This window comes from Cellulomonas fengjieae, from assembly GCF_018388465.1.
Taxonomy (GTDB): Bacteria; Actinomycetota; Actinomycetes; order Actinomycetales; family Cellulomonadaceae; genus Cellulomonas; species Cellulomonas fengjieae.
On record NZ_CP074404.1, the window covers coordinates 3092228 to 3206181 of the forward strand.

The 113954-nt window shown below is 73.0% G+C and carries 107 protein-coding genes, 4 tRNA genes and 2 riboswitches (2 of these 113 running past the window's edge); of the genes, 51 read left to right on the top strand and 60 right to left on the bottom strand.

The window, feature by feature from the left end:
* On the top strand, positions 1-626 hold the 3' portion of the coding sequence (locus tag KG102_RS14290; RefSeq protein WP_208288311.1) for an LLM class flavin-dependent oxidoreductase. It extends 529 nt beyond the left edge of the window; 626 of the gene's 1155 nt are visible here — the last part of the coding sequence; its start codon lies off the left edge, out of view; it ends in the stop codon at positions 624-626.
* Positions 627-649: 23 nt separating this feature from the next.
* The gene (locus tag KG102_RS14295; protein ID WP_208212519.1) at positions 650-1270 is read left to right on the top strand and encodes an FMN reductase; all 621 of its coding nucleotides are present in this window, start codon (positions 650-652) and stop codon (positions 1268-1270) included.
* Positions 1271-1370: 100 nt separating this feature from the next.
* Here the strand turns inward: KG102_RS14295 and KG102_RS14300 are convergent, their stop codons facing one another.
* Positions 1371-1646, bottom strand: a complete 276-nt coding sequence (locus KG102_RS14300) for an iron-sulfur cluster assembly accessory protein (protein WP_208212521.1) — start codon at positions 1644-1646, stop codon at positions 1371-1373.
* 209 nt (positions 1647-1855) lie between these two features.
* On the opposite strand from KG102_RS14300, the gene KG102_RS14305 reads away from it, so the two are divergent.
* Together KG102_RS14305 and KG102_RS14310 are read left to right on the top strand one after the other, a co-directional pair.
* Positions 1856-2248 carry a nitroreductase family deazaflavin-dependent oxidoreductase gene (locus KG102_RS14305; protein WP_208288310.1) on the top strand — a complete coding sequence of 131 codons (393 nt, stop codon included), beginning with the start codon at positions 1856-1858 and terminating at the stop codon, positions 2246-2248.
* Positions 2249-2263: 15 nt separating this feature from the next.
* Complete coding sequence (locus KG102_RS14310) at positions 2264-2638, top strand: iron chaperone (RefSeq protein ID WP_208288309.1); 375 nt, start codon at positions 2264-2266, stop codon at positions 2636-2638.
* Positions 2639-2672: 34 nt separating this feature from the next.
* Here KG102_RS14310 and KG102_RS14315 read toward each other — a convergent pair whose 3' ends face one another.
* Positions 2673-3401 (bottom strand): M15 family metallopeptidase, encoded by a 729-nt coding sequence (locus KG102_RS14315; RefSeq protein WP_208288994.1) that lies wholly within the window; start codon positions 3399-3401, stop codon positions 2673-2675.
* Positions 3402-3409: 8 nt separating this feature from the next.
* Positions 3410-3691 carry a hypothetical protein gene (locus KG102_RS14320; protein ID WP_208288308.1) on the bottom strand — a complete coding sequence of 94 codons (282 nt, stop codon included), beginning with the start codon at positions 3689-3691 and terminating at the stop codon, positions 3410-3412.
* Between the two features lie 329 nt (positions 3692-4020).
* On the opposite strand from KG102_RS14320, the gene KG102_RS14325 reads away from it, so the two are divergent.
* From KG102_RS14325 to KG102_RS14340, 4 genes are all read left to right on the top strand, one after another.
* Positions 4021-5385 (top strand): HNH endonuclease signature motif containing protein, encoded by a 1365-nt coding sequence (locus KG102_RS14325; protein ID WP_208288307.1) that lies wholly within the window; start codon positions 4021-4023, stop codon positions 5383-5385.
* Positions 5386-6639: 1254 nt separating this feature from the next.
* Positions 6640-6990: an MmcQ/YjbR family DNA-binding protein gene (locus KG102_RS14330; RefSeq protein WP_208288306.1), complete on the top strand. Its 351-nt coding sequence runs from the start codon at positions 6640-6642 to the stop codon at positions 6988-6990.
* Between the two features lie 51 nt (positions 6991-7041).
* The gene (locus KG102_RS14335) at positions 7042-8334 is read left to right on the top strand and encodes an alpha-amylase family glycosyl hydrolase (protein WP_208288305.1); all 1293 of its coding nucleotides are present in this window, start codon (positions 7042-7044) and stop codon (positions 8332-8334) included.
* Positions 8335-8501: 167 nt separating this feature from the next.
* Positions 8502-9278, top strand: coding sequence for an aldo/keto reductase (locus KG102_RS14340; protein ID WP_208212530.1), 777 nt, complete (start codon positions 8502-8504; stop codon positions 9276-9278).
* A 162-nt stretch (positions 9279-9440) separates the two neighbouring features.
* On the opposite strand, the gene KG102_RS14345 is transcribed toward KG102_RS14340, so the two are convergent.
* Entirely contained in the window at positions 9441-9980 is a 540-nt protein-coding gene (locus tag KG102_RS14345) for an AMIN-like domain-containing (lipo)protein (RefSeq protein ID WP_208288304.1), read from the bottom strand.
* Between the two features lie 175 nt (positions 9981-10155).
* Complete coding sequence (locus tag KG102_RS14350) at positions 10156-11796, bottom strand: glycosyl hydrolase family 18 protein (RefSeq protein WP_208288303.1); 1641 nt, start codon at positions 11794-11796, stop codon at positions 10156-10158.
* Between the two features lie 492 nt (positions 11797-12288).
* On the opposite strand from KG102_RS14350, the gene KG102_RS14355 reads away from it, so the two are divergent.
* Positions 12289-12525, top strand: a complete 237-nt coding sequence (locus KG102_RS14355) for a hypothetical protein (protein ID WP_208212536.1) — start codon at positions 12289-12291, stop codon at positions 12523-12525.
* Positions 12526-12604: 79 nt separating this feature from the next.
* Here the strand turns inward: KG102_RS14355 and narI are convergent, their stop codons facing one another.
* The 5 genes from narI to KG102_RS14380 form a co-directional block, all read right to left on the bottom strand.
* The gene (gene narI, locus KG102_RS14360) at positions 12605-13348 is read right to left on the bottom strand and encodes a respiratory nitrate reductase subunit gamma (RefSeq protein WP_208212537.1); all 744 of its coding nucleotides are present in this window, start codon (positions 13346-13348) and stop codon (positions 12605-12607) included.
* Between the two features lie 61 nt (positions 13349-13409).
* On the bottom strand, positions 13410-14033 hold the full coding sequence (narJ, locus tag KG102_RS14365) for a nitrate reductase molybdenum cofactor assembly chaperone (RefSeq protein WP_208288302.1): 624 nt from the start codon (positions 14031-14033) through the stop codon (positions 13410-13412).
* Positions 14030-15691, bottom strand: a complete 1662-nt coding sequence (narH, locus tag KG102_RS14370) for a nitrate reductase subunit beta (protein WP_208288301.1) — start codon at positions 15689-15691, stop codon at positions 14030-14032. The genes narJ and narH overlap by 4 nt, the downstream gene beginning before the upstream one ends.
* Entirely contained in the window at positions 15691-19383 is a 3693-nt protein-coding gene (locus KG102_RS14375) for a nitrate reductase subunit alpha (protein ID WP_208288300.1), read from the bottom strand. The genes narH and KG102_RS14375 overlap by 1 nt, the downstream gene beginning before the upstream one ends.
* Positions 19380-20576 carry an MFS transporter gene (locus KG102_RS14380; protein WP_208288299.1) on the bottom strand — a complete coding sequence of 399 codons (1197 nt, stop codon included), beginning with the start codon at positions 20574-20576 and terminating at the stop codon, positions 19380-19382. Before KG102_RS14380 ends, KG102_RS14375 begins: the two co-directional genes overlap by 4 nt.
* 188 nt (positions 20577-20764) lie before the next feature.
* On the opposite strand from KG102_RS14380, the gene KG102_RS14385 reads away from it, so the two are divergent.
* Both KG102_RS14385 and KG102_RS14390 read left to right on the top strand, forming a co-directional pair.
* On the top strand, positions 20765-21391 hold the full coding sequence (locus KG102_RS14385) for a GrpB family protein (RefSeq protein ID WP_208288298.1): 627 nt from the start codon (positions 20765-20767) through the stop codon (positions 21389-21391).
* A 130-nt stretch (positions 21392-21521) separates the two neighbouring features.
* Positions 21522-22202 carry a rhomboid-like protein gene (locus KG102_RS14390; RefSeq protein WP_208288297.1) on the top strand — a complete coding sequence of 227 codons (681 nt, stop codon included), beginning with the start codon at positions 21522-21524 and terminating at the stop codon, positions 22200-22202.
* Between the two features lie 19 nt (positions 22203-22221).
* Here the strand turns inward: KG102_RS14390 and KG102_RS14395 are convergent, their stop codons facing one another.
* The 10 genes from KG102_RS14395 to KG102_RS14440 are packed head-to-tail and all read right to left on the bottom strand — an operon-like array spanning position 22222 to position 34055.
* Positions 22222-22917 (bottom strand): FHA domain-containing protein, encoded by a 696-nt coding sequence (locus KG102_RS14395; RefSeq protein WP_208288296.1) that lies wholly within the window; start codon positions 22915-22917, stop codon positions 22222-22224.
* The gene (locus tag KG102_RS14400; RefSeq protein ID WP_208288295.1) at positions 22914-24191 is read right to left on the bottom strand and encodes a VWA domain-containing protein; all 1278 of its coding nucleotides are present in this window, start codon (positions 24189-24191) and stop codon (positions 22914-22916) included. Before KG102_RS14400 ends, KG102_RS14395 begins: the two co-directional genes overlap by 4 nt.
* Positions 24192-24204: 13 nt before the next feature.
* Entirely contained in the window at positions 24205-25242 is a 1038-nt protein-coding gene (locus KG102_RS14405) for a PP2C family serine/threonine-protein phosphatase (RefSeq protein ID WP_249667337.1), read from the bottom strand.
* Positions 25236-27539, bottom strand: a complete 2304-nt coding sequence (locus tag KG102_RS14410; RefSeq protein ID WP_208288294.1) for a serine/threonine-protein kinase — start codon at positions 27537-27539, stop codon at positions 25236-25238. Before KG102_RS14410 ends, KG102_RS14405 begins: the two co-directional genes overlap by 7 nt.
* Complete coding sequence (locus tag KG102_RS14415; RefSeq protein WP_208288293.1) at positions 27536-28648, bottom strand: hypothetical protein; 1113 nt, start codon at positions 28646-28648, stop codon at positions 27536-27538. Before KG102_RS14415 ends, KG102_RS14410 begins: the two co-directional genes overlap by 4 nt.
* A complete protein-coding gene (locus KG102_RS14420) occupies positions 28645-29583 on the bottom strand; it encodes a glutamate ABC transporter substrate-binding protein (protein ID WP_208288292.1) in 939 nt (312 codons plus the stop codon). Before KG102_RS14420 ends, KG102_RS14415 begins: the two co-directional genes overlap by 4 nt.
* Positions 29580-30857, bottom strand: a complete 1278-nt coding sequence (locus tag KG102_RS14425) for a hypothetical protein (protein ID WP_208288291.1) — start codon at positions 30855-30857, stop codon at positions 29580-29582. Before KG102_RS14425 ends, KG102_RS14420 begins: the two co-directional genes overlap by 4 nt.
* Entirely contained in the window at positions 30854-32326 is a 1473-nt protein-coding gene (locus KG102_RS14430) for an AAA family ATPase (RefSeq protein ID WP_208288290.1), read from the bottom strand. Before KG102_RS14430 ends, KG102_RS14425 begins: the two co-directional genes overlap by 4 nt.
* Positions 32323-32847, bottom strand: coding sequence for a hypothetical protein (locus KG102_RS14435; protein WP_208288289.1), 525 nt, complete (start codon positions 32845-32847; stop codon positions 32323-32325). Before KG102_RS14435 ends, KG102_RS14430 begins: the two co-directional genes overlap by 4 nt.
* On the bottom strand, positions 32844-34055 hold the full coding sequence (locus KG102_RS14440; RefSeq protein ID WP_208212552.1) for a toxic anion resistance protein: 1212 nt from the start codon (positions 34053-34055) through the stop codon (positions 32844-32846). Before KG102_RS14440 ends, KG102_RS14435 begins: the two co-directional genes overlap by 4 nt.
* A 215-nt stretch (positions 34056-34270) precedes the next feature.
* Here KG102_RS14440 and KG102_RS14445 point away from each other — a divergent pair, with 215 nt between their 5' ends.
* The 3 genes from KG102_RS14445 to KG102_RS14455 are packed head-to-tail and all read left to right on the top strand — an operon-like array spanning position 34271 to position 36072.
* On the top strand, positions 34271-34741 hold the full coding sequence (locus KG102_RS14445; protein ID WP_208288288.1) for a hypothetical protein: 471 nt from the start codon (positions 34271-34273) through the stop codon (positions 34739-34741).
* Complete coding sequence (locus tag KG102_RS14450; RefSeq protein ID WP_249667338.1) at positions 34741-35244, top strand: GNAT family N-acetyltransferase; 504 nt, start codon at positions 34741-34743, stop codon at positions 35242-35244. Before KG102_RS14445 ends, KG102_RS14450 begins: the two co-directional genes overlap by 1 nt.
* 9 nt (positions 35245-35253) lie before the next feature.
* On the top strand, positions 35254-36072 hold the full coding sequence (locus KG102_RS14455; RefSeq protein ID WP_208288287.1) for a VOC family protein: 819 nt from the start codon (positions 35254-35256) through the stop codon (positions 36070-36072).
* Here the strand turns inward: KG102_RS14455 and KG102_RS14460 are convergent.
* The 5 genes from KG102_RS14460 to KG102_RS14480 all read right to left on the bottom strand — a co-directional run bounded on the left by KG102_RS14460 (position 36056) and on the right by KG102_RS14480 (position 40117).
* Positions 36056-36430, bottom strand: a complete 375-nt coding sequence (locus KG102_RS14460; RefSeq protein ID WP_208212555.1) for an HNH endonuclease — start codon at positions 36428-36430, stop codon at positions 36056-36058. The genes KG102_RS14455 and KG102_RS14460 overlap by 17 nt on opposite strands.
* Before the next feature lie 78 nt (positions 36431-36508).
* A complete protein-coding gene (locus KG102_RS14465; RefSeq protein ID WP_208212556.1) occupies positions 36509-37231 on the bottom strand; it encodes an SDR family oxidoreductase in 723 nt (240 codons plus the stop codon).
* A complete protein-coding gene (locus KG102_RS14470; protein WP_208288286.1) occupies positions 37228-38583 on the bottom strand; it encodes a dihydrolipoyl dehydrogenase family protein in 1356 nt (451 codons plus the stop codon). The genes KG102_RS14465 and KG102_RS14470 overlap by 4 nt, the downstream gene beginning before the upstream one ends.
* Entirely contained in the window at positions 38580-39230 is a 651-nt protein-coding gene (locus KG102_RS14475) for a VOC family protein (protein ID WP_243883890.1), read from the bottom strand. The genes KG102_RS14470 and KG102_RS14475 overlap by 4 nt, the downstream gene beginning before the upstream one ends.
* A 71-nt stretch (positions 39231-39301) precedes the next feature.
* Positions 39302-40117 (bottom strand): nuclear transport factor 2 family protein, encoded by an 816-nt coding sequence (locus tag KG102_RS14480; RefSeq protein ID WP_208288285.1) that lies wholly within the window; start codon positions 40115-40117, stop codon positions 39302-39304.
* A 123-nt stretch (positions 40118-40240) separates the two neighbouring features.
* On the opposite strand from KG102_RS14480, the gene KG102_RS14485 reads away from it, so the two are divergent.
* On the top strand, positions 40241-42139 hold the full coding sequence (locus KG102_RS14485) for an ATP-dependent helicase (protein WP_208288284.1): 1899 nt from the start codon (positions 40241-40243) through the stop codon (positions 42137-42139).
* A gap of 25 nt (positions 42140-42164) precedes the next feature.
* Positions 42165-42632: a hypothetical protein gene (locus KG102_RS14490; protein ID WP_208288283.1), complete on the top strand. Its 468-nt coding sequence runs from the start codon at positions 42165-42167 to the stop codon at positions 42630-42632.
* A gap of 55 nt (positions 42633-42687) precedes the next feature.
* Here KG102_RS14490 and KG102_RS14495 read toward each other — a convergent pair whose 3' ends face one another.
* Both KG102_RS14495 and KG102_RS14500 read right to left on the bottom strand, forming a co-directional pair.
* Entirely contained in the window at positions 42688-44070 is a 1383-nt protein-coding gene (locus KG102_RS14495; protein ID WP_208288282.1) for a DUF4232 domain-containing protein, read from the bottom strand.
* 24 nt (positions 44071-44094) lie between these two features.
* Entirely contained in the window at positions 44095-44844 is a 750-nt protein-coding gene (locus tag KG102_RS14500; RefSeq protein ID WP_208288281.1) for a ZIP family metal transporter, read from the bottom strand.
* Between the two features lie 136 nt (positions 44845-44980).
* On the opposite strand from KG102_RS14500, the gene KG102_RS14505 reads away from it, so the two are divergent.
* Together KG102_RS14505 and KG102_RS14510 are read left to right on the top strand one after the other, a co-directional pair.
* Complete coding sequence (locus KG102_RS14505; RefSeq protein WP_208288280.1) at positions 44981-45574, top strand: TetR/AcrR family transcriptional regulator; 594 nt, start codon at positions 44981-44983, stop codon at positions 45572-45574.
* Positions 45571-46734 (top strand): SGNH/GDSL hydrolase family protein, encoded by a 1164-nt coding sequence (locus KG102_RS14510; RefSeq protein ID WP_208288279.1) that lies wholly within the window; start codon positions 45571-45573, stop codon positions 46732-46734. The genes KG102_RS14505 and KG102_RS14510 overlap by 4 nt, the downstream gene beginning before the upstream one ends.
* A 38-nt stretch (positions 46735-46772) precedes the next feature.
* On the opposite strand, the gene KG102_RS14515 is transcribed toward KG102_RS14510, so the two are convergent.
* Entirely contained in the window at positions 46773-47747 is a 975-nt protein-coding gene (locus KG102_RS14515; protein ID WP_208288278.1) for a hypothetical protein, read from the bottom strand.
* Between the two features lie 171 nt (positions 47748-47918).
* On the opposite strand from KG102_RS14515, the gene KG102_RS14520 reads away from it, so the two are divergent.
* Positions 47919-49238, top strand: a complete 1320-nt coding sequence (locus KG102_RS14520; protein ID WP_208288277.1) for an FAD-binding oxidoreductase — start codon at positions 47919-47921, stop codon at positions 49236-49238.
* A 3-nt stretch (positions 49239-49241) separates the two neighbouring features.
* Here KG102_RS14520 and KG102_RS14525 read toward each other — a convergent pair whose 3' ends face one another.
* Together KG102_RS14525 and KG102_RS14530 are read right to left on the bottom strand one after the other, a co-directional pair.
* Complete coding sequence (locus tag KG102_RS14525; RefSeq protein ID WP_208288276.1) at positions 49242-50162, bottom strand: hypothetical protein; 921 nt, start codon at positions 50160-50162, stop codon at positions 49242-49244.
* Complete coding sequence (locus KG102_RS14530; protein WP_208288275.1) at positions 50159-50698, bottom strand: GNAT family N-acetyltransferase; 540 nt, start codon at positions 50696-50698, stop codon at positions 50159-50161. Before KG102_RS14530 ends, KG102_RS14525 begins: the two co-directional genes overlap by 4 nt.
* A 123-nt stretch (positions 50699-50821) precedes the next feature.
* Between KG102_RS14530 and KG102_RS14535 the strand changes: the two genes are divergently transcribed.
* Genes KG102_RS14535 through KG102_RS14545 form a run of 3 tightly spaced genes read left to right on the top strand, consistent with a single transcriptional unit; the run spans position 50822 to position 54409 of the window.
* The gene (locus tag KG102_RS14535; protein ID WP_208212569.1) at positions 50822-51343 is read left to right on the top strand and encodes a PadR family transcriptional regulator; all 522 of its coding nucleotides are present in this window, start codon (positions 50822-50824) and stop codon (positions 51341-51343) included.
* Between the two features lie 55 nt (positions 51344-51398).
* On the top strand, positions 51399-52127 hold the full coding sequence (locus KG102_RS14540; protein WP_249667339.1) for an ABC transporter ATP-binding protein: 729 nt from the start codon (positions 51399-51401) through the stop codon (positions 52125-52127).
* Positions 52124-54409, top strand: coding sequence for an FtsX-like permease family protein (locus KG102_RS14545; RefSeq protein ID WP_208288274.1), 2286 nt, complete (start codon positions 52124-52126; stop codon positions 54407-54409). The genes KG102_RS14540 and KG102_RS14545 overlap by 4 nt, the downstream gene beginning before the upstream one ends.
* A 64-nt stretch (positions 54410-54473) precedes the next feature.
* Here the strand turns inward: KG102_RS14545 and KG102_RS14550 are convergent, their stop codons facing one another.
* Entirely contained in the window at positions 54474-56087 is a 1614-nt protein-coding gene (locus KG102_RS14550; RefSeq protein ID WP_208288273.1) for a vWA domain-containing protein, read from the bottom strand.
* A 168-nt stretch (positions 56088-56255) separates the two neighbouring features.
* Positions 56256-56978, bottom strand: a complete 723-nt coding sequence (locus KG102_RS14555; RefSeq protein ID WP_208212572.1) for an SDR family oxidoreductase — start codon at positions 56976-56978, stop codon at positions 56256-56258.
* A gap of 118 nt (positions 56979-57096) precedes the next feature.
* Here KG102_RS14555 and KG102_RS14560 point away from each other — a divergent pair, with 118 nt between their 5' ends.
* Complete coding sequence (locus KG102_RS14560) at positions 57097-57504, top strand: MerR family transcriptional regulator (RefSeq protein ID WP_208212573.1); 408 nt, start codon at positions 57097-57099, stop codon at positions 57502-57504.
* A 24-nt stretch (positions 57505-57528) separates the two neighbouring features.
* Here KG102_RS14560 and KG102_RS14565 read toward each other — a convergent pair whose 3' ends face one another.
* Positions 57529-59418 carry a BCCT family transporter gene (locus KG102_RS14565; RefSeq protein ID WP_208288992.1) on the bottom strand — a complete coding sequence of 630 codons (1890 nt, stop codon included), beginning with the start codon at positions 59416-59418 and terminating at the stop codon, positions 57529-57531.
* A 274-nt stretch (positions 59419-59692) separates the two neighbouring features.
* Positions 59693-60430, bottom strand: coding sequence for a GH25 family lysozyme (locus KG102_RS14570; protein ID WP_249667340.1), 738 nt, complete (start codon positions 60428-60430; stop codon positions 59693-59695).
* A gap of 288 nt (positions 60431-60718) precedes the next feature.
* Here KG102_RS14570 and KG102_RS14575 point away from each other — a divergent pair.
* The 6 genes from KG102_RS14575 to KG102_RS14600 all read left to right on the top strand — a co-directional run bounded on the left by KG102_RS14575 (position 60719) and on the right by KG102_RS14600 (position 68048).
* Positions 60719-60791 (top strand) — tRNA-Lys (locus KG102_RS14575).
* Positions 60792-60984: 193 nt separating this feature from the next.
* Positions 60985-61488 carry a hypothetical protein gene (locus KG102_RS14580; protein ID WP_208288272.1) on the top strand — a complete coding sequence of 168 codons (504 nt, stop codon included), beginning with the start codon at positions 60985-60987 and terminating at the stop codon, positions 61486-61488.
* Between the two features lie 149 nt (positions 61489-61637).
* Complete coding sequence (locus KG102_RS14585) at positions 61638-61874, top strand: DUF7455 domain-containing protein (RefSeq protein WP_249667341.1); 237 nt, start codon at positions 61638-61640, stop codon at positions 61872-61874.
* Positions 61875-61895: 21 nt separating this feature from the next.
* Positions 61896-62459 carry a YqgE/AlgH family protein gene (locus KG102_RS14590; RefSeq protein ID WP_208212575.1) on the top strand — a complete coding sequence of 188 codons (564 nt, stop codon included), beginning with the start codon at positions 61896-61898 and terminating at the stop codon, positions 62457-62459.
* 72 nt (positions 62460-62531) lie between these two features.
* The gene (locus KG102_RS14595; protein ID WP_208288271.1) at positions 62532-63479 is read left to right on the top strand and encodes a DUF808 domain-containing protein; all 948 of its coding nucleotides are present in this window, start codon (positions 62532-62534) and stop codon (positions 63477-63479) included.
* A gap of 177 nt (positions 63480-63656) precedes the next feature.
* Positions 63657-68048 (top strand): OmpL47-type beta-barrel domain-containing protein, encoded by a 4392-nt coding sequence (locus KG102_RS14600; RefSeq protein WP_208288270.1) that lies wholly within the window; start codon positions 63657-63659, stop codon positions 68046-68048.
* A 36-nt stretch (positions 68049-68084) separates the two neighbouring features.
* Here the strand turns inward: KG102_RS14600 and KG102_RS14605 are convergent, their stop codons facing one another.
* On the bottom strand, positions 68085-70367 hold the full coding sequence (locus KG102_RS14605; RefSeq protein ID WP_208288269.1) for a DUF4214 domain-containing protein: 2283 nt from the start codon (positions 70365-70367) through the stop codon (positions 68085-68087).
* A 114-nt stretch (positions 70368-70481) separates the two neighbouring features.
* Here KG102_RS14605 and KG102_RS14610 point away from each other — a divergent pair, with 114 nt between their 5' ends.
* From KG102_RS14610 to KG102_RS14635, 6 genes are all read left to right on the top strand, one after another.
* A complete protein-coding gene (locus tag KG102_RS14610; RefSeq protein ID WP_208288268.1) occupies positions 70482-71057 on the top strand; it encodes a GNAT family N-acetyltransferase in 576 nt (191 codons plus the stop codon).
* 155 nt (positions 71058-71212) lie between these two features.
* The gene (locus tag KG102_RS14615; protein ID WP_208212580.1) at positions 71213-72862 is read left to right on the top strand and encodes an ABC transporter substrate-binding protein; all 1650 of its coding nucleotides are present in this window, start codon (positions 71213-71215) and stop codon (positions 72860-72862) included.
* An 80-nt stretch (positions 72863-72942) separates the two neighbouring features.
* Complete coding sequence (locus KG102_RS14620) at positions 72943-74049, top strand: ABC transporter permease (RefSeq protein WP_208212581.1); 1107 nt, start codon at positions 72943-72945, stop codon at positions 74047-74049.
* 2 nt (positions 74050-74051) lie between these two features.
* Complete coding sequence (locus KG102_RS14625; RefSeq protein WP_208212582.1) at positions 74052-75149, top strand: ABC transporter permease; 1098 nt, start codon at positions 74052-74054, stop codon at positions 75147-75149.
* Positions 75146-76843 carry an ABC transporter ATP-binding protein gene (locus KG102_RS14630; protein WP_208212583.1) on the top strand — a complete coding sequence of 566 codons (1698 nt, stop codon included), beginning with the start codon at positions 75146-75148 and terminating at the stop codon, positions 76841-76843. Before KG102_RS14625 ends, KG102_RS14630 begins: the two co-directional genes overlap by 4 nt.
* Positions 76844-77031: 188 nt before the next feature.
* Positions 77032-79065, top strand: a complete 2034-nt coding sequence (locus tag KG102_RS14635; protein ID WP_208288267.1) for a beta-galactosidase — start codon at positions 77032-77034, stop codon at positions 79063-79065.
* On the opposite strand, the gene KG102_RS14640 is transcribed toward KG102_RS14635, so the two are convergent.
* The 6 genes from KG102_RS14640 to KG102_RS14665 are packed head-to-tail and all read right to left on the bottom strand — an operon-like array spanning position 79049 to position 84180.
* Positions 79049-79921 (bottom strand): prenyltransferase, encoded by an 873-nt coding sequence (locus tag KG102_RS14640; protein WP_208212585.1) that lies wholly within the window; start codon positions 79919-79921, stop codon positions 79049-79051. The two genes, KG102_RS14635 and KG102_RS14640, sit on opposite strands and share 17 nt — an antisense overlap.
* Entirely contained in the window at positions 79918-80238 is a 321-nt protein-coding gene (locus KG102_RS14645) for a lycopene cyclase domain-containing protein (protein ID WP_249667343.1), read from the bottom strand. Before KG102_RS14645 ends, KG102_RS14640 begins: the two co-directional genes overlap by 4 nt.
* Positions 80217-80534 (bottom strand): lycopene cyclase domain-containing protein, encoded by a 318-nt coding sequence (locus tag KG102_RS14650; RefSeq protein ID WP_208288266.1) that lies wholly within the window; start codon positions 80532-80534, stop codon positions 80217-80219. The genes KG102_RS14645 and KG102_RS14650 overlap by 22 nt, the downstream gene beginning before the upstream one ends.
* Positions 80531-82177: a phytoene desaturase family protein gene (gene crtI / locus KG102_RS14655; RefSeq protein WP_208288265.1), complete on the bottom strand. Its 1647-nt coding sequence runs from the start codon at positions 82175-82177 to the stop codon at positions 80531-80533. The genes KG102_RS14650 and crtI overlap by 4 nt, the downstream gene beginning before the upstream one ends.
* Positions 82174-83073: a phytoene/squalene synthase family protein gene (locus tag KG102_RS14660; protein ID WP_208212588.1), complete on the bottom strand. Its 900-nt coding sequence runs from the start codon at positions 83071-83073 to the stop codon at positions 82174-82176. Before KG102_RS14660 ends, crtI begins: the two co-directional genes overlap by 4 nt.
* A gap of 15 nt (positions 83074-83088) precedes the next feature.
* Positions 83089-84180, bottom strand: coding sequence for a polyprenyl synthetase family protein (locus KG102_RS14665; RefSeq protein WP_208288264.1), 1092 nt, complete (start codon positions 84178-84180; stop codon positions 83089-83091).
* 99 nt (positions 84181-84279) lie between these two features.
* Between KG102_RS14665 and galE the strand changes: the two genes are divergently transcribed.
* The gene (gene galE, locus KG102_RS14670; protein ID WP_208288263.1) at positions 84280-85239 is read left to right on the top strand and encodes a UDP-glucose 4-epimerase GalE; all 960 of its coding nucleotides are present in this window, start codon (positions 84280-84282) and stop codon (positions 85237-85239) included.
* Positions 85240-85356: 117 nt separating this feature from the next.
* Here galE and KG102_RS14675 read toward each other — a convergent pair whose 3' ends face one another.
* Genes KG102_RS14675 through KG102_RS14685 form a run of 3 tightly spaced genes read right to left on the bottom strand, consistent with a single transcriptional unit; the run spans position 85357 to position 87551 of the window.
* Positions 85357-86268 (bottom strand): LLM class flavin-dependent oxidoreductase, encoded by a 912-nt coding sequence (locus KG102_RS14675; RefSeq protein WP_208288262.1) that lies wholly within the window; start codon positions 86266-86268, stop codon positions 85357-85359.
* A gap of 9 nt (positions 86269-86277) precedes the next feature.
* Positions 86278-87195 carry a cation diffusion facilitator family transporter gene (locus KG102_RS14680; RefSeq protein WP_208288261.1) on the bottom strand — a complete coding sequence of 306 codons (918 nt, stop codon included), beginning with the start codon at positions 87193-87195 and terminating at the stop codon, positions 86278-86280.
* A 2-nt stretch (positions 87196-87197) separates the two neighbouring features.
* Positions 87198-87551 (bottom strand): metallopeptidase family protein, encoded by a 354-nt coding sequence (locus tag KG102_RS14685; RefSeq protein ID WP_208212593.1) that lies wholly within the window; start codon positions 87549-87551, stop codon positions 87198-87200.
* A 124-nt stretch (positions 87552-87675) separates the two neighbouring features.
* Between KG102_RS14685 and KG102_RS14690 the strand changes: the two genes are divergently transcribed.
* The 6 genes from KG102_RS14690 to KG102_RS14715 all read left to right on the top strand — a co-directional run bounded on the left by KG102_RS14690 (position 87676) and on the right by KG102_RS14715 (position 89316).
* Positions 87676-87748, top strand: a tRNA-Glu gene (locus KG102_RS14690).
* 47 nt (positions 87749-87795) lie between these two features.
* Positions 87796-87869 (top strand) — tRNA-Asp (locus KG102_RS14695).
* Between the two features lie 12 nt (positions 87870-87881).
* Positions 87882-87954 (top strand) — tRNA-Phe (locus tag KG102_RS14700).
* 125 nt (positions 87955-88079) lie between these two features.
* A complete protein-coding gene (locus KG102_RS14705) occupies positions 88080-88517 on the top strand; it encodes a phage holin family protein (RefSeq protein ID WP_208212594.1) in 438 nt (145 codons plus the stop codon).
* Positions 88518-88591: 74 nt separating this feature from the next.
* Positions 88592-89002: a phage holin family protein gene (locus KG102_RS14710; protein WP_208212595.1), complete on the top strand. Its 411-nt coding sequence runs from the start codon at positions 88592-88594 to the stop codon at positions 89000-89002.
* Complete coding sequence (locus KG102_RS14715; RefSeq protein WP_208212596.1) at positions 88999-89316, top strand: DUF3618 domain-containing protein; 318 nt, start codon at positions 88999-89001, stop codon at positions 89314-89316. Before KG102_RS14710 ends, KG102_RS14715 begins: the two co-directional genes overlap by 4 nt.
* Positions 89317-89411: 95 nt before the next feature.
* On the opposite strand, the gene KG102_RS14720 is transcribed toward KG102_RS14715, so the two are convergent.
* The gene (locus tag KG102_RS14720) at positions 89412-89621 is read right to left on the bottom strand and encodes a BldC family transcriptional regulator (protein WP_208212597.1); all 210 of its coding nucleotides are present in this window, start codon (positions 89619-89621) and stop codon (positions 89412-89414) included.
* A 462-nt stretch (positions 89622-90083) separates the two neighbouring features.
* On the opposite strand from KG102_RS14720, the gene KG102_RS14725 reads away from it, so the two are divergent.
* Positions 90084-90296, top strand: a complete 213-nt coding sequence (locus KG102_RS14725; RefSeq protein ID WP_056026136.1) for a DUF3073 domain-containing protein — start codon at positions 90084-90086, stop codon at positions 90294-90296.
* Between the two features lie 87 nt (positions 90297-90383).
* Here the strand turns inward: KG102_RS14725 and purM are convergent, their stop codons facing one another.
* From purM to purL, 7 genes are all read right to left on the bottom strand, one after another.
* On the bottom strand, positions 90384-91505 hold the full coding sequence (gene purM, locus KG102_RS14730) for a phosphoribosylformylglycinamidine cyclo-ligase (RefSeq protein ID WP_208212598.1): 1122 nt from the start codon (positions 91503-91505) through the stop codon (positions 90384-90386).
* Positions 91502-93049 (bottom strand): amidophosphoribosyltransferase, encoded by a 1548-nt coding sequence (purF, locus tag KG102_RS14735; RefSeq protein ID WP_208212599.1) that lies wholly within the window; start codon positions 93047-93049, stop codon positions 91502-91504. Before purF ends, purM begins: the two co-directional genes overlap by 4 nt.
* A 50-nt stretch (positions 93050-93099) precedes the next feature.
* The gene (locus KG102_RS14740) at positions 93100-93450 is read right to left on the bottom strand and encodes a histidine kinase (RefSeq protein ID WP_208288260.1); all 351 of its coding nucleotides are present in this window, start codon (positions 93448-93450) and stop codon (positions 93100-93102) included.
* A 25-nt stretch (positions 93451-93475) separates the two neighbouring features.
* Positions 93476-93856, bottom strand: coding sequence for a sterol carrier family protein (locus KG102_RS14745; RefSeq protein ID WP_208212601.1), 381 nt, complete (start codon positions 93854-93856; stop codon positions 93476-93478).
* A 105-nt stretch (positions 93857-93961) separates the two neighbouring features.
* On the bottom strand, positions 93962-95302 hold the full coding sequence (locus tag KG102_RS14750; protein ID WP_208288259.1) for a glycoside hydrolase family 6 protein: 1341 nt from the start codon (positions 95300-95302) through the stop codon (positions 93962-93964).
* A gap of 167 nt (positions 95303-95469) precedes the next feature.
* Positions 95470-96489 carry a ribosome small subunit-dependent GTPase A gene (rsgA, locus tag KG102_RS14755; RefSeq protein ID WP_249667344.1) on the bottom strand — a complete coding sequence of 340 codons (1020 nt, stop codon included), beginning with the start codon at positions 96487-96489 and terminating at the stop codon, positions 95470-95472.
* A 73-nt stretch (positions 96490-96562) separates the two neighbouring features.
* On the bottom strand, positions 96563-98926 hold the full coding sequence (purL, locus tag KG102_RS14760) for a phosphoribosylformylglycinamidine synthase subunit PurL (RefSeq protein WP_208288258.1): 2364 nt from the start codon (positions 98924-98926) through the stop codon (positions 96563-96565).
* Between the two features lie 137 nt (positions 98927-99063).
* On the opposite strand from purL, the gene KG102_RS14765 reads away from it, so the two are divergent.
* Positions 99064-99783 carry a DUF2599 domain-containing protein gene (locus tag KG102_RS14765; protein ID WP_208288257.1) on the top strand — a complete coding sequence of 240 codons (720 nt, stop codon included), beginning with the start codon at positions 99064-99066 and terminating at the stop codon, positions 99781-99783.
* A gap of 58 nt (positions 99784-99841) precedes the next feature.
* Here the strand turns inward: KG102_RS14765 and KG102_RS14770 are convergent, their stop codons facing one another.
* Together KG102_RS14770 and KG102_RS14775 are read right to left on the bottom strand one after the other, a co-directional pair.
* On the bottom strand, positions 99842-101929 hold the full coding sequence (locus KG102_RS14770; RefSeq protein WP_208288256.1) for an acyl-CoA dehydrogenase family protein: 2088 nt from the start codon (positions 101927-101929) through the stop codon (positions 99842-99844).
* On the bottom strand, positions 101926-102765 hold the full coding sequence (locus KG102_RS14775) for a TetR/AcrR family transcriptional regulator (RefSeq protein ID WP_208212606.1): 840 nt from the start codon (positions 102763-102765) through the stop codon (positions 101926-101928). The genes KG102_RS14770 and KG102_RS14775 overlap by 4 nt, the downstream gene beginning before the upstream one ends.
* A 91-nt stretch (positions 102766-102856) precedes the next feature.
* Here KG102_RS14775 and KG102_RS14780 point away from each other — a divergent pair, with 91 nt between their 5' ends.
* From KG102_RS14780 to KG102_RS14790, 3 genes are read left to right on the top strand one after another with little or no spacing between them, the layout of a single operon-like run.
* Complete coding sequence (locus KG102_RS14780; RefSeq protein WP_208288255.1) at positions 102857-104194, top strand: acetyl-CoA C-acetyltransferase; 1338 nt, start codon at positions 102857-102859, stop codon at positions 104192-104194.
* Between the two features lie 2 nt (positions 104195-104196).
* Positions 104197-105537 carry a 3-oxoacyl-ACP reductase gene (locus KG102_RS14785; protein ID WP_208212608.1) on the top strand — a complete coding sequence of 447 codons (1341 nt, stop codon included), beginning with the start codon at positions 104197-104199 and terminating at the stop codon, positions 105535-105537.
* Entirely contained in the window at positions 105534-106403 is an 870-nt protein-coding gene (locus KG102_RS14790) for a MaoC/PaaZ C-terminal domain-containing protein (protein WP_208288254.1), read from the top strand. The genes KG102_RS14785 and KG102_RS14790 overlap by 4 nt, the downstream gene beginning before the upstream one ends.
* Before the next feature lie 74 nt (positions 106404-106477).
* Here KG102_RS14790 and KG102_RS14795 read toward each other — a convergent pair whose 3' ends face one another.
* Both KG102_RS14795 and KG102_RS14800 read right to left on the bottom strand, forming a co-directional pair.
* The gene (locus tag KG102_RS14795) at positions 106478-107116 is read right to left on the bottom strand and encodes a fasciclin domain-containing protein (RefSeq protein WP_208212610.1); all 639 of its coding nucleotides are present in this window, start codon (positions 107114-107116) and stop codon (positions 106478-106480) included.
* A gap of 120 nt (positions 107117-107236) precedes the next feature.
* Positions 107237-108631: an aminotransferase class V-fold PLP-dependent enzyme gene (locus KG102_RS14800; RefSeq protein ID WP_208288253.1), complete on the bottom strand. Its 1395-nt coding sequence runs from the start codon at positions 108629-108631 to the stop codon at positions 107237-107239.
* A gap of 44 nt (positions 108632-108675) precedes the next feature.
* Positions 108676-108789, bottom strand: a riboswitch (SAM riboswitch).
* A 117-nt stretch (positions 108790-108906) separates the two neighbouring features.
* A riboswitch (SAM riboswitch) is annotated at positions 108907-109007 on the top strand.
* Between the two features lie 10 nt (positions 109008-109017).
* On the opposite strand from KG102_RS14800, the gene KG102_RS14805 reads away from it, so the two are divergent.
* From KG102_RS14805 to KG102_RS14820, 4 genes are all read left to right on the top strand, one after another.
* Positions 109018-109431: a rhodanese-like domain-containing protein gene (locus tag KG102_RS14805; protein ID WP_208212612.1), complete on the top strand. Its 414-nt coding sequence runs from the start codon at positions 109018-109020 to the stop codon at positions 109429-109431.
* Complete coding sequence (locus KG102_RS14810; protein WP_208288252.1) at positions 109428-110702, top strand: O-succinylhomoserine sulfhydrylase; 1275 nt, start codon at positions 109428-109430, stop codon at positions 110700-110702. Before KG102_RS14805 ends, KG102_RS14810 begins: the two co-directional genes overlap by 4 nt.
* Before the next feature lie 31 nt (positions 110703-110733).
* A complete protein-coding gene (locus KG102_RS14815; RefSeq protein ID WP_208212614.1) occupies positions 110734-111375 on the top strand; it encodes a DUF1345 domain-containing protein in 642 nt (213 codons plus the stop codon).
* A 164-nt stretch (positions 111376-111539) separates the two neighbouring features.
* On the top strand, positions 111540-111851 hold the full coding sequence (locus KG102_RS14820) for a hypothetical protein (RefSeq protein ID WP_208288251.1): 312 nt from the start codon (positions 111540-111542) through the stop codon (positions 111849-111851).
* Here the strand turns inward: KG102_RS14820 and KG102_RS14825 are convergent.
* From KG102_RS14825 to KG102_RS14840, 4 genes are all read right to left on the bottom strand, one after another.
* Positions 111848-112831: a GNAT family N-acetyltransferase gene (locus KG102_RS14825; protein WP_208288250.1), complete on the bottom strand. Its 984-nt coding sequence runs from the start codon at positions 112829-112831 to the stop codon at positions 111848-111850. The two genes, KG102_RS14820 and KG102_RS14825, sit on opposite strands and share 4 nt — an antisense overlap.
* Positions 112832-112835: 4 nt before the next feature.
* The gene (gene purQ, locus KG102_RS14830; RefSeq protein ID WP_208288249.1) at positions 112836-113531 is read right to left on the bottom strand and encodes a phosphoribosylformylglycinamidine synthase subunit PurQ; all 696 of its coding nucleotides are present in this window, start codon (positions 113529-113531) and stop codon (positions 112836-112838) included.
* On the bottom strand, positions 113528-113782 hold the full coding sequence (gene purS / locus KG102_RS14835) for a phosphoribosylformylglycinamidine synthase subunit PurS (protein ID WP_208212618.1): 255 nt from the start codon (positions 113780-113782) through the stop codon (positions 113528-113530). The genes purQ and purS overlap by 4 nt, the downstream gene beginning before the upstream one ends.
* Positions 113783-113862: 80 nt before the next feature.
* Positions 113863-113954, bottom strand: partial view of a hypothetical protein gene (locus KG102_RS14840; RefSeq protein ID WP_208288248.1) — the end only. Its footprint extends 904 nt past the window's final position; the window shows 92 of its 996 coding nt (coding positions 905-996); its start codon lies beyond the right edge, outside the window — the gene reads right to left on this strand; the stop codon is at positions 113863-113865.

The window sequence follows — 113954 nt, forward strand, 5'->3', positions numbered from 1 at the left end:
GGCACGGCTCGATCCGCAGCCCCGAGATCGCCGAGCAGGCCGCCTACTACGGTGACGGGTTCCTGCACAACGCGATCTTCTGGCCGCTGGAGCACGCCGCGCAGATGGTGACGTTCTACCGCGAGCGCTTCGAGCACTACGGGCACGGGCAGGCCGACCAGGCGATCGTCGGGCTCGGGGGCCAGGTGTTCATGCGTCCCCGGTCGCAGGACGCGGTCAAGGAGTTCCGGCCGTACTTCGACAACGCGCCCGTCTACGGGCACGGACCGTCGCTGGAGGACTTCACGCGCGACACCCCGCTGACCGTCGGCAGCCCGCAGGAGGTCATCGACCGCTACGGGAAGTTCCGCGAGCAGGTCGGGCACTACCAGCGCCAGATGTTCCTCATGGACCACGCCGGGCTGCCGCTCAAGACGGTGCTCGAGCAGATCGACATCCTGGCGGGCGAGGTCGTCCCCGTGCTGCGCGCCGAGGCCGAGTCCGCACGTCCGGCGCACGTTCCGGCCAACCCGCCCATGCACGCCGACCGGGTGGCGGCCGCGCGTGCCGCGGGTACCGTCCATGACCAGGTCGTCGCGCACGACACGTACACCGGCCTGCGGGCCGAGGACTCGCTGTCCTCATGACTGCCGCCGGGGAAGGGACCACGATGAGCGACCGCTCGATCGTCGTCGTCTCGGCGGGGCTGTCCCAGCCCTCGTCGACGCGCCTGCTGGCCGACCGCCTGGCCGACGCCACGGTCACCGAGCTCACCGCGCGGGGCATCACCGCCCACGTCGAGCACGTGGAGCTGAGGGACGTCGCCCACGAGGTGGTCAACATGACGCTCTCGGGCTTCCCGTCGGGTGCCCTCAAGGAGGTGCTCGAGAAGGTCACGGCCGCGGACGGCGTCATCGCGGTCACGCCGATCTTCTCGGCCTCCTACTCCGGGCTGTTCAAGTCGTTCGTCGACATCCTCGACAAGGACGCGCTCGTCGGCCGGCCCGTGCTCGTCGGTGCGACCGGAGGCACCGGCCGGCACTCGCTCGCGCTCGAGTACGCGCTGCGCCCCCTGTTCGCCTACCTGCGGGCCGACGTCGCCGGGACGGCCGTGTTCGCGGCCACCGACGACTGGGCCGACGGCGGCGGTGACGACGTCAACCCGCTGCCCGACCGCATCCGCCGCGCGGGCCGCGAGCTCGCCGAGATGGTGGCCGACCGCGAGCCGTCGGCCCCCGTGGGTCTCTACGACGCGGTCCCCTCGTTCGAGCAGCTGCTCGGCGGGGCCTGACCGCAGCCGGTTACACAGCGGCCCGACGCGCGTGCGTCGGGCCGCTTCGTCGTCCCCGCGCGACGGGCCGGTCATGCCCCGCCGCGCGCAGGCAGCCGCGTTACTGCGGGGTGAGCGTGAAGGCGGTGCCGGTCACACCCGGCTCCACGTCCAGGCGCTGGTCGGCGAGGGTCAGGGACGCCTCGGGGTCGACGTAGACGCGGGCGGACTCGTCGCCCACCACGTCATCGCCGGGCAGCGGCTCCGCGACCAGGGCGAGCTCGAAGCCACCGGCCTCCTGCTGTGCGATCCGCAGACCACCGGTCTCGTCGGGCAGACCAGCGGACGTGGTGAGCGTCTGGACGGCGGTGCGGGCGCTGTCGGTCAGGGTGAGCACGAGGCTCTCCTTTCGTTGCCGGGGCGCCACCCTGTGCGGGCGGCTCGTCGGACGTCGTCCACCGTGTCCCGGTCCGCGCGCGGGCCGCAACTCGGGGTCCGCTGGGCGAGACCGTCGGCGCCACGGGCGGGTCGGGGATCATGCGGTCGCCGCGGTGCCTCTACGGTTCGCCCTCGCCCGCTCCGGAGGTCCGGGCTAGCGTCGGAGCCATGCCGATCCCGATGTGGGTCACCCGGGTCAACCGGAAGGTGACCAACCCCGTGCTGGGGACGCTCTCGGACCGGCTCCCCCCGCTGGCGACGCTGCACCACGTGGGGCGTCGCACCGGCCGGCGGTTCAGCACGCCGGTCTTCGCGTTCGGCACGCCGCGCGGCGTGGTCATCGCGCTCACCTACGGGCCGCAGGTGCAGTGGCTGCGCAACCTCGAGGCGGGCGGCGAGGCGCGCCTGGTCCGACGCGGGCAGGTCCTCGCGGTCGGCGATCCGGTCCGGCTCCACGGCGAGGCCGGCGCCCGGCTGGTCCCGCGCGTCATCCGGGCGGGGCTCCGCTTCATGCGGGTCGACGACTTCGTCGAGCTCGCCGCCGTTCCCGTCCACGGCTAGACCCCCGGAGGAGACATGGTCCGCGAGGGCTATCCCGCGAGCACCGTCGAGGAGTACCTCGACGCCGTCCCGACCGCCCAGGGCGCCGCGCTGCGCACCGTGCGGGACAGGATCGTCGACGTCGTGCCCGATGCCGAGCAGGTGATCTCCTACCAGGTGCCCACCATCCGGTACCGCGGCCGGGGCCTGATCGCGCTGTCGGCCGCGACGTCGCACTGCAGCCTGCACCTCATGAGCCCACCCGTGGCGGTCGAGCTGGCCGACGTCCTGACCGAGGGCACGCTGTCGGGGGCCACGCTGCGGTTCGACGCCGACGCTCCGTTGAGCGCCGACACCGTGCGGCTGATCGCGCAGCTGCGCATGGCCGAGGTCGACGCGCAGCTCGGGTGAGGTCCGGAGCCGAGACAGCCCTGGCCGCTCCCGCTCAGCGCCCCGACGCCGAGAAGTGCTGGTAGTCGATCGGCGACTCCCAGTCGCCGCCCCACAGCCAGCCGACCGAGGCGAACGCGCGGACCACCTCGTCGTCGGCGTGGATGACCCCGGGCAGGTCGGGGCGGCCGGCGAACTCGCGACCTCCCGGCGGCGCGACCGACGAGCCGCGGACGTACGGGTTCTCCACGGGGTTGAGGTCGATGGCCCGACCGTAGGCGTGCTCCGACCACTCGGAGCCGCCCGTGATGGCCCGGCAGTTGAACGCCGAGGTGTTGTCCGCCGCCATGGAGTCGTCGTCGCTCGCGTCGAAGTCGTCCACCAGCCGCATCGAGCGGACCGGGTACCCGGCGTCGAAGAGGGCGCGGAACACGGTGACCATGTCCTGCGCGGCGTCGGCGTGCACCACCAGCTCGCCCTGCCGGTCCAGCCCGTCGAAGCCACGGTGCGTGACCGACACGTAGCGCAGGTCCTCGAGCGGCACGGGGCAGCCCGGACGCCACGACGGCTCCATGCGGGCGGCGAGCTCCGGGGTGATCTCGCTGATCGCCGACGTGAAGGCCGGCGCGCTCGCCACCACCGGGGCGTCCGCCGGCTCCGGCGCGACCTCGGCGGGCGCGCTCACCTGCACCGGGGTCGGCGACGGGCTCGACCGGGGGACGTCGGGCGCGGCACAGCCCGCGAGCACCAGCACCGCCACCCCGATGAGCCCGCCGCCTCGCATGCGCACCACTACACCACTCCGCGGCGGTCGCCGACGATCCCCGACGAGACCGTCGTCCCCGCCCACAGTGCCGGGTCCGCGCACCCCTCGGCGCAGTGCATGCCACAGGCGGGGCAGACCCACAGCGTGTGGTGCCGGTCCACCGTGCAGCCGCAGGTGACGAACCGTTCCGACGGCCGGCCCGGACCGTTCGTGGTCCACCGGTGCCCCGCGGGGCAGCCCGACGGCGGCACCCGCACCCAGCCGCGTGGCGTGCGCTGCCACTTCGACCAGTCGATGTCGCGGACCATCGAACAAGTGTACGAACTCCGGGACGGGTCGAGCGTCAGCCACCGTGGGGCTGCGGGCGAGTGTCAGACCCTGGTCGTACATTTGTTCTAGCGGATCAACGGGCTGATGACACGCGCGGGAGGTGAGGATCGTGACGGCGGTGCTCGAGCACGCACGTGTGGAGGCAGACGCCGGTCGCGCATCCGGCTGGTCGCAGCCCGGCTGGCGGGACGAGCCGGAATGGATCTCGCCCCGTCCCCGTGCGACCGGCGCAGGCGCTTCGCGGGTGGCTGCGTCCGGTGTGGCTGCGTCCTGTGCGGATACGCCGGCGTCGGTCACGCAGCGGGTGGTGAACCTGCGGCACATCGACGCGTTCCCGATCCCGGAGGTCAGCGTCGCCGGGCTCGCCGGGATGCTGGAGTCCGTCCAGGTCGCGGACGTCTCGGACACGGCGCTGGTCAACACGGTCACGGCGTGGCAGCAGGTCATCGCGATGGCGCAGGCCGCCCAGGCGGTGGCCGTCCGCGAGATCGAGGCGCGCACCGTCGACGCCCTCGCCCGGGTGCCCGACGAGCTGGCGTGCGCACTGGCCTGCACCGGCAGGGCAGCACAGGACCTGTTCCTGCGCGCCTCGAACGTGGCACGGCACCCGGCGCTGGCCGACGCCTGGGCCGCGGGCGCCCTCGACGCGCGCAAGGTCGACGTGATCCTCGCCGAGTCGCTGTCCGCCGAGCGCGACACCGCCGACCTGGTGATCGCCGACGCTGTGCAGCGTGCCGGGGAGCTCACCGCCCGCCAGCTGGCTCACCACGTGCGCGCCGCGGTGATCGGTGCCGACGCCGCGGCGGCCGAGCGTCGCCGGGTCAAGGAGCGCGCCGACCGGGGTGTCGAGCTGCGGCCGGCCGGCCACGCGATGGCCTGGTTCATGGCCTATCTGCCCGCCGAGGTCGCGACCGCCGCCTTCACGGCGGTGGACGCTCTCGCGGGGCACGCCGCCACGGACGGCGACGACCGCAGCGTCGGCCAGCGGCGCGCGGACGCGTTCGCGGACGTGTTCACCGGGATCCTCGACCGGCAGGCGACGCCCGACGGGACACCGCTGCCCACCCGGCACGGGCAGCGTGTGGCCCTGCAGGTGACGGTCGCCGCGACCACGCTGGCCGGCCTGGACGACCAGCCGGGCCTGCTCGGCTCGTACGGTCCGATCCCCGCCCAGGTCGCACGCGAGCTGGCCCAGGACGCCACGTGGCGCCGCCTGCTGACCGACCCGATCGGTCGGGTCAGCTCGGTGGGGACCACCACCTACCGTCCCGGTGCCGATCTGACCCGCACGGTCCAGGCCCGCGACGTGACCTGCACCTTCCCCGGCTGCCGCCAGCCGGCCACGCGGTGCGAGCTCGACCACCGCATCCCCTACGACCACCACCGGTCGTGGGCCGGAGACGACAGCGAGAGCGGCGGCAACTCCACTCTGTCTGACGGCGTCCAGACCAGCGAAGCGAACCTGCACGCCCTGTGCAAGCACCATCACCAGGCCAAGACCAAGGGGTGGTGGCGGGTCTCCTACGACCGCCGGACGGGCGTCTCCACCTGGACCGATCGCCACGGCCTGACCTATGCGCGCCATCCGGTCGTCCTGCTGGCGGCACCCTCCTCGGTCCGACACGCGCCCCCTCCGCCCCCGCCGAAGGACTGGGGCGACCCACCGTTCTGATCCGAGGGCACCGCCGCACCATCGCCCGACTCTGTCGCGCGCTCGCACCCGCCGACACAGGACCCTCGACTCGCTCCTGCCGGGCCGCGAGGCCACGTTCAGCGTCGGGTTCTCCGTCGCCAACCCGGCATCGTCATGGACGTCTCCGTCGGCTGGGTCCACGACAGCGTCATCTACACCTCCTGACGCAGGTGCGCGCGGCCGGCCCTAGGGCCGGCTGCGCGCCACGGCGTGCGATGTCGGCAGGGTTCAGGTGGTGTGGCCTCGCTGCCCACGTCAAGGCCAACCCGGCACGGGACAAGCTGCGGCTCGCCCACCGCAGCCACGACGGTGGCCGATCTGGCCACGCTCTGTGGTCAATTTGGTCCCGCTCGCAGCGCCAGCACCAGGTGCCTCAGAAGTCGGACAGCGGACGGAACCTCTCTCGCGGACTTCCACTGAGCGACTGATATGCGAGCGGGTTGTGGAGCAGATCGTCGGGGACGAGTGTCTCGTCCGTGACCCATTCTTCTTCTGATGCGTTCCAGGTCGTGGCGCCGACGCGCAAACAGCGTGGACCACCACTGGACGACCTCCGGGAAGTCGTCAGCGACCGTAGGAACGTTGACGGCCAGAACCGTCCTGTCAGGGCGGTAGAGCACCCCACCGCGCCTGCGCGAGGAGAACAGATCCACAGCCACGGTCATTTCACCCCGCTTGTGGCAGCGACGTAAGGAGCGAGGCCACGATCAGCCCGGCGGGGGCCATCACACGATTCGACCAGCGCATGGCGCCCTCACCCTGAAGACATCGTTGTGTCCGGCAACGTACCGATGCCTGCCAGGACCCGGTGACCGCCGACCGGGTGAAGGACCGGTGACGTGACCTCGCCAGGCATCGCGGCTGCTCCCAAGGGGCCGGCGCCCGTCTCCACGTAGTTGCCGGAAGGAGCCGTGCCGGATCGGTACGGCATCGAAGGACATCCACGAGGAGACCCCCTGCCCACTCACGCACGACTGGCCAAGTGGTTGGTCGCCGCGCTGACCCTTGCCCTGAGCATCAGCCTCCTGGTCGTGCCCCCAGCGCACGCCGGCTGGACCGACGGCGGCCCAGGGGGCAGCGGCGTCAGCGGCGCGACACCGGCGGGCAGGGCTCCAACGGCGAGTCCCGCCTCGCGCAGGCGCGTCAGGTCGCCCCGGCAACAGGTTGCGGGTGCGAGCATCGCGTTCTCCTCACGCCCTGTCCGGTCCGTGGACGGTGCGCCACGATGGACGGATGGACCTGCACGACGTGCGTCGGTCGGCGCTCGCACTGCCCGAGGTGGCGGAGCGCCAGAGCTGGGGCCAGCCCGCCTGGTTCCACCGGAACCTGGTCGCGCGGATGTGGGACGCGGACCGGTTGACCGTCCGGGTCGAGGACGACGGCGAGCGGCTGGCGCTCGTGGAGCAGGACCCGTCGCTCTACTCGAGCACCGACCACCACGCCGGCACGAACCTCGTGCTGATCGCGCTCGACGTCGTGGCCGCGGACGACCTGAGCTCGCACCTGGCGGAGTCGTGGTGGTGGGCCGCCCCACCGGTCCTGAGGCGGCGGTACCCGGACCTGGGACCGCCGCCGGAGGCCTAGGTCCGCGGCGCCGGTGACGGGTCCAGCGGGTGACCGGCCTACTGTCGACCCATGGGAACGACCGAGCCGGACTGGGTCCGGCACGCGATCTGGTGGCACGTCTACCCGCTGGGCGCGGTCGGGGCAGTGCCGGACCACGGGCAACGACCCGGCCCCGACGAGCACCGCCTGCTCCGGCTGGTCCCCTGGCTCGACCACGTCGTGACGCTCGGTGCGTCCGGCATCGCGCTCGGACCGGTCTTCGCGTCCAGCACGCACGGCTACGACACCGTGGACCACCTGCGGGTCGACCCCCGGCTCGGCGACGAGGGCGACGTCGACACGCTCGTCGCCGAGGCGCACAAGCGCGGGCTCAAGGTCCTCCTGGACGGGGTGTTCAACCACGTCGGCCGGGAGTCGGCGATCGCGCGGCGCTCCGTGGACGCGATCGAGGGGCGGTCCGACGACGAGGTCTGGCTCCTGCGCGACGCCGACGGCGGCTTCGTCGGCTTCGAGGGCCACGACGCCCTGGTCACCCTCGACCACAGCCTGCCGAGCGTCGTCGACTACGTGGTCCGGGTGATGAACCACTGGCTCGAGCGGGGCGCGGACGGCTGGCGCCTGGACGCCGCCTACGCGGTGCCGACGAGCTTCTGGGCACAGGTCCTGCCCCGCGTCCGGGCCGAGCACCCCGACGCCTGGTTCGTCGCCGAGGTCATCCACGGTGACTACGGCGCGTTCGTGGCGGAGTCGACGGCCGACTCGGTGACCCAGTACGAGCTGTGGAAGGCGATCTGGAGCTCGATCAACGACGCCAACCTGTGGGAGCTCGCCTGGGCGCTCACCCGGCACGACGGGTTCCTCGAGTCCTTCGCTCCGCAGACCTTCGTCGGCAACCACGACACCACCCGCATCGCCAGCATGATCACGGACCCCCGCCACCGGCCGCACGCGGTCGTGGTCCTGTGCACGGTGGGCGGCACCCCGACGGTCTACGCGGGCGACGAGCTCGGGCTCACTGGCGTCAAGGAGGAGCGCGAGGGCGGCGACGACGCCGTCCGGCAGGAGCTCGCGGCCGGCGGACCCGACGACGCCGACAACCCGGTGCTGCGCCTGCACCGGGAGCTCATCGGCCTGCGGCGGCGACACCCGTGGCTGCACCGGGCGCGGACCACGCAGGTGGAGCTCACCAACACTGCCTTCGTGTACGAGGTGCGCGACGGCGACGACGCGCTCGTCGTGGCGCTCAACCTCGACGACGAACCCCTGTCGCTGCCAGCAGGTGACGTCCGGGCCTGCGACGACGCCAGTCGCGCGACGCCCGGTGTGGTCGCACCCCATGGCTGGGCCGTCGTCGCACCGTGAGGAGCGCCGGGTCCCACGCGGACAGGTGGTGACCTCGTCCCACACCGCGGCCCAGGTGCCGCGCGGCCCGTCGCAGGCCAGCACCTGACCGCCCCGACGTCGACGACCGTCTGGGGAGGGTGGCGAACCCGGTCGCAGTCGCAGGCAGGTCCGGGAACACTGGACCCATGATCACCCCACCGATCCCCACCCTGCCCCTGCCCGGCGGGCAGATCCCCGTCGTCGGCCTGGGCACCTGGCAGTCCGAGGGCGGCGCGGCCGAGCGCGCGGTCAGCGCAGCGCTCCAGCTGGGCTACCGGCACATCGACACCGCGACCGGCTACGGCAACGAGGCCGAGGTCGGCCGGGCGCTCACCACGGTCGGCATCGACCGCGACGACGTCTTCGTCACCACCAAGCTGCCGCCCGACCACGCCGACCGCGCGCGTCGCACGCTCACCGAGTCCCTGACCGCTCTGGTCACGGACCACCTGGACCTCTGGCTGATCCACTGGCCACCGAACCGCCAGGCCTCCCCCGAGACGTGGCAGGTGTTCCGCGAGGTGCGCGACGAGGGACTGGTCCGGTCGATCGGCGTGTCCAACTACTCGATCGCGCAGATCGACGAGCTCATCGCGGCCACCGGCGAGGCCCCCGCGGTGAACCAGATCCCGTACAGCCCCCGCGACCACGACCCCGACCTGCTGGCGGCCCACCGCGAGCGTGGCGTGGTCGTCGAGGGCTACAGCCCGCTCAAGCGGACGAACCTCGAGTCCCCGGCGCTCACCGACGCAGCCGCCGCCCACGGGGTCAGTGCGGCGCAGGTGGTGCTGCGCTGGCACGTGCAGCACGACGTCGTCGTCATCCCGAAGTCGACCACCCGGGAGCGCATCGAGAGCAACCTGGACATCCTCGGGTTCACGCTGTCGTCCGAGGAGATGGCCGCGATCGACGCCCTGCGCTGAGCCCGGCACTCACATCGCTCAGGTGCCGTTCGAGGTCGGCGCGCTCGGCCGCACAGCATGGTCTACGACTCGACGCTCGCCTCGAACCTGGGGCGCCGGCGGTGCCGACCACGGGATCCCCGCGGAGAGCACCCCGCGGCCGTGCGCGACCTGCTGGCGTCGTCACCACCGGTGCGCGACGTCCACCACCAGTCGTGAGGACGTGCCGGGACCGTCGAGGACGAACGCCCGGAACGGCAACCGCGCCCGCACGCCGAGACCCAGGCTCGTGTAGCCCTCGTACGACCCCGCGAACACGACCTGGCGGAACGTGCCGTAACCCGCCACGTCCGTGAGCTCGAGAGCGTTCGCCGGGCTGTACGTCGGCGCGTAGCTCGTGTCGTGCGCGGGGTCGTTCACCGTGATCTGCAGCGCCGCGCCGCCGCGGGTCGCGATCGGGTAGCCGGAGCCGTCCTGGACCACCTGGGGCACGTAGCTCACGGTGTACCCGCCGGCGTCCCCCGCGACGTCCACGACGAGGCGGTCGTAGCAGGCGTGCCGGCCGGTACGGACGTCGGTCACGGGTGCCTGCGAGAGGCCCGGCGCCGACTTCACGAGCGACCCCCACACGAGGCCGCAGTAGGGCGCCGCCGTGGCAGGCGACGCCGGCAGGATCAGGAACGCGCTGACCAGCAGCACGACCGACAGGAATGCTCGTCTCACGGCACGACCCCCTCGTCGCGCGGGCCTCTCGGATGGACGCCCGATCGCCCAGTTTAGGCCGGTTCGACCGGACATAACGGGTGAAAGTCGGCGCGCGCCGACGCCCGGCCGCCGGATGGAGGGATCCGGCGACCGGGCATCGTGAGAGTGCCCAGCTGACTGGCTGTCGGGCGGGCTACCGCAGACCGTTGGACAGCGCGCTGATCAGCTCGCCGTTGGAGGTGTCACCGGACAGCTCCCAGAAGAAGGCGCCGCCCAGGCCCTTGCCCTTGGCCCACGAGGTCTTGCCGGCCAGGGTGCTGGGGGTGTCGTAGCCCCACCACTCCGACCCGCACTTGGCGTACGCGGTGCCGCCGACCGTGCCCGTCGCGGGGCACCTGGTCTTGAGCACCTTGTAGTCCTCGATCCCTGCCTCGTAGGTGCCGGGTGCCGCGCCCGTCGCCGACCCACCGGGGGCGGTCTGCGTGACGCCGGTCCAGCCGCGTCCGTAGAACCCGACCCCGAGCAGGATCTTGTTGGCAGGGACGCCCTTGCTGATCAGCTTGTTCACGGCCGCCTCGGTGTTGAACCCCGCCTGCGGGATGCCCGCGTAGGAGGTCAACGGCGAGTGCGGCGCCGTCGGGCCGGTCGGGTTGAACGCACCGAAGTAGTCGTAGGACATCGGCATGATCCAGTCGAGCTTCTGCGCCGCCCCGGCGTAGTCGGTGGCGTCGATCTTGCCGCCGGTGCTGCCGTCGCCCGTGATGGCCGCCGTGATCAGCTTGCTGCTGCCGAACTTGTTCCGGAGCGCCGTGATGACGTTGTTGAACGCCGCCGGACCGCTCGAGTCGCACGACAGCCCGCACGCGTTCGGGTACTCCCAGTCGATGTCGATGCCGTCGAAGACGCCGGCCCAGCGGGGGTCGTTGAGCAGGTTGTAGCAGGAGTCGGCGAACGCGGTCGGGTTGGCCGCCGCCTGCGTGAAGCCGGACGACCAGGTCCAGCCGCCGAACGACCAGATGACCTTCAGGCCGGGGTGCATGGCCTTGAGCTTCTTCAGCTGGTTGAAGTTGCCGCGCAGCGGCTGGTCCCACGTGTCCGCGACGCCGTCGACCGAGTCCGCGGCGGTGTACGCCTTGTCGTACGCGGCGTAGGAGTCACCGATCGAGCACTGGCCGCCGGTCGTGTTGCCGAACGCGTAGAGGATGTGGGTCAGCTTCGAGGCCGAGCCGCTCGTCTCGATGTTCTTCACGTGGTAGTTGCGCCCGTAGACGCCCCACTCGGCGAAGTACCCGACGAGCTTCTTGCCTCCCGGGGGCGGCGGCGTGGTGTCGGTCGGCGTCGGGGTGGGGGTGGTCGGCGTGGGGGTCGGGGTCGTCGGCGAGCTGGTCGGGGTGCCGCCCGTGCACGCGACGCCGTTGATGCTGCACGAGGTGGGGTTCTTGTACGGGCCCGTCGCCACGTAGCCCCAGGTGAACGAGGCGCCCGGCGCGAGCGTGCCGGCCCAGCTCTTGTTCTTGGCCGTGTAGTGGTTGCCCGCCCGCGTGACGTCGGCGTCCCACGAGCTGCTGATGGTGTCCCCGGCGGGGAGGTCGAACTCGAGGGTCCAGCCGTTGACGGGGGTGGACCCGGAGTTGGTCACCTTGACGTTGACCTGGTGCCCGTTCCCCCAGTCGCCGGCGGAGGTGAAGGTGGCGCCGATCGTGCCCGCGGCGAACGCGGGCTGCGTGGCAACCAGACCCGCGAGCAGCGTGAGCACCGCGGCGAGCGCGGTGGTGATCAGGACGGGACGTCGTCGTCCCGGCCGAGCGTGGCTGGTGGAGCTGTCGAGAGCCATCGTGCTTTCCCCTGTCCATCGTCGGAGCGTGGAATATGTAAGGAGTGTGTACTAATGGTTCACAGCGACGCTAACAACCGTCACAGGGTGAAGTCAACAGTCCGCGAGGGAAGAGTTCGGGGCCTCCCGGACGGGGCGGACATTCCCCATGCCATCGGAAATGCGCTCACCTCGGGACACACCCCAGAATCCGACAACGCAGGTAGGACACGTGTCACCGACGCCAGCACCAGCCCCGGCCTCCTACTCACCAGCAGGTCACGTACGGCGGAAACGCATTCACGAGTGCATTTGTTCACACATTCACGGCCGCGGCGCCCTGCATTCTGGAGGAATGCCGGGAGCGCTTCTCCGGAAGTCGGCAGCGGGCTCGAGCCGATGTCCGTCAGCGCCGACTCACCGCTCCTCGTCTACGAGGGCCGCGTGTCGTCCGAGACCTGTCGGACCCCGCGCGCACCATGGAGGAGAGCGAGGACGAGAGGAGCCGACGACATGACGGTGACCGATCAGCACCACCGGGTCGCCCCCGCGGTCGAGGCACAGCTGCGGCACGAGCTCGCCGGTGCGACCTGGTTCGAGCTGGCGTCAGCCACCAGCCGGGCGCACCACGCGCTCGACGACACCCGGCGCGGGCATGACGACGAGGCCGTGCTCCGCGCGCTCGACCGGCACACCGTGCTCGAGCACCTGCTGGCCGAGGCGACCGAACGCCTGCACCCGCGGGCCTGACGCCGGCGGGCTCAGGAACCCGCCACCCGAGGACCCAGCCGCCGGCGCGGCCCCGGCCGGGTCTCGCTGCCGGGCAGTGCTAGCGGCGGGCCTTGGCGTCGGCCGGGTCCCAGCCCGGGCGCGGTGCCCGGTTGCCCGGGCGATCGGACCGGCTGCGGTACACGACGTACGGCCGCCACAGATAGAAGACCGGCACGCTCAGCACATGCACCAGCCGCGTGAACGGCCACAGCGCGAACAGCAGCATGGCGACCATGGCGTGCGCCTGGAACCCGAACGGTGCGTCGACCATGAGCTCCGGTCGCGGCTGGAACAGGAAGATGCTGCGGAACCACTCGGAGACACCGGTGCGGTAGTCGTAGTCGCCGTTGAGGTTCAGGATCGAACCCGCCGCGGTGTTCCAGACCCCGAGCACGATGACCAGCGCCAGGAACAGGTACATCACCTTGTCCATCCGCGTCGTGGCGCTGAACACGGGCCCCACGGTGCGGCGTCGGTAGATGAGCAGGGTGAGCCCGACGAGCGTGCAGAACCCCGCGACGGAGCCGATCGAGACCGCGAGGACGTGGTACTGCGCGTCGGAGATGCCCATCGCGGTGGTCCAGCTCTCCGGGATGCCCAGGCCCATGACGTGCCCCAGGAACACCGCGAGGATCCCGAAGTGGAACAGCGGACTCCCCCAGCGCAGCAGCCGGCTCTCGTAGAGCTGCGACGAGCGCGTGGTCCACCCGAACTTGTCGTAGCGGTAGCGCCAGATGTGGCCGAACACGAAGAAGGCCAGGCACAGGTACGGGATCACGACCCAGAGCAGGATCTCCCTCATCGCGGCACCTCGTCCTTCACCCGGCACCCCGCGGGTACCACCGACCACAGCACGAACGCACTCATCGCGGCACCGCCGCCATGGCCCCGTACGGCTCGAGGCCGACCGACTCGCCCGGGGGGCCCTCGGCGGCCAGGCGGGCGACGGCCTCGCGCTCGTCGCCGCGCAGGGGTGGCAGCGTCGAGCAGACCGCGGTCAACGCCCCGGCCCACGGCGAGCCGTGGTCCACCAGCGCCAGGCGCAGCAGCTCCAGGCCGGCTCTGTGCTCGAGCAGCAGCCGGGTACCGGCCTCGACGTCGGCCGTCGCGCTGAACTCGAGCACGACGCAGAGGTGGTCCGGCAGCTCGTCAGGGCTGACCTCCAGGCCCGCCGCGCGGAAGGCGCGCTTGAACCCGAGCAGGGCCATCCCCCGCTCCCGGGTGTCGCCGTACGCGTAGTAGGTCAGGTACGGGCAGGCCTTGCGTCGCAGGTCGAAGGTCTCGACGTACTCGGCCGCCAGCCCTCCGGGGCCGTCCAGCGGGGTCCGGGCCAGGTGGTCGAGCAGGGGGTCGAAGGCGCGGGTCGGCAGTCCCGACGCGACGGCCCGCAGGTCGGGCACCTGGGCGACCAGCTCGGCGGTCGGGTACTCCAGCAGGAGCGCCGCGACCCGGTGGGTGAGCGCCCTGGTGTGGTCGTCGCGCATCATGACGGGTCCTTCCGCTCGGGGAACAGCCCGGGAGGCGGCGCACCCTTGCCGTCCCAGTTCAGGAGGTTGACGCGTCCACCCTGCCCGCCCGTGGCGGTCACCTCGTCCGCGGTCTGCCGGTCCTTGAGCGCCCGGAAGTTCTCGACCGCCAGGGGCGTGTTGGTCCCCGAGCCCTCACCGAACGGCCCGGAGCCGCCCATCCCGGGACCGCCCTCGTAGTCGAGGCTGCACTCGGTGGCCAGCTCCTCCAGGTCGTGCGCGGCCTCCGCGTGCGCGGGCGGGATGACGTAGCGCTCGTCGTACTTGGCGATGGCCAGCAGGCGGTACATGTCGAGCATGTCCTGGTCCGTCATGCCGACCGCCGCGGGGATCGCGGGGTCGGCGTCGCGGCCCATCGAGATGTCCCGCATGTACGACCGCATGGCGGCGAGCTTCCTCAGCACGCCCGTCACCGGCACGGTGTCCCCCGCCGTGAACAGCTCGGCCAGGTACTCCACCGGGATGCGCAGCTGGTCGATCGCCGCGAACAGGTTGCCCGTGGCCTCGGCGTCCTCACCGGTCTCCGCCACCGCGTCCACCACCGGGGACAGCGGCGGGATGTACCAGACCATCGGCATCGTCCGGTACTCGGGGTGCAGCGGCAGGGCGACCTTGTAGGTGCTGATCAGCGACCAGATCGGTGAGCGCTGCGCGGCCTCGATCCAGTCGTGCGGGATGCCCGCGCGCTCGGCCTCGCGCACCACGACGGGGTCGTGCGGGTCGCAGAACACGCCGCGCTGGGCCTCCAGCAGCGCGTGCTCGTCGGTCACCGACGCGGCCGCCAGCACCTTGTCGGCGTCGTAGAGGACCAGGCCGAGGTAGCGCAGACGGCCGACGCACGTCTCCGAGCAGACCGTCGGCAGGCCGACCTCGATGCGCGGGAAGCAGAACGTGCACTTCTCGGCCTTGCCCGTGCGGTGGTTGAAGTAGACCTTCTTGTACGGGCAGCCGGTCACGCACTTGCGCCACCCCTTGCACTGGTCCTGGTCGACCAGCACGATCCCGTCCTCGGCCCGCTTGTAGATGGCCCCCGAGGGGCACGACGCGGCGCAGGAGGGGTTGAGGCAGTGCTCGCAGATGCGCGGCAGGTAGAACATGAACGTCTGCTCGAACTCGAGCTTGATCTTCTCGGACACCTTGGCCAGCACCGGGTCGTGCACCGCCGTCGCGGCGCTGCCGCCGAGGTCGTCGTCCCAGTTGGCGCTCCACCCGATCTGCAGGGGCTCGCCGCTGATCAGCGAGCGCGGGCGGGCCACCGGCGTGTGCTCCTGCAGCGGTGCGGTGGTCAGCGTCTCGTAGTCGTAGGTCCACGGCTCGTAGTAGTCGTCCATCGAGGGCATCTTGGGGCTGGCGAAGATGGTCATGAGGTTCTTCAGCCGCCCGCCGGCCTTGAGCTGCAGGCGACCGCGCCGGGTCAGCTTCCAGCCGCCCTGCCAGCGCTCCTGGTCCTGGTACGTCCTGGGGTAGCCCTGCCCGGGGCGCGTCTCCACGTTGTTGAACCAGACGTACTCGGTCCCGGCCCGGTTGGTCCACGCCTGCTTGCAGGTCACCGAGCACGTGTGACAGCCGATGCACTTGTCGAGGTTCATCACCATCGACATCTGGGCCATGATCCGCATCAGTACTGCACCTCCTGCGAGCGCCGACGGACCACCGTGACCTCGTCACGCTGGTTGCCCGTCGGGCCGAGGTAGTTGAAGGCGAAGGACAGCTGCGCGTACCCGCCGATCAGGTGGCTCGGCTTCATGAGGATCCGGGTCAGCGAGTTGTGGATGCCGCCGCGCTTGCCGGAGGCCTCCGACCGCGGGACGTCGATGAGCCGGTCCTGGGCGTGGTACATGTACACGGTCCCCTCCGGCATGCGGTGCGAGACGATCGCGCGGGCCACCACGACGCCGTTGCGGTTGACCGCCTCGACCCAGTCGTTGTCGGTGACCCCGATCTTGTCCGCGTCCTTCTGGCTCATCCAGATGCCCGGACCGCCGCGCGACAGGCTGAGCATCAGCAGGTTGTCCTGGTACTCCGAGTGGATCGACCACTTGTTGTGCGGGGTCAGGTAGCGCACCGCGATGCCGAGCGCGCCGTCGGACCCGACCTGCGGCTCACCGAACAGGGCCGCCATGTTCAGCGGAGGCCGGAACACCGGCAGGTTCTCCCCGAGCTCGGCGATCCAGTCGTGGTCGAGGAAGAAGTGCTGGCGTCCCGTGAGGGTGTGCCAGGGCTTGAGCCGCTCGACGTTGATGGTGAAGGGCGAGTACCGCCGGCCGCCGGACTCCGACCCCGACCACTCGGGCGAGGTGATGACCGACGTCGGCGCGGCCTGGGTGTCCGCGAAGGTCACCTGCTTGCCCTCGTGCTCGGCGGCGAGGTCCGCCAGCGGCCGCCCGGTGCGCTTCTCGAGGCTGTGGAACCCGTCGGTGGCCAGGTGCCCGTTCGTGGTGCCCGACAGCGCGAGGATCGCCTCGCACACGTGCACGTCGCGCTGCAGCGACGGCCGTCCGTCGCCGGCTCCCCCGCGGACCAGCCCGTTCTTGTGTCCCAGGTAGTCGACCGGCCTGGTCAGGTCGAACGTGACGCCCTTGGTGGTCGCCCCCAGCGACGACGCCAGGGGGCCGAGCGCGCCGAGCTTGTCGGCGACCGCCGGGTAGTCCCTCTCGACGAGCACCAGCTTCGGCATCGTCGCCCCCGGCACCGGGTCGCCCTCCCCCGCCTTCCAGTCGCGCACCACCCCCGAGGGGGTCGCCAGCTCGTCCGGGGTGTCGTGCATGAGCGGGACCGCCACGACGTCCTGCCGGACTCCGAGGTGCGTCGCGGCCAGCGTGCTGAACGCCCGCGCGATCTCGTGGAACGCGTCGAAGTCGGTGCGGGTCTGCCACGGCGGTGCGATGGCCGGGTTGAACGAGTGCACGAACGGGTGCATGTCCGTGCTGCTCAGGTCGTACTTCTCGTACCAGGTGGCCGCAGGCAGGACGACGTCGCTGAACACGGTGGTGGACGTCATGCGGAAGTCGAGCGTGAGGAGCAGGTCGAGCTTGCCGCGCGGCGCCTCCTCCCGCCAGACCACGTCCCGGGGCCGCTTCTCGGGCGGCGCCTCCTGCGCGCGCAGCGACGAGTCGGTACCCAGAAGGTGCTCGAGGAAGTACTCGTTGCCCTTGGCGGAGCTGCCCAGCAGGTTCGAGCGCCAGATGGTCAGCACGCGCGGGAAGTTCTCCGGCGCGTCCGGGTCCTCGCCGGCGAACCGCAGCGACCCGTCCTGCAGCGCCGCCGGGACGTACTCGGCGGCCGGGACGCCGGCGGCCGCGACGTCGTCGGCGAGCGTCAGTGGGTTGCGGTCGAAGGTGGGGTAGGACGGCATCCAGCCGAGCCGTGCCGACTGCGCGAGCACGTCGGCGGTCGTCATCCCCGCCCACCGGCCGCCCCCGGTGGCGGCCGCGAGCGCGTCGGCGCCGAACTGGTCGTAGCGGAACTGGTCGGTGTGCAGGTACCAGTACGCGGTCTGGACCATGTGCCGCGGTGGCCGCGACCAGTCGAGCGCGTTGGCGTACAGGCCGTACCCGGTGATCGGGCGGACCTTCTCCTGGCCGACGTAGTGCGCCCAGCCGCCACCGTTGACGCCCTGCGTCCCGCAGAGCGTGGTCAGGGTGAGGAAGGCTCGGTAGATGGTGTCCGCGTGGAACCAGTGGTTGGCACCGGCGCCCATGATGATCATCGACCGGCCCTTGGACTCCTCCGCGTTGGCGGCGAACTCGCGCCCGATCCTCTCCGCCTTGGCGGCGGGCACGCCGGTGATCCCCTCCTGCCAGGCGGGCGTGCACGGTGAGCTCGGGTCGTCGTACCCCGTCGGCCAGGTCCCCGGCAGCCCGGGGCGGGCGACGCCGTACTGCGCGAGCAGCAGGTCGAACACGGTCGTGACGGTCCGACCGGCCACCTGCCTCGTCGGGACCCCGCGCACGATGCTCCCGGCGGAGCCGTCCGCCGCGTCGAACCGGGGCAGCGTGACCGCGGCGGTCCCCGATCCCGTGCCCGCCGCGCTGAGCTGCGGGGACACGTCGACCAGGTCCAGGTTCCAACGGCCCTCGCCCTCGGTGCCGAACCGGAAGCCCAGCGACCCGTTGGGCACCACCGGCTCGCCCGTCGTCTCGTCGAGCAGCACGGTCTTGAACTGCGCGTTCTGCGACGTCTCCCCCAGCTCCGCGGCGGTGAGGAACTTGCCGGGCAGGAACCCGTCACCGTCCGGCTCCAAGGCGACCAGGAACGGCAGGTCGGTGTACTGCTTCACGTACTGCGCGAAGTACGGCGTGGTGCGCTCGACGAAGAACTCACGCAGGATCACGTGCCCCATCGCCATCGCGAGCGCGCCGTCGGTGCCCGGGGCCGGCGCCAGCCACTCGTCGGCGAACTTCACGTTGTCCGCGTAGTCCGGGGACACCGCGACCACCTTCTGGCCCCGGTACCGCGCCTCGACCATCCAGTGCGCGTCCGGCGTGCGGGTGACCGGCACGTTCGAGCCCCACATGACCAGGTAGCCCGCGTCCCACCAGTCCCCCGACTCCGGCACGTCCGTCTGGTCCCCGAACACCTGCGGCGAGGCCACCGGCAGGTCTGCGTACCAGTCGTAGAACGAGAGCATCGGGGCGCCCAGCAGCGCGTAGAACCGCGAGCCGACGCCGTGGGAGACCATCGACATGGCCGGGATGGGCGAGAATCCCGCGATGCGGTCCGGTCCGTGCTCCTTGATCGTGTGCACGTGGGCCGCGGCCACCATCTCGACGGCCTCGGCCCAGGACGCCCGCACGAGCCCGCCCTTGCCGCGCGCCGCCTTGTACCGGGCCGAGCGCACCGGGTCACCGACCACGTCGGCCCAGGCCAGCACCGGATCACCGAGCCGCGCCTTGGCCTCGCGGTACATCTCCAGCAGCATGCCGCGCACGTAGGGGTACCGGACCCGGGTGGGCGAGTAGGTGTACCAGGAGAACGCCGCGCCGCGCGGGCAGCCCCGGGGCTCGTACTCCGGCCGGTCCGGGCCGGTCGACGGGTAGTCGGTCTGCTGCGCCTCCCACGTGATGATGCCGTCCTTGACGAACACCTTCCACGAGCACGACCCGGTGCAGTTCACGCCGTGGGTCGAGCGGACGACCTTGTCGTGGCTCCACCGGTCCCGGTAGAACGTGTCCGCGTCCCGCCCGCCGATCTGGTGCAGGGTGCGGAGGTCGGCCGACACCTCGTTCTTCTGCAGGAACCGTCGCGTCTTGAGCAGCGCCTCGACGACCCCCTCGTCCAGGCCCGGTCGGCGCTCCTGCTCCGTCGTCATACCGACTCCCTCGCTCGTGCGGCCCGGCGGACGGGCCCCCAGGTGAACCACGCGACGGCCAGCGCGCTGACGGCGAGCAGCACGTAGCCGAGGCTGTAGTCGCCGGTCCGGTCGTAGACGGCCCCCATGACCAGGGGCGGGAAGAAGCCGCCGAGGCCACCGGCCGCGCCGACGATGCCGGTCACAGCGCCGACCTTGTCCGCGGGCGCCACCTGGGCCACCAGGGCGAACACCGCACCGGACGACGCGCCGAGCGCAGCGGCGAGCCCGAGGAACGCGATGGTGCCGAGCGGCATCAGCGACAGCTCGAGCGCGGCGACGAGGGCCAGGACCCCCACCGCGGCGAACGAGACCAGGAGGACCGGGACGGGCCCGATCCTGTCCGAGAGGCTGCCGCCCACGGGTCGCATCGCGACCGCCAGCACGACGAACCCGGCGGTCCGAGCGGCAGCGTCGCCGGCCGTGAGGTCGTAGGCGTTCACCAGGTACGTCGGCAGGTAGACGCTGAAGGCCACGAAGCCGCCGAACCCCAGCGCGTACAGCAGCGAGAGCTGCCCGGTCGCGGGGATCTTCGCCGTCGCCCACGTCCGGGCGAGGAACGACCCCTGCGGCGCCGCCCGGCCGGGCTTGTCACGCAGGAACAGCGCCGCGACGACCGCGTAGACGGCCAGCACGCACGCGACGAGCACGAACGGGGCCTCCGGACCGTACGTGTCGGTGAGCCGGACGGTGGTGAACGCGGAGATCGCGGTGCCGCCCATGCCCAGGCCGAAGATGCCCAGCGCCGTCCCGCGGCGCTCCGGGGCGAACCACTGGTTCACCGCCGGGACCCCGATCGCGAACGCGGTGCCGCCGAGCCCGAGGAAGAAGCCGCCGACGAGCATCGCCGCGTAGGTCTCGGCGACGAACCCGATGAACAGCACGGGCACGATCGTCGCCACGGTCACCACCGGGAACATCGTCCGGGAGCCGATGCGGTCGGTCAGCGCGCCGATCGGGATCCGGCCCAGCGACCCCACGATCACCGGGACGGCGACGAGCACCGACTGCTGGACGCCGGTCAGGTCGAGCGACTCTCGGTACGCCCCGCCGAGCGGGCTGATCAGCGCCCACGCCCAGAAGTTCAGCAGAAAGCCGGTCGTCGACAGGACGAGGACGCGTACCGCCATCCTCGACTCCGAGCTCGGTGCCATGGCATCCCCCTGCGCCAACACCCGCGACAGGCGTCGATGCCTGCCCCTGCTTCGGACGCTAGCACCAGCCCCCCGGCACCCGCCCGCTCGGCGGCCTCGTGCGGGGGCGGCGAGCCGCCGCGCGGCGCCGATCCAGAAGGTGTCGTCGTCCGGGGACCGCGGGTCCCTCTGGTCGCTAGCCTCGGAAGGTGGTCAGCGCCGAGGAGATCGTCCGTCAGCATCCCTTCGACCCGGACGGCGTCGAGTGGGTGGTACCGCCGCAGCCCGGTGACATCACGGTCGTCGAGTACGACCCCACATGGCCTGCGACGTACGCGCTGCTGGCCAACCGGGTCCGAGCGGCGCTCGGCGACGACGTGCTCGCGCTGGACCACGTCGGGTCCACGTCCGTGCCGGGCCTGGCGGCCAAGCCGATCATCGACCTCGACCTGACCGTGGCCGACTCCACCGACGAGTCGCGCTACCGCCCGCAGCTCGAGGCCGCGGGCTTCACGCTGGTCCTGCGCGAGCGCGCGTGGCACCAGCACCGCATGCACCTGGCCGACGAGCCGCGCGCGCACCTGCACGTCTGGAGCCCCGACTGCCCGGAGGCGGTCCGGCACCTGCTCCTGCGCGACTGGCTGCGCGAGCACCCGGAGGACCGCGAGGCGTACGCGGCGGCCAAGAAGACGGCGGCGGACCGGCTGCGACAGGACGGCGGCCCGGCGATCGACTACAACGAGCTCAAGGCGCCGACGATCCGCGAGATCCTCTACCGTGTCTTCCGTGCGCACGGCCTCCTCCCAGCGTTCCGCGGGGACCTCGGCGCTCCCTGAGGCTCGGGAGCTGCATCCGCCTTCACGCTCGGACCGTGCCCGGCGACCGCGGTGTCGCGTCGAGCGCTGAATCGATGCTGAGCCCGGTTGGGCCGGGCTGCACCCGCGACCCCGGCGGTAGCGTGGCCGCATGACGGACGGGCAGGCGGCGCCGGACCGGCACCCCGCTCGCCTCGACGCCCGGGCCGTGCTGCGCGACGTCGGCCGGACCGTCGCCCGCGCCGATCTGGCCCTCGCCTACTGCGCGACGGTGACCGCGGTGTCGCTCGTCGTCCTGCTCGGGCCGCACGCCGACGCGATCCTCGATCGGGTCAGCGGCAACGTCGAGAACCTGCTGTCGGACCCCCTGGTCTCCCAGCTCGCCAGCGCACTCGTCGTCGAGAGCGTGCCCGGCCTGGCGCTCGTCGTGCCGCTGCTCGTGGCGCTCGCGTACCTGCAACGGTTCGTCGGCCGGCTCGCCTCGCTGGTGGTGGGCCTGGCGGGCCACGTGGGTGCCGGCCTGGTGGTGGCCGCGGGGCTGTCCAACGGGATCTTCCGCGGGCTGCTCGACGAGCGGCTCGCCGAGGCCACCGACGTCGGCGTCAGCTACGTCCTGGCGTCCACGACGGGCTTCCTGGTGCTGGCCGTCTCGGCGCGCCTGCGCTGGTGGTACCTGGCCGCCGTCGCCGCCTGCTGGCTGGTGCCGGGCGCGTTCAGCCGGACGTTCACCGACGCGGGCCACGTGAGCGCCCTGGTCATCGGGCTGCTGATCGCGCTGGTCGCCGCCCGGACCGTCGCGGCCGACCGGCGGGCCCGGGCCGAACGGCCCTGACCCGGCCGGGCAGCCGCGACTAGACCTCGCCCGGCAGCGCCGTGCGGACCACGATCCGCGTCCAGGCCCCCAGGTACAGGCGGTCCCCGTCCTCGATCTCGCGACGCTGACCGGCGGGGATCGGGGTCGTCGGCAGCGGGTCACCCGCGCGGCTCACGTAGGTGCCGTTGGCGGACTGCAGGTCCTCCACCCACCAGCGCTGGCCGTCGGTGTTGAGCTGGCAGTGCCGCCGCGAGACCCCGGAGTCCGTGCCGCAGTCGACCGCGGGGTGGATGTTGCGCGAGGCCGACGGGCGCCCGACGAGCACGCTGCGCTCCCGCAGCGGGACCAGCCAGGGCAGTCCGGCCGACGGCATCGGGTCCTCCGGCTGCTGCGCGGCGTACCAGTCCGGGTCGATCCAGATCTCGGCGACCCAGGACTCCTCGCCGTCGGGCGCCGGCGTCGGGAGGGCGGCCGGCTCCGGGGCGGGCGCGGGTGCCGGCGCGGGCTCGGCTGCTGCCGGCGCGGTGCCCGTCGTGAAGTCATAGCCGCAGACCTCGCAGAACAGGGCCAGCGACGACGCCGGTGCGCCGCAGTGCGGGCACGTGGTCGCCGTGGCCGCCGGCGCCTGCGCGGTGGCCTCGACCGGGGCGCCGGCCTCGATCGGGGCTCCGCAGACGTCGCAGTAGTCCGTCGAGGTCGACGTGTGGCCGGCGGGGCAGACGACGGTGCTCACCGGCGGACCCGGGTGGTCTTGGTGGACGCCGTGTCGAGCGCCATCTCGTCGAGCTTGTCCGTGTTGCGCTTGAGCCGCACGGTGCCGTGCTCCTCGTCGTCGATCTCGACCACCCGGCGCAACCGGGACGTCGCCTCACCGTTCCCCGTCTCGGCGGCCAGCTGCACCGCGCGGCCGAGCTTGACCGTGGCGGTCGCCTCGTCGCCGGCCGCCTTGGCCGCCAGCCCCTCCTGGATGGCGGACGCGAGCTCGGTCTGCCCGGTGTAGTGCGCGACCTCGGGGTTGATGCGGGCGGTCAGCGAGCTGTCGTCGGACCAGCGCGCCTTGACCAGGCCGGACGCCACGACCTCGCCGCCCACCGCGAGCTGCACGCGCGCCGCGAGCTGCTCGGAGCCGACCGGCTTCGAGGCCACACGCACGGCCACGTGGTAGTCGCGGGACTCGTCGCCCCACGACCCCGTCGGGTACGCGCCGGTGAGCGCGTTGACCTCCGTGCGCCGCGACGTGAGGTCCTCGACCGTGGGAGCCACCCGGCGCACGAACAGCACCTGCGCCCCCTGCGGGGCCCAGACCCGTAGCTCGGCATCGGCGACACCCTTGGACATCGACGCGCTGACCAGCGCCTTGAAGTCGTCCGCGATGTCGGCGGGGTCGCGGATCAGGTCGACCGTGCCCAGCAGCGCCGTGGCGATCTCGCGCAGCTCGGCGACCTCCCAGCTCGATCCCACACCGCGCGCGTCGCACTGGAAGTGGCCCGTCACGTCCGAGATCGCCTTGGACAGCTCGCCGCGCGGCTCCGACTCGTTGCGCCCGTCGGTCAGCAGGATCGCGTGCTTCTGTGCCACCTGCGGCACCTCGGCGAAGATCGCGTCCGCGAGGCGCAGCCAGGTGCTCATCGCGGTGCCGCCGGAGGGTCGCATGTACGAGATGGCGCGCTTGGCCTCCTCGCGCGCGCCCGGCTCCATCTGCACGATGGCCACCGGCGCGTTCGGGTACGGGAACGCCCGGTTGGCCACATGGCTCCCGCCGACCACGGCGAACCACGTGCCGTCCGCGATCTGGTCGACGGCGACCTGCGCCGCGTACTTGGCGGCCTCCATGTTCGGCCCGCTCATGGAGCCGGACGTGTCGATGATGACGATCTCGGCGACGCCGCCGGCACTGGTGTCCGCGGTCCCGGCCCCCGAGCTCGTCACGGTGACGATCGCGTGCACGTCCGTGGCGCCGTCGGAGAGGAACTCGTTCTGGAACACCTCGGTGCGGAAGTCGGCCACTGTGGCTCCTCGGTCAGGCTTCGTCGGTCTGGACAGTATCGATGGCCACCGCGACCCGGGCCAGCGCCGCGGTGATGTTGTCGTGGCCGCCCTGCGCGTTCGCCCAGCGGACCAGCTCGGCCGCGACGGCGTCGGGCGCCGTGCCCACCTGCGCCACGGTGCGGTGCACGAGGTCGGCCACGTCGTCCGCCTCGGAGCAGTAGTTCCACAGGCCGTCGGAGCACACAAGCACCCAGCCCGGGCCCTGCGCGCGCGTCGTGGCGGTGCTGGGCACGACGGTCTGCGCGTCCGGCCCGAGCCACCGCGTGATCGCGTGCCCCTCGCGGGACGCCTCGGCCGTCGCCCGGGGCACCCCGCGGGCGATCATCTCGTTCGCCGCGGAGTCGTCGACGCTGACCTGCAGCGCCTGCCCCTCGTCGGGGAGCCAGTACACGCGCGAGTCCCCGAGCCACCCGGCGACGACCGTCGGGCCGTCGACGACGGCGGCGACGAACGTGCACGACGGCGGCTCGGCGCGGCCGGCCATGTCGCCGCCGATCGCCTCGGTGATGGCCGTGTCGGCGGACGCGGCGGCACCGACCAGCAGCGCGGACCAGGACGGGACGGTCTGCGGTGCGTCCGTGGACAGCACGTCCCGGGCGGCGCGCGCGGCGGCGAGGCTCGCGATGTCCGAGTCGGGCACCGTGGACACGCCGTCGCAGACGACGAGCACCGCGGTCGTCCCCACCACGCCGAGCGCCATCGCGTCCTCGTTGCGCGTGTGCCGTCGTCCCCGGTCGCAGACGCCGCCCACCAGCGGGGACGGCAGCTCGCTCCAGTGGTCCCGCTCGTTGACCGCGGGCTCGCCGCAGTGCTCGCAGTAGCCGTCGGCCGCGATCGTGCCGCCGCATGCGCGGCAGACGGGAACGGTCGGCTCCTCGGGGGCCTCGACGACCGCCGCGGGCGCCGGAGCCGGCGCGGGCGGGGCCGTGCCGCCGAGCGGGGTGCCGCAGTGCTCGCAGAACCTCGACTCCGGCTCGGCGACCGTGCCGCACGCGCTGCAGGTCACCACGTGGTCCACCGACGGACGTCGTTGGCCCGGTCGACGAGCGCGATCCGCTCGTCGTGGCTCTCGGACAGCGTGGCCGACTCCCGCAGCGCCGCCTCGAGGGCGTCCCGCAGGTCCGGCTCCTGCGCGGGCACCCCGCCCACCTGGACGGTGCGCGACGGTCCCTTCTCCAGCACGGCGGCCAGGGCCGAGCCCAGGACGTCGACCCGCAGCGCGGCCCGGACCCGGGGGGCGATCGACACGGTCTGCACGCTCGCGAGCGCGTCGGACAGCGCGGTGAGGTCACCGCTCGACGCCGCCAGCAGCTGCGCCCGCATCATCCGCGCGTCCACGTAGGAGCTGCGCGTCGCGGTCACCAGGTCGAGGGCCGCGAGCGCCCCCGCCAGGTCGCCGCGCGCCCGGCGGATCCGGGCGAGGCCGAAGGCCGCCGGCGCGGTGTAGTTGGCATCCGATCGGGCGCAGATGACGTAGAGCGACTCGGCGATGTCCGGCTCGCCGCTCAGCTCGCACGCGGTGGCCAGCGCCAGCTTGGGCGCCAGCTCACCGGGCACCTGGCCGTAGACGGCGTTGAACGACCCCCGAGCCGCCACCGGGTCCCCCGCGCTCAGCTGGGCGAGGCCACCCAGCCATGCCGCCCGCCACTCCCACGGGTCGTCCTCGAGGATCTGTGCGATCGTCTCGTCGACCAGCCGCTGGTCGCCCGCCTCGACGGCCGCGGTCGCGCGGCGCAGCCGCACCTCGACGGTCTCCTGCGGTGCGTCGGCCAGGGCCGCGATGCGCTGCGCCGGGTCGCTCACGTTGACCCCGGCCAGCCAGCTCGCGGCCGGGTCGCTCGCGTCCACCTTCAGGGTGGGCAGCTGGTCCCAGTCCAGGGGATGGCCGGCCTCGTCGGACGTCGGTGCGTCGAACAGCACGGAGGCCGCCGAGTGCAGCGCCGGGCTGCCCGGGCCGCGGTCGGTGGCGACGACCTCGCGCAGCACGCCGAGGGTCTGCGCGCGCAGCTCGTCGACCGTGCCGAACCGGTCCGACGGGTCAAGCGCGCAGGCCTTGGCCAGCAGCCGGTAGAACGAGTCGTAGGCCTGGAACACCGGGGTGTCGGACACCGCGGGCAGCGAGGCCACGTAGGTGCTCGTGTTCCCGCGGAAGTCCAGCACCAGCGTGGCCAGCGTGCGACCGATCGTGTAGATGTCGGACGCCACGGACGGGCCGACCTCCGCCACCTCGGGCGCCTGGTAGCCCACGGTCCCGAAGATCGCCGAGTCGAGGTCGTCGATCCGGCGCACGCCGCCGAGGTCGATGAGCTTGACCGCGTCGCCCTGCTGGATCACGTTGTCCGGCTTGAAGTCGCAGAACAGCAGGCCCACGTCGTGCAGGTAGGCGAACGCGGGCAGGATCTCCAGGACGAAGGCGAGCGCCTGGTCCACCGGCAGGGGCGTGTTGACCCCGCCGGCGGCGTCGCGGCGGTCCTGCAGGATCTGCTTGAGCGACCGGCCGCCGACGAACTCCATGACGGTGTAGCCGGCGCCGTCGTGCATGGCGAAGTTGTAGATCTCGACGATCAGCGGGTGCTCGACCTCGGCGAGGAACTGCCGCTCGGAGATCGCCGCGGCGTAGGCGTCCGGGTCGCCGGAGTTCAGCAGGCCCTTGAGCACCACCCACCGGCCCGAGACGTTGCGGTCGCGCGCCAGGTAGATCCAGCCCAGGCCGCCGTGCGCCAGGCAGCCCACGACCTCGTACTGGCCGCCGACCACGTCGCCGGGTGACAGCGCGGGCGTGAAGTCGAACTTGTTGCCGCACTTCGGGCAGAACCCCGCGGTCCGGCCGGGCACCCCGTCGCGCGAGCGGCCCACCTCGGCGCCGCAGGCCGGGCAGAAGCGCTTGCGCTCGGGCACCTCGGCCACGGCCATGACCGCCTGCAGCGGGTCCTGGACCGGGGCGGGCGGGACCGTGGTCAGCCCCGCGCCGAGCCGTGCGCCGCGCAGCCGGGTCGACGACGTGCCGACGCGGCGGGTGGGCCGGCTGCCCCCGATGGCCGACGTGCGCGCCGAGCCGAGCGCGGCCGTGGCCAGCCGGCTCGAGCTCGTCCGCCCGGTGCGGGTGGACCGCTCGGCGTCGGGGTCCGTGGCGGCGCCCTGCGCAGCGGCACGGTCGGGGCTCGCCTGGGCGACCCCCGTGCCGAGCAGCGACGTGGCGGACGCGGGTGCACCGGCGGGGGCCGTCGCGGTCTGCGGTGAGCCGCAGACGTTGCAGTAGCCGTCCTCGTAGGTGCCGGTGCAGCCGGGTTCGGTGCAGGCGGTCATCGGTGTCGTCCCTCCTGAGCTGCCGTCGGCAGGTCGCGGGTGAGGTACTCGTACTGCTCCACGAGGAAGCGGGTCAGGGTGAGGTCGCACGGGGTGACGGCGACGACCGCGCGGGCCTCGTCGTAGCCCGCACGGACCGTCGGTGAGGAGCTGCGGCCGTTCGCGTCGGCCGCGGCGTGCGCGCCCTCGAGCCGGTAGCGCAGCTCGGCGCGTTCGCGCAGCGGTGCGCTGTAGGCGTCGGCGACCGCGTCGAACGCCCGGCCCACCGCGGCGAGCCGGTCGACGAACGCGTCGAGCTCCGTGCGGGTCGTCGGCACCGCGCCCAGCCGGGACACGTCCGGCACCGCCAGGCGGGGAGGACGCGCGATCTCCCGGCGGCACCGCTGCGCCAGCTCGTGCAGCGTCGGCTCGCGCCGCTCCAGCGCGGCCATGGTCTCGGCGGCGTCGGCCCGGCCCTTCTCGAGCGTGCGCCGCTGGGACACCTGCACGATGAGGTCGCGCTCGGCCAGCGCCGCGCGCGCCTCGAGCTCGGCGAGCGGACCGGCCACGTCGGCACCGCGGGCCGCCTGGGCGGCCAGCTTCTGCTCGCGCGTGCGCAGCGTCGCGACCAGCTCGCGCGCCGTCGGGTCGATGCCCGCCAGGTCCTCGCAGCGCACCAGGCCCGCCCGCAGCCCGCGCAGCCGCGCTGCCTGGTCGGCGGTGTCCGGGTCGAACGACAGGCGGGCCCTGACCTGGGAGATCATCGCGTCGCACAGCGTGACCGCCTCGACCAGCGAGACCAGCGCGGCCCCGAGCCCCGAGTCCAGCCGGCCCCAGACCAGCTGCGACATCTTCTCCCGGTCGACCGCGTCGGCCCGGCCGGAGTCCCAGACCTCGACCAGCTCGTCCGTGCGGCTGCGGATGGCCTGCCACATGGTCAGCGCCAGGAGCACGTCGTCGGTGTAGCTCTCCGCGGCGGGCGACTCCTGCGCGGCGGTGTCCAGCCGGTCCAGCTCGGTGCGCCGGTGCGCCAGCCACGCCTCGAGCCCGCTGAGGTAGCGCAGCAGCTGCGGTGCGGGGATCGGCTCGCCGAGGCGGCCCGGCGCCTCTGGCGCGTCGGGTCCGCTCACCGGCCGTACACCGAGACCGGCGGGACGGGGGCGGGACCGAGGGCGCCGAGCCAGCGGTCGTAGGAGGCCGCCCAGGTGCCGTCCGCCTTCGACTGGTCGAGGACCCCGTTGACGAACCGGACGAGGTCCACCTGGTCGGCCGCGACGCCGATGCCGTACGGCTCCGCGCTGAACGCCTCACCGACGACCTTGGCGTACGGGTCCTGCGCGGCGAAGCCCGCGAGGATCGTGTCGTCGCCCGTGATCGCGTCGACCCTGCCCTGCTGGAACAGCACCAGGCAGCCCGTGTGCGTCGGGGCGCTGACGGCCGTGACGTCGGGGTACGTCTCCTCGAGGCGCTCCAGGGTCGTGGTCCCCTCCGGCGCGCAGACGCGCTCGCCGGCCAGGTCCTCGATGCCACCGGCGTCGGAGTCCCGAGTGACCAGCACCTTCTGCCCCGCGGTGAGGTACTCGGCGGAGAACGCGATGGTCTCCCAGCGCTCGCAGTTCACCGTGAACGCGCGCGCCACCAGGTCGACCTCGTGGCTCTCGAGCACCTCGAGCCGCTGGGCCGAGGTGATGACCCGGAACTGCAGGCGGTCCGGGTCGCCGAAGATGGCGGCCGAGACGGCGCGCAGCATGTCGACGTCGAAGCCCTCGATCTGTCCGGTCAGCGGGTTGCGTGAGCCCATCAGCAGGGTGTCCGCCGAGACCCCGACCCGCAGCGCGCCGCGCGCCCGGATGGCGTCGACGTTCGGCGCGGCCTCCCCGGGCACCGGGGCGTAGGACGTCGTGGACTCGTTGGCGTCGTCGCAGACGGGCGCGGCGGGGAGCGTGACGGACGCGGCCCGCTGCTGCGGCGCAGCCGGTGCCGCTGCCGGGGCGCCGGCGCAGCCCGCGAGGAGGGCGAGCGCGGCGACGGCGGCGCCCAGGGTGCGTGCGATGGTCGTGGTCACCGGTACTCCTCCACTCGGGTCGAGATGCCGCGCCAGGCCAGGGCCGCGGCCAGCACGCCCGCGACGAGCATCAGCCAGCCGACCAGGACGGATGACCCGCCGGAGCCGGACAGTGCGTCGTGCGTCTCGGCGGCGCTGGCCTCCAGGCTGCTGGACGCCGCGGTCGAGAACGTCTCGAAGACGTCGTTCGGGGCACCAGGCTCCTCGCTGACCGCGAGCGCGACCGCGGAGTCCCAGTCGCCGCCGTCGTCGAGGGCGCGGATCTCCTGGTGCGAGGTGACCCAGTCCTCGAGCAGCGGCGTCAGACCCGGATCGACGGTGTCCCGGGCGAGGAGCTCACGCGCCTCGTCGGTCTTGAGGACGAACTCCTCCTCGTACGCCGCCCCGGAGCCGCGCTTGATGAGCGTGAACGACTCCTGGGACTTCGCGTCGTTGGCCAGCGAGTACGCCTGGGACACCGCGACCGTGGCGTCGTACGGACCGTTGCGCGCGTCCCCCGCCTTCTGCGCGGCCGAGCCCAGCACCACGGCACCGCCGAGCGTGGCCGCGAGGGCCAGCACGGTGGCCCAGAACAGCCCCGCGTTCAGCCGGCGGTGCGTGCGCTTGGCCAGCCACACCTGCACGACGACGAGCAGCGCGAGCGCGACGACGCAGAGCGCGAGCAGCCACGGCACCGAGCCGACGGAGTTGAAGGAGCCGTCCACCCGGTCGGTGTTGGCCTGCACCAGCGCGTCGAGCTGCGGAAGCACGTCGGTGCGCAGCACCGAGGACGCCTGGTCGAGGTAGGCCGCCCCGACGGGGAAGCCCTGCCGGTTGTTGGCGCGCGCCTGCTCGACCAGCCCGGTGTACGTGGTCAGGCCGGCGGTCGCCTGGCCCAGCAGCTCCGCGTCGGCGGCGTTGGACCCGGCCAGCCGCGCGAGCCCGTTGGCGGCGGACGCGACGGCCTCGTCGTACCGCTCGCGCTGCTGCGGAGGCTCGAGCCCGCCGACCAGGAACGCGTTGGTCGCGGTGGCGTCGGCGACCACCAGGTCGTTGCGGACGTCCTGGATGCCCACCAGCTGCGTGGTGTCGGCGTCGGCGTCGGAGAGCGCCTGCGACTGCGCGAGGCCCGCGTTCAGGCCGATCACCCCGACGGCCGCGGCGGCGAGGACGGCGACCACGCCGGCGGCGCGCATCTTGCCCGGCGTGCGGCTCAGCAGCCCGCGCAGCCCGGTGCGGTGCGCCGGGGTCGCGGGGGTCGGCGACGCCGTCGGCGGGGTGATGGTCTGCGTCACGCGGACTCCTCGATGTGGTGGGGCGCGAGCGTGTCGGTGCCGTCCGGCTCGTGCGGCTCAGCCGGCTCGGCCGGCTCGGTCGGCGTGACCAGGTCCTCCGGGAGGAGCTGGCGCAGCTGGTCCACGGTCGGCTGCTCGACGTCCCGGAGGCGCCAGGCGTGCCGGGTGATCGCCTGGTCGAGCACGTTGCGGGCGTAGCGGCCGTTGCCGAACCCGGCGTCGCGGATCTGGAGCGAGGCCAGCTCCTCGAACCGCGCCAGGCACTCGGGCGTCGGGGCGAAGTCCGCCGCGGCGGCGGACCGCGCGAAGATCTCGCGCAGCTCGCCGTCCGAGTAGTCGTCGAACTCGACGGTCGTGGAGAAGCGGCTCTCGAGCCCGGGGTTGGTGGCCAGGAACGTCGCCATCGGAGCGGGATAGCCCGCCACGATCACCACGAGGTCGTCGCGGTGGTCCTCCATGTCCTTGACCAGCGTGTTCACCGCCTCGGCGCCGTACTGGTCCTCCGCCAGCCCGTAGGCCTCGTCGATGAACAGCACGCCGCCCAGCGCGGTGGCGACCACCTCCGACGTCTTGACCGCCGTCTGCCCGAGGTACCCGGCGACCAGCTCGGAGCGGTCCACCTCCACCAGGTGCCCCGTGCTCAGCAGCCCGAGCGCCCGGTAGATGCCCGCGACCAGCCGCGCGACCGTCGTCTTGCCCGTGCCGGGGTTGCCCAGGAACACCAGGTGCCGGGTCAGCGTCGGCGCGGTCAGACCGGCCTCGGTGCGCAGGCGCTCGACCCGCAGCAGCTGGGTCTGCTGACGGATCTCGCGCTTGACCCGGTCCAGGCCCACGAGCGCGTCGAGCTCGGCGAGCAGCTCCTCCAGGGTCTTGGCGGGCTTCTGCTCGGCGGCGGGCGGCGCGGCCGACGCCACCGTGCCCTGCGTCCGGACACCGCCCTCGGCCTCGGGCTCGGTCCCCGGAAGCGCCGGCAGGGCGAGCCCCGACAGGTCGAACGCGGGCAGGTCGAACGCGGGCACGTCGAACGCGGCCACGTCGAGCCTGGCCGCGTTCGCGGGCGCACCGGCGGCGGGCTCGGGACCACGGGCGGCCGCACGCTGCACCGCGGCCGTCGCGGACGCCCGGGCGATCACGTCGATCTCCGCGGGACCGAGGTCGCAGGCGGCGGAGACGACGTCGGCCAGGGCGGCGGCATAGCCCGCTGCCTGCGGTGTGCCGACGAGCCCGGCGAGCAGGTCCGTCGGGGAGGTACGCCAGCGGCGGGCGCTGGAGGCCGCCGCGAAGAACGCCCCGAACGTGGCCTCGGGCGCGCCCACCGCCGCGAGCCAGCCCGTGGCCGCACCGGGGATGGACTCGGCAACGGCAGCAGCGAGCCGCGCGCCCTCGTCACGCACGGCGTCGCCGTCCAGCCCGGCACCGGCGCCGGCCGCCACCAGCCCGTCGAGCGCCGCGGCCAGGGTCGCGCTCACGGCTGCTCCACCTGCGGGGTGTCGAGGCCGGCCTCCGGGGCCAGCGCGAGGGACGAGCCGCCGAACTTCTCCGCCAGGAACGCACCGTGGGCGACGAGGGCGTTGGCGTCCTCGCGCGAGACGGCGTCGGAGATCTTGTCCAGGGTGACGCCGAGCAGGTCCAGCTGGTCGCACAGCACCATCAGCGAGGTCTTGCCCTTGGAGACCACGCGACGGTCGGCGAAGTCACGCGGCAGGCGCAGGTACCCGCCGACGGCCTCCGGCAGGTAGCTGGTGGCCGTGGCGACCACGGTGTGGGCCTGCCGGCTGCCGGCTCCGAGGCGGTCGAGCCGCGGCGCCATGTCGTCGACCGTGCGGGTGATCCGCAGGACGCGTGCGGTGACGGCGGCCGGGACCTTGCCCGCGATCTGCTGCTCGACCCGGTGCGCGGACGCGACGATGTCGGCCGTCGTCGGCGCGGGAGGCGCCGCGGCGACGTCGGGCTCCTGCCGGCGCCCCCTCAGGCGTGCGAACCAGCTCATCCGAGGTCGAGCGAACCGCTCGCCACATCGGTGGTGTCGCCCCGCTTGACCCGGTCGAGGTAGCCGCGGGCCTTCGTCGTCTCCGTCTCGAGCACGCCGATGGTGGTGGCCATCGAATCGAGCGCCTTGACCTTGAAGGTGTCGATCGAGTCCATGGTCGCGTAGATGTCCGAGAACGCCTGCTGCAGCTGCGGCAGGCCGACGGTCGCGCCGGCGGCCTGCTCCTGGATGCCGGCCGACTGCTCCTTGAGCATCTTGGCGGTCGACGCGATCAGCCCGGTGGTCGTGGTGTTCAGCGCCGTGATCTGGTCGAGGACGAGCCGCTGGTTGTTCAGCGCCTGGGCGACGATGACCGCGGTGCGCAGGGCGGCGACGGTGGTGGTCGTCGCGCGGTCGACGCCCTTGATGAGCTCGACGTTGTTCTTGATGATGATGTCGATCGCCAGGTAGCCCTGGATCGAGACGGCGAGCTGCGTGAGCAGGTCCTGGTGCTTCTGGCGCACGTAGAACAGGACGTCCTCGCGCAGCGACTTGGCGCGTGCGGGGTCCGTCGCGTCGAGCTCCGCGATGGTCGCCGACAGGCGCGTGTCGAGCGACTCCGCCACGTAGATGTACTGGTGCAGGCGGGCCATCGTGTCCCAGAGGTGCTGCTTCTCCAGGTTGAGCGCGGCGTTGTCCTTGCGCAGCTCGTCCTGGCCGTTGTAGAGCGCCCGCACGATCCCGTCGATCTGCTTCTGCGAGCTCTCGTAGCGGCGGAAGTAGTCGGTGATGGAGTCGCCGAACGGGATGAGCCCGAGCAGCTTCTTGCCGATCGTGGCCTCGCTGGGGTCCAGGCTCTCGACGGTCTTGCGCAGGTCGAGAAGAGACTTGCTCACCTGCGACGTCCCGGAGACGCCGCCCTCGCGCAGCTCCTTGACGGGCATCTGGAGCAGCCGGTTGGACGTCTCGGCGGCGGCCCGGATGTCGGTGTCACCCATCGTGCGGATGTCGTCGGCCTTGCCCGCCAGCTCGGGCGAGCCCACCTGCGCGGCCATCAGGCCCTCGACGTACGAGCTGACCTTGGCGTCGAGACCGGGCAGAGCGGCCTCGGGGATCTGCGGAGCCATCGCCGGGGCCTGCGTGGTGGCCACCGGGGAGACCGGGGCAGGGGCCTCGAGCGCGAACACGGACTGCGGTGCGGGGGGCCGCAGGGGAGCTGCGTCGGTCATCGTCGTCCTTCACGTCCAGCTCGGCGCCGAGGGCGGATCGCCCGCTCCTCAATGGTCATGGAATGGTCAAATCGTCCTCACGGGACACTAGCACGCGGTGCACATGACAGCGCTGGTCAGGCGGCATTCGGCCGACGTTTTCGCCTCCTGGCGAACGCGCGCGGGCGCGTCTTGGGGCAAGATGGGCGACCGACGACGAGCCCGGAGGTTCTCCTGTGTCCCCTGACCAGAACGCATCCCTCGACGAGCGACTGCGACGCCTCGGCATCGCCCAGGACCTGCAGCGCGCGGTCGCTGCCGGGATCGACAAGCTCCCCGTGAGCGAGGAGACCAAGACCTCGCTGACGTCGAAGAGCGCCACAGCCGTCGTGGTGGTCGGTGAGACCGGCGTCGCGCTGGCCAAGGGCGCGGTCACCGCGGCCAAGGACGGCGCCGAGACGTTCCAGCGGACCCGCCAGGAGTACGCGAGCGCGTCGGCCGGCGCGGAGCCCGGAACCCCGACCGACGCCCCGACCGACGCCTCCGGACAGGCTGCCGCTGCCGCGCCCACCGACGCGGTAGGGGACGAGGTGTCGGAGGAGGACGTGACCACCCGCCTCGAGCGCCTCAGCCAGCTGCACCACGACGGCCACCTCACCGACCTGGAGTACGCGGAGGCCAAGGCGAGGGTCATCGCCGGGCGCTAGTGGTGACTGTCGACGGGCTCCGGCCGGCGACCAGGGCGGACGTCGACGCCATCCACGCCCTGCGCCGGTCGCTGGAGGACTGGATGGCCGCCCGCGGCATCGTGCAGTGGCCGCCGGGCTCGCTCCCCCGGGAACGCATCGCCGCGCAGGTCGACGCGGGCCAGTGGCACGTCCTGGTCGACGACCTCCGCGTCGTCGGCACCGTCCGCCTGCTGTGGGCGGACCCCGACTTCTGGGGCGACGACGACACGCCCGCGGTCTACGTGCACGGGCTCATGGTGGACCGGGCCGCCACGGGCCGCGGGATCGGCACCGCGCTCCTCGACTGGGCCGCGGCCCAGGGGCGCGCCGCAGGCGTGGGCCTGTTCCGGCTCGACTGCCGGACCACCAACCCCGCGCTGCGCGCCTACTACGAGGGCTACGGGTTCCAGGCGGTCGGCCAGCGCGACTTCGCCGACTTCTCCTGCACACTGCTCGAGCTGCGTGTGGGCGCCGCTTCGTAGAGTCGGAGCATGACCGATCGGACCTACCCGCAGGGCGTGCCGTCCTGGGTGGACATCGAGCAGGCGGACGTCGAGGCGGCGCTTGCGTTCTACTCCGCCGTGCTGGGCTGGACGTTCCACGAGGCGGCCCCGCCCGGCTCGCCGACGCGCTACGTGATCGCGCAGGTCGACGGCCTCGACGTGGCGGGCGTCGGCAGCGCGGGCTCCGCCGGGCCCGACTGGCACACCTACGTCTCCGTCGCTGACGTCGGGGTCACGCTCGACCGGGTCAGGGCCGCGGGCGGCCAGGTCACCGTCGGCCCGACCGTCGCCGGTGAGGGCGGCACCTGGGCGGAGCTCACCGACCCGTCCGGCGCGCTCCTGCGCCTGTGGCAACCCCGACGCCGCCTGGGGGCGCAGGTCGTCAACGCGCCCGGCACCTGGAACTTCAGCGACCTGCACGCCGACGACCCGGCGACCGCGTTCTACTCGACGGTGCTCGGCTGGCAGTTCGACGAGGTGGACTTCGGGACGATGATCCGGGTGCCCGGCTACGGCGACCACCTGGCCGCGACCAGCGACCCCGACATCTACGCGCGCCAGGCCGCCGTCGCGGTCCCGCCCGGGTTCGCCGACGCCATCGGCTGGGTCGCCCCCGCGGACGCGGACCGGCCGGCGCACTGGCACGTGTCGTTCGCGGTCGCAGACCGGGACCGGACGGCGCAGCTCGCGGTGGCGCACGGTGGCCAGGTGCTCGGGACCCAGGACACGCACTGGGCCCGCACGGTGACGGTCCGGGACCCGCAGGGCGCCGTGTTCACCGCGAGCCAGTTCACGCCCCCGGAGTGACGGTCCCATCGGCAAAGAGCACGGCCAGGTCGGCCTGGATGCGGACGTGCTGCTCCAGGAACGCGCGCTCGTCCAGCCGCTTGCGCCGCAGCCACCCGGTGACCTCGTCGTTGCACTTGCTCGCGTTGCACGACCCGCAGGCCGGGGCGATGTTGTCGAGCGTGTAGCGGCCTCCGCGAGAGATGGGCAGCACGCAGTCGCGCTGCAGCGGCCGGTCCGTGGCGCCGCAGTACGCGCACCCGCCCCACGCCGACGTCAGCGCGGCCCACTGCGCGGGGCTGAGGTCGTGCTCCACCGCCGCCATCCGGCGCTGGCGGCGCTTGGCGTACCGGACCTGACGTGTGCGGTTGGCCGGCATGCGGCCCAGGGTAGACACGTCGGGCAGCAACATCCGGGAGCCACGTCCGGGACCGGGGCGGTCCGGCACGGCTGTCCGTCACAGGAGCTGCTGGCCGCCGTCGATGTCGACGGTCGAGCCGGTCACGGCGGTGTTCGCCATGAGATGGACGGCGAGCTCCGCGACGTCCTCGGCGCCGACCACGCGACCGATCGGCAGCGTGTCCCGCAGCTCCTGGCGGCGCTCGTCGAGCCGGTCGCCCAGGAGCGACGCCGACAACGGCGTGTCGACGAAGCCCGCGGCGATCAGGTTCACCCGCACCGGCCTGACCTCGAGCGCCAGGTTGGCGACGATGGCGGGCAGCGCCGCGGTGGCGGCCGCGATGATCCCCAGGCCGACCCCCGCGTGGCGCGCACCGGTGCCCCCCATGAACAGCAGAGTCCCGCCGGCCCGCATCCGGGGCGCCGCGAGCCGGGCGAGCCGGAACGGCAGCAGCAGGTGCTCGTCGAGGTTGCGGCCGGCCTGCGCGAAGTCCATCTCCGCCAGGGGCGCGTAGTACGGGCGCCCGGCCGTGACCATCACGTGGTCGACCGGCGTGGGCAGCCCGGCGACGAACGCCTCCAGGGCGGCGGGGTCGGCCGCGTCGAACGCGGCGTGGCGCACGCCCCCGAGCTCGTCCGCCGCAGCCGCCAGCCGCTCCGGGTCCCGCGCGGTGAGCACCACCTCGGCGCCCTCGGCGCGGGCCAGCCGCGCGACCGCGAGCCCGATGCCGGCGCTGCCGCCGAGGACGACCACGGTCTGGCCGCCGAGGCGGCCGGTCACGCGTCGCCCCCCGCCCCGACCTCGTGCGTCGCCTCGGCGATGACACCCAGCAACGTCTTCAGGGCGGCGTTGTAGATCTCCGAGAACGACGGGAACGGCTGGATGGTGTCGCGCAGCACGTCGAGCGGCACCCGGGCGCGGATCGCGAGCGTCGCCTGCTGCAGCCACTCCCCCGCCTCGGCACCCAGCGCGTAGGCGCCGGTCAGCCGGTCACCGTCGGACAGCAGGGTGAGGAAGCCGTTGGACTCCGCGTAGGCACGCGTGTAGGTGGCGGTGCGCGGCACGTCCGCGAGCGCCGCCGTGGCGCTGAACCTGGCCTCGGTCGCGCCGACGGCCGCCGCCTCGGGGTCGGTGTAGACCACCCGCGGGACCGCGTCGTAGCTCGCCGTCCGCGGCTGCCCCAGGATGTTGGCCGCCGCGACGTCACCCTGGTACTTGCCCACGTGCGTGAACAGCAGCAGGCCCGTCACGTCGCCCACCGCCCACAGCCGGTCCCCGGCACGCATCGCGTCGTCGACGGGGATACCGGGCCCCTCGGGGTCGATGCCGACGCTCTCCAGACCGATGCCCCGGGTACGCGGCCGCCGGCCGGTGGCCACCAGCAGGCGGTCGCCCCGCAGCTCGCGTCCGCCGTCGAGCGTGAGGACGTACTCCCCATCCTCCCGCCGGGCGCCGGTGGCCCGCGCCCCGAGGATCACCTCGATGCCGTCGCGCCGCAGCACCTCCGCCAGCGCGTCGCCGAGCGGCGCCGGTTCCCGCGCGAGCACGCGGTCGCTGACCAGCACCACGTCGCCGCCGAGCCGGCGGACGGCCTGCGCCATCTCCACCCCGACCGCCCCGCCACCGAGCACGACCAGGCGACGCGGCACCGCCGTCATCCCCGTCGCCTCCCGGTTGGTCCAGATGCCGTCGAGGTCGCGCAGACCCGGTACCGGCGGGATGACCGGCTCGGACCCCGTGGCGACGACCACGTGCGTGGCGGTGTGGGTGGTGCCGTCGACGTCCACGGCGCCGGTCCCGACCAGCCTCCCGGAGCCGCGCAGGAGCGTGATCCCGGCGTCCGCGAGCCAGCGCTCCTGCCCGGCGTCCGAGTAGTCGGAGACCATGAAGTCCCGCCACGCGAGGGCCGCCTCGACGTCGACCTGCGCCGTCGCCGCCGCATCCCGCGCGGCATGGACGGCGGTCCCGGGACGCAGCAGGGTCTTGGACGGGATGCACGCCCAGTACGAGCACTCCCCGCCCACCAGCTCCCGCTCGACGAGCGCGACGCGCACTCCCCCCTCGGCGAGCGCGCCGGCGCAGTGCTCGCCGGGCGAGCCCCCACCGATCACGATGACGTCGAAGTCGCTCATACCGGCAGCTCCTGACCCGCCCGCTCGCGGACCATGTAGTCGGCGTACCAGGCCGGCCAGTCCGGGTCCTCCTGCCCCGTGCGCGCCTCGTGCTCACCGTGCGCCGTGGCGGCACGTCGCAAGGCGTCGGCCAGGTCGTCGGCGCCGGTGTACCGCGTGGTCACCGCGACCCGCCCCGGCAGGCGGACCTGCACCTCCTGGAGGATCCAGCCGTTCCCGTCGGGGTCGCGGAACGAGGCGTACGAGCCGTAGTCGGCGTGCTCCGGTGCCGGGCCCGGCACCCGTGCCGTCGTCCCCGCGTGGTGGAACACGCCGCCCTCGTCGTGCCAGACCTCGCTGACGTCGACGCCGCGTGAGACCAGGTCGGCCCGCGCGGCGTCGATGTCGAAGACGGTGAGCTGGAGGTCCTCCACCGACCCGGGCTGCGCCGCCGTCACGCCGGTGCCGAAGATGACGGACGCCTCCGACCCCGGCGGGGTGAGCTGCGCGACGCGGAAACCGTCGCCCGTCGAGAAGTCGGCGTCCTCGCGCCAGCCGAGCGACGAGTAGAAGGCCTTGGCGCGGTCCACGTGCGCGACGGGTAGGACCACGACCTCCAGCTTGTACTCCAGCGGCTGACCTGCAGGTCGTTCTGAGACGTGCGACATCGTGCACCTCCGAGGATCTCGATGGGATGCTGCTGCGCCGCTGCGCGTACGCAGGGCGTCTCGTTGGCCGGTCAGGCGAGAGCGCCCTCGGGCGGTCCGGCGTCGTCGTAGATGCGCGCCGTCGCGATCGTGCGGTCAGTGCCCAGATCGAGCACCGTCAGGGCGGCTCGGGGCGGGACCGACGGGCCACCGAGCACGTTGTGCTCCACGGCGCAGACGGCGTCACCCTCCGTGACCGTGCAGAGCTCCAGCACGGCGGGGTCGTCCCCGAGCACGCGGCCCTGGTAGAGCTCCCGGAGCGCGTCCCGCCCGCGGTGCACGCCACCGTCGGCTCGGCGGACGCACCCGTCCGGCTCGAACGCGGCCAGGGTCGCCTCGACGTCCCCCGCCGCGAGCGCGCTGCGGAGCCTGCCGACGACGTCGGGCACCCGATCGGTCCCGGGCCCGAGCAGCGGGGGCCGGTGGACCCGGCGACCCATCAGCGGCACGGCACTGAAGTAGATCCGCATCTCGACGATGCGCTCGCGCTCGTCGTGGTCGGCCACGACCGCCAGCGGGAGCCGGCCGTCCGTGCCGAGGTGGAGAACCACCTCCTCGATCCCGCGCGGTGGGGTGAGCAGGACGTTCACGTCCTCCACCTCGACCCCGCGCGACGCCATCCAGGTGGCCAGGTCGGCCAGGTACCGCCGGAAGCTGCGTTCACCTCGGATGCGGCCCCGTACGGGGTCGTGAACCTCGGGCGTTCCCGCGAACGACCCGACGAGAGCATCGACCTCCCCGGTCACGACGCCGTCGAAGAACGGAACCGACCTCAGGCGGTCACGGTGGTACTTGTCGAGCAGGCGCTGCAGGACCGGGGCGGAGAACAGCTCGGGCGCCCAGGGCACGCGTCCGAGCATGCCACTCGGTCAGGAGGAACGGAATGCCGATTCGTCCCCCTCCCGGTCGGTCGCGGTCCTCGGGGCACGGCAGGATGACTGCTGGACCGGTCGGCACAGGTGGGGGATGCAGTGAGCAGCGCAGCAGCGGTGCGCGTCCTCGCGGGTGTGGACGAGCAGCAGGCGGCGGCCGTCCTGGCACCTGCGGGGCCCGTGCGGATCACGGCCGGCGCCGGCACGGGCAAGACCCGGACCCTGACGCACCGGGTCGCCTACCAGCACCTCGTCGGCGCGGTGCCCGCCCACCTGCTGCTGGCCGTGACCCACTCCACCAAGGCCGCGGGCGAGATGCGCGACCGGCTCGGTCGCCTGGGGGTCCCCAGTGTCCAGGCGCGCACGTTCCACGCGGCCGCGCTGCGCCAGCTGCGCTACTTCTGGCCCGCGACAGGGCTGCCCGGGGACGGACCGGTGCTGCTCGACGCCGACGGCCGGGGCGCCTACTACCGGTACCTGCGCGCCGCGCTGGGCACCGTGCTCCGCGCGCCCGGCACGGACGTCGACGCGACCCTGGTCAGCGACCTGTCGACCGAGCTCACGTGGGCCGCCGCCCGGGACCTCACCGCGGAGCAGTACCTCGGCGCGGCGAAGGCGGCCGGCCGACGGCCCGGGATGGACCTCGCCGTCGTCGCCGGCGCGATCGAGCGGTACACGTCCGCCAAGCGGCACGACGGGGTCCTCGACTTCGCGGACCTGCTCGCGTTCTGCGCCCGGCTCATCGAGCAGGACGACCAGGTGGCCGCCACCATCCGTGCCCAGTACGCGGCGTTCGTCGTCGACGAGTACCAGGACACCGACCCGGCCCAGCAGCGGCTGCTCGACGCCTGGCTCGGTGGACGCGACAACATCGCCGTGGTCGGCGACGCGCGACAGGCGGTCTACGCCTTCAAGGGCGCGCAGACGTCGCTGATCCGGGACTTCACCGTCAGGTTCCCGCACGCGGTCGCGGTCGACCTGGTCAAGGACTACCGGTCGACCGTCCCGGTGGTCGACGCCGCGAACCGGCTGATGGCCGGGAGGCCGGAGGCCGCGGGCCCGCAGCTCGTCGGGATGCTCGGCGAGGGCCCGGAACCCGTCGTGATCCGGTGCGCGGACGAGGACGACGAGGACGCGACGATCCTGCGGACGGTCCGGGGTTGGCTGCGCACAGGTGTGCCCGCCGAGCAGGTCGCGATCCTGCACAGGTTCAACGCGCAGGCCGTCAAGCTCACGGCGGCGCTGCGCGACGGGGGGATCGCGGTGGTCGGCGACGGGTCCGCGTACTTCGACCGGCGCGAGATCGTCCAGGTCCTCGCGCTGCTGCGCGGTCACGCCGCCCAGGCGCCGGACGACGACGCGCTCGACGCGCTCGGCCAGGTCCTCGCCCGGGTCGGGTACCACCCGCAGGACCCGCCGGACGGCACCGGTGCCGCGCGGGAGCGCTGGGACGCCCTCGACGCGCTGCGCGCGCTGGTCGCGTCGCTGCCGCCGACCCTGACCGGCACCGTCCGGACCCTGTCCGCCGACCTGGACCGGCGCGCCGCCGAGGACCACGTCCCACCCGGGCGGGGCGCCGTCACCGTGACCACGATCCACCGGGCCAAGGGGCTCGAGTGGGAGGCATGCCTGATCGCTCGCGCCGCCGACGGGTCGCTGCCGTCGGTCTACGCGACGACCGCGGCCGAGCTCGCCGAGGAGCGCCGGCTCATGTACGTCGCGACGACCCGCGCCAAGCGGCACCTCGTCGCCACCTGGGCCGCCGACCGTCCCGGGGGCCGGCCGGGGCGCCCGTCCCCGTACCTGTCGCAGCTCGTCCCCACTCGTCCGACCCAGGAGCCCGCTGCGCCGCCGACCAGGTTCACCGTCGGTCAGCGCGTCACGCACGACAGCCACGGGCTGGGCCGGGTGGTCGACGTCCGCGCCGGGAACGTCACCGTCGACTTCGGCACCGACGGCAGACGGACGCTGCGCCCGGACCGGCTGATCGCGCTGTGACCTGGCACGACGTTAGGGTCACCTGGTGACCACGCCGCAGACAGTCGACGACGACCAGCTCGTCCGCTCCCTGACCCCGCTCACGTACGGCTTCTGCGGTGCGCTGCTCATGGTCGGCCTGCTCGGGGTGTTCGTCATCGTGCCGGAGCCGACCGTGACCCCGACCGGGCTGGCGCTGGGCGCGGCGCTCGGCCTGGCCGCCTGGTTCCTCCCCACGGTCGTGATCCGCAGGGTGCTCGCCGGCGGAGCGCGTCAGGGGGTTGCACCCGGGTCGGTCGCCGGCGTCGTGCGGTCCGCCGTCTTCCTCGGTGCCGCGGTCGCGGAGGGCCCGGCGCTGCTGGGGTTCTTCCTCGCGTTCGTCCTGCCGGGCGGTGACGTCGCGCCGTTCGCGCTCAGCATCCCGTTGGCCGTCGCGTCGCTGTGGTTCAACGTGTCGGGTCCGGCCGCCGCGCGACGCCACCTCGGGCGGGCGCGGTCCGGCATCTCCTTCTGACCGGTCCGATCCGAGCCTCGGCGGCACGAGCGCGACCCGGACCTGGCAGCTCGGATCAGCCTGCCTCGGACGTGCTCCACTGGCCGACCTTGAGGGTCGCGCCCGCGAGCACGTCGAGCGGGTCCGGCAGCACCAGCTCGACCGCAGGTCCGCCCTCCACGGCGCGCACGGTGACCCCGACGGCGAGGTCGGGGTCCTGTGTCGTGGACATGGCACGCCACCGCACCTGCGATCCCGCGGCGGCCCCGGGCTGCAGCAGCACCCCCGACGCGGGCGGCGTGACGCTCTCCGGGAGCTGGGTGAGGTCAGGGGTCCGGGTGCCCGACTGCCGGGTGAACGCGAGCTCGGGCATCCCCACCAGGACGCACGGCGCGGTCCCGGTGTGCGTGGCACGGAGCATCAGGTACCGGGTGCCGAGCGCGGCGTCGGTGCCTGCCACCTCCACGCGCAGCTCGTCTCCGGTGCACGCCGGGACACCCTCCAGCCCTGGCGTGGCACTCGCCCGGTCCGGCTCGGCGGCGACCCCTCCGACGACGCCGTCGAGCGCGACCTGCTGAGCCAGCACGTGGAAGGGCACGGCCGGACCCCGGTGCACCGTCGCTGCGAGCCGTGACGCGACGTGCGCGCGGTGGGCGTCGTCGTCCGCCTCGACCGTCAGGTCCGGCGACGCGGGCTCGCCACCGCTCAGCACGACCCGCCAGACGCCCTCCCACCCGGCCACGTCGGCCGCGAGCGCGACGGAGTCCGCGTCCGGCCACGTGCCGGGATGGATCTGCTGCACCTCCAGCCAGTCGTCACGCGACTCGACCGTCGTGACCGGCAGGTCGCGCCCGGCGGTCGCCGCCAGGACGGGGGCGACGTCCGCTCCGGTGGCGACGGCGACCCGGCCGCTGTCGGGCCCGAACCAGACCTCGGCGACGCCCGGTGTGCGGCGCAACGCGACCGCGTCCTCGACGAGGTCCGTGTCTCCGCCCGGGGTGAGCACCACGGCCAGGGACCGCGCGGCGTCGTGCACGTCGAGGCGCCAGGAGAACGGCGCCGCGGGTGACGCGGCCGCCAGCACGGCGGCGGCCGCGACTGCCACCGCGTCCACGTCGCCGGCCTGGGCGTCCACCGCGACGACCCACTGCGCGGGGTCGTCGGCCGGGTCCGGACCGTCCGGCGCGACCGGCTCGGCCACGTCGGCCAGGCTGCAGACCGTCGTCACCGACGACACGGCCCCGTCCAGCTCGTCGTGCGCCCGCGCTGCCGCCTCCGTCACCTCGGAGGGCGGGCGCACGTCCCGCTCCCCCGTCACGACCGTGCAGACGGGTGGCCACCCGGCCAGCTCGCCGAGCGGCGTCAGGCGCACCACGAGCGCGCCCAGCACCGCGATCAGCAGGAGCACGACCGCAGCGACCAGGCCCTTCCGGGCGACGGCGGGCGGCTCGGCGGTCACAGCGGCGACCCTATCGATGCCGCGTCAGCGCTGGGCGTGCCCGGCCGCCCGCATCGTCTCGGCGAGGAAGCCGAGCTCGGCGTCCCGCGCCGCCGCCGCGGCCGCCTGGTCGATCAGCCCGCGCTCCGCGAGCTCACCGATCGCCGCGTCGAGGTCGGCCCGGATGGCAACACGTTCCTCGGGCGACAGGCTCTCGATCCCGGCGCGCCGCCGCTCCGCCTCGGGACCTTCCTTCACGCGCCTGCGGCTGCCGAGCTGGAACATCGTCCCGACGACGAAGCCGACGAGCGCGACCCCGGCGACCACTGTCGCCCACACGGCCCAGTTCTCGACCCCCTCAGCGCGGCCGTGCTGCACGATGGAGAACGCCGCCAGGGCCCCGAGGATGCCGGTCGTGAACGCGGTGACCGTGTTCATGTACGTCGGCACGCGCCCGCCGAACACCCACACCAGCGCTGCACCGATCAGATACACCAGAGCGCCGAGGTACAGGACGCCCGACACGGGGATCATCCGCTCGTAGTCGGGCGTGGTCGCGCCGAAGCGGTAGCCGTTGTACAGCACCGCGTACCCGACGATCGATGCCAGCCAGAAGAAGACGACGACGATCGTCGCGCCGGCCATCGCCGCCCACTCCCCCGTGCCGATCCGGCGCCGCGGCGGAGGAAGCGCGTCGAAGACGGGCCGGTGCGCGTGGAAGGCGGCGCGCTCGACGTCGATCCAGCGGATCCGCGAGCCGGGCTGGATGCGGCGGGTACGGGCTACGGCGGTCAACACGGCCTCCTGGGGTTGACGCGCACAGTAACCGCGCGACGCCGCTCACAGACCTGCTTCCCAGCAGAACCACCTGTCCGCGCTAGTTGCCTACAGCTCGTAGGCTTAGGACATCGCTCTATAGGAAGGCGCGCCCATGAACGCCCGTGCGGGACTCACCGTCCCGGTGCTGACGACCGCCGCCGCGGAGCTCGCCGACGAGGTGGGCTTCGACCAGGTCACGGTCTCCGCACTGGCCCGCCGCGTCGGCGTTCAGCCCGCCAGCCTGTACGCCCACCTGCGCGGCTCCGACGACCTGCGCACCCGGATCAGCGTGCTCGCTCTCGGTGAGCTCGGGGACCGCCTGGCGGTCGCGCTGGCCGGTCGCGCCGGTCGGGAGGCGCTGCAGGCGCTGATCGACGTGATGCGGGAGTACGCCCATGCGCACCCCGGTCGGTGGGCCGCCACGCAGGTGCGCGTCGACATCACGCAGGCGGCCGCCGTCGGCGCCCGGGTCTCCGCCCTCATGACGGGCGCGCTGCACGGCTACGGACTGGCTCCCACGGAGCTGCCGCACGCGGTGCGGTTCGTCGGGAGCACCGTCAACGGCTTCCTGCACCTGCGGGCGATCGGCGGCTTCGACAACTCCGTCCCCGACCCCGAGCATTCCTGGGCCCGGATGGCCGACGCGCTCGACGGCGCCCTGCGCGCGTGGCCCGGCGCGCACCCCACCACAGGAGCGAGACCATGAGCACCCTGACCCGCATCCCGCTGACCGACGACCTCTTCCGCGGCGCGCTCGAGATCGAGCGGACCGACCGCGGCGTGCAGCCGCACCGGCTGCCGGGCTGGGTCCGGCGCCAGCTGCCGGACCCGCAGCTGCTCATGGCCGAGGCGCAGCCGTCCGGCGTGCGGCTGGTCTTCCGCACGCGCGCGACGCGGATCGCGCTCGACTCCCGGCCGACCCGCGTCTCCTACGTCGGGGCGCCCGCGCGCCCGGACGGCGTCTACGAGCTGCTCGTCGACGGGGAGCACGTGGGCAGCGCGACGGTCGACGGCGGCGACGTGCTGTCGATCGACCCGATCACCGGCGCGCGAGAGGTCCGTCCGGGTGAGCCCGGCACGGTGTCGTTCGGCGGCCTGCCGGACCGGGACAAGACCGTGGAGCTCTGGCTCCCGCACAACGAGCTCGCCGTACTGGTCGAGCTGCGTACCGACGCCCCCGTCGAGCCCGTGTCCCCCGGCGACCGCCCGGTCTGGCTGCACCACGGCTCGTCGATCAGCCACGGCTCCAACGCCCTGACGCCGACGGGCACCTGGCCGGCGCTCGCCCCGCGGGCGGCCGGCGTGGAGCTGGTCAACCTCGGGTTCGGCGGCAGCGCGCTGCTCGACCCGCAGACCGCCCGCACCATGCGCGACACCCCCGCCGACCTGATCAGCGTGAAGATCGGCATCAACATCGTCAACGGCGACACCATGCGGCTGCGCACGTTCACCGCGGCGGTGCACGGCTTCCTCGACACTCTCCGCGACGGCCACCCGGAGACGCCGCTGCTCGTCGTGTCCCCCATCCTGTGCCCGATCCACGAGCACACCCCCGGACCGGGCGCGTTCGACCCGAGCTCGTTCGGCTCGGGCACCGTGCGCTTCATCGCCACCGGTGACCCGGCGGAGGTCGCCGCGGGCAAGCTGACCCTGACCGTCGTCCGCGACGAGCTGAGCCGCATCGTGGCCCAGCGCCGCCAGGACGACCCCGCCCTCGCCTACCTCGACGGGCGCGAGCTGTACGGGCCCGACGACGCGACGGACCACCCGCTGCCCGATGCGCTGCACCCCGACGCGGCGACGCACCGGATCATCGGCGAGCGCTTCGCGCGGCTGGCGTTCGGCCCCGGCGGCGCGCTCTCCTGACGGGTCCGCAGGCGCCGCCGTGTGGGGCGGGCGCGTGGCTACACGCCGGCGGCGGCGACCATGCGGATGGCGGCAGGCCGCGTGCCCGACGACGCCGGCATCCTGTCCAGCACGTCGCCGAAGCCGCTGCGCGACGCGTCGTCGGGGTGCTGCCACCGATACTCCCGCGTCAGGCGGATCGTGTGCTTGATGCGCCCGTCGCTGACCGCGAACACGTGCAGGTTGCCGACCGACCCCGTGATCGCCGGGCGCGTGAGCGGTCCGGCGAACGTCGGGTCCACCGCCGCACGGACGGAGCCGAAGGTGTTCTGCCAGGAGCTGTCGTCGATCCGGATGGTGTGCCGCAGCTCCCGGTCGTCGCCGGCGACGACGTGCAGCTGCCCCGCGACGCCGGCCGCCGCAAGGAAAGGGAAGCCGCCCAAGACCCGCTGCTCGTTCGGGTAGAGGGCCTCCAGGAAGTGGTCGCCCTGCAGCGCGCCGGTGCGCGCTCGGCGGATCGTGTGCACCAGGTGGGACGTCCCGTCCGGGTCCATGGCGCGGACGAGCACGTGCAGGTCGCCGCCGACGTTCGCGGCGGCCACGCCGGTCATCCCGGGCCGGTACTTCGAGGTCGCGGCGCTCGCCCTCGTCCATCCCCCGTCGGTGCGCGTCGAGACCCACACGCGGTCCCAGGCCCGGTCGCCGTACGTGCCGCTCGCGCACACGTCGAGGCGGGGGCCGAACCCCGCGACGGACACAAACGCCAGGTCGGCGCCCCCGTCCGGCCACCCCTCGGGCAGGAAGTTCCCCCACCCGGCCTGCCAGGTCGACGAGTCGAACCGGATCGTGTGCACGTATCGCCCCGCACCGGTCGCGCACACCTGGAGCCCGCGGTCGGTCAGCGCGCAGCTCACCGAGTACGGCTCCGCGATGGTCAGGCCCGCTGAAGCGAACGGCGTCCACCGTCCGCCGTCGTCCCGCTCCGCGTGCCAGGTCGTGCCGTTGACGTCGATGGCGACCAGATGGATCGGCATGTCTCCCCCACGAGTCGGTCGGCCGGCGCTCCGGGCGTCGGCGACGAGGAACTGTCCTGCACGGGAGGAGGCGCCCCCGCGCCGATGGATACGTCGGGGCGGGCACGGCACGGCACCACACGGCGCCGCGGACCCTTGGCAACGCGCGTGCGTCGCGCCAGAGTCGTTGCCATGCCCGCAGCCGCAGCCCTGCCCGTCGCGTTCACCGGCGAGGTCCTCGTCCCGGGCTCGCCCGGGTACGACGAGGCGCGCGCCGTCTGGAACGGCGCCGTCGACCGCCGACCGGCGTACGTGGTCCGCTGCGCCGACCCGCAGGACGTGCGCGCCGCGGTCACCGTCGCGCGTCGGCTGGGCCTGCCGATCGGGGTCCGGGGCGGCGGGCACAGCGCCGCGGGGCACGCCGTCCCCGACGGCGGGCTCATGATCGACCTGTCCCGGATGGCCGGGGTCGTCGTCGATCCGCCCGCCCGGACCGCACAGGTCCAGGGCGGGGCGCTGCTGGGTGCCATGGACGCCGCCACGCAGCCGTTCGGGCTCGCGACGACGGCCGGCATCGTCTCGCACACCGGCATCGGTGGCCTCGCGCTCGGCGGCGGCGTCGGCTGGCTCGCGCGGCAGCTCGGACTGCTGTGCGACAACGTGGTCGGGTTCGAGGTCGTGACGGCGGCGGGCGAGCTCGTCCGGGCCTCGGCCGACGAGCACCCCGACCTGTTCTGGGCCCTGCGGGGCGGCGGCGGGAACTTCGGTGTGGTCACCCGGTTCGACGTCGCGCTGCACGACGTCGGTACGCAGGCGCTCTCGGCCGAGGTCGACCTGCGCGCCGCCGACGGGTTCGGCGCGCTGCAGGAGTGGCTCGGCGGGGCGGTGGACGCGCCGCGGCCGGCGACGTTCCACGCGGAGGTGCTGGCCGGCGGCCCGCTCACGCTCGGGTTCGTCTGGGTGGGGCCGCCCGACGCCGCCGACCCGCTCGTGGCCCGGCTCGACGCCCTCGGCACGCCGCTGACCCGACGCGTCGAGCCGCTGAGCTACCTGGACCTGCAGCGCCGCTTCGACCTTCCCACGGCCCACGGCCGCCGCCGCTACGCGAAGAGCCATCTGGTCGCCGAGCTGCCGGACGCGGCGCTGACCGCCTTCCTCGCGCACGCCGACGCCGAGATCGGAGCGGCGAGCCTCATGACGTACGGCGGCGCCATCGCGGACGTCGACCCCGCGGCGACGGCGTTCCCGCACCGTGGAGCACGGTTCGAGTACGACGCCGGGGCGGCCTGGGACGACCCCGCGGACGACGAACGCCACGTGGGGACGTGCCGCGCGCTGGCGGCGGGCCTCGGGCCCTGGAGCACCGGCGTGTACGTCAACGCGGTCGCCGAGAGCGAGGACGCCGAGGTGCGCCGGGCCTACGGGAGCTCCTACGCGCGCCTGCGGGCGGTCAAGTCGCAGTGGGACCCGGACAACGTCTTCGCGCTCAACGCCAACATCCCGCCGGCCTGACGGTCAGCGACCGAGGGCCGCCAGCCGCTGCGGGACCTCGTCGGCCGCGTCGGTGGCGGGCGACAGAGGCGCGCACGCCTGGCGCAGCACGTCCTGCAGCTGCTGGTCGTTGAGGTCCCGGGCGCGCGCACCCGCCGACGCGGCGCGGTACCTGTCCCAGTCGAGCACCTCGCCGGCGTCGCTCCAGAGCGTCTCGTACTCGCCGTTGACCAGCTCGTACAACCGCGAGTGCCGGTGCAGCTCGTAGGTGAAGAAGTCGTTCGCCGTGATGCGTCCGTGCACCGGGTCGCGGTTGTGCATGTACGGGCCCGTGACCAGCTGGGAGTCCACCTTGTACGTGTCGGAGAACAGCGGCTTGTCGGTGAAGCGCACCTCGCACGTCGGCAGCCCCTGCTCGGCGCCGCGCGCGAACGCGTCGAGCACGGCGAAGTAGTTCTGCATCACGCGCTCCTGCTCGCCGTACACGGACCGGTACGCCTCGAACCACGGCGGGCTGACCAACAGCCGGCAGGTGACGCCCCGGCGCGCGAGCGACTCGATCTGCGGCACGAGGCCGCGGGTGAGGATCAGGCGGTACCCCGACGCCCAGAAGGTGTGCTCGCACCGGTCCATCAGCCCGCCGAGCAGCTCGCCCTTCTGGAAGTGCAGGTTCGAGATGCCCAGCTTCTCGATGCCCTCCAGGAAGATGTCGTTCGTGTGCTCCTTGAACTTCACGTAGGTCTCGGACAGGAGCACCAGGACCGAGGCCAGCAGCGACGTGGCGATTGCGAGAGCGAGCTCCGGCAGGAACCCGTCCTGGTCGTGGGTCCGGCCGTACGCGACCACCGCCCCGGCCATGCCGAGGACGAGCAGGACCAGGACGTACAGGTTGTGGTGCAACCGGTACGCGCGCAGGCGGCGGTGCACGGTGAGGCGTTCGCTCATCGGGATCCCTGTTCCAGGAGCAGGTAGACGGTGTCGAGCCCGGGTCCTCGGTCGTCCGGCAGCCGGATGACCTCGGCGAACCCGAGGCTCGCGAGCAGCGCGAGGTGCGAGGCGTTCCCCGACCAGGTGCGCGTGGCCACCGCGCGGCCGGCCGGACCGTCGAGCAGCGCCCGGTACAGGGCGCGTCCCACCCCTCGCCCGCGCGCGGTCGGCGCGACGACGATGGTCGTCACGTAGGCCACGGGGCCGATCGGGAGCCGACCGTCGACTGCCACGACGTGGTCCGGGCGGTAGGACAGGAAGCCGAGCACCCCGTCCGCGTCCTGCGCGACGAGCAGCTCCTGGTCCAGGACCGCAGCCAGGTACGCGTCGATGCCCGCTCGCGCGGTCGCGGGCCCGAGCGCTGACTGCAGGGTGCCGGTGCGCGACGACAGCGGCGGTACGAACTCCTCGTCCGCGCCGGTCAGCAGCCCGTGCAGCGCGTCGTCGAGCCCTCGCGGCGCCGCAGGGTGCACACGGAAGTCGGTGGAGGTCACGCCCTCCCATCGGCCGGCGCTGGTCCCGTGTGAGACGGCGACGCCGACTGGTCATCGTGCGGAGCCGATCTGGCCCGACCAGGACTAGACACGGCGTGTATACCTCGTGTGTATAGTGGCGCCATGAGCATCGCCCCCGCCCTCCTCGGGCTCCTGCAGGCCGGCCCCCGGCACGGCTACGACCTCAAGCGGGCGTACGACGAGCGCTTCGGCCAGGATCGCCCCCTCGCTTACGGCCAGGTCTACGCCACCCTGGCCCGCCTGCTGAAGAACGGGCTCGTCGAGGTCGAGTCCGAGCCCGGCGACGGCCCGGACCGCAAGCGGTACGCGATCACCGACGCCGGCGTCAGCGACGTCGAGCAGTGGCTCTCCCACCCCGAGAAGCCCGAGCCCTACCTGCACAGCACGCTCTACACCAAGGTCGTCCTCGCGCTGCTCACGGGGCACGACCCCGCCGACGTCCTCGACACCCAGCGCGCCGAGCACCTGCGCCTCATGCGCGAGCTCACGCGGCGCAAGGCCGACGGCGACCTTGCGGACCAGCTCATCTGCGACCACGCCCTGTTCCACCTCGAGGCGGACCTGCGCTGGCTCGAGCTCACCGCGGCACGGCTCGACCAGCTCGCCTCCGCGGTCCGCGCGTGACGCGCCCCGACCGCACTGCCTCACGCCCGCTCACCACCGACCTCAGGGGGACCCCGTGACCGCTGTGCCGCCCATGCCCACCGACCGCACCGCCACCCACGTGCAGCCTCCCGGGGCGCTGCTGGTCGCGAAGGGCGTCCACGTCGCGTTCGGCCCGACGACCGCCCTGGCCGACGCGTCCCTCGAGGTGAACCCCGGCGAGGTCCTCGCCCTCATGGGCCCCTCGGGGTCCGGCAAGTCGACGCTCCTGCACTGCCTGGCCGGCATCCTGCGGCCGGACTCCGGCACGGTCGCCTACCAGGGGCGCGACGTCACCTCGATGTCGGACGCCGAGCGCAGCGCGCTGCGGCGCTCGGAGTTCGGCTTCGTCTTCCAGTTCGGCCAGCTGGTGCCGGAGCTGACGTGCGAGGAGAACGTGGCCCTGCCGCTCCGCCTTGCGGGCGTCACGCGGCGCGAGGCGCACCGCACCGCGCGCGACTGGCTCAGCCGGCTCGAGGTGCCGGACATCGCCGACAAGCGGCCCGGCCAGGTCTCGGGCGGGCAGGGGCAGCGCGCCGCGGTCGCGCGTGCGCTGATCACGCGGCCGCGGGTCGTCTTCGCCGACGAGCCGACGGGTGCGCTCGACTCGCTCAACGGCGAGCGCGTCATGCAGCTGCTCGTCGCGGCCGCGCGGGACACGGGGGCCGCCGTGGTGCTCGTGACGCACGAGGCGCGCGTCGCCGCGTACTCGGACCGCGAGGCCGTGGTCCGTGACGGCCGCGTGCGCGAGCAGGTGCGCGCATGAGCCGCGGGCGCAGCAGCCGGCTGACCGAGCTCACGCTCGGCATGCGCATGAGCGTCAGCGGGGGCCGGTCGGGGTGGGCGCGGCTCGCCCTCGTCGCGACCGGCATCGGGATCGGGGTGGCGATGCTCCTGCTCGTGGCGTCGGTGCCGAACGTGCTCGACACGCGGGCCACGCGCGACGCCGCCCGGTCCCCCGGCACGCCGGTCGCCGAGCGCGGCGACGACACGATCCTCGTCAAGCGGATGTTCAGCGAGGTCGGTGCCGAGAACGTCGTCGGCCACCTCCTGCAGCCCGAGGGCCCGCGCGCCCCGCTGCCGCCGGGCGTGGACCGCAGCCTCGCACCGGGTGAGGCGCTGCTGTCACCCGCCCTGCTGCGCCTCCTGGAGGGACCCGGCGGCGATGTGCTGGAGGGGCGATGGGGGGACCGGGTCGTCGGGACGATCGCCCCCGACGGGCTCGTCGGCCCCCAGGAGCTGCGGGTCTACGTCGGCACCGACCAGCTGACCGAGGCGAACGCCACCCGCGTCGACAGGTTCGGGAAGGGGCTCGCCGGCGCGGGCGGGACCGACGCCGCAGGCCTCCTGGTCGCGCTCGTCGGGCTCACGGCTCTGCTCGTGCCCGTCGCCGGGTTCATCACCACGGCCGTCCGGTTCGGCGGAGAGTCGCGCGACCGGCGGCTGGCGGCCGTGCGGCTCGTGGGTGCGGACGCGGCGACCACCCGGCGGATCGCCGCCGGCGAGACCCTCGTCGGCGCGCTCGGCGGGCTCGTGGTCGGGGCCGCGCTCTTCGCCGCCGTCCGCGCCGTGATCCCGCCGCTGATCCCGCCGTCGCTGTCGTTCCACGGCGACCACCTGCGTCCGGCACCCGCGCTGGCGGCACTGGTGGCCGTGCTCGTCCCCGTGGCATCCGTGCTCGTCACGCGCTCGGCGCTGCGGCACGTCGTCGTCGAGCCGCTGGGTGTCGTGCGGCGCAGCACGGTCGTGCGCCGCAGGCTGTGGTGGCGGGTCGCCCTGCCGGTCGCCGGGCTGGCGCTCCTGGTGCTGCCGCTCGTGACCGGCGGCAGGGGGGCCTACGTCGGGGACGGCCAGCAGCTGGTGCTGCCCGGCATGGTGCTGCTGCTCGTCGGCGTCGCCCTGCTGCTGCCGTGGTTCGTCGACGTCACCGTCCACCGGCTGCGGCCCGGCGGGCTCGCGTGGGACCTCGCCGTGCGCCGCCTGCAGCTTGAGAGCGGGACGGCGGTCCGCGCCGTCTCGGCCGTGGTGGTGTCCGTCGCCTCGCTCATCGCGATGCACGGCATGCTCGCCGCCGACATGGGGATGCCTGGCCTCGACGGCGACCGGTTCGAGGCCCAGGTGTACGACGACCGCCCGGGGTCCAACGGCGCGCAGTGGGCGACGGAGCTCGCGGGCACGGCCGGCGTGGTGGGCGTCGAGACGCAGCTGATCGGGCACGTCGAACCCGTGGCGGACGGCGAGGCAATCATGCTCGTCGTCGGCAGCTGCGCGGCCTTCACGTCGAGGACCGGCGTACCGGGCTGCGCCGACGGCGACGCGATGGTGGTCGCGCCCCCGGGCGCAGACGCCCCCGCGGCCGGGACCGCCTACGTGGTCGGCGAACCCGGCTCCCCGACGTGGACCCTGCCCGCCGACACCGCCACCGTCGAACCGACGGAGCACGAGTTCGAGGGCCCGCCCGCCTACCTGTTCGCCACGCCGGGGGCGCTCGCGGACGCCGGTGTCGTCCCGTCCGACTCGAACTTCCAGGCCAACGTGGTGGTCGTGCTCGACCGCGACGTCGAGGACGCCGCCGAGCACGTGCGCACCGCGGTGGCGAAGATCGACCCGTCGGCCATGGTCGCCGTCAACGACCCGGAGGCCATCAGCCCGATGGGCGCCGCCATCCGCCAGGGCCTGCTGCTCGGAACCGTCGCGCTGCTCACCGTCGTCGGGGCCAGCCTGCTGGTCAACGTCGCCGAGCAGCTGCGCGAGCGGCGCCGCCCGCTCGCCGTGCTCGCCGCCTTCGGCACCCGACGCAGCACGCTCGGGCTGTCGGTGCTCTACCAGGTCACCGTCCCCGTGGCGCTCGGGCTGACGCTCGCCGTGGTCGTCGGCGCCGGCCTGGCGCTCCTCCTGCAGGCCGGGTCGGGTATGCCGCTGAGCATCGACTGGGCGGGCATCACGTTCACGGCGAGCGGCGCGGCGATCGTCGTGCTGCTCGCGACGGCGGCGACCCTGCCGCTGGTGGGCCGCCTGACGCGACCCACAGGGCTGCAGGGCGAGTGACGGTCGAGCCCCGGCGCGGGGAGGTCCGCGCCGGGGCTCGTCCCGGTCGTCCGCGTCCCGCTCGTCAGCCGGTCAGGCGCTGGTAGGTGTCGACCAGCGTGACGAACTCCGACCGGAGGCCGTACGGGTCCTCGCCGAGCGCCGCTTCGGCGCGTTCACGTGCCCGGCCCGGGTCGGCGCCCTCGGCGTGCGGCGAGCCGGTCACCGCGAGCCCGAACTCGACGACGGCGGACGCGAACCTGAAGTCGCTCGTGGGCCTGCTCGTGTACGCACCGGCTCGGGCCGGGACGACGACCTCGGTGCTCGTGGCGGCACCCGGGTCCTTGTAGCGCACGTGCACGGTCAGGAAGTCACTGGAGTGCCCCGCGTCGACGTCCTGGTAGTCCAGGCCGTCGTCCTGCACGTCGCCCCGGGCGGGGACCAGCTCGTAGAACGCCGTGACCGCGTGGCCCGCTCCGACGTCGCCGGCGTCCTTGGTGTCGTCGGTGAACTCCTCGTCCTCCAGGCGGCGGTTGTCGTAGCCCAGCAGCCGGTACTCGGCGACGGTCGCCGGGTTGAACTCGACCTGGACCTTGAGGTCCTGGGCGACGACGAACATCGTCGAGTCGAACTCGTCCACCAGGACCTTGCGGGCCTCGTCGAGGGTGTCGATGTAGGCGTAGTTGCCGTTCCCGTGGTCGGCGATCGCCTCCATCGTGTTGTCCTTGAGGTTCCCCATCCCGAAGCCGAGCACCGAGATGTAGACCCCGGTCCGGGCGTGCTCCTCGATCAGCTCGGTGAGCTGCTCGGGGGTGGACGGGCCGACGTTGAAGTCGCCGTCGGTCGCCAGGATCACCCGGTTGTTCCCTCCCTCGACGAAGTTGCTCGTCGCCAGCTCGTACGCGGTCTTCAGGCCCGACGCACCGCCGGTCGACCCGCCGGCCCGGAGCCCGCGCAGGATCCGCACCAGCTCGCCGCGCCGGTCGCCCGGCACCGAGTCGGCGAGCACCTGCTCGCTGCCGGCGTAGGTCACGATCGAGACGGTGTCGTCCTCGTCGAGCCGCTCCACCAGCAGCTCGAACGAGTCGGCGAGCAGCGGCAGCTTGTTCGGCTCGTCCATCGACCCGGACACGTCGAGCAGGAAGACGATGTTGTTGCCACGGGTGGTGGGCTTCGCGGCCGTGGCCTGGACGCCGATCATGGCCAGCTGGTGGTCGGGCGCCCACGGCGAGTCGGCGATCTGCGTCGTGACGGTGAACGGGTCCGCCGCACCGGGATCCGGGGCGGTGTAGTCGTAGTCGAAGTAGTTGACCATCTCCTCGATCCGGACCCCTTCCGGCGCGACGCCCTGGACCAGCTGGCGGCGCAGGTTGCTGTACGACGCGGTGTCGACGTCGGACGCGAACGTCGACAACGGGCTCGTCGTCACGTCCTGGAACGGCTGCTCCGGGGAGTCGTCGTACTCCTCCTGCCCGTCGACCGGGGCCGGCCGCACCTCGGGCGCGTAGGAGTCGTCGTAGGCGCCGTCCTGGGCGTAGGTCGCATCCGCGCCCCCGTCCGCGGTACAGGCACCGAGCACGGCGACGACAGCAACCGCCGCCGCGGCCGCGACCAGGCGTGCCGGTGTCGTCGTACGAACGCTGCCGCGCGCACGCCGCCGCAGTGCAGCCGGGGTGCCCGCCAGTGACCAACCGCGCATCAGTGCCTCCGTCGATCGAGAGGACTGAAGCGTTGCGGTCGCCGACGGCCCCGACCAGCACGGCTCGGTCACGCGACCATCCCGTTCAGGTAACGAGCGACCCGCATTCCGGGCATGCCACCCTTGTCGGGCGCACCTGACGGCCCGAGAAGCGCCGACCCCGGACGGCTACGCGCCGAGCAGCTCGGTGATCTTCGCGTAGAACACGGCGGGGTCGCCCTGGAACGACGCCTTGACCATGGCGGTCCAGTCGTCGACGACCACCTCGATCGCCCCGGTGGCCAGGCCGTCGAGCGCGGCGCGAGGCACGTCGCGGGGGTCGATCTTCGGTCCGTCGTACCCGGCCATGAGATCGGTGTCGGCGGCGCCGAGGAGGACTCCCTGGACGAAGGTGCCCTGGGCGGCCAGCTCGAGACGGACGCCGTTCGTCATGTTCCACTCCGCGGCCTTCGCTGCGGCGTAGGCGCTGGAGCCGGGGCTCGCGAACCACGACAGCGCGGACAGGACGTTCACGATCGCCCCGCCGCCGTTGGCCGCCAAGATCGGGCTGAACGCGCGGATCACGTCGAGCGTGCCCCAGAAGTGCGTGTCCATCTCGCGCCGGATCTCCGCCTCGTCGCCCGTCACGAGCGACGTGCCGGTGGAGATTCCGGCGTTGTTCACCACGAGGGCGACGTCCGGCGCGGTCGACGCGGCCGCGACGACGGACTCGTGGTCGAGCAGGTCGAGGCGCAGCGGCACCACGCGGGCGTCGTCGAACTCGAGGGTCTCTGGGTGGCGCGCAGTCGCGTAGACCTTGCTCGCCCCGCGCTCGAGCAGCTCGAGCACGAACTGCCGGCCGATGCCGCGGTTGGCGCCGGTGACGAGGGCGACCTGCTGGGTGACGTTCATGGGGACCGTGCTTCCGTCGAGTGGTGTGGTGTCCGGCGGTCCGAGGTCGGCTCGCCAACGCGTACGCTAAAACCTCACGTTGGCGTCAACGTCAAGTCGACGAGACAGGAGGCCACAGGTGCGCATCGGCGAGGTCGCACGGCGGGCCGGGGTGAGCGCCCGGGCCCTGCGCTACTACGAGGAGCAGGGGCTGCTCGCCTCGGAACGCACCCACAGCGGCCAGCGCACCTACCCCGAGTCGGCGGTCGAACGTGTCCGGCTGATCCAGCAGCTGTTCACCGCAGGCCTGCCCAGCCGAACGATCCTGCTGCTCATGCCGTGCATCGACGCCGGGACCGCCTCCCCGGAGGTGTTCGAGCTCATGGCGAAGGAGCGCGCGCGGATCACCGCCGCCATGTCCGACCTCGCCGCCGCGCGGGACGCCCTCGACCACGTGATCGAGATCGCCCACCATCCGACTCCCGAGCACTGCCCAGCCCTTCGGGAGCCCGCCTGGACGACGTACACCGCCCCCGCCGCGGTGTGAGCATCGCCGCTAGACCGCCGACGCCTAGTCCCGGGACAGTGGAGCGGACGGCGGGGTGGGCCGGGCCGGCGGAGGTTCGGCGCCTCCCTCGTCGGGCCGGTACCAGTCGCTGAGGGCGGGGTCCTCGGTGTCGAGCCAGGAGCCCGCGCCCTCGTCCGGCGCGGTCGGAACGACACCGATCACGAAGTCGTCGCCGTGCTCCTCGATGCCGGCCCGCACGCCCTGGTCGAGAGCCTCGCGCGCGTAGCGGCGCCGCAGCGTCAGCGGATCACGCGCCAGGTCCTTGGCCCACGCGACCATGACGAGGATGAGCACCACGGCGAACGGCAGGGCCGAGACCATCATGAGGCTCTGCAGGCCCGAGAGCGCGACCTGCCCCCCGCCCACCAGCAGGACAGCCGCGACGGCTGCGAGCGTCGCTCCCCACACAACCGTCGTCCACCGCTGCGGGGCGGGGTTGCCCTGCTCGGACAGGCTGGCCATCACGATGGAGGCGGAGTCGGCGCTGGTGACGAAGAAGATGACGACCGAGATCATCGCGAGGACCGAGGTCACCGCGCCGAACGGCAGCTCACGCAGCAGCGCGAACAGCATGTCCTGCCCGGACTCGCTCGCGTTCATCGCCGACCTGGTCTGCTCGAGCCACATGGCGGTGCCGCCGACGACCGTGAACCAGACCAGGCACAACGCGCTCGGCACGACGATGACGGCGGTGACGAACTCCCGCAGTGTCCGGCCGCGGCTGATCTTGGCGATGAACATCCCGACGAACGGCGTCCACGACACCCACCACGCCCAGTAGTAGGTGCTCCAGGCGCTCATGAACTCCTGCGCGTCGGGCGACGTGGCCGCGGACTGGCCCATCATCACCGGCAGCTCGCTCACGAACGTCATCAGGACGCCCGGCACGAGGTTCAGCAGGAGGATCGTCGGGCCGACGATCAGGATGAACAACCCCAGCAGGCCGGCGAGGACCATGTTGATATTCGACAGCGCGCGGATGCCGCGCTTGAGCCCGGAGACCGCCGAGAAGATGAAGGCGACGGCGAGAACGGTGATGATGCCGACGATCACCGCGTTGCCGAGGGGGCCGACGCCGCTCACGATCTCGATCCCGCGGCCGATCTGCAGCGCGCCGATGCCCAGCGAGACGGCGGTGCCGAACAGCGTCACCACGATCGCGAACACGTCGACGACCTTGCCGAGGATGCCGTGGCTGCGTTCCCCGAAGACGGGCTCGAGCAGCGCGGACATCAGCGGCCTGCGGCCCTTGCGGTACGCCGCGTAGGCGACGGCACCGCCGACCAGCGCGTACAACGCCCAGGCGGCCGGCCCCCAGTGGAACACCGTCTGCGCGAGCGCGACGTGCATCGCCTGGCCGCTGCCCGGCTCGATGCCCACGAACGCGGGCGGAGGGCTGAGGAAGAACGCCATCGGCTCCAGCGGGCCGTAGAACAGCAGCCCGATCCCGATGCCCGCCGAGAACAGCATCGCCACCCAGGAGACCGTGGAGAACTCGGGCTTCTCGTCGTCCTGGCCCAGGCGGACGGCCCGGTGCCGACCGAAACCCAGCCACATCATGAACACCAGCACGACGACGATCAGGACGCCGAAGAACCATCCGAAGTCCACGGTGACGATCTCGAAGGCCGCGACCGCGAACTCCGCCAGACCGGCCGGGCGCAGCAGGCCCCAGGCGATCACGGCGAACGCGACGGCCGCCGCGACGACGAACACCACCTTGTCGATCCGGAAGGAGATGCGCGTCTGCTCGACGCCGATCCCGGGCAGCAGCGCAGGGTGCGGACTGCCGAGGAGGTCGGGAGAGTTGACCTCCTTCAGGATCCGCGCAGCGCGTGCGCGCTGGGCGGCCGAGGTTCGGGCGGACTGACTATCGGTCGATCCGGTGCGCATGTCGCTCACCACCACTTCGTCCTCTGCCCTGGTCAAGAACCAGCCATCAATATTAGATGATCTGAGCAATCGGCTACGGCCGCCGCCGAGCACCCGGGCGCGCCCGTCGGACGGTCCTCGGCGTCGTCACCTGGGCATTCGCGCGTGCCGGCGGGTCCACCCGACGGCCCTTATGTCGCCCGGATCACAGCGTCCGACGCAGTCCGTGCAGATCGCTGAACCACGCGCGGGTCAGGTCTCCCAGCGGTTCTTCCCCGCGGGCCACGCCTGAGGCTCACCTCAGGGCGCGCAGGTCGCCGAGGTCTCCGTGGAAGACGTTCATGTCGACGAACGCCTCGTCGCCGTCGTACCCATCGAGGCGATCCTTGTGCGAGTACTGCCAGAACGTCCACGCTCGACCGTCCGACATGCTCGGCGGCACGTACACCGACCGGATCCAGATCGGCGTGTCCGGGAACCCGTCGGCGATGTACCTGTCGTACGCACTCCGGGTCGCGTAGATGACGGGCTCGGTCCCGCGCCCGCGCAGGGTCTCGACGAGCGCGGAAAGCTCCGTCCGGACTGCCGCCGCGTCAGGGGGGTTGGCGTGGAACGACCCGTACGACTCGACGTCGATCGCGACCGGGAGGAGGTCCTCGTCGTCCGGCACCGTCGCGAGCACGTGCGCAGCCTGCGCCCGGCCGCTGCTCTCGAAGCTGAAGAAGTGGTACGCGCCGACCAGCAGCCCGGCCTCGCGAGCTCCGCGCAGGTTCGCCTCGAAGCGCCGGTCTATGAATGAGGAGCCCTCGGTGGCTTTCACGTACGCGAAGTCGACGTCCTGCCGGGCGATCGTGGGCCAGTCGATGGTGCCCTGGTACGAGGAGACATCGATCCCGCGGACCTCGTACCCTGCCGCGACGAGGCGGTTGGGCCACAGCACGCCCCGTTCGGCAAGCACGAGCCCGACCGCGAGCACGATGAGCATCGCGGCTGCGGCGGTCAGCACGACGCGGACGGGTCGGCGGCTCGGCACTCGGACAGTGTGGCGCACGACTCGTGCCTGGTCAGCGTGTTCGGTGCACCCGCTCTCGATAGAGAAGGAGATTGCGCCGACTCCTCGGCACGCACTGTCGTCGCTGTCGGAGCGGGCCCGCTCCGACCACGACACCTGAACACGGGGCGAGCGCGCGCGGCCCCGTGTTGCTGGCGAGGAGCGGCACCCCCTGCAACCCTTCACGCCGACTACCATCGGCGGGCGGGAGCAGGCGGAACGACATCGGAGTTTTGTCCGGAGGGTTCCACGGATCAACCCCTGATCCCCGGGCCTCTAGCTCAATTGGCAGAGCAGCGGACTTTTAATCCGCGGGTTGTGGGTTCGATCCCCACGGGGCCCACCCGAGCAGGCCGCCCGAGCCAGCTGCCCGACCCCGGGAGCCGCGGCTGCGGCCGGTCCCGTTTTGTGCCGTGTCGACCGGCTGACCTGCAGTGTTGCAAGTCACACCGCTGCAACTTCACCCGATCCGGGTTCGCGGCACAGGAAACGCACAGGGACGATGTGACCTCGCACAGCACAACCACGGAGGACGCATGTCTCGCACGGCCCGCACCACCAACCTCACCCGAGTCGCCGTCGCCGCGCTCGTCGCGGTCACGATGACCGGGTGCTCGTCCTCGGCCGACGAGCAGGAGCCGACGACCAAGGAGTCGACGAGCGCAGCCCCCGAGGAGAAGGAGAGCGCGACGCCTGACCCGCTCGAGGAGCAGGCCGTCGCCCTCGACACCTACGTCGCGCAGCTGCAGGCGCAGATCCCCGAGCTCCAGTCGGCGTTCGACGACATGTACTCCAAGATCGACATCGTCGGCGTGCAGCCGGACGCGGTCGAGTTCAGCTACGTCTACCTGGAGCAGCTCGACGCCGCCGCGACCGCGAGCGGCCTCGACTCCATGGCCGAGACGCTGCAGGCCACGTGCGACTCCACGATGTTCCCGGAGATGGAGTCCGCCGGTATCACCATCGACCCGAAGGTGATCTACACCTATTACAACGCCGACGGATCGCTGATCTGGACGCGCACCTTCTCGAAGTCCTAGCACCGCCGGTTGGACGGTGCCGCTGAGGTTCCCGCTCAGCGAACACCGATCAGGAATGGTCGACAGTCGTGCGGTCGTTCAGATGGGCAGCACCCCTGGTGCTCGCCCGTCCGGCGAGCGCCCCCTCCCCCGAGACGAGGTACCTGCCCGTGACCGCCACGACTGTCGACCTTCCGACCACCACCACAACCACCGAGCTCACCCACCAGGACCGGTGCGACCGCTGCGGTGCGCAGGCGTACGTGCGGGCCACGCTGCCCGCCGCCGACGGGCTCGAGCTGCTCTTCTGCGGTCACCACTTCCGGGCCCACGAGCCCAAGCTGGTCGCCGCGGGTGCCGTGATCCACGACGAGCGCCACCGTATCGACGAGAAGACGGACGACTGACCGCTCGGCGATGATGGAGCGATGACCGACGACACCGCCCTGCGGGGTCGACTCCTCGTCGCAACCCCGAGCCTGCGCGACCCCACCTTCCACCGGACCGTGATCCTGCTGCTCGACCACGGCCCGGACGGTGCGGTCGGCGTGGTGCTCAACCGGCCGTCCGCGGTCGACGTGGGCGCGGTCCTGCCCGAGTGGCACGCGCACGTGAGCGATCCGCCGCGGCTGTTCCACGGCGGGCCGGTCGGGCTGGACGGGGCGATGGGCGTCGCGCCGATCCAGCGCAGCGCCGACCAGTCCCCCGACGTGGACCGGCTCACCGGCCGGTTCGGGCTCGTGGACCTGGACGCACCGCCGGAGTCGGTCACGCAGCACGTGGGTGGCGTCCGGGTGTTCGCCGGGCACGCGGGCTGGGGCGAGGGCCAGCTGGAGGACGAGCTGGCCGAGCGGTCCTGGTTCGTGGTCGACGCGGTGGCCGACGACGTGCTGACCCCCGACCCGACGCAGCTGTGGCGGCGCGTGCTGCGCCGCCAGGGCGGTGACCTGGCCATCGTGTCCACCTACGCCGAAGATGCCAGCCTCAACTGAGGCCGGACGGCCGATGACAGCGGCGTGTGCCAGGATCGCCCGAGCACACGCACCACCTACCGAGGAGAACTGATGGCTGGCGGTCTCGCCGCACTGCTGGACGACATCGCCGCGATCGCGAAGCTCGCCGCGGCGTCCGTCGACGACGTCAGCGCGGCAGCCGGCCGGGCGAGCGCGAAGGCCGTCGGCGTGGTCATCGACGACACCGCCGTGACCCCGCGCTACGTGCACGGGTTCAGCCCTGCCCGCGAGCTCCCGATCGTGTGGAAGATCGCCAAGGGGTCGCTGCGCAACAAGCTGCTGTTCATCCTGCCCGCGGCACTGCTGCTCAGTCAGTTCGTCCCGTGGCTGCTCACGCCGATCCTCATGGTCGGCGGCACGTACCTCGCGTTCGAGGGTGCCGAGAAGATCTGGGAGCTGATCAGCGGTCACGCCAAGGAGCACACCACCGTCCCGGTGGCGGCCAAGGGCGAGGACAGCGAGAAGTCGATGGTGGGCGGCGCGATCCGCACCGACCTGATCCTGTCCACCGAGATCATGGTGATCGCGCTCAACGAGGTCTCCCACGAGCCGTTCCTGGCCCGCACGATCATCCTCGCGGTCGTGGCGCTCCTGATCACGGCCGTCGTCTACGGCGTCGTGGCGCTCATCGTGAAGATGGACGACATCGGGCTGCACCTCGCCGAGCGGTCCAGCCGTGCCGCCTCGGCGATCGGGCGTGGCCTGGTCAAGGCGATGCCCAAGGTCCTGTCGGTGCTGTCGACCGTCGGCATCGTCGCGATGCTCTGGGTCGGCGGGCACATCCTGCTCGTGGGGGTCGACGACCTCGGCTGGCACGCGCCGATCGACCTCCTGCACCAGCTCGAGCACCTGGTCGACGGCGTGCCGGGCGTCGGCGGCTTCCTCGCGTGGCTGATCGACACCCTCGGGTCGGCCATCGTCGGCGCCCTGGTGGGCGCGGTCGTCGTCGCGATCATGCACGTGATCCCCAAGCGCAAGAAGCCCGTCGCGGCCCACTGACCGACCGTCCGCGGCGCCGCCCTACGCGGTCGGCGCCGCGGAACGGGCTTTCCGGACTCTTGCCGCGCTTCGCCCGACCGTCCTATGGTCGTCCCATCCCCGGGATGTTAGCGCTCACATCGAGAGCGGCCGAGCCCCGGGCGAGGCGCACGACGACGTGCGCACAGGGAGGCAGCCATGGGCGTCGCAGCGCAGCAGGTGTCCCGCAGGTCCCGTCCCGTCCGGCGCGCACTGACCGCCGCACTGACCGCCGCGCTCGTGGTGCCCATCGGCATCGTCGTGGCGACCCCGGCGGGCGCCGCGCCACCGGTGCCCGACGGCGCGTGGACCGACGGGTTCGACTCGGCGACGCTCGGCCCGCGCTGGAACGTGCTCAACGACGAGCCGTCGGCACGCTCCCTGACCGCCACCCCCGGCGCGCTGACCCTGACCGCGCTGCCCGGCGACACCTGGCAGGGCAACAACTCCGCACGCAACGTCATGACGCTCGACATCCCGGACGGCGACTTCTCGATCGCCGTCACCGTGCAGGCACCGGTCGAGCGCGTCTTCCAGGGCGCCGGCCTCATCGCCTACCAGGACCTCGACAACTACGTGCGGTCCGGGCTGACGTTCGTCGGTGACCTGTCGCCGTCGGGCGTCGCGATCGAGACCGACATCGAGACCGCGGCGATCTTCGCCGCCGACGACTTCGAGGACCGACCCGGCTCGACGGAGGAGACCCTGCGCCTGACCCGCGCCGGTGACACCGTGACCACGGCACGCTGGGACGAGCCGACCACCACATGGGTCGACGTGAACGCCGTCGAGGTCACGTTCCCGATCGAGCACCTGGGCCTGTACGCGCTCGCCGCGCAGGACGGAACGACGTTCCCCGCCGTGTTCGACGACGTCACCCTCGTGGCGTCCCCGGGGCAGGACGTGATCCCGGACGGACCGTTCACGCTGCGCGCCCCGGGCACCGCCCCGCACCTGACCACCGGCGCCGACGACGCGATCGTGGTCGCCGAGCAGAGGCCCGGCGACGCGTTCGTGCTGGAGGCCACCGAGGTCACCGGCGGGATCACCCTCACGGCCGGCGACCGACCGGTCGCCGTGCTGCCCGACGGGCGACTCGCCCTCGGCGACGAGCCGACGGTCCTGCGGCTGACCGACGCGGGCGGCGGCAGGCTGCACCTGACCACCGCCGACGCGTCGCAGGCCGTCGGCATCGTGGACGGCGGGCTGCTCCTGGGTGATCCCGACGACGCCGCCGGCTTCGTCCTCGAGCCGTTCGCCGTGGGCGAGGGCACGACGATCGCCATCGACGGCGACGGCACCGACGCCGAGATCTCCGACCGGCTCTACGGGATCTTCTACGAGGACATCAACTACGCCGCCGACGGCGGGCTGTACGCCGAGCTGGTGCGCAACCGCTCCTTCGAGTTCAACGCTTCCGACAACGCGAGCTTCACCGGCCTCACCGCGTGGGACGTGCTCGACCGCAGCGGCGCGGGCACCACGGTCGGCGTGGTCGACGACGACGGGCGGCTCAACGCCACCAACCGCAACCGGGCCGTGCTCGTCGCCGCGGCGGCGGGCGACGGGCTGCGCAACGCGAGCTACAACACGGGCGTCGCGGTCCGCGACGGAGAGTCCTACGACGCGAGCGTCTGGGTGCGGACCACCACCGCGCAGACGCTGACCCTCGCGGTCGAGGGGGCCGACGGGTCGCCGATCGCATCGGGCACCGTGGACGTCGACGGCTCGGACGCCTGGCGGAAGTACGAGGCCACGCTGACCGCGAGCGCCACCACCGACGCGGGCCGCTTCGTCGTGCTGGCCGGCGCCCCGTCCACGCTGCACCTCGACCAGGTGTCGCTGTTCCCGCAGGACACCTGGGTGGGACCGGTGAACGGGAAGTCGCCCCTGCGCAGGGACCTGGCCGAGAAGATCGCGGCGCTCGACCCGTCGTTCCTGCGGTTCCCGGGCGGCTGCGTGACCAACGTCGGCACGTTCCGCACCTACGAGGAGTCCGGGTACACCGACCGGCGACGCGCGTACCAGTGGAAGGAGACCATCGGACCGGTCGAGGAGCGCGCCACCAACTGGAACTTCTGGGGCTACAACCAGTCGTACGGCATCGGGTACCTGGAGTACATGGAGCTCGCCGAGGACCTGGACGCCATCCCGCTGCCCGTGCTGTCGGTCGGCGCCAACGGCTGCGGCAGCACGATCCCCGAGATGACCGACCCCGCGCAGATCGACCGGTGGGTGCAGGACACGCTCGACCTCATCGAGTTCGCCACGGGTGACGTGTCCACCACGTGGGGCGCCGAGCGCGCAGAGCTGGGACACCCGGAGCCGTTCGAGCTGCCGTACATCGGTCTCGGCAACGAGGAGAACACGACCACGTTCGAGGCCAACTTCCCGCAGTTCCGGGACGCGATCGTCGCCGCCTACCCGGACATCGAGATCATCTCCAACTCCGGTCCCGACGACACCGGCGCCCGGTTCGACGCCCTCTGGGAGTTCAACCGCGAGCAGGAGGTGGACCTGGTCGACGAGCACTACTACAACGACCCGAGCTGGTTCCTCACCAACACCGAGCGGTACGACTCCTACGACCGCGAGGGTCCGCACGTGTTCCTCGGCGAGTACGCGTCCCGCGGGAACACCTGGTGGAACGGCCTGACCGAGGCCGCGTTCATGACCGGGCTGGAGCGCAACGGCGACCTGGTCGAGCTCGCGTCGTACGCCCCGCTGCTGGCCAACGAGTCGTACGTGCAGTGGTCGCCGGACGCCATCTGGTTCGACAACGACGAGTCGTGGGCCAGCGCCAACTACTGGGTGCAGCACCTGTTCTCGAACCAGGTAGGCGACCAGGTGGTGCCCAGCACGCTGACGACGCCGTCGGTCGAGCCGCAGCCGCTGGACGGCGGGGTGTTCCTGTCCACCTGGAACACCGCCGCGGCCTACGACAACGTGCGCGTGACCAGCAACGACGGCGGTGACGTCCTGTTCCAGGACGACTTCGCGGACGCGTCGGCCTGGTCCCCGCAGACGGGGGACTGGTCGGTGGTCGACGGTGAGTACGTGCAGTCGAGCACGACGACGACCGACGCCCGCAGCATCCCGGCCGGCGCCTACGAGCAGGACTGGAGCAGCTACACGCTCGAGCTCGACGCCCGCAAGTCGGCCGGCTCCGAGGGCTTCCTCGTCGGGTTCGCCGCCGGTGGCCCGAACGACTACTTCTGGTGGAACCTGGGCGGCTGGAACAACACCCGCCAGGCCCTGCAGAAGGCGGACGGCGGGGGTGCCGGTGAGGTGGAGGCGGTCGAGGGCCACAGCATCGCGACCGACCAGACCTACCGCGTCAAGGTCGTCGTGGAGGGCCGGCACATCGAGCTCTACCTCGACGGCGTGCTGCAGATGTCCTACGACGACCCGGCGCCCGCGGCGGACGTGTTCCAGGTGGTCACGCGCGACGAGGACAGCGGTGACCTCGTCGCGAAGATGGTCAACGTCTCGGCCGTGACGCAGCGCACGCAGATCGAGGTGTCCGACGCCGACGTCGCGCCGACGGGGTCGGTGACCGAGATCGTCGCCCCGCCCGGAGCCACGAACACCAAGTCGGCGCCGAGCACCGTCGAGCCGGTCACGCGGGAGGTCGACGGGCTGTCGCCGTCCTTCGGCTACGACCTGCCGCCGTACTCGGTGACGTTCCTGACGATGCACACGGTGCCCGCCGACTCGACGGCTCCGACGGTCGACTCGCTGCTGGTCTCCCCCGACCCCGTGGGTGACTGGCGGGCGGCGCCGGCCACCGTCGTGGCGACCGCGTCCGACGACCGCGCCGTGGCCACGCTCGAGACCTCGGTCGACGGCGGCGCCTGGACGGCGTCCGCCGACCCGGCCACGGTGTCGGTGCAGGTCGAGGGCCACGGCGAGCACATCGTCGCGGTCCGCGCGACGGACGCCGCGGGCAACGTCTCCGACGAGCGCTCCGTGACGTTCGCGCTCGACGCGGTCGCCCCGACGACGTCCGCGAGCGTCGACGCCCAGCGGCGCGTCACGCTCACGGGCGCCGACGAGGGCTCCGGCGTGGAGCGGATCGAGTACCGGCTGGGAACCGGGCCGTGGACCGTCTACGCCGACCCGGTCCAGGTCGGTGCCTCCGCCACCACGGTGGAGCACCGGGCGGTCGACCGGGTGGGCAACGTCGGCCCGACGACGAGCACCGCCGTCCCGGCCGCGAGCGCCGTCCGCTCGACGACGTCGGTCCGGATCGAGCCGTGGCTGGTCCGGCGGTCCATGCAGGCCACGGTCGTCGCCACGGTCCGGGCCGCGACCGGACCGGCGCCCACCGGCGAGGTGACCGCGACGGTGCGGCCGCTGCGCCTGCACGGTGACGCCCCGGTCGTCGCGCACGTCACGCGCGACCTGACACCCGGCGCGTCGAGGTCGTCGAGCGCCACGCTGCAGCTGCCGCGGCTGCCGATCGGTCTCTACGCGGTCGACACCAGGTACGCCGGGTCGGCCACCGTGCAGGGCTCGGACACCTGGCGACTGCTGGTCGTCCTGCCGTGACGGTGCGGGGCGCGTCCGCCGACGCGCCCCGCCCGCTCAGGGACGCAGGGCGATCGTGTAGCCGTACCCGGCGCCGGCTGACGTCCAGCCGGTGTCCGTGCCGACCCGGGCGGGGAGCGGGACCCCGGCGCTGCCGTGCGGCGCGAGCTCGGGCACACCCCACCGCCACAGGCCGCCGGCGCTGTCGAGCGCCACCGCGTGCTCATAGCCGAAGCTCACGGACGTCCACGACGTGCCCGCGCCGACCTGGACGGGGTCGACCCGTCCGGCGGTGCTGCCGTCGCCGAGCAGTTCGGTGCTCGCGCTGGTGCCCCACGTCCACAGCGAGCCGTCCGCGCGGATCGCGCCGGACACCTCGTACCCGGCCGCGACCGTCCGCCAGTCGTTCGCCGTCCCCAGTTGCACCGGCGAGAGCGCCGACTCGGTGACCATCCCCCTTCGGGATCGCACGCCCCACGCCCACAGGGTGCCGTCCGACGCGATCCCGACCACGTGGTCGAAGCCCACGGCCACCGACGACCAGGTACCCGTCCCCACCCGCGCAGGCGCGACGCGGTCGGTGGTGGTGCCGTCGCCCAGCTGTCCCGCGTAGTTGTCGCCCCAGGCCCAGAGGGACCCGTCCCGCTTCGTCGCCACAGCGAACCCGCCGCTGGCGACCGCGGAGGCCCAGTCCGTGCTCGTCCCGATCCGCTCCGGCGACCACCTGACGGTCGTGGCGTCCCCTGGATGACCCTGGCTGGCGTACCCCCAGGCCCACAGGGTCCCGTCCTTCGCCACCGCGAGCGAGAACTCGTCGCCCGCGGACACCGACGCCCAGTCGGTCCGGGTCCCGAGCGGCTCCGGGAGCTCGCGATCGGTGGTGGTCCCGTCGCCGAGCTGACCCAGCCGGTTGTCGCCCCAGGACCACAGGGAGCCGTCGGTCTTGATCCCGAGCGTGTGCGAGGTGCTGACCGAGACGGCTGCCCACTGCGCCGTCGCCCCGAGCACCCCACCGTCGACGTACCCGGGTCGATCCTGGCCGTAGCCGCCCCACTCGAACGCGCGGTACCGCACCGGCCCGGGCGCGGCGACCTGGATCGTCGCCGACCCCGTGACCGCCGGGGAGCTCGTGAGCGACGCCGTCACCTGGTGAGCACCCGCGCCCACCGGGCGGCACCGCGCGCCGACGCACGCCGCCGGGTTGCCGTCGACCGCGAAGTCCGCCTGCGCCGTCAGGTCGGCGCCGGCGTTCCCGAACGCGTCGCGCCCGGCCGCGGAGAAGACCACCGAGGCACCGTCGGCGACCGACGCGGTCGCCGGCGTGACCGTCAGCGACGCCGCCGGGCCGGCGTCGACGACCACGGGGACGGAGGCCGTCAACCCGCGCCAGGAGGCCTCGATAACCTGCGGACCGGCCTCGGGGATGGTGCAGCTTGCTCGGACGCACCACGCGCCGGACCCGTCGACGGTGAGCACCGCCTCGCCGGTGACGTCGGCGAGCAGCGAGCCGAGGACGTCGTGCGAGGTGACGGTGACGGCGACCGGCTGTCCGGCCGTCGCCCGCTCGGGCCGGACCGACACGACGACGGAGGCGGGCGTGGCGGCCGTGGCGGTGTTCCAGTACTCGGCGCTGGCGATGATGCCGCCGATGATCTCCTCGTCGTGCACGCCGCCCTGCAGCGCGGAGACCCAGGTGCGCTGGCCGGTCGGGTCCAGGTGCCGCCCGAGCAGCTGCTCGTAGTACCCGTCCACGACGGTCGACAGGTGCTCCCAGGACAGCAGGAAGCCCAGCGAGACGTCCCAGCGGCTCGCCCCGCGCGCCAGCTCCCGCACCCAGAAGTCCACCTCGGACTGCCCGGGGGTGCGACCGAGCACGTCGTCGTACAGGCGCACCACCCAGCCCGCGCGCGTGGAACCGGCCTGCTGGTAGTGCTCGTCGGACGCCAGGAAGCCCGCACTGACGTGGGAGACCGTCCAGCCGGAGGCCAGCGCGTCCACCCAGTTGCTCAGGCCCACGGCGTCGGGGCCGCGACCCAGGAACCGCTCGTACGTCCCGGTGATCAGCCGCGTGCGGTACTCGTGGCTGGACGTGATCGCGTTCGCCACCTCCACGCGCGGCCGACCGTCGAGGATCGCTGCCCGCCACGTCCCCAGCCCGGTCGGGTCCGGCGCGCGGCCGAACAGGTCCCGGTACACCCGGACCACGTAGCGCTCGACTGCCACCTCCTGGGCCGTCGCGGACGCCAGCGGCGCGGCGACCGCGGGGGCGGTTCCGGTGAGCACGGTGAGGACACAGATCCCCGCGACGAGCCATCGTCGGACGGCACCGGGCACTCTCACGACGGCCTCCCTCGTCAGCGCGGGCGCGCGCTGGCGCGATCGTAGCGGCCACGCTGCCACCTCCGGGCGGCGTTTCCGGGTGACCTGTGGGTGGGCTGGTCTAGCCTCGGCGGCATGGCCGTGGAGGTACTGCCCGCACTCGGACGCTACGACGACTTCTTCGAGGTCGTCGGGGTCAAGAAGCCCGGCGGCGGGGGCTGCTGGTGCATGGCGTACCGGGACAGCCGGGTGCCGAACGACGCCCGGGGCGCGTACATGCGTGACGAGTGCGCCACGGCGCCCGGACCGGGCGTGCTGGCGTTCGTGGACGGCGTGGTCGCGGGCTGGTGCTCGGTCGCCCCTCGCAGCACCTACCGCCGGCTGATGCGCTCCCGGACCATCCCGTTCGTCGACGAGCGGGACCCGTGGAGCATCGTCTGCTTCGTCGTGCGACCGGCGTTCCGGCGTCGCGGGCTGATGCACGAGCTGCTCGAGGGTGCGGTCGCGCACGCCGCCACGAACGGCGCCGAGGTGGTGGAGGGCTACCCCGTCGAGATCGACGGCGGTGACCGGGTCGAACTCGGCTCGGGGTACGTGGGCACCGCCCGGCTGTTCGAGTCGGCGGGCTTCACCAGGGCCGCGGCCACGACGGGCCACAGCGGCGGCCGACCGCGCGTGGTCATGCGCAAGGAGCTCTCGAGCGGGCGCTGACACGCTCCGATCGTGACCATCCCGAGATCTGGATGTTACTTACCGGTAAGACCCTCGTGAAACCGGACACATCGGTGTGCTACCCATAGCCCACTGAGAACCCAGCCGGCGGCTGTGCCCCTGCGCGTCCGCGGCTCCGACAGAAGAGGTAGCGCATGTCCTCCCTCGCACCACATCGACGCCGCGTCCTCGCGGCGACCGCCGGACTCGCGGCGACCGCTCTCGTGCTGACCGCCTGCTCGGGCACCGACGACGAGGGCGGCGCCGACGGCGGCGACAGCGGCTCCGGCACCTCGCTCACCATCGGCACCACGGACAAGGTCACCTCGCTCGACCCGGCGGGCTCGTACGACAACGGCTCGTTCGCCGTGCAGAACCAGGTGTTCCCGTTCCTCATGAACACCCCCTACGGCAGCCCGGACGTCGAGCCCGACATCGCGGTCTCCGCTGAGTTCACGGCACCCACCGAGTACACGGTCACGCTCAAGCCCGACCTGAAGTGGGCCAACGGCCACGACCTGACGGCCTCGGACGTGAAGTTCACGTTCGACCGCCAGCTCGCGATCGCGGACGAGAACGGGCCGTCCTCGCTGCTCTACAACCTGGAGAGCACCGAGGTGGTCGACGACACCACCGTCGTGTTCCACCTGAAGTCCGAGAACGACCAGATCTTCCCGCAGATCCTGTCCAGCCCCGCGGGCCCGATCGTCGACGAGGAGGTCATGTCGGCCGACTCGCTGACCCCGGACAACGAGATCGTCGACGCGAACGCGTTCGCGGGCCAGTACGTCATCACCAGCTACGCGTTCAACGAGCTGGTCTCCTACGAGGCGTACGACGACTACGCGGGCGTGCTGCCGGCGGCCAAGACCTCCGAGGTCAACGTCAAGTACTACGCCGACTCGTCGAACCTCAAGCTGGACATCCAGGAGGGCAACATCGACGTGGCGTTCCGCAGCCTCTCGGCGACGGACGTCGCCGACCTGGCCACGGACGACAACGTCAAGGTCGTCGACGGTCCCGGCGGGGAGATCCGCTACATCGTCTTCAACTTCGACACGCAGCCGTTCGGAGCCAAGGCCGACGGCGCGGACCCGGCCAAGGCCCTCGCGGTCCGCCAGGCGGTCGCCCACCTGATCGACCGGGAGCCGCTGTCGGAGCAGGTCTACAAGGGCACCTACACGCCCCTGTACTCCTACGTGCCGGACGGCCTGACGGGTGCGACCGAGTCGCTCAAGGGCATGTACGGCGACGGCGACGGCGGTCCCGACGCCGCCAAGGCCAAGGCGGCGCTCGAGGCCGCGGGCGTCACGACCCCGGTCGCGCTGAGCCTGCAGTACTCGAACGACCACTACGGTCCCTCGTCGGCCGACGAGTACGCCCTCATCAAGGACCAGCTGGAGAAGGACGGCCTGTTCGCGGTCGACCTGCAGACCACCGAGTGGGTCCAGTACTCCAAGGACCGCACGTCGGACGTCTACCCGTCCTACCAGCTCGGCTGGTTCCCGGACTACTCCGACGCCGACAACTACCTCACGCCGTTCTTCCTCACGGAGAACTTCCTGTCCAACCACTACGCCAACCAGGCGGTCAACGACATGATCCTGGAGCAGGCGACGACGGCCGACGCCGACGCCCGCACCGCGCTCCTCGAGGGCATCCAGGACGCCGTGGCCGCGGACCTCTCGACGGTGCCGTACCTGCAGGGCGCCCAGGTGGCGGTCGTGGGCACGGACGTGACGGGCACCGAGGACACCCTCGACGCGTCGTTCAAGTTCCGCTACGGCGCACTCGCCACGAGCTGACCCCGCATCGCAGGCCGACGGTCCCGTCCCCCACGGGGGCGGGACCGTCGGGCTCGTCCGCACCGCGACAGGCAGGAACCATGACCTCCACCACCACCGGAGCACCCACGGGCGTCACGCCCGAGCCCACGACGGCGGCTCCGGCCGCGAAGAGCAGGCGATCGGGGGGGCACCTGGGCAGCTACCTGCTGGCCCGGTTCCTGCTGATCTTCCCCACCATCTTCATCCTGGTCACCACCGTCTTCGTGCTCATGCGGGCGACGGGCGACCCGATCACCGCCTCGCTCGGCGGCCGGCTGACGCACGACCAGCTGCAGGAGCGGATCCACGCGGCGGGCTACGACCGGCCGATCCTCGTCCAGTACCTCGAGTACCTGGGCAACGTGCTGCGCGGCGACTTCGGCACCACGATCTCCGACAACCGCCCGGTCACCGAGGTGGTCATGACGTACGGGGCGGCCACCGTCGAGCTGGCGTTCTACGCGCTGCTCGTCGCGCTCCTGGTCGGGATCCCCCTGGGCCGCATGGCGGCCGCGCGCCGCGACAAGGGCGTCGACGCGACCCTGCGCATCTCCGGGATCCTGGCGTACGCGACGCCCGTGTTCTTCGCCGGCATCCTGCTCAAGCTCGTCTTCTCCGTCTGGCTCGGCTGGCTCCCGGTCGCCGGGCGCGCGTCGACGGACACCCAGATCGACCTCCAGCGCCACGGCGCCGGGACCGGCATCTTCCTGATCGACGCCATCAGCACGGGCGACCCCGCCGTGGTCCTCGACGTGCTCGAGCACGCGATCCTGCCGGCGCTGGCCCTCGGCCTGCTGACGGGCGGCATCTTCCTGCGGCTGGTGCGCACCAACGTCATCGGCACCCTGTCCACGGGGTACGTCGAGGCGGCCCGTTCCCGCGGGGTCAACGAGCGGCGGCTGCTGCGCCAGCACGCCTGGCGCCCCGCCCTCGTGCCCATCATCACGGTGATCGGCCTGCAGGTCGCGATGCTGCTCAGCGGTGCGGTCCTGACCGAGAAGACCTTCGAGTGGAAGGGGCTCGGCTTCCAGCTGGTCCAGTACCTGCTGGCCCGCGACTTCGTCGCAGTGCAGGGCCTGGTGGTCCTGCTCGCCGTGGTGGTGGCGCTGACGAACTTCGTCGTCGACGTCATCGCCGCGCTCGTCGACCCGAGGATCAGGTACTGACCATGACTGCACTGACCCCCCTCGACGGCCCAGACGCCGTCCACGCGGCGCCGCCCGCGCCCGAGCACACCGCACTGTGGAAGCGCCTGCCCGTCGTGCGCCACGTCCGCACGAGCGTCGGCCTGCAGCGCACCATGCTGGTCATCGGCATCGTGCTGACGCTCGTGTTCATCATCACCGCCGTCTTCGCTCCCCTGCTGGCGCCCTACGGCTTCAGCCAGCTGAGCTCGGGCGACCAGAGCTTCGGCGCGCAGCAGCCGCCGTCGGCCGAGCACTGGCTGGGCACCACGGTGGGCGGCTACGACGTGCTGTCGCGCACCATCTGGGGCGCCCGCCCGGCGCTGCTCGTCATCATCGTGGCCGTCGTGCTGTCGATCTTCCTCGGTGTGGCGCTCGGCCTGGTCTCCGGCTACTTCGGCGGCTGGGTGGACCGCGTGCTGGTGGTCATCGCGGACGCGCTCTTCGCGTTCCCGTCCCTGCTGCTGGCCATCGTCGTCGCGATCGTCATCAGCGGCGGGCAGTCGTCGATGTGGGGCGGGGTGATGGCGGCCGCCATCTCGCTGAGCGTCGTGATGATCCCGCAGTACTTCCGCGTGGTCCGCGCCGAGGTCGTGCGCGTGAAGGCCGAGGCGTTCGTCGAGTCCGCGCGGGTCATCGGCTCCGGCCACCTGCGCATCATGGGCCGGCACGTGCTGCGCAACTCGACCCGGACGCTGCCGCTGATCCTCACCCTGAACTGCTCGGAGGCGGTGCTCACGCTGGCCGGCCTCGGGTTCCTCGGGTTCGGGATCGAGCCGACCGCCGCCGCCGACTGGGGCTACGACCTGTCCAAGTCGCTGTCCGACGTCACCTCCGGCATCTGGTGGACCGCGATGCCCGCGGGCGTCGCGATCGTGCTCACCGTGCTGGGGGCCACCCTGGTCGGGGAGTCGCTCAACGACCTCGCGGACCCGCGCCTGCGCACGCGCCGGGCCGCCAAGGCCGCCGTGACCAGCCCTGTCGTGGCGGTTCCGGGCGGCGCGCTCACCGACGAGCTCGACGCCGTCGACGAGCTCGAGGCCCCGGACGATCTGTTCGACGGACGAGGGGAACGCGCATGACCACCGAGAACGTCGTCGACATCCGGGACCTGCGCGTCTCGTTCGCCACCGACGCCGGCACCGTCCGGGCCGTCGAGGGTGTCACCCTCCAGGTGGCCGCGGGGGAGGTCCTCGCCATCGTGGGCGAGTCCGGCTCGGGCAAGACCGTGACCGCCCGCTCCCTCCTCGGCCTGCTGCCGGAGACCGCGCTGACCAGCGGCGTCGTGCTGCTGACCCGCAAGGACGGCTCGGCTACGCACGACATCGTCACGCTGCGCGGCAGCGACCTGCGCGACGTGCGCGGCCGGGACGCCGCCATGGTGTTCCAGGAGCCGTCGACCGCGCTCAACCCGGTCTTCCCGGTGGGCTGGCAGATCGCGGAGGGCCTGCGCGCCCACGGTCGCCTCTCGGACAAGGACGCACGCGCCCGCGCGATCGACGTCCTGCGCCTGGTCGGCATCCCGGACCCGGAGCACCGCGTCGACCACTACCCGCACCAGTTCTCGGGCGGCCAGAAGCAGCGCATCGTGATCGCGCAGGCGCTGGTCCTCGACCCGGGCCTGATCATCGCCGACGAGCCGACCACCGCGCTCGACGTCACCGTGCAGGCCGAGATCCTGGACCTGCTGCGCCGCCTGCCGCAGGAGTTCGGCTCCGCGATCGTGCTGATCACGCACAACATGGGCGTCGTCGCCGACCTCGCCGACCGGGTCGCGGTCATGTACGAGGGCGAGATCGTCGAGCAGGCCGACGTGCGCACGCTGTTCTCGTCGCCGCAGCACCCGTACACCCGGCGGCTGCTCGACGCGGTGCCGCGCGTGGGTGGCAGCCGCCTGCGCGACCGCGCGCGGGCGGTGGGTGAGCTCGAGGCGATGGTCGTCGACGAGTCCGCGACGCCGGTCGTCGAGGCGAAGGAGCTGCGCGTCGTCTACCCCGGCCGGCTGCGGCAGCCCGCGTTCACCGCGGTCGACGGCGTCGACCTGGTGATCCGGCCCGGTGAGGTCCTCGGGCTGGTGGGCGAGTCGGGCAGCGGCAAGACCACGATCGGGCGCGCGATCGCCGGGCTCACCTCGATCAGCGGTGGTTCGCTGAAGGTGCACGGCGTCGAGATGCTGGACGTCAAGGAGAAGGTCTTCCGCCCCGTCCGCAAGCGCATCGGGTTCGTCTTCCAGGACCCCGCGACGAGCTTCAACCCGCTGCTCACCATCGCGCAGTGCGTGGCCGAGCCCATGGTCGTGCACGGCCTGGCACCCAACCCGGTCGAGGCGCGGCCGCGGGTCGACGAGCTGCTGGAGGCGGTCCAGCTGCCCAGGGCGTTCGGTGACCGGTTCCCGCACGAGCTGTCCGGCGGCCAGCGCCAGCGTGCGAGCCTGGCGCGCGCGCTCATCCTCGGGCCCGAGCTGCTCGTCGCCGACGAGCCGACGAGCGCGCTCGACGTCTCCGTGCAGGCCCGGGTGCTGGACCTGTTCGCCCGCCTGCAGGCCGAGCTGGGCTTCGCGTGCCTGTTCATCAGCCACGACCTGGCCGTCGTCGACCTGCTCGCCCACCGCATCGCGGTCCTGCACCGCGGGGTCCTGGTCGAGGAGGGCACGGGCGACGAGGTGCTCGGCGCGCCGAAGCACCCCTACACGCAGCGCCTGCTGGCTTCCCTGCCCGTGCCGGACCCGGTGGAGCAGGCCGCGCGGCGCGAGGCCTGGCGGAGCCTGCGGACGTAGGGGCGCCGGGCTCGTCGGTCGTCACCCTGTCGGCCTCCCGGGGGTGCCCGGACCTGGTCGAACGGATGCCCTCGACCTGTTTGACAGGCGCGCCGACGCTGACCCACGATGACGCGCCTGCTTCATCGAAGCGCTTCGCCTAGGTTCCCGAGGGGACCTCGACCGACGCGCCCCGCCCAGGAGACCCGATGACCCGCACCCCCTTCGTCCCCGACCGGTTCTGGTTCGGCGGCGACTACAACCCCGAGCAGTGGCCGCGCGAGGTCTGGGCGCAGGACGTCGAGCTCATGCAGCGCGCCGGCGTGACCACCGCGACGATCGGCGTCTTCTCGTGGGCGCTCCTCGAGCCCGAGGAGGGCCGGTACGACCTCGGCTGGCTCGACGACGTCATCGAGATGCTGCACGCCGGCGGCATCGGCGTCGTCCTGGCGACCCCGACCGCGTCCCCGCCGCCGTGGTTCACCGCGGCCCACCCCGACGCGCTGCCGGTGCTGGCCGACGGCACGCGGCTGTGGCACGGCAGCCGCGACACCTACTGCGTCTGCGCCCCCGCGTACCGCGAGGCGTCCCGGTCGATCGCGGGCGTCCTGGCCGAGCGCTACGGCTCCCACCCGGCGCTCCAGGCCTGGCACATCCACAACGAGTACGGCACGTACTGCTGGTGCGACCACGTCGCGACGGCGTTCCGGACGTGGCTCCAGGGCCGGTACGGCACCCTCGAGGCGCTGAACGAGGTGTGGTGGACGACGTTCTGGAGCCAGCACTACGAGTCCTGGGACCAGGTGGTGCCGCCGCGCGCGACCCAGTACCTGCACAACCCGACCCAGGCGGTCGACTTCCGGCGCTTCTTCTCCGACGAGATGCTGGACGCCCTGCGTGAGCAGAAGGAGCAGATCCGCGCCGCCGGCTCGTCGGCCCCGGTCACCACCAACTTCATGCTCCCCACGTGGAACCACCTGGAGCAGTGGGGCTGGTCCGCCGAGCTCGACGTGCCGTCGGTCGACCACTACCTCGACACCACCGGCCCCGACGGCGAGGCGCACGTCGCCTACGCGGGGGACGTGACCCGAGGCTGGGCGGACGGCGGCCCGTGGCTGCTCATGGAGCAGTCGATCAGCTCGATCTCGGTCGAGGGCCGCGTCGCGTTCAAGGACCCGGCGCGCGCCGTGCGCAACTCGCTCGGCTACGTGGCGCGCGGCTCCCAGTCGTCGCTGTTCTTCCAGTGGCGGGCATCGGCGGCAGGCTCCGAGGCCTGGCACGGCGCGATGGTCCCGCACGCCGGTGCCGACTCCGCGACGTTCCGTGCGGTGTGCGAGCTGGGTGCGGTGCTCGACTCCATCGCCGAGGTGGTCCGCCCGCCCGCTGACGGGCGCGTGACGGACAGCGGCATCGCCATCTGGTGGCACGCGGACGGCTGGTGGGCGCTGGACAACGCGGGCCTTCCGTCGGACCACCTCAGCTACCCCGACGCCGTGCGCTCGGTGCACCGTGCGGCGTGGCACGCCGGGCTGCCGGTCGACTTCGCGCGGCCCGGTGCCGACCTGGCCGGCTACCGCGTGCTGCTCGTGCCCAGCATGTTCGCGATGGACGACGACGCCGTCCGGTCCGCCGAGGCGTTCGTCGCGGCCGGCGGCCACCTGGTCGTCTGGCCGTTCACCGGCATCGCCGACGAGAACCTGCACGTGGTCACCGGTGGCTACCCGGGGCGGCTGCGCGACCTGGTCGGCCTGCGCGTCGAGCACCTGGCGCCGCTCGCGCCCGGCGAGACCGTCACCCTGGACGACGGCTCCACCGGCTCGGTGTGGTCCGAGCTGGTGCAGCCCGACGACGCGGCCGTGCTGCGGCGCTACCGCGGCGGCGACCTGGACGGCCGGCCGGCGGTCACCCGCGTGCAGCGGGGTGCGGGCACGGTCACCTACGTCTCGACGCACCTGGACCTGGCGGCGACGCGCGCGCTGCTCGAGGAGATCGCCTCGGGCGCCGGCATCGCCCCGGTCGTGGCGGACCGGCCCGCGGACGTCGAGGTGGTGCGCCGCCGCGGCGCCGACCACGACTACCTGTTCGTGCTCAACCACTCGGGCGCCCCGGCGCGCGTTTCCGGACCCGGTCTCGACCTGGTGGGCGGGGACCGCACCGACAACGGCGTGCGGGTCGTCCCCGGCGGCTACCTGGTGGTGCGGGAGGACGCCGACGCGACGTGGGACGTCACGACGACCGACTGATCGCGATGAGCAGCATGGTCACCAGGAAGCCGGTGACCAGGTTGAGCCACAGGAACCGCCGCCAGCCGGTGTTCGCGCGCTCGCAGTCCTCGTCGCGCACCGACCAGAACGCCGCCGTGCTGAGGGCGTAGGGGATCGGCAGCACGGCGGCGAGCGTCCCGGGCCACGGGACGGCGAGCAGCACGGCCGCCGCGAGGACGTAGAGCACGGTGGCCACGACGACGGTGGGGTGCGCGCCGAGCGCCGTGGCCACCGACGCGATGCCGCCCTCTCGGTCGGCCCGCACGTCCTGCACCGCGCCGAACGCGTGCGACGCCATGCCCCAGAGGACGAACGCGACCAGCACCGGCCACACGGTCGGCGCACCGAGGTCCGCGCCCACCAGCACGAGCGCGTACAGCAGCGGGCCGACGAAGTGCATCGCGGACGTCAACGAGTCCAGCACCGGCCGCTCCTTGAACCGGAGCACGGGCGCCGAGTAGGCGACGACGAGGAACAGGACGAGGGCCAGCGTGGCGTTCGCGGCAGCCCCGCCGACGAGCAGCAGGTACACCACGAACGGCACGGTGCTGACCAGGCAGGCCCACAGGATCCGGCGGTGCACCTGCCGCGCCCGGGCGGGCTCCACCAGGCCGCCCTCGATGCCGCCCTTGCGCGGGTTGCGCAGGTCCGAGGCGTAGTCGAAGACGTCGTTGATGCCGTACATCAGCAGGTTGTACGGGCCGAGGAAGAACAGGGTGCCGACGACGAACGTGACGTCGATGCGGCCCCCCGTGGCCAGCAGGTAGCCGGCCGCGAACGGGTAGGCGGTGTTGATCCACGAGAACGGCCGGGACGCCGCCAGGACCTCCCTCACGGAGCCTTCCGTTCCCGGCGTCGGCCCAGCACGACCCACAGCACCGGCATCCCGACGGCCGCCGCGACCGCATAGGCGAAGTCCTCCACCGGCGCGCCCCAGACGTACCACCCGAGGATCTTGTCCGGGTCGAACACGTAGAGGTCCGCGGCGATCATGAGTGTGTCGAACACGGCCGTGAGCACGCACAGCACGAGCACGGTCACGACGACCGGCAGCACGCGCATCCGCCGCAGCACGGGCCAGCACACCGCCCCGAGCAGGGCCAGGACGATCCCGTTGAGCACGATGTTGGTCACGAGGGCCGCCCGCGCCACCGGTCCAGCGCCCGCCACGTGAGCAGGCCCGTGTAGCAGAGCAGCGCGAGGAAGAACGCCTCCTCGACCGGCAGCTCCGGGGCCAGCAGCAGGCCGGTCATGTGCGGTGAGTCCCCGCGCGCGAAGATGCCGAGCACCAGCCCGAGGCCGTCCCACAGCAGGAAGCCGACGACGCCGATGCCGACCGTCCAGGCCGCGCGGGCCGGCTCCGCCCAGAACGCGAGCCGGAACCGGCGGTCCAGCAGGGTGAGGCCGCCCAGCGAGAGCAGCAGGGCACCGAGGTACGCGACGGTCATCCGACGGACTCGCTCCACACGCCGCGCGGTCGCGCCGCCGCCAGGTAGCCCGGCCGCAGCGGGGCGGGCAGGGGGCGCGACGACGTCTCCCCGAGCATCCGCTTGACCACCAGCTCGGCGCTGATCAGGCACATCGGCAGTCCCACACCAGGGATCGTGCCACCACCGACGTGCAGCACGTTGGGCACGCGCGACGACGCGTCGCCCGGCCGGAACATCGCGCTCTGCGCCAGCGTGTGCTCCATGCCGAGCGCCGACCCGCGCCAGGCGGAGAAGTCGCGGGCGAAGTCGGCGGGGGCGACGACGCGTCGGGTCACCACGCGCTCGCGCAGGCCGGGGATCCCCGCCCAGGCACCGACCTGGTCCAGGTACCGGTCGGCGTGCCGCTCGACGACCTCGCGGTCCCGCCCGCCCAGGGCCGGGTCCGCCGGGAACGGGACGAGCACGAACAGGTTCTCGTGACCCGGCGGCGCCGCGTCGGGGTCGGTCGCGGTGGTCCGGGACACGTACATCGACGCCGCCTCCGGGATCCGCAGGTCCTCCGGCGGCGTCGACCGGCCGGTGCCCAGGATGTCCTCGAAGTTGCCCGGCCAGTCCCGCGTGAAGAACAGCGAGTGGTGCGCGAGCTCGGGCAGCGCCCCCCGCACCCCCGCCATGACCAGCAGCGACGAGATGCCCGGCCCCCGGTCCTCCCACCACGACTCCGGCAGGTCGCGGTGGGCACCCAGCAGCACGGTCTCCGTGTGGTGGCGGTCGGCCGCGGACACGACGACGTCGGCGGGCAGGAACGTCCCGTCCGTCAGCCGCACCCCGCGCGCCTGGCCCGACCTGCGCGGGTGGCGCAGCGAGGGGGACGCGTCGTCGACCTCGATCGTCGCCACGTCCGCGCCGGTGCGCACCTCGACGCCCTGCGCCCGCGCGATCCGCTCCAGGGCCTGGATGACCGTGTACATCCCGCCGCGCGGGAAACGGACGCCGTCGACCAGGTCGAGGTGGCTCATCAGCGAGTACAGCGCGGGCACCCGGTACGGCGAGGAGCCCAGGAACACCGCGTGGTAGCCCAGCACCTGCCGCAGCACCGGGTCCGTGACCGTCGCGGCCACCTTGTCCGCCAGGGTGCGCGTCAGCAGGCCCGCCAGCGTGCCCGCCTGGCGCGCGAGGTCGAGGGACAGCAGCCGGTCCGGCCGGGCGAACGTGGTGTAGAGGAACGACTCGAGCGCCGTCCGGTACGCCCGCGTCGAGTCCTGGGTGTAGCGGCGGACGGCCTCCCCCGCGCCCGGCTCGCGCGCCTCGAACGTCGCCCAGTTGGCCTCGGGGTCCGCGACGACGTCGAAGGGCTGCGACGGTCCCCCGTCGACGGGCTCCGGGAAGAGCCGGTACGCCGGGTCGAGCCGCTCCAGCTCGACGTGGTCCTCGATCCGCTCGCCCAGGAGCGCGAAGGCGTGCTCGAACACCTCGGGCATGAAGTACCAGGACGGTCCGGTGTCGAACCGGAACCCGTCGAGCGACAGCGTCGCGGTCCGCCCGCCCAGCTGGTCGTGCCGCTCGACGAGGGTCACCAGCGCTCCCCCGCGTGCCAGCAGCGCGGCGGTGGTCAGGCCCGCGATGCCCCCACCGACGACGACGACCCGACCGGGGCTCATGCGTCGACGGCCCGGCCGGCGCGCGCCTCCGCCAGCACGGACTCGCCCACCACGAGCAGCTTCACCGGGGTGGGCAGCCGCACTCGGCCCACCAGCAGCGACTCGGGCGGTCGCGTCGCGATCTCGTCGAGCAGGCGCTGGTAGAGCCCGAGCGTGGCCCCGACCGCGTAGCGAGCCCGCCGGGGCAGGCGCGGGACCGCCGAGCGCGCGACGGCCACGTCGGCGGTGATCTCGGCGAGGATCGCCCGCAGCTGCGCGTGGTCGAGCCGGCCGGGCGTGGTCCCGGGGAAGTACGTGCGGCCCAGCTCCTCGGTGTCGGCGCCGAGGTCGCGCAGGAAGTTGATCTTCTGGAACGCGGCACCGAGGGCCCGCGCGCCGGCCACCTGCAGGTCGTCGGGGTGGCGCACGGGCTCGTCTGGCCGACGGTCCTCGTTGAGGAACGCCCGCACGCACATGAGCCCCACCACCTCGGCGGACCCGTAGACGTAGGCGTCGTAGCTCGCCCGGTCGTGCGCCCGCACCGTCAGGTCCGTGCGCATCGAGGCGAAGAAGGGACCGGTCTCCGCTGCCGTGATCCCGGTCCGCCGGGCGGTGCGGGCGAACGCGTGCACCACCAGGTTGGTCGAGTAGCCCGTGCGCAGCGCGCGGGCGGTCTGCTCCTCGAGCTCGTCCAGCTCCGCCCCCGCGTCCTGGCCGCGATAGGTGTCGACCACCTCGTCGGCCAGCCTGACCAGGGCGTACACCGCGCGGATGTCCTGCTGCGCCCGCCGCCCGAGCAGCCGCGTGCCCAGCCCGAACGACGTGGAGTACGCGGCCAGCACGCCGGCGCTCGTGCGTGCGGCCGTGGCGTCGTACAGCCGGAGCGCCCGCTCACGGGCGGATCGCGCCTCCGACATCGGCTCCCCCAGCACTCAGTGGCCCCGTCCGACGAGATCGTCGACAACGCCCACAAGGTAGTCCCCCAGCGGCCCGGGCACACCGGCGAGGGCCAGTCCCCGCGCCTGCAGGCCGGTCGTGCGCGTCAGCTCGCGCACGGTGTCCAGCGCCCCGCTCGAGACCATGACGGCGCGCACGGCGGCAGCGCCCGGCTCGTCGAGGTCGGCGCGGCCCACGTGCGCGTCGAGCACCGCGCACCCCGCCTCGTCGGCCATCGCGTAGGCCCGTCGCAGCAGCTCGGTGCGCTTGCCCTCACGCAGGTCCGACACCACCGACTTGCCGGTCACCGCGGGGTCCCCGAACACACCCAGCTCGTCGTCGGTGAGCTGGAACGCCACCCCGAGAGCCGACCCGACCGCGGCAAGCTGCGCGATCCGGGCCTCGGCCGCGCCGGCGAGGATCGCCCCGACGACCAGCGGCAGGCTCCCCGAGTACGCGGCCGTCTTGAGCTCCGCGACCGCGAGCGCGTCGACGTCGCGCGGCGAGGACAGCGCCGCGGTGACGTCCAGCAGCTCCCCCACCACCGTGGTCTCGATCCCCTCGGCCAGCAGCCCCACCACCCGCAGCAGCGCCTCGCGCTCGGCCGGGGCGCTCACCACGAGCGAGAACGCCGACGCGATCGCCAGGTCCCCCGCCAGGAGGCCGGCGGCGAGCACCTGGTCGCCGACCACCCGCTCGGCCACGCCGCGGCCCTCCAGCCGCGCCCGGGTGGCTCCCGCGACGTTCGGGCGGCCCCGGCGCACCTCGTCGTGGTCGAGCAGGTCGTCGTGCACGAGCATCGCGGTGTGCAGCACCTCGATCGCGGCGGCCACGGGGGCGATCACCGCGTCGTCGCGACCACCCAGCCCCAGGTACGCGGCGACGGCGAGACGGGGGCGCATCAGCTTGCCGCCGACCCCGTCCGCCAGGTCCGTCCACAGCCGCGCGGCGTCGTCGGAACGGATCGAGGCGGCCCGCACCCGCCCGTCGAGGAAGGTCCGGAGCACGGACGCGGTCTGCGTCATCGCGCACTCCACGGCCTGCGCCAGGTCGGCCGCCCCCGCCCGTTGCGACGTGTTCGTGGTCACCCGCGACTCCACCTGCCTACCCCCTTCGCCGTCGAAATACTCAGCATACTGAGCATTCCGGCGACCGCCACCGCGTCCGGTGATCGGTACGCTCGGCGCATGACATGGCTGGTCACCGGCGGTGCCGGGTACATCGGGTCGCACGTGGTGCGCGCGTTCGGGCAAGTGGGTCTGGAGACGGTGGTGCTCGACGACCTGTCGAGCGGGCACCGGGGATTCGTCCCCGAGGACGTGCCCCTGGTGGAGGGGTCGATCCTCGACACCGACCTCGTCGCGGACATGCTCGTCCAGCACGGCGTCGTCGGCGTGGTGCACCTGGCGGGGTTCAAGTACGCCGGCGTCTCCGTCGACCGCCCGCTGCACACGTACGAGCAGAACGTCACGGGCACCGCCCACCTGCTCGAGGCCATGGCCTCGCAGGGCGTCGACGCGATCGTCTTCTCGTCGTCGGCGGCCGTCTACGGCACCCCGGACGTCGACCTGGTCACCGAGACCACCGCGACCGCCCCCGAGTCCCCGTACGGCGAGTCCAAGCTCATCGGCGAGTGGCTGCTGCGGGACCAGGGCCGGGCCGCGGGCCTGCGGCACACGTCGCTGCGGTACTTCAACGTCGTCGGCTCGGCCACCCCCGAGCTGTACGACACGAGCCCGCACAACCTCTTCCCGCTGGTGCTCGACGCCCTGGTGGAGGGTCGCACGCCCCGCATCAACGGCACCGACTACCCGACGCCGGACGGCACCTGCGTCCGCGACTACATCCACGTCGCCGACCTGGCCGACTCGCACGTCGCGGCGGCGCAGGCCCTCGCGAGCGGTCGGACCCTCGAGCCGGTCTACAACCTCGGCTCCGGGGACGGCGTCTCCGTGCGGCAGATCATGACCGCGATGGCGCAGGGCACCGGTATCGAGTTCGAGCCCGAGACCGCCGAGCGCCGGCCGGGCGACCCGGCGCGCATCGTGGCGTCGGGCGAGCTGGCGGCCCGCGACCTCGGCTGGCAGATGCGCCACACCCTCCTGGACATGGTCACCAGCGCCTGGCAGGCCCGCCAGGCCCACTAGAACGCAACGTCCGAGCAGATGAGCGCTATAGCCGCCATCTGCTCGGACGTTAGCTCCTGCCCACCCCTGACGTCCGAGTAGATGTGGGCCCTGGCGTACATCTACTCGGACGTCGGGCTAGAGGGTTTGGAGCCGCGGCAGATCGTCGACGAGGGCCTCCAGGACCGACTCCTTGCCCGCGTAGATGCCCTCGGCGCGCGGCCAGTGGACCACCACGTCGGCGAACCCGAGCGCTGCCGCGCGCTCGATGCCCTCGGTGACCAGGTCGAACGACGTCATGGAGTAGACCGGCGCACCGTCGAGGCTGAGGTACCGGCGCAGCGGCGGTTGCCCCGCGGGGCGGTGCGCGGCCTCGACGGCGTCGAGCTGCCCGACCATCGTCGCCAGCCCCGCCCACCACTGCTCCTGCGCGGCGGCCGGATCGTCCGGGAGGTCCTCGGTCGCGTAGGCGGGACCGTAGGTGGCCCAGCCCTGCCCGTAGCGGGCGGCCAGCGCCATGGTGCGGGGGCCGTTGGCAGCGACGACGAACGGGGTCCGCGGCCGCGCGACGGTGCCCGGGATCATCCGCGCCTCGTCGGCACGGTAGAACGTGCCCTGGTGGGAGGTGACCGGGTGCGTCAGCAGCTCGTCCAGCAGCCCCACGAACTCCTCGAACCGCCGGGTCCGCTCGCCGCGGGTGGGCGGGTCCCCGGTGACCGAGGCGTCGAACCCCTCGCCGCCCGCGCCGAGGCCGAGCAGGAACCTGCCGTTGCTCACGTCGTCGAGGCCCAGCACGTCCTTGGCGAACGGCACGGGATGGCGGAAGTTCGGTGACGCGACCCACGTGCCCAGGCCGATCCGCTCCGTGACGGCGGCGGCCGCGGCGAGCAGCGGGACGGTCGCGAACCACGGCTCGTCGACGAGCGTGCGCCACGCCAGGTGGTCGTACGTCCAGGCGTGGTCGAAGCCCCACTCCTCGACGGCCCGCCACTTGCGACGAGCCGACGCCCACCGCTCCTGCGGCAGCAGCACGATCCCCACGGCAACCATGGGCCGAGCCTATGCGTGCGCGTGCCGCTCGCGTCCGCTCGACGGCGGTTCCAGCTGGAACGTGCAGTGGTCGACGTCGAAGTGGCCGGCCAGGCAGTGCCGCAGGTCGTCGAGCACCCGCCCGGCCTCCCCCGCCGACAGGAGCGCGTCCGGCACCTCGACGTGCGCGGACAGGACCGGCACGCCCGAGGTGATCGTCCAGGCGTGCAGGTCGTGCACGCCCAGCACGCCCGGGACCCGGCAGATGTGCGCGCGCACGGCGTCCAGGTCCACGCCACGCGGAGTGGCCTCGAGGAGCACGGCCCCCACCTCCCGCAGCAGCGCGACCGCACGCGGCACGATCAGCAGCCCGATGAGGACGGACACGATGCCGTCGGCCCGCACGAACCCCGTGGCCAGGACGACCACGGCCGCCACCACGACCGCCGCCGACCCCAGCAGGTCGCCCAGCACCTCCAGGTAGGCGCCGCGCACGGTGAGCGACTCCTGCTGGCCGGGGCGCAGCAGCGCCAGCCCCACCGCGTTGGCCACCAGGCCGACGACGGCCACGGCCAGCATCAGGGGCGCCTCGACCTCGCCCGGGGACGCGATGCGCGCGACGCCCCCGACGATCACGGCGACCCCCACCGCCGCGACCACGAGACCGTTCACGAGCGCCGCGAGGATCTCCGCCCGCTGCCATCCGAACGTGCGGGTGGCCGTCGCCGGCCGGGCCGCCAGGGCGGTCGCACCGAGCGCGAGCCCGACCCCGGCGGCATCCGTGAGCATGTGCCCGGCGTCCGCGACCAGCGCGAACGAGCCGGACAGGACTCCGCCGACCACCTCGACGACGAGCACGACGAGCGTCAGGACGAGCACGCCGAGGAGCCGGCCGCGGTGCGCCTGTGCGGCGGTGGCGTGACCGTGACCGTGGGTGCCCCGGCTCACCCTCAGCCCCAGCCGAGCGCGTGCAGCCGCTCGTCGTCGATGCCGAAGTGGTGCGCGATCTCGTGCACGACGGTGACGGCGACCTCCTCGACCACCTCGTCGCGGTCCTCGCAGATGGCCAGCGTCGGCAACCGAAAGATGGTGATCCGGTCGGGCAGCGACCCGGCGGCCCAGAACTCGCCGCGCTCTGTCAGCGGCGTCCCCTCGTAGAGGCCGAGCAGCTCCGCCTCACCCTCGGGCGGGGCGTCCTCGACGAGCACCACGACGTTGTCCATCATCGCGGCGAGCTCCTCGGGAACCTCGTCGAGCGCGTCGCGGACGGCGTCCTCGAACTCGGCGAGAGTCATGTCGACCATGGGTCCATCCTGCCCGTTCCAGGGTGGGTGACGGCGCGCACAGTGCACCGCTTTGGAGAACGGGCCGATCACCCCGTATGCTCATCACCGGTCATCCGGCGCCTCGACGTCAGGGGTTGGACATGCCCCCATCGTCTAGCGGCCTAGGACCCCGCCCTTTCACGGCGGTAGCACGGGTTCGAATCCCGTTGGGGGTACGAGCAGTTCAGCAGTTCAGCAGCAAAGGCCTTGCAGCAGTTTCCAAGGCCCCGTAGCGCAGTTGGTTAGCGCGCCGCCCTGTCACGGCGGAGGTCGCGGGTTCAAGTCCCGTCGGGGTCGCTCGATACGTATGGCCACTTAGCTCAGTTGGTAGAGCGTTCGACTGAAAATCGAAAGGTCGGCAGTTCGACCCTGCCAGTGGCCACATCAGAAGCCCCGCCCGGATCTCCGGCGCGGGGCTTCGTCGTGGCAGGTCAGAGCGCGCCGCAACCGCGCGACCAGGGCCGTTGCTCCTAGTCTGGGCGCACCGCCGTCGCACGAGGAGAACCCATGGCCGCCGCACCCGGTGCCGACCGACCCCGCCGATTCTTCGACCGGCTCACCGAGCCGATCGCCGACCGGGCACGCGAGAAGTTCGAGCAGGCCGAGGACCACGTCCGCGAGGCGCTGCAGAGCGAGATCGACGCCGTGACACGCAGCGTGCGGACCCGGGCCATCGAGGTCCGCCCCTCGGCCGTCGGCTTCGCCGCCGCGTCGTTGCTGGGCTTCTTCGGGCTCAGCCTGCTGATCACCTCCGCGGTGCTGGGGCTGTCCCACGCGGTCGAGCCCTGGCTCTCGGCGCTCCTCGTCGGCGTCGCGCTGCTGCTCGTCGCCGGCGGGCTCGCCGCGTGGGCCAAGCGCCGGCTGCCCGCCGGCCCGCCGCTCTCCGTGCGCGTGCACGAGCCGGTCCACCCCGCCGAGGAGCAGGTGCATCCCTGGGCCGACTGACCGCTCCCCTCGCGGCGAGGATCGCCGACCAGCAGACTGAGTGCCGACAGATGTGCAGACGAGAGGCAGTGCCCATGACCACGCAGTCGGGACCGCCGGGTGACGAGAAGTCGCTCGGCCAGCTGGTGTCCGAGCTCAGTGAGCAAGGAGCGCGGCTCGTCCGCGCCGAGATCGACCTGGCGAAGGCGGAGATCACCGGCCGGGTGCAGAAGCTGGGCCTCGGTGCCGCGCTCGTCGCCGCCGGTGCTCTGCTCGGGCTCTACCTGCTCGGCGCAGGGATCGCCACGGTCATCATCGTGCTCGACCTGTGGCTGGACCTGTGGCTCGCGGCGCTGATCGTGTGCGTCCTCCTGCTGGTGGTGATCGCGATCCTCGTCCTCCTCGGCATCAAGCGGATCAAGGCCGGTGCCCCCCCGACGCCCGCGAGGGCGATCGACAACGTCCAGCAGGACATCGCGGCGGTCAAGGCGGGATTCACAGCATGAGCGACGAGTCGGTTCAGAAGCCCCAGAGCACGCAGAAGCCGTTCAGCACCCCGGAGATGGTGGCGCTCGAGGCCGAGCTCGCCGCGACGCGAGCCCAGCTGGCGTCGACCGTCGACGAGCTGGCCGCCCGCCTCGACCCCCGCGCCCAGGCCGGCCGGGCCGTCGAGTCGGGCCGGCAGCTCCTGAGCGACGCGACGAGCGGCGACGCGGCCCCGGACGCCCGCAAGAAGGCCCGCATGGTGCTCGGCGGCGCCGCGGCGGGCGTGGCGGCGCTCCTGGCGGTCGTCGTCGCCGCAGCCCGTCGCAAGGGCTGACGCGCGGGCTCTCGACCCCGAACATGACGACTGCGAGGGCCGCCGCGATGCGGCCCTCGCAGTCGTGTGCGCTCGGGGCAGTCCGGTCGGGCGGCTCAGCCGTCCGACGGGCGCTGCTGCGGGATGCCGTTCAGCAGCTCGCGCACCTCGGACTCGCGGTACCGACGGTGGCCACCGAGGGTCCGGATCGACGACAGCTTGCCGGCCTTGGCCCAGCGGGTGACGGTCTTCGGGTCCACCCGGAACAGCGTCGCGACCTCGGAGGGCGTGAGCAGCGGTTCGGCATCGACGGGGTGTGCGTTCATCAGCTGCCTCCTGGCGAGCGTGCGGCCAGTGCTGCCGACGAGGTCGGCGACCGGCCAGTTCTTGAGCGGTGTCGTGCAGGGCCTACCGTGTGAAACGTTCTATCTGACGAGCCTACGAGCAACTTCTGCAGGTCGGGGCATCGCTCTCGTGCACCGACGAGGACCGCAGTCTGCGCACGACTCCCGTCGATCGCGACCCTGGGGTCGTGGCACCAGCCTAAACCCGACCATTCGGTCACACGCGCCGACGCGCGAGAAGGTCCACAGCGCGCTGGACAGCAGTCCTGCAGATGAGCGGCGCGCGACGCGCCCAGCCGGGACGTGACGTGGATCGCCCGACGCGGGTGGTCGGAATAGCGAACGAGCATGTACCGTTGCCCCTCGAAGAGACGATTCAGCACCCCGGGGCCGCACGTGTCAGCACGGAGCCGCCCCGCATCCACGTAAGAGGGGGTCGATGCCATGGGGCGCGGCCGTCAGAAGGCTAAGCAGACGAAGGTGGCCCGGGAGCTGAAGTACTTCAGCCCGGAGACCAACTACAGAGCTCTGGAGCAGGAGCTCACGTCGCACGGCCACAACGATGTCGTCACCGACAACCGCCCTCGTGCGGTTGTGGAGACGGACACTGACGACGACAGCGACGACTACCGCCGCTGGTCCGACGACGACCGCTGACCGCGGTCGCCGCCGACTTCTCGAACACCGACGACAGTCGTCGTGCACAGCACGGCGACTGTTGTCGTTCGAGCGGGCCCGGCGTGATCAGACCCGGTAGGAGCCGCTGAGCTGGACCGCTCCACCGTCGACTCCCTTGGTGCCTGCGACGAACCCCGGTGCGCCGGCGACGTCCCGGTCGGGGTCCGCGGGGCGCACGACGCCGAGCTCCCACGCGGGCAGCGCCAGTTCGGCGGCGTGCGCGAGCACGCCGCCCACGGCCTCCGGGGCGACGATCGCGACCATGCCGATGCCCAGGTTGAGGGTGCCCTCCAGGTCCGTCCACGGCACCTGACCGAGGGCCTGCACGAGCCCGAACACCGGCGGCAGCGTCCAGCCGCCACGGTCGATCTCCGCCACCAGCCCGGGCGGCAGCACGCGCGCGACGTTCGACGCGAGGCCGCCGCCGGTGACGTGGCTGAAGGCGTGCAGCCCGGCGACGCCCGCACGCTCCGCCAGCGCCAGGCAGTCGCTCGCGTAGACGCGGGTGGGCTCCAGGAGCTCCTCCCCCAGCGTCCGCCCGAGCTCGTCGACGTGCCGCTCCAGCGACCAGCCGGCCACGGACACCACCTTGCGCACCAGCGAGTAGCCGTTCGAGTGCAGGCCGCTCGAGCCCAGGGCGAGCAGCACGTCCCCGGCACGCACACGCTCGGGACCGAGCAGCCTGTCGGCCTCGACCACGCCGGTCGCGGCACCGGCCACGTCGTACTCGTCGGGGCCCAGGAGCCCCGGGTGCTCGGCAGTCTCGCCGCCCACCAGCGCCGTCCCGGCCACCGAGCAGGCCGCCGCGATGCCGCGCACGATGCCGGCGATGCGCTCGGGCACCACCCGACCGCAGGCGATGTAGTCCGTCATGAAGAGGGGCGTGGCGCCGACCACGACGATGTCGTCGACGACCATGCCCACCAGGTCGAAGCCGATGGTGTCGTGGATGTCGAGCGCCTGCGCGATCGCGACCTTGGTGCCGACCCCGTCGGTCGACGTGGCCAGCAGCGGCTTGCGGTACGCCAGCAGCGCCCCGGCGTCGTAGAGGCCGGCGAACCCGCCGACCCCGCCGAGCACCTGCGGACCGTGCGTCGCGCGCACGGCGTCCTTCATCAGCTCGACGGCCTTGTCGCCCGCCTCGGTGTCCACACCGGCGGCCGCGTACGTGACCTGCGGGGCGCTCACGGGTGGTCCAGGGCGCTCGCGCCACCGGCGCTCGGCACGATGGACAGCAACCCATCCTCCGGTGCGCCCAGCGGCAGCTCGTTCTGCTCGAGCAGGTACTTGCCCGTCCGCTCCGCCGGGGGCAGCTCGATGGGGTACTGGCCCGTGAAGCAGGCGGCGCACAGCTGCGACGCCGGTTGCTCGGTGGCGGCGATCATGCCCTCCGGGGAGATGTAGCCCAGCGAGTCGGCACCCAGCGAGGCGGCGATCTCGTCGACCCCCAGGCCGTTGGCGATGAGCTCGGCGCGGGACGCGAAGTCGATGCCGTAGAAGCAGGGCCACTTCACCGGCGGGGAGCTGATCCGCACGTGCACCTCCGCGGCGCCCGCCTCCCGCAGCATGCGGATGAGCGCGCGCTGGGTGTTGCCGCGGACGATCGAGTCGTCCACGACCACCAGCCGCTTGCCCCGGATCACGTCCTTGAGCGGGTTGAGCTTGAGCCGGATGCCGAGCTGGCGCAGCGTCTGCGACGGCTGGATGAAGGTCCGCCCGACGTACGCGTTCTTGGTCAGCCCCTGCCCGAACGTGATGCCGGACTCGGCGGCGTAGCCGACCGCGGCGGGGGTGCCGGACTCGGGGACGGGGATCACCAGGTCGGCCTCGACGGGGTGCTCGACGGCCAGGCGGCGGCCCATCGCGACGCGTGCGGCGTGCACCGAGCGGCCGGCGATGGAGGTGTCGGGGCGGGCGAGGTAGACGTACTCGAAGACGCAGCCGGCGCGGTCCACCGGCGCGAAGCGGCTGCTGCGCAGGCCGTCGGCGTCGATGGCGATGAACTCGCCGGGCTCGACCTCGCGGACGAAGGAGGCGCCGACGATGTCGAGCGCGGGCGTCTCGCTGGCCACGACCCAGCCGCGCTCGAGCCGGCCGAGCACGAGCGGACGGACGCCCTGGGGGTCGCGCGCCGCGTACAGCGTCTGCTCGTCCATGAAGACCAGGCTGAAGGCCCCGCGCAGGCGCGGGAGGACCTCGAGCGCGGTGGCCTCGAGCGTGTGGTCCGGGTCCCCGGCGAGGAGGGCCGTGATCAGGGCCGTGTCGGTGGTGTTGCCGCGCGCGAGCTCGCCGCGCCGCTGGCTGCCGTAGCGCTCGGCGACGAGGTCGACCAGCTCCGCGGTGTTGGTGAGGTTGCCGTTGTGGCCGAGCGCGACCGTGCCGGCGGCGGTGGCGCCCAGGGTCGGCTGCGCGTTCTCCCAGGTGCTGCCACCGGTCGTCGAGTAGCGCGCGTGCCCGATGGCGATGTGCCCCTGCAGGGCGTTCAGCGCGGTCTCGTCGAAGACCTGGGAGACGAGGCCCATGTCCTTGTAGACCAGGAGCTGCTCGCCGTTCGAGGTCGCGATGCCCGCCGACTCCTGGCCGCGGTGCTGCAACGCGTACAGGCCGAAGTAGGTGAGCTTGGAGACTTCCTCACCGGGTGCCCAGACACCGAAGACGCCACATGCGTCCTGCGGTCCTTTTTCGTTGGGGAGGAGGTCGTGGTTCAGACGTCCGTCTGCGCGGGGGGCCACGCGACCATGGTTGCACACGCCCTCCGGGTCACAGGGGGTCCGCCCACGGTTCAGATGTCGGCGCGCCCCGCCCGGCGGACGCTGCGTCGGTCGGCCAGCACCGCGAGGGCCCCGCCGACCAGGCCGCCGAGCACGGCTCCGGCCACGGCCATCACCGTGCGCACGGCACCCTCGCCGTCGAGGAACGAGATGAACCCCGACCCGTCCGCCACCGAGGGGACCTCGGGACGCACGAGCGCCACCAGGACCAGGGCGACGACGATGCCGACGAGCGCGCCGACCGTGATGAACGCGCTGAACTTGGGGGCGCGGCGGACGGTGGCCGGCTCCGCGACCCGCTCGAGCTCGGCCTCGGAGGGGACCGGGGGCGGCGTCCGGTCGGGCTGCGTGTCGTCTGGCACGCCTCGATCCTAGGTCAGCCGGTGCTCAGCGCCGGGCCCGGGCGGCCTGGAGCGGGAGCCACGCACGCAGGTCGGCGCGCTCCCCCGAGGCGTGGATCCGCCCCGCCGCCGCCGCGTCCTGCCAGGTCAGCACGCCGGACGCCAACTCGAGCCAGGTCCGCGGATCGGTCTCCACGACGTTCGGCGGGGTGCCGCGCGTGTGACGAGGTCCCTCGACCGCCTGCACCGCCCCGTCCGGCGGGACGCGCACCTCCACCGCGTTGCCGGGCGCCACCTCGGCCAGCTCCTCGAGCGTGAACCGGACCGCCGTGCGGCGTACCGGCGTGGACACGCCGGCCGGGTCCGCGCGCCAGAGCGCGAGCGCGGCGCGGCCGTCGGCAGGGTCGGTGCGTCGGCGCGGCGGCATGGGCACGATTCTCCCCTCTGCGGCGCCAGCATCCTGACCATGAACTCGCGGACGCCACGATCCGTGACGTCCGCGAGCTCATGGGGATGACCTACCGCTGAGCGGTCACCACTTCGCGTTGCGGGCCAGCTCCAGTGCGATCTCCTGGAACCAGGCACCGGCCGACGGGCCGCCGTTGCAGGTGCCGTCCGACTCGCCGGGCAGCTTGACCCACAGGAGGGCGTCGAGGCCCGACCCGTCGTTCACCAGCGTCGGCCGCTCGCCGAGCGCCCGGCCGCGCGGGTTGCACCACTCGCCGTTGGAGCCGTTGCCGTTGCGCGAGGTGTCGATGACGAACCTCTTGCCGCCCAGCTGCTGCGAGATCTGCTGGCCGTACGACTTGGACGCCGCGGTGGTCTGGTAGTTCGACGTGTTCAGCGCGAACCCGACCGCGTACTCGAAGCCGACCTGGTTGAGCCGGCTCACGGCGGTGCTCACGGGGAGCCACGACGAGTGACCGGCGTCGATGTAGACGCGGGCGCCCTTCAGGGTCAGCGCCTTGGCCGCGTACTTGAGGAAGCCGATCCGGTCGCCCTGACCGCTGCAGTCACCCAGCTGGGCGAGCGCATCCGGCTCCAGGATCACGTACGGGTTGCCCTGGATACCGGAGGCCACGGTGTCGATCCAGGCCGCGTACGCGCTCTCCGCCACGCCGCCTCCGGAGTAGGAGCCGCAGTCGCGGCCCGGGATGGCGTAGACGACCAGCACGGCCGTCCTGCCCGCGGCCACGGCGCGGCCGGTGTAGTCGGCGACCTCCGAGCGCGCGTGGGAGGCGTCGGCCCAGTTGCCCACCCAGTACGCCTGCGGGGTCAGCGCGATCTTCTCCAGCAGCGCCTTGTCGGAGCCACCGGCCGCCTGCCACGCACGGTAGGCCTGCGTGGTCGGGTCGACGTAGAAGTTGCCCGTGGCCGGCGGGGGTGTCGTCACGGTCGGGGTCGGGTTGGGCGTCACGGGATCCGTCGGTGTCGGAGGCGGGGTGGTCGGCGTCGGGGCCGTGCCGGTGCACACGGTCCCGTTGAGCGTGAAGGAGCCGGGCACGGGGTTGGAGCCGCTCCACGAGCCGTTGAAGCCGAAGCTCGTCCGGCCGTTGGTCGCCAGTGAGCCGTTCCACGGGAGGCTCGCGACGGAGACCGCCGAGCCGCTCTGGCTGGCCGTGCCGTTCCAGAGCTGGGTGATCCGCTGACCGGCCGTGAACGTCCAGCCCGCGGTCCACGAGCTGATCGGGTCACCCAGGTTGATGATCGTGACGTCGGCACCGAAGCCGCCGCCCCACTGGTTCGTGATCTTGTACTCGACCTTGCAGCCGGGGGCGGCCTGCGCGGCGGTCGCGGCGGTGACGGCGGTCAGGCCGGCGACCGCGACGGCCGCGGCGGCGAGCAACGCGGTGGCACTTCTGCGGGTGGGCATGGATCTCCTCGGACGTCCGGTGTCGGGGCGGGCGCGGCGTCGGCGATGACGGCGGCTGCGCCCGGTCCCGTCGAGGAAACCCGACCGCCCGGGGGTCAGGCGAGCGCTGGGCGGGACCTGAAACGTTTAGTGCCTCGAACGGGTCCGTCGATGCGCTTCCGCGCACCTCAGACCCGCGGCCGACCCGGTCCGCGCAGCCCGCGCTGGTACTCCTTGGTGACCTTCTTCCATCGGTCGCGCTCCTCGGCGCGAAGCCGGGCGTCGTGCCGCCGCGCCTGGTAGGCCGCCTCCCGCGCCAGCCTGCGCCAGCTGTCGAACCGTCGCTCGGCGAGCTCCCCGCTGTCGAGCGCGGCCCGGATGGCGCAGCCGGGCTCCCCCGTGTGATGACAGTCGGCGAACCGGCACGCGTCCGCCAGCGCCGCGACGTCCGCGAACGTGGTGTCCAGCGCGTCGACGTCGGCCACCACACCGACCCCCCGGATGCCCGGGGTGTCGATGAGCATCGCCCCGCCGGCGAGCGGGACCAGCTCGCGGTGCGTGGTGGTGTGCCGACCGCGCCCGTCGGCCCGGCGCTCGCCGATCTCCATCACCTCGCGGCCGGCCAGCGCGTTGACCAGGGTGGACTTGCCCGCGCCCGAGGGACCGACGGCGACGAGCGTGGCACCGGGCACCAGGAGTGCGCGCAGGGCGTCGATGCCCCGGCCGGTCGGGACGCCGACCGTGTGCACGTCGACCGCGAGGGCCACCGCCACGACCTCGGCGGTCATCCCCTCCGGGTCCGGCACCAGGTCGGCCTTGGTCAGCACGACCACCGGGGTGGCACCCGAGCGCCAGGCCAGCGTGAGCAGCCGCTCGATGCGGCCGAGGTCGGGCTCCGGCTCGAGGTGCTCGACCACCAGGACGACGTCGATGTTGGCGGCGAGGGCCTGCACGCGGGAGGTCGCGCCGGCGGTGTCGCGGACCAGCACCGTCGTGCGCGGGGCCAGCGAGGTCAGCGCGCCGGTCTCGTCGAGACGCAGCCAGTCGCCGACCGTCGGCGCCACCCGCTCGCCGTCGTCGCCTGCCACCAGTCCGTCGCGGTCCACGACCACCCGGCGGGGCTCGTGCTCACCGTCCAGACCGTCCGCGGGCAGCACCAGGACCGCGCCCCTGTCGGCGCGGACCACCCGGAACAGATCAGTCGGCACGTTCCCGACGGTAGGAGCGCCGGGTCCGCCGGGCCACGGAAATAGCGGTCGTCCAGAACAGCGACCGGTGAGGTCAGCCGAACCAGTGCGGAAGCGTCGCCTCGTGCACCTCGCGGGCCTCGGCCAGGGGCAGCGTGAACAGACCCTGCACCTCGACCGCGGGACCGTGCACGTGGTCGGCCTCGTCGACCGGCGTGCCGGCACCCGCCGAGCAGGACTCGGCCGTCTCCCCCAGGCGCAGGGCCGGGACCCCGCGCGCGCCGCACAGGTCGACCAGCCGGACCTCCTCCGAGCGCGGGACCGCGACGAGCACCCGCGCGGTCGACTCGGAGAACAGGGCCTCGAACGGCGTGACGCCGTCGCGCTCGCAGATCGGGTCCAGCGACACCTGGACGCCGATGCCGAAGCGCAGGCTCGACTCGACGAGCGCCTGCGCCAGACCGCCCTCGGACAGGTCGTGCGCGGCATCGACCACGTGGTCGCGGCCGGCGTGCGCCAGCACCCTGGCGAGCCGGCGCTCGGCGTCCAGGTCCACCGCGGGCGGCAGGCCACCGAGGTGGCCGTGCACGACGTCGGCCCAGGCGGAGCCGTCGAGCTCGGCACGCGTGGTGCCCAGCAGGTAGACGGCCTGGCCGGGCGCGGTCCAGCCCGACGAGGTGGCGTCGGCGACGTCGTCGAGCACGCCGAGGACGCCCACGACCGGCGTCGGGTGGATCGCGGAGTCGATCAGGCCGGGCTCCCCCGTGCCGTTGTACAGCGAGACGTTGCCGCCGGTGACCGGGACCTCGAGCACCTGGCACGCGTCGGCCAGGCCGCGGATGGCCTCGACCAGCTGCCACATGGAGTCGGGGTGCTCGGGGCTGCCGAAGTTGAGGCAGTCGGTCACGGCGAGCGGGCGCGCGCCCGTCGTCGCGACGTTGCGGTACGCCTCCGCCAGGGCGAGCTGCGCGCCCGTGTACGGGTCGAGCTTGGCGTACCGGCCGCTGGCGTCGGTGGCCAGGGCGACGCCGAGGCCGGTGGACTCGTCGACCCGGATCACGCCGGAGTCGTCGGGCTGCGCGAGCGCGGTGTTGCCCTGCACGAAGCGGTCGTACTGGCTGGTCACCCACGCCTTGGAGGCCAGGTTGGGGCTGCCCAGCAGCCGCAGGACGGTCGCGCGGATCTCCGCCGCGGTGGTCGGTCGGGCGTGGCCCGCGACGGTGTCCGCGTTGAGCGCGTCCTGCCAGGCCGGCCGCGCGTAGGGGCGGTCGTAGACGGGGCCCTCGTGCGCGACCGTCTTGGGGTCCACGTCGACGATGCGCAGGCCGTGGTGGTCGATGGTCAGTCGGCCGCTGCCGGTGACCTCGCCGATCACGGCGGTCTCGACGTCCCACCTGCCGGTGATCTCCAGGAACTCGTCCAGCTGGTCCGGCCGGACGACGGCCATCATGCGCTCCTGCGACTCCGACATGAGGATCTCGCCGGCGGTCAGGGACGGGTCGCGCAGCAGGACGTTCTCCAGGTCGACGTGCATGCCGCCGTCACCGTTGGAGGCCAGCTCGCTGGTCGCGCAGGAGATGCCGGCCGCGCCCAGGTCCTGGATGCCCTCGACCACGCGCGCCGCGTACAGCTCGAGGCAGCACTCGATGAGCACCTTCTCCATGAAGGGGTCGCCCACCTGCACCGACGGCCGCTTGGAGGGCTTGGTGTCGTCGAACGTCTCGGATGCGAGGATCGACGCGCCGCCGATGCCGTCCCCACCCGTGCGGGCACCGAACAGGACGACCTTGTTGCCAGCGCCCGAGGCGTTGGCCAGGTGGATGTCCTCGTGCCGCAGCACGCCGAGGCACAGCGCGTTGACCAGCGGGTTGCCCTGGTAGGACGCGTCGAACACCAGCTCGCCGCCGATGTTGGGCAGGCCGAGCGAGTTGCCGTAGCCGCCGACGCCTGCCACCACGCCGTGCACCACCCGCGCGGTGTCGGGGTGGTCGACCGCGCCGAAGCGCAGCTGGTCCATGACGGCGACCGGGCGCGCGCCCATCGAGATGATGTCGCGCACGATGCCGCCGACGCCCGTGGCCGCGCCCTGGTACGGCTCGACGTAGGACGGGTGGTTGTGCGACTCGACCTTGAAGGTCACCGCCCAGCCGTCGCCGATGTCGACGACGCCCGCGTTCTCGCCGATGCCGACGAGCAGGTGCTCGCGCATGGCGTCGGTGGTCTTGTCACCGAACTGGCGCAGGTGGTTCTTGCTCGACTTGTACGAGCAGTGCTCCGACCACATCACCGAGTACATCGCGAGCTCGGCGGCCGTGGGGCGGCGGCCGAGGATGTCGCGGATCCGCTGGTACTCGTCCGGCTTCAGGCCCAGCTCCGCGAACGGCTGGTCCTGGTCCGGGGTCGCGGCGGCGACGTCGACGGTGTCGGTCTGGGGGGCGCGCGCAGGTGCGGTGGTCATCGATTCCCTCGGTGGAGACCCGTGGGCCGGGCTGCGCGGTCCGTAGGCGCCGGCAAGCCCCGCCGACGTCGGCAGACGCGCACACGATACCGGGGAGCGCGCGGGGCCGGACCCGACGGGCCGGTACCTTTCCCAGGGTGAGAGCGGGAGCCGTCGTCGCGACCCTGGTCGTCCTGGTCCTCGCGGGGTGCACCCCGCGCGTCGACGAGCCGACGCCGGCCCCCGCCGCGACGGCGACGCCCTCCCCGAGCCCGTCGGTCGAGGTCACCGATCCCGTCGCGCTCCGCACCACGGGTCTGCCGGTCATCTCCGGTCCGGTGACGCTCACCGTGGCTGCCGCCGACGTCTCCGTGACGGCGCAGGACGACGGCTCGTTGCTCGTCGACGCCCCCGGTGCCCTGGTCGTCGCCCCCGAGGGCATGACCCTGGAGGCCCTCTCCGACGGCTCGGCGGTCGTCCGCGACGCCAGCGGAGCGTTCGTCGCCGGCCTCACCGCGCAGCCGTGGGGCTCCCGGCTCGTCCAGGTGGACCCGGAGGTGGTCCGGCTCACGGCCGACGGCGAGGCGAGCATCTGGTTCACCTCCACCGCGGTGCAGAGCGCCGTGTGGGGCGAGGCGGAGGGCGGGCGCTCGCTCGCGGTCACCCCCAGCGCCTGGGCGCGCGCCGGGAGCCTGGCCGCGCAGGACGGGCTCTGGACGCAGGTCGTCGCACTCGCTCCCGACGCCGACGTCCCGGGCATGCGGGACCAGCTGGAGTGCCACGAGCTCGGCGCCCCGGACAAGGACACCTGGAACCTGGAGCCGTGGCGGCCCGAGGTCGGCGCGCTCGAGATGATCAGCGCGCGCTGCAACCCCTGAGCACGCGTCCGGCCCGCCGCCTGCGGGGTACGCGAGGCGGCGGGCCGGGGCGGCGCGGTCAGCGCTTGTACTTCTCCGGGACGGGTGCGTCACCGGACGCGCGCTGCGCCCGGTAGTACGCGCGCGCCTCGTCCTGACGGACCTGCTCCGCGCCGGACGCGATGGGCGCCCGCAGGTGCGCCTGCTCGTAGCCGAACGCGTCGACCAGCGACTGCGCGTGCGGGCGCAGGCGGGCCAGCAGCCGGTCGATGTACGACGTGACCGTCCGGGCGCGGCCGGCGGACAGCCGGCCGTTGAGCAGGTACCAGGTGAGGTTGCGCTCGATGACCGTGAGCCCGAACAGGTCCCGCACCCAGGTGAGGATCTGCCGGGTGCCGGGGTCGGTCACGCGCTCGAGCGCCGCCGTGAACGACTCCCACTGGACCAGCTCGGCGTGCGCGCGGGCGGCTTCGATGAGCTCGTGCTGGTGGGCGTTGAAGATCGCCGCGGCGGTCGCCGGGTCGGCCTTCTGCGCCGGGCGCAGGGCCTGGGCGATCTCGGCGACCATCGTCTCGACGCGGTCGACGAGCAGCTCGCGCTGGGTCGCGGTCTCGCGCAGCTGCCCGGCCGAGCGGCGGGGGTCGCCCACGTCGGCGATCGTCTGGATGGCACGGTGCAGCGGGGTGCGGTACCGGGCGGCGTCGGAGGCGCGCTCGGCCACCAGCCGGGCCACCTTCGTCGCGTCCAGGCCCTTGAAGGTCTTCGAGTAGTCGGTGAGCAGGCGCTTGCCGACGAGCTGCAGCAGGACCGTGTTGTCGCCCTCGAACGTGGTGAACACGTCGAGGTCGGCGCGCAGCCCGGTGAGCCGGTTCTCCGTGAGGTACCCGGCTCCGCCGCACGCCTCGCGCGCGACCTGCAGGGTGTTCAGCGCGTGCCACGTCGACGCCGGCTTGAGCGCGGCGGCGAGCGTCTCGAGGTCCGCGCGGCTGTCCGGGGTGTCGTTGCGGCCGGAGAACACGTCGTCGAACGCGGCGAGCAGGTCCTCGTGCGCGAACCCGGCGGCGTAGGTCTCCGCGAGAAGCGGGAGCAGCCGACGCTGGTGCTCGGCGTAGTCGAGGAGCACGACCTCGTCGGTGGGCGACGCCGAGCTGAACTGGCGGCGCTGGTTGCCGTACGTGATCGCGATGGTCAGGCCCACGCGGGCGGCGCTGACCGCGGCGCCGTCGAGCGAGACGCGGCCCTGCACGAGCGTGCCGAGCATCGTGAAGAACCGGCGGCCCGGGCTCGGGATGGGCGAGGAGTACGTGCCGTCCTCCGCGACGTCGCCGTACCGGTTGAGCAGGTTCGTGCGCGGCACGCGAACCTGGTCGAACCAGAGCCTGCCGTTGTCGATGCCGTTCAGACCGCCCTTGAGCCCGTCGTCCTCGCCGCCGACGCCGGGCAGGAACTCCATGGTGACCGCGTCGCGGATCGGGACATAGAACGCGTGCACGCCGTGGTCGACCGCGCGCCCGCCCGGGGGTGAGGTGATCAGCCGCGCGAAGACGGTCGCGGCGGTGCCGTGCAGGCCCGCGTTGCCCAGGTAGTCCTTCCACGCCGCGCGGAACGGCGTGTGGATGACGAACTCCTGCGTCGCAGGGTCGTACGTCGCGGTGGTGCCGATGGCGGCGACGTCCGAGCCGTGCCCGGTCTCGGTCATCGCGAAGGCGCCCGGGACCGCCAGGGACAGGGCGTCGGGCAGGAACTCGTCGTGGTTGCCCTCGGTGCCCAGGTGGTAGATCGCCGACGCGAACAGACCCCACTGCACCCCGACCTTGATCTGCAGCGACGGGTCCGCATGCGTGAGCTCTTCGTACCGGGAGAGGAAGCCGCCGTGGTCCTCGAGACCACCGAACCGCGTGGGGAACGACCGGTGGACGTCGCCCTCGACGGCGAGCAGGCGGAGCTGGCCGAGGACCCGCTCGCGGTGCTCCGCGGGCGACAGGCCGTCGACCTGGTGGAACCGCTCGTCGGCCATCAGGTTGCGCGCAGCGAGGCGCAGCTCGGGGTAGTGGCCCAGCAGGACCTGGCTCAGGTGCGCGATGTCGACGTTGGTGACGTCCGCGTCGAGGCGGGGGTCACCGGCCTGGGGGGCATCGACCAGGGGGCGCGGCGTGGTGGTGGTCATCGGGACTCCTCGGCAGTTGTGCGGTTGCGGTCACGGGCGAGCAGCCCGACGGGTCCAGCCCAGAGCCATGCGGCGACCTGGACGGTGAGCTCTTCGCGGTCCGGGCTCGCGGGCTCGTGGCGGTGGGCCAGCCACCACTCGCCGGCGCCGCGGACGAATCCGACGCCTCCGGCGGCCCAGGACTCGGCCAGCGCGACCCGAGCGGCGAGCGCCTCGTCGTCGGCCGACGCGTCCCCCTCGGGTCGACGGGCCGTGCGATGCCCGTCCGCGTGCTCCTCGGTCAGGCCTCGCGCGAACGGGGCGGCGACGAGCGCGGTCACCGAGTCGAGGAAGTGGCCGAGCGGCCCGCCGGACTCGACCGAGCCGTTGCGGGTCACGAACGCGTAGACGTTGGGCGACGACTCGATCATCTCGAGGTAGACGGCCACCATGGCGCGCAGGCCCTCGCGGGGGGTCGGCGAGATCCGCAGCACGCCCTCGAGGGCGCCCTGGATCTGCAGCACGACGGCCTCGGCGACCGCGATCTGCAGGCCGGTCTTGTCCGCGAAGTAGCGGTAGACGATCGACTTCGATGTGCCCGCCGCGGCGGCGATCTCCTCCATCGAGACGTCGGGACCGCGGTGGTGCACGGTCTTGCGGGCGACGCGCACGAGCTCGGCACGACGGGCCTCGCGGTGGTCGGCCCAGCGGGTGGACCGGCCGTCGGCGGCGAACGGGTCCTCGGGGGGTCGACGGGTCCCGGGCGCAGTCGGGAGAGCCGGTCGAGCACGACCGGCTTCGGAGTTCAGCAGCGTGAGGGCCGTCGCCTTCGACGGGCCCGGTGTGACAGGGCTCACGAAACCGAAGGTATCAGGTACTGTGGGTTTCGGACACCACGTCAGATCAGGTCATCCCCCGCTCGACGACGAAGCGAGAGGAACGCGCCCCATGGCACGCCCCATCACGAGCCCCTCCCCCACCTCCGACGTACGCCGGGCCTACGTGCTCGGTGGCAACCGGATCCCGTTCGCCCGCGCCGGCGGACCGTACGTCCGCGCCAGCAACCAGGACATGCTCACCGCCGCGATCGACGGCCTGGTCGCGCGGTACGGCCTGCAGGGCGAGCGCATCGGAGAGGTCGCCGCCGGTGCCGTCCTCAAGCACAGCAAGGACTTCAACCTCACGCGCGAGTCGGTCCTCGGGTCCGCCCTGTCCGCCGAGACCCCCGCGTACGACGTGCAGCAGGCCTGCGCGACCGGCCTGGAGACCGTCATCTCCCTGAGCAACCAGATCCGCCTCGGCCAGCTCGAGTCCGCGATCGCCGGTGGCGTCGACTCCACGTCGGACGCTCCCATCGCGGTGAGCAACCGGCTGCGCCGCGCGCTGCTCGACCTGTCGCGGGCACGCACGGTCCCGCAGAAGCTCGCGGCCCTGGCCCAGATCCGCCCCAAGGACCTCGCGCCGTCGGCCCCGAGCACCGGTGAGCCGCGCACGCACCTGTCGATGGGCGAGCACCAGGCGCTGACCACCGCGCAGTGGGGCATCGCCCGCGAGGCGCAGGACGAGGTCGCGCTGGCCAGCCACCAGCGGCTCGCCGCCGCGTACGACTCCGGGTTCTTCGACGACCTGGTCACCCCGTTCCGCGGGCTGACGCGCGACGCCAACCTGCGCGCCGACTCCTCGCCGGAGAAGCTGGCCAAGCTCAAGCCCGCCTTCGGGCTCGGGCTGGACACGCCCGCGACGATGACGGCCGGCAACTCCACGCCGCTGTCGGACGGCGCGTCGACGGTGCTGCTGGGGTCCGCCGAGTGGGCCGCGGCGCACGACCTGGTGCCGCTCGCGTCACTGGTGGACGCCGAGGCCGGCGCGGTGGACTTCGTGCACGGCGACGACGGGCTGCTGATGGCCCCCGCGTTCGCCGTGCCCAGGCTGCTGGCCCGCAACGGGCTGACGCTGGACGACTTCGACTACGTCGAGATCCACGAGGCGTTCGCCGCCACCGTGCTCACGACGCTGGCCGCGTGGGAGTCCGAGGAGTTCGGGCGCGAGCGCCTCGGGCTGGAGGGCGCCTTCGGCAAGGTCGACCGCGCGAAGCTCAACGTGCACGGCTCGTCGCTCGCCGCCGGGCACCCGTTCGCCGCGACCGGCGGTCGGATCGTCGCCACGATCAGCAAGGAGCTGCACCGCCGCAAGCGGGAGTCCGGCTCCGACGCGCCCGTGCGTGCGCTCGTGTCCGTGTGCGCGGCCGGCGGCCTGGGCCTCACCGCGATCCTCGAGGCGGCCTGATCATGACGGACACCTACCTGAACCTGGTCAACAGCGGCGTCACCAAGAAGCTGGCCAAGCAGCTCGGGCTGCCCCAGCCCGCTCCCCTGCGCCGGTACGAGCCCGGGCAGCCGCTGCTGACCGGCTCCGTGCTGGTGCTCGGGCGCGGACCGGAGTCGGACGCCCTCGCCGGGGTGCTCTCCGGCGACTGGGACCTCGACGTGCACCGCCACCCGACGCCCGGCACGCGCTACGCCGCCGTCGTGCTGGCCCTCACCGAGCTGACCCACCCGGACCAGCTGTCGGAGCCGGTGCTCGAGGCCGGCACCGTCCTGAAGTCGCTCCCCCGCGGCAGCCGGGTGGTCACGCTGTCCCGGTCCGCGGTCGCCGACGACGCCCCCGCGGTCGCGGCGGCACGTCAGGGCGTCGACGGGCTGCTGCGGTCGCTGGCCAAGGAGCTGCGCGGCGGGTCCACGGGCAACGGCATCGTGCTCGCCGCCGACGTCCCCGTGACCGCCCCGTCGGTGCTCGGTGCGCTGCGGTTCTTCCTGTCCGCCAAGTCCGCGTTCGTCGACGGCCAGCTGCTGGGCGTGGACTCCGCGGCCGGCTCCGTGCCCGACTGGGACCAGCCGCTGGCCGGCCGGGTCGCGGTCGTCACCGGTGCGGCCCGTGGGATCGGCGCCTCGATCGCCGACACCCTGGCTCGTGACGGCGCCACCGTCATCGCGGTCGACGTACCGGCCGCCGGGGAGCAGCTGACCACGGTCGCCAACCGCGTGAAGGGCACGGCCCTCCAGCTCGACGTCACCGCTCCCGATGCGGGGGCCCGGATCCTCGAGCACGCCCTCCAGCGGCACGGGCGGCTCGACATCGTGGTGCACAACGCCGGGATCACCCGCGACAAGCTGCTGGCCAACATGTCCCCCGACAAGTGGGACTCGGTCCTCGCCGTGAACATCGCGTCGCAGCTGCGGATCAACGAGGCGCTGCTGACGTCCGGCGACTTCACGGACGCGCCGCGGATCGTGTCGCTGGCCTCGACGTCGGGCATCGCCGGCAACCGCGGGCAGACCAACTACGCGGCGTCCAAGGGCGGCGTCATCGGCATGGTCCGGGCCACCGCACCCCTGCTCGAGGCGTTCGGCGGAACCGCGAACGCGGTCGCCCCCGGGTTCATCGAGACCGAGATGACCGCCCGGATCCCCGCCCTGACGCGCCAGGTGGCCCGTCGGCTGAACTCCCTGCAGCAGGGCGGTCAGCCGGTCGACGTGGCCGAGACGGTCGCCTTCCTGGCCTCCCCGGCCGCGGGCGGCGTCGTGGGGCGCGTGCTGCGCGTCTGCGGCCAGAACATGGTGGGCCAGTGACGACGACCGTCGTCCTGCCGGGCGTGCCCGGGCTCGGCGGGCTGTACGCCCGCGGGGCCGCCCTGTCGGTGGCGCATCGCATCCGACCCGGCGCCCGAACCCTGCCGGACGTGGAGTACGTGGTCCGCGGGGTCACGGCCGACGCGGAGCACCTGACCGCGTACCAGCACCTGGTCGGGGAGTCCGCCTCGGACCTGCTCCCGGCGGGCTTCGTGCACGTGCTGGCGTTCCCCGTGGCCACCGCCGTCATGGCCCGGCCCGACTTCCCCCTGCCGCTGGTCGGGCTGGTGCACCTGGCCAACCGGGTGACGCAGCTGCGGCCCTTGTCGCTCGGCACACCGTTCGACGTGCGGGCGACCGCGGCCGACCTGCGCCCCCACCGGTCGGGGACGCAGGTCGACCTGGTGACGGAGGTGTCGGTCGACGGCACCGTGGCCTGGCGCGGGGTCTCCACCTACCTGGCCCGCGGCGTGCAGCCGGCCGGGACCGCCTCGGACGAGGCGCCGGAGCCGTTCGTCCCGCCGGTGCCGACCGGCCGCTGGTCGCTCGACGCCGGGACCGGTCGCCGGTACGCAGCCGTCTCGGGAGACCGCAACCCCATCCACCTGTCCGCGCTGTCGGCGAAGGCGCTCGGGTTCCCGCGGGCCATCGCGCACGGCATGTACACGGCGTCCCGGGCGCTGGCCGACGTCGGCGCCCGCCGCGGCGACGCCTTCGACTGGACCGTCGACTTCGCCAAGCCGGTGCTCCTGCCCGGGACCGTGACCGTCCGCATCGCTCGATCCGGCGAGGGGTTCACGTTCGCCGGCTGGAACGCGCGCTCCGGCAAGCCGTACCTCACCGGATCGGTCGTCCCGCTCGCCTGAGTCCGCTGTCCCGGGCCGCTTCTTGACCCGGGACAGCGGACTCAGCCGCGCGGGCGACCGCGCGGTCGAGACGATCAGAGGTCGGCCGGACGCAGCACCGCCGTGATCCCGTGCGCGATCTGCACGTTGCCGGCGTTCAGGTCGAGCTTGCCGGGGACGAGGAACGGGTTCAGGTCGTTGCGGTCCTGGTCCCGCAGCTGCACGACGCCGAACCGCTTCGAGATCACGTCGACCCGGAAGGTTCCGCCCTGGGCGGTCGTGAGGTCAGCGTTGTCGCTGGCCAGCGCCGTGCCGGAGTCGATGGTCGCGCCCGGCACCACGTGGTAGAGCAGCACCTGCTCGATCGCGTCGATGCCGACGGCACCGGCCAGCGCGGTCAGCACCTGCTCCTCGGAGCCGTACCACCGGTGCGTGAGGTCCTTGGCCAGGAACTGGAACGCGCGGTCGTTGGGCAGGAACGCGGTCAGCGGGACGGTGCCGTCGGCGAGCACGGCGACCGGGCTGGTCGGCTTGGCGGCGAGCACCGCACCGACGGCCTGGTCCAGGATGTCGAAGTCGCGCCAGCTCCGATCGAAGGTGTCCCCGTCCGAGGCGAGCAGGGCAGCCAGGCTGGACGTGCCCGTGGGGGCGGCGCTCGCGCTGGGTGCGAGTGCGGCTCCCGCACCGACCAGGCCGGTGGCGAGGAGGGCGGAGAGCGTGCGACGGATCCTCATGGTGACTCCTTGCGGACGACGGTCACGGCCGACGCCCTGCGCCGCACCGCGCGGGCGCCCGGACAGCGCCCTGTGACCTTCTTCGCCCGACACCCGCCCCGTGGATGCAGGAGTGGGCGGTCAGTCGTCCAGGGCCGGGCCGCAGGCGGCTGCCGCGGTGGCCGCCAGGCGGTCGAGGCCGTGCACCGCGAGCAGCGGGCGGGTGTCGTCGACGACCGCCCAGCAGCCGTCCACCACCTCGTACCGGACCGCCGGACCGGTCGCCAGGTACGCGGTCAGCGCGGTGACCAGGCGGTCGACCGCCTCGCTCGTGGTGCCCACGCCCACCGACGCGCGGATCGCCCCACCCGTGGCCCCGAGGTGCGCGAGCAACGGGTGCGCGCAGAAGCGGCCGTCACGCACCCCGATGCCGTGCTCGGCCGCCAGGAATGCGGCGACCAGGCCCGGGTCGTGACCCGGCACGGTGAAGGTGAGCACGCCGACGGGTGCGTCGGAGTCCGGCCAGATCCGCGCGACCTCGACGCCGTCGATCCCCGACAGCCCCGCGACCAGGCGCGCGCGGAGCGCCTCCTCGTGCGCGGCGAGCGCACCGGCCGGCAGGGCCGCCAGCCGGTCGCACGCCTCCGCGAGCGCGATCGCCCCGATCACGTTGGGCGACCCGGCCTCGTGCCGCGCCGGCGCCGGCTGCCACACCGTCCGATCGGCCCGCACGTCGCGCACCGCACCTCCCCCTGCGAGGTACGGCGTGCCCGTGTCGAGCCAGTCGCGGCGGCCGACGAGGGCCCCCGCGCCGAACGGTGCGTAGGTCTTGTGGCCCGAGAACGCGACGTAGTCGACGTCGGTCTGCGCCAGGGAGAAGCCGCGGTGCGGCACCAGCTGGGCGCCGTCGACGGCCACCCGTGTACCGGCGGCGTGGGCGAGCGCGACCACCCGGTCGATCGGCAGCGCCTCGCCCGTGACGTTCGAGGCGCCGGTGATCGTCAGCAGCGCGTACGGCAGGCGGGCGAGCTCGCTCCCCAGGGCGACGAGCGTGCCGGCCACCGTGTCCTTGATGGGCAGGATCGTCGTGCGGTTGCCGTGCCGCTCGGACGACTGCACCCAGGGCAGCAGGTTGGCGTGGTGCTCGGCGTCCAGCACCAGGACGCGACCGCCGTCCGGCACCACCCCGGCCAGCAGGTTGAGCGAGTCGGTGGTGTTGCGCGTGACGATGGCGACGTCGTCGGGACGCGCGTCCACGAACCGCGCGATCGTCTCGCGCGCCGACTCGTAGAGCGCGGTCGACACCTGGGACAGGTACCCGGCCCCGCGGTGCACGGACGCGTACAGCGGGAGCACCTCGGTCACGCGGGCTGCGACGGCCTCCAGCGCGGGCGCGCTCGCGGCGTAGTCGAGGTTCGCGTAGACGCGGTGGGTGCCGTCCACGAGCGGGACGGTGGTGGCTCCCCCGACCACGGGCAGCAGGGCGCTCACCTCGTCGGTGGGGGTGCGCGTGAGTCGCTCGGCGATGACGGACATGGTGGGTCCTCCGACAGATCCGGGGGAACACCAGGTGTGGTGGGACCCCGCGCTTGCCGGCCCCGGACGGGGCACGGCCAGGTCGTCACCCGGGGCACCCCACCGCGGAGGAGGGTTGCCGGCCAGCGAGCCGGGGCTTGACGCTGGCGCTCATGACCTGGGTCGAGCCTCCCGGCACCGTCGGCGACCTGTCAACGAGGCTCGGCCGTCGTCTCGCCAGCCGGGACGGCTTGTCCACCACTTGGAAGGCGGTCCCCGCCGCGCGTAGCATCGCCGCACCATCCAGAGCGGCCGAGAGATCTGGCTCGACGACGCCGCAGCAACCCGCGGGCACCACGTGCCCGGTGCAGGGTGCTACCGCCAGGACCGATGAGACGAGGCTTTCCATGAGCTACGCCGGTGACCTGACCCCCGAGCAGGCCTGGGACCTGTTGACGTCCGACGAGAACGCCGTCCTCGTCGACGTGCGGACCGACGCCGAGTGGCGCTACGTCGGCATCCCCGACGCCGGGCCGATCGACGGGCGGGCAGCGCTCGTCGAGTGGGTGTCGTACCCGAGCGGCCGGCCCAACCCGCGGTTCCTCGACCAGCTCGCCGACGCGGGTGTCACGGCCGGCCGACCCGTCGTGTTCCTGTGCCGCTCGGGCGTGCGCTCGATCGCGGCCGCGCAGGCGGCGACCGCTGCGGGCCTCGGTCCGGCGTACAACGTCCTGCACGGCTTCGAGGGCGACGTCGGACCCGACGGCCACCGCGGACACGAGGGTTGGCGCGCGGCCGGCCTGCCCTGGCGGCAGGTGTGAGCCCGGCAGGTGCGAGCGGTCGGCGCGTCCCCGGCCCGGCCGACTGGGACGACCGCCGCAGCCCGCACGACCAGCTGCGCCCCGACACGCTCGCCGTGCGCGGCGGGCTCGTGCGCTCGCAGTTCAACGAGACGTCCGAGGCGCTGTTCCTCACGCAGGGCTACGTGTACGACACGGCCGCCGAGGCCGAGGCCGCCTTCGCCGGCCAGGCGGACCGGTTCCTGTACTCCCGCTACGGCAACCCGACCGTGTCCACCTTCGAGGAGCGCCTGAGGCTGCTCGAGGGCGCCGAGGCGGCGTACGCGACCGCCACCGGCATGTCGGCGGTGTTCACCTCGCTCGCGGCCCTCGTGCAGTCGGGATCGCGGATCGTGTCCGCGCGGGCGCTGTTCGGGTCCACCGTCGTGATCTTCGAGGAGATCCTGGCCAAGTGGGGTGTGACCACCGACTACGTCGACGGACACGAGCTGGCGCAGTGGCAGGAGGCGCTGGCGACGCCCGCGGACGTCGTGTTCTTCGAGACGCCGTCCAACCCGATGCAGGACCTGGTCGACGTCGCGGCCGTCAGTCGGCTCGCGCACGCGGCGGGCGCGACGGTGGTCGTCGACAACGTCTTCGCGACACCGGTGCTGTCCCGCCCGCTGGAGCTGGGCGCCGACGTGGTCGTGTACTCGGCCACCAAGCACATCGACGGGCAGGGCCGCGTGCTCGGCGGCGCGATCCTGGGCAGCGACGAGTACATCCACGGGCCCGTCCAGACGCTCATCCGCAACACGGGTCCGTCGCTGTCGGCCTTCAACGCGTGGGTGCTGCTCAAGGGCCTGGAGACGCTCTCCCTGCGGGTGCGCCACCAGACCGCGTCGGCCCTGCGGGTGGCGACCTGGCTGGAGCAGCAGCCCGGCGTCGCGCTCGTCCGCTACCCGTACCTGCCCTCGCACCCGCAGCACGCGCTCGCGCTCGCGCAGCAGTCCGGTGGCGGCACGGTGGTCACGTTCAACCTGGTGGTGCCGGACGACGCGACGGCCGACGTCGCCAAGAAGGTCACCTTCGGCGTGCTCGACGCCCTGCGGGTCGTCGACATCTCCAACAACCTGGGCGACGCCAAGTCGCTGGTCACCCACCCCGCCACGACGACGCACCGCAAGCTCGGTCCCGACGGCCGCGCGGCGGTCGGCATCGGCGAGTCCACGGTCCGGCTGTCGGTGGGCCTCGAGGACCCCGCCGACCTGATCGAGGACCTCGCGCAGGCGCTCGACACGCTCTCGGACTGACCGCGGCGCCCGGGCGCGGTTGACTGACGTCATGACCACGCAGCCGCCGGAGGGACTCGACGACGGCTGGTCCTCGTCGCTGGTGCGGCTGCTCGTCGGCCTCGTCGCGGGCGCCCTCGTCGCCACGCTCGTCCCCTGGTCCTCGGTCGTCACCGCCCTGCTGGCCGCATGGGCCGCCGTCGCCACGGTGTTCGTCGTCTGGACCTGGGCGGTCATCACGCCGATGGGCGCGGACGACACCGCGACCCACGCGACCCGCGAGGAGCCGACCCGGGCCGGGGCGCACCTGATCGTGCTCGCGGCCGCGGTCGTCGCGCTCGTCGGCGTCGCCGTCGTCCTGCTCAACCACCAGGTCGGCAAGCTGTCGCCGACCGTGGCGATCCTCGGCAGCGTCATCGCGTCATGGGCGGCGATCAACACGGTCTTCACGCTGCGCTACGCGCGGATGTACTTCGAGGGCACGGACGGCGGGGTCGACTTCCACCAGGACGAGTCGCCGGTGTACACCGACTTCGCCTACCTCGCCCTGACCATCGGGATGAGCTTCGCGGTCTCGGACCCGGATCTGCAGACCTCGGCCCTGCGCCGGGTCGCGCTGTTCCACGCGCTGCTCAGCTACCTGTTCGGCACCGTGATCATCGCGGTGGTGGTGAACATCGTCGCCGCGCTGTGAGGCTCAGAGCTGCACGGTCTCGTTCTCGCCGCCGTCGAAGCGCTCGCCGGTGACCTTGGCCTTGACCAGGCTGAACGCGGTGGTGAGGCGGCCACCCGTGGCGTGCCAGTACTCCGCGGTCCGGCCACCGTAGGCATGTCGTACCGATGCTGCATGCTCGGGTGATGGCGGACTCGGACTACGAGGCGATGGCGGACGACCTGGTGGCCCGCGGCGCCACGCGTGCGCAGATGATGGGCCGGCCGATCCTCAAGGTGGGCTCGACGATGTTCGCGGGGCACGTCGGCGGCGACCGGCTGGTGGTCAGGCTCGGCCGGGACACCGACGCGTTCGCCGAGGCGCTCGCGCTGCCCGGCGCGACGGTGTGGGAGCCGGGCGACAGCGGCCGGCAGTTCAAGGACTGGGTCGCGCTGCCCGCGGCGCTCGAGGACGAGTGGATGCGGTTCGCCGAGCTCGCTCGGCTGCGGGCGACCTAGAGGTCCTTGGCCATCCACAGCGACAGGAAGTCGCCGGTGGGGTCGAAGAACGGGACGACCGGGCGGTAGCCGGCGGACAGGTAGAGCGAGACCGCCTCCGGCTGGCGGATGCCGGTCTGCAGCACCACGCTCGTCAGGCCGTGCGCGCGGGCGTCGTCCTCGACGGCGGCGAGCAGGGCGCGGGCAGCACCGGAGCCTCGGGCGTCGTCGTCGACCCAGACCTTCTTCAGCTCGCCGGAGCCGGCGGGGTAGCCGTCGCGGGCCGCGCGCAGGGTCGCGCAGCCGACGGGCCGGCCGTCCAGCCAGGCGATGACGGTGGACAGGGCGCCGACGCCCTGTTGCGGGTCGTCGGCCGCGAAGCCCCCCGGCGTGCGGGCGACGAGCTCGGGGTAGCGCACCTCGATGTCGTGCCACATCGCCAGCCGCAGCGCCGTGGCGACGGGGTCGTCCCAGTGCGTCCGGGTGAGCGTGACCGTCGGGCGCTCGCCCGTGCGCGGCGGCCGCTGCGTCGTGCCGCCCAGGTCCTTGGCGAAGCAGCGGGACTCGGCCTCGGCCGCGTACTGGCCGAAGTTCGGGATCGAGCGGTACCCCTCGCTCAGGTAGAGCCCGATCGCCGACGCCTGGAGCACACCGGTCTCCAGGACGAGCCGGCGGAAGCCCTTCTGCTCCGCGAGCCGCTCCAGCTCGCGCAGCACCGCGCGGGAGTGGCCCCGCCCGCGGTGGGCCGGCAGCACGTACATCCGCTTCAGCTCACCGACGCCCTCGCCGAGCTCGTCGGACGCGTCGCGGATCGCGCCGCACGCCACGGCCTCGCCGTCGGCCCGCAGCAGCAGCATCGCGACGATGGTCTCGCCGGTCATCGCGTGGCCGATGTCGTCGTCGCCGTACAGGTCGCGCAGCTCGGCCTGCTGCGCGGTACGCAGGCGCGCCGCGTCCGGGTCGTCCCAGCCGACGAGCTCGATCGTGGTCGTCGTCGTCAAGGCGTCAGCCGACGAGCGCGGTGAGGACCGACGTGAAGAACCGCAGTCCGTCGGTGCCCGTGCGGGGACCGTTCGCGCCGTCCGGGCCGAAGCCCGCCTCGACCGCGTGCTCCGGGTGCGGCATCAGGCCGACGACGTTGCCCGCCGCGTTCGAGACGCCGGCGATGCCGCGGCGGGACCCGTTCGGGTTCCAGCCCTCGTACCGGAAGACCACGCGGCCCTCGCCCTCGAGCTCGTCGAGCGTGAGCTCGTCGGCGACGTACTGCCCGTCCTGGTTCTTCAGCGGGATCGTGATCTTCTCGCCGACCGTGTAGTCGCGGGTCCAGGCGGTGTCGACGTTGTCGACCGACAGCACCTGCTCACGGCACACGAAGTGCAGGTGGTCGTTCTTGATCATCGAGCCCGGCAGCAGGTGGGCCTCCGTGAGCACCTGGAAGCCGTTGCAGATGCCCAGCACCGGCAGCCCTTTGTGCGCGGCGTCGACGATCTCGCCCATCACCGGCGCGAACCTGCTGATGGCGCCGGCGCGCAGGTAGTCGCCGTAGGAGAAGCCGCCGGGCAGGACCACCGCGTCGACGCCGTGCAGGTCGGCGTCGCCGTGCCAGAGGCTGACGGCCTCGCCACCCGCCAGGCGGATCGCACGGGCGGCGTCGCGGTCGTCGAGCGTGCCGGGGAAGGTGACGACACCGATCCGCGTCATGCCTGGACGTCCTCGTAGACCGCGACCACGTCCTCGATCACGGGGTTGGACAGCACGTGCTCGCCGGCCGCGCGGGCCGCGGCGAGGATCTCCTCGGTCACCGGCCCGTCGACCTCGAGCTCGAACCGCTTGCCCTGACGGACGGACGCGAACTGGCCGAACCCGAGGCGCGGCAGGGCGCCGGCGACGGCCTTGCCCTGCGGGTCGAGGATCTCGGGCTTCGGCATGACATCGACGACGACTCGTCCCACGAAAGGGCTCCAGGTGTTCGCGCGGCGCTGGGGGGTCGCGGCGATTCTAGCGAGTGCTCCGCGCGGTCCCGCGCCCATGTTCAGTCGGTGGAGACCAGCGCCGGGACGAGGCCCTCACGGAAGGTGTCGACGGGCGGAGGTCCCCCGGTCACGGCGATGGTCAGCACGTCGA

Coding starts and splice junctions, on each gene's coding strand:
- purQ (WP_208288249.1), bottom strand. CDS start 113,531: ATGACGCGGATCGGTGTCGTCACCTTCCCCGGCACGCTCGACGACCGC.
- KG102_RS14795 (WP_208212610.1), bottom strand. CDS start 107,116: ATGAGGATCCGTCGCACGCTCTCCGCCCTCCTCGCCACCGGCCTGGTC.
- KG102_RS14635 (WP_208288267.1), top strand. CDS start 77,032: ATGACCCGCACCCCCTTCGTCCCCGACCGGTTCTGGTTCGGCGGCGAC.
- KG102_RS14675 (WP_208288262.1), bottom strand. CDS start 86,268: ATGGTTGCCGTGGGGATCGTGCTGCTGCCGCAGGAGCGGTGGGCGTCG.
- KG102_RS14335 (WP_208288305.1), top strand. CDS start 7,042: ATGGGAACGACCGAGCCGGACTGGGTCCGGCACGCGATCTGGTGGCAC.
- KG102_RS14660 (WP_208212588.1), bottom strand. CDS start 83,073: ATGTCGGAGGCGCGATCCGCCCGTGAGCGGGCGCTCCGGCTGTACGAC.
- KG102_RS14470 (WP_208288286.1), bottom strand. CDS start 38,583: ATGAGCGACTTCGACGTCATCGTGATCGGTGGGGGCTCGCCCGGCGAG.
- KG102_RS14475 (WP_243883890.1), bottom strand. CDS start 39,230: ATGTCGCACGTCTCAGAACGACCTGCAGGTCAGCCGCTGGAGTACAAG.
- narH (WP_208288301.1), bottom strand. CDS start 15,691: ATGCGGATCATGGCCCAGATGTCGATGGTGATGAACCTCGACAAGTGC.
- KG102_RS14780 (WP_208288255.1), top strand. CDS start 102,857: ATGGCACGCCCCATCACGAGCCCCTCCCCCACCTCCGACGTACGCCGG.
- KG102_RS14595 (WP_208288271.1), top strand. CDS start 62,532: ATGGCTGGCGGTCTCGCCGCACTGCTGGACGACATCGCCGCGATCGCG.
- KG102_RS14555 (WP_208212572.1), bottom strand. CDS start 56,978: ATGAACGTCACCCAGCAGGTCGCCCTCGTCACCGGCGCCAACCGCGGC.
- KG102_RS14330 (WP_208288306.1), top strand. CDS start 6,640: ATGGACCTGCACGACGTGCGTCGGTCGGCGCTCGCACTGCCCGAGGTG.
- KG102_RS14390 (WP_208288297.1), top strand. CDS start 21,522: ATGACGGACGGGCAGGCGGCGCCGGACCGGCACCCCGCTCGCCTCGAC.
- KG102_RS14510 (WP_208288279.1), top strand. CDS start 45,571: ATGAGCACCCTGACCCGCATCCCGCTGACCGACGACCTCTTCCGCGGC.
- KG102_RS14355 (WP_208212536.1), top strand. CDS start 12,289: ATGACGGTGACCGATCAGCACCACCGGGTCGCCCCCGCGGTCGAGGCA.
- KG102_RS14295 (WP_208212519.1), top strand. CDS start 650: ATGAGCGACCGCTCGATCGTCGTCGTCTCGGCGGGGCTGTCCCAGCCC.
- KG102_RS14650 (WP_208288266.1), bottom strand. CDS start 80,534: ATGACCGTCGCGTACCTCGGTGCCCTGCTGCTCTCGCTGGGCGGCCTC.
- KG102_RS14820 (WP_208288251.1), top strand. CDS start 111,540: ATGGCGGACTCGGACTACGAGGCGATGGCGGACGACCTGGTGGCCCGC.
- KG102_RS14550 (WP_208288273.1), bottom strand. CDS start 56,087: ATGCGCGGTTGGTCACTGGCGGGCACCCCGGCTGCACTGCGGCGGCGT.
- KG102_RS14310 (WP_208288309.1), top strand. CDS start 2,264: ATGGTCCGCGAGGGCTATCCCGCGAGCACCGTCGAGGAGTACCTCGAC.
- KG102_RS14715 (WP_208212596.1), top strand. CDS start 88,999: ATGAGCGACGAGTCGGTTCAGAAGCCCCAGAGCACGCAGAAGCCGTTC.
- KG102_RS14805 (WP_208212612.1), top strand. CDS start 109,018: ATGAGCTACGCCGGTGACCTGACCCCCGAGCAGGCCTGGGACCTGTTG.
- KG102_RS14630 (WP_208212583.1), top strand. CDS start 75,146: ATGACCACCGAGAACGTCGTCGACATCCGGGACCTGCGCGTCTCGTTC.
- KG102_RS14625 (WP_208212582.1), top strand. CDS start 74,052: ATGACTGCACTGACCCCCCTCGACGGCCCAGACGCCGTCCACGCGGCG.
- KG102_RS14315 (WP_208288994.1), bottom strand. CDS start 3,401: ATGCGAGGCGGCGGGCTCATCGGGGTGGCGGTGCTGGTGCTCGCGGGC.
- KG102_RS14710 (WP_208212595.1), top strand. CDS start 88,592: ATGACCACGCAGTCGGGACCGCCGGGTGACGAGAAGTCGCTCGGCCAG.
- KG102_RS14620 (WP_208212581.1), top strand. CDS start 72,943: ATGACCTCCACCACCACCGGAGCACCCACGGGCGTCACGCCCGAGCCC.
- purL (WP_208288258.1), bottom strand. CDS start 98,926: ATGACCACCGCACCTGCGCGCGCCCCCCAGACCGACACCGTCGACGTC.
- KG102_RS14685 (WP_208212593.1), bottom strand. CDS start 87,551: ATGGTCGACATGACTCTCGCCGAGTTCGAGGACGCCGTCCGCGACGCG.
- KG102_RS14520 (WP_208288277.1), top strand. CDS start 47,919: ATGCCCGCAGCCGCAGCCCTGCCCGTCGCGTTCACCGGCGAGGTCCTC.
- KG102_RS14815 (WP_208212614.1), top strand. CDS start 110,734: ATGACCACGCAGCCGCCGGAGGGACTCGACGACGGCTGGTCCTCGTCG.
- KG102_RS14455 (WP_208288287.1), top strand. CDS start 35,254: ATGACCGATCGGACCTACCCGCAGGGCGTGCCGTCCTGGGTGGACATC.
- KG102_RS14600 (WP_208288270.1), top strand. CDS start 63,657: ATGGGCGTCGCAGCGCAGCAGGTGTCCCGCAGGTCCCGTCCCGTCCGG.
- KG102_RS14320 (WP_208288308.1), bottom strand. CDS start 3,691: ATGGTCCGCGACATCGACTGGTCGAAGTGGCAGCGCACGCCACGCGGC.
- KG102_RS14720 (WP_208212597.1), bottom strand. CDS start 89,621: ATGAACGCACACCCCGTCGATGCCGAACCGCTGCTCACGCCCTCCGAG.
- KG102_RS14800 (WP_208288253.1), bottom strand. CDS start 108,631: ATGTCCGTCATCGCCGAGCGACTCACGCGCACCCCCACCGACGAGGTG.
- KG102_RS14525 (WP_208288276.1), bottom strand. CDS start 50,162: ATGAGCGAACGCCTCACCGTGCACCGCCGCCTGCGCGCGTACCGGTTG.
- KG102_RS14705 (WP_208212594.1), top strand. CDS start 88,080: ATGGCCGCCGCACCCGGTGCCGACCGACCCCGCCGATTCTTCGACCGG.
- KG102_RS14610 (WP_208288268.1), top strand. CDS start 70,482: ATGGCCGTGGAGGTACTGCCCGCACTCGGACGCTACGACGACTTCTTC.
- KG102_RS14770 (WP_208288256.1), bottom strand. CDS start 101,929: ATGACCACCACCACGCCGCGCCCCCTGGTCGATGCCCCCCAGGCCGGT.
- KG102_RS14435 (WP_208288289.1), bottom strand. CDS start 32,847: ATGAGCTGGTTCGCACGCCTGAGGGGGCGCCGGCAGGAGCCCGACGTC.
- KG102_RS14745 (WP_208212601.1), bottom strand. CDS start 93,856: ATGCCGCCGCGCCGACGCACCGACCCTGCCGACGGCCGCGCCGCGCTC.
- KG102_RS14340 (WP_208212530.1), top strand. CDS start 8,502: ATGATCACCCCACCGATCCCCACCCTGCCCCTGCCCGGCGGGCAGATC.
- KG102_RS14505 (WP_208288280.1), top strand. CDS start 44,981: ATGAACGCCCGTGCGGGACTCACCGTCCCGGTGCTGACGACCGCCGCC.
- KG102_RS14785 (WP_208212608.1), top strand. CDS start 104,197: ATGACGGACACCTACCTGAACCTGGTCAACAGCGGCGTCACCAAGAAG.
- KG102_RS14350 (WP_208288303.1), bottom strand. CDS start 11,796: ATGGCTCTCGACAGCTCCACCAGCCACGCTCGGCCGGGACGACGACGT.
- KG102_RS14305 (WP_208288310.1), top strand. CDS start 1,856: ATGCCGATCCCGATGTGGGTCACCCGGGTCAACCGGAAGGTGACCAAC.
- KG102_RS14380 (WP_208288299.1), bottom strand. CDS start 20,576: ATGGCACCGAGCTCGGAGTCGAGGATGGCGGTACGCGTCCTCGTCCTG.
- KG102_RS14410 (WP_208288294.1), bottom strand. CDS start 27,539: ATGACCGCCTGCACCGAACCCGGCTGCACCGGCACCTACGAGGACGGC.
- KG102_RS14590 (WP_208212575.1), top strand. CDS start 61,896: ATGACCGACGACACCGCCCTGCGGGGTCGACTCCTCGTCGCAACCCCG.
- KG102_RS14535 (WP_208212569.1), top strand. CDS start 50,822: ATGAGCATCGCCCCCGCCCTCCTCGGGCTCCTGCAGGCCGGCCCCCGG.
- KG102_RS14515 (WP_208288278.1), bottom strand. CDS start 47,747: ATGCCGATCCATCTGGTCGCCATCGACGTCAACGGCACGACCTGGCAC.
- narI (WP_208212537.1), bottom strand. CDS start 13,348: ATGAGGGAGATCCTGCTCTGGGTCGTGATCCCGTACCTGTGCCTGGCC.
- crtI (WP_208288265.1), bottom strand. CDS start 82,177: ATGAGCCCCGGTCGGGTCGTCGTCGTCGGTGGGGGCATCGCGGGCCTG.
- KG102_RS14440 (WP_208212552.1), bottom strand. CDS start 34,055: ATGACCGACGCAGCTCCCCTGCGGCCCCCCGCACCGCAGTCCGTGTTC.
- galE (WP_208288263.1), top strand. CDS start 84,280: ATGACATGGCTGGTCACCGGCGGTGCCGGGTACATCGGGTCGCACGTG.
- KG102_RS14460 (WP_208212555.1), bottom strand. CDS start 36,430: ATGCCGGCCAACCGCACACGTCAGGTCCGGTACGCCAAGCGCCGCCAG.
- KG102_RS14580 (WP_208288272.1), top strand. CDS start 60,985: ATGTCTCGCACGGCCCGCACCACCAACCTCACCCGAGTCGCCGTCGCC.
- KG102_RS14725 (WP_056026136.1), top strand. CDS start 90,084: ATGGGGCGCGGCCGTCAGAAGGCTAAGCAGACGAAGGTGGCCCGGGAG.
- KG102_RS14565 (WP_208288992.1), bottom strand. CDS start 59,418: ATGCGCACCGGATCGACCGATAGTCAGTCCGCCCGAACCTCGGCCGCC.
- KG102_RS14750 (WP_208288259.1), bottom strand. CDS start 95,302: ATGCCCACCCGCAGAAGTGCCACCGCGTTGCTCGCCGCCGCGGCCGTC.
- narJ (WP_208288302.1), bottom strand. CDS start 14,033: ATGATGCGCGACGACCACACCAGGGCGCTCACCCACCGGGTCGCGGCG.
- KG102_RS14615 (WP_208212580.1), top strand. CDS start 71,213: ATGTCCTCCCTCGCACCACATCGACGCCGCGTCCTCGCGGCGACCGCC.
- KG102_RS14375 (WP_208288300.1), bottom strand. CDS start 19,383: ATGACGACGGAGCAGGAGCGCCGACCGGGCCTGGACGAGGGGGTCGTC.
- KG102_RS14545 (WP_208288274.1), top strand. CDS start 52,124: ATGAGCCGCGGGCGCAGCAGCCGGCTGACCGAGCTCACGCTCGGCATG.